A 115,343-nucleotide genomic window follows, 5' to 3' on the forward strand; every position below is an offset into this window, starting at 1 on the left:
CAACACTACGTGCTGGATGTGGTTTTCAAAGAAGATGACTCAAGGATCATGTTAGAAGGAGCGGTAGAAAATATCGCTCTGTTCAGACGGTTTGTTATGAACATGCTGAAGCAGTGCCACTGTGGTGCCCCAAGTCAGCGAAACAAGTTGAAAAAAGCTGGCTGGAGCGATGATTACCGGGCCCAGGTTTTCTTTGGTTAAGAACTGAGCAAAGTATGCTCCCGCCCTGATGTAACCGGAGAAGAAGCCAAAAATTGATAACACTATACGTTATCTGGGGATTGAAATTGAAGATGCATTAAAGTTATCAGTCGAAACTGATAGCTGAAAAGCAATGAAATAAATCATGATGTGGTAGTTTTCAATTTCAATTAACTGTTGTCTGATACAAAATTACCTCATCATAATATTGAGTATCAATATTCGGTTTATTTTGGTGTATTCCCTTTAATGTCATATGTCCGTAGTTTTCTATAACAATTCCCTTCTTTTATCTGGCTTAGTCTACTCTTGTTATAGGCAACCTCGATAGTTCATAGCAGTAACTATCAATTTTTCACCCATAGTCATTTCTAAAAACAAAGGATAATTTCATGGGAAATCAAGAAAATAGTTCCGGTGGGAAATGCCCTATTATGCATGGTGGTATGACATCCGGAGATAAATCAGTTATGGATTGGTGGCCGAAGTCACTCAATCTGGACATTCTTCATCAACATGATACCAAGACCAATCCTCTGGCACCCGATTTTAATTATCGGGATGAGCTGGCAACACTCGATGTGACTGCGTTGAAAAACGATCTTAAGGCCTTGATGACAGACAGTCAGGAGTGGTGGCCAGCGGACTGGGGACATTACGGTGGTTTAATGATCCGTATGGCATGGCACTCTGCGGGTAGCTATCGAATTGCTGATGGTCGGGGGGGCGGTGGCACCGGTAATCAACGTTTTGCTCCGCTTAACTCATGGCCGGATAATGTTAATCTGGATAAAGCACGTCGGTTACTGTGGCCGATTAAGAAAAAATACGGTAATAAAATTAGCTGGGCTGACCTAATTATCCTGGCAGGAAATATGGCCTATGAGTCAATGGGATTAAAAACCTTTGGCTTTGCTTTTGGTCGGGAAGATATCTGGCATCCAGAAAAAGATACCTACTGGGGATCAGAAAAAGAATGGCTTGCCCCAAGTGGAGCCGATAATAGCCGTTACTCTGGTGAGCGCGATTTAGAAAATCCTCTGGCAGCCGTCATGATGGGATTAATTTATGTAAACCCAGAAGGTGTTGATGGTAATCCTGATCCGCTTAAAACGGCTCGGGATATGCGAGTTACGTTTGAGCGAATGGCAATGAACGATGAGGAAACCGTTGCATTGACAGCCGGGGGACATACGGTCGGCAAGTGTCACGGTAATGGGGATGCGGCGAATCTGGGTCCTGATCCTGAAGCTGCTGATCCGGAAGAGCAGGGACTTGGCTGGATAAACCATAAAACACGTGGTATTGGTCGGGATACGGTGAGTAGTGGGATTGAAGGCGCATGGACAACCCATCCGACTCAGTGGGATAACGGCTATTTCGGACTGCTGTTTAAATATGACTGGGAACTGAAAAAAAGTCCGGCTGGTGCATGGCAATGGGAGCCGATTAATATCGCACCGGAAGATAAGCCCGCTGATGTCGAAGATCCGTCCAGACACTATAATCCAATTATGACTGATGCGGATATGGCACTCAAAATGGATCCTGAGTTCCGCAAAATTGCAGAGAAGTTTTATAACGACCCTGCTTATTTCTCAGAAACCTTTGCCCGTGCCTGGTTCAAGCTGACTCATCGTGATTTAGGACCTAAATCTCGCTACATTGGTCCTGATATTCCTGCTGAAGACTTGATCTGGCAAGATCCTGTTCCAGCCGGAAAATCGGGTTACGATGTTGCTGCTGTTAAAGCAAAAATTGAATCCTGTGGTTTGAGTATTGCTGAAATGGTATCGACAGCCTGGGACAGTGCTCGTACATTCAGAGGCTCAGATTATCGGGGAGGAGCAAATGGTGCCCGGATTTGTCTTGCACCACAAAAAGACTGGGAAGGGAATGAGCCGGAGCGTCTAACAAAAGTTCTTTCAGTACTGGAAAAAATCTCAGCCGAGTTCGGTATCAGTGTCGCTGATACGATCGTTCTGGCAGGTAATGTCGGTGTCGAGCAGGCAGCAAAAGCTGCCGGGTTTGATATTGACGTTCCGTTTATGCCCGGTCGTGGTGACGCAACACAGGATATGACCGATGCTAAATCGTTTGAAGTGTTAGAACCATTAGCAGACGGATTCCGTAACTGGATGAAGAAAGATTATGTGGTTCAGCCAGAAGAGCTTCTTTTGGACAGAGCACAACTAATGCGTTTGACTGCTCCTGAAATGACCGTTCTTATCGGTGGTATGCGCGTAATGGGAACCAACTATGGCGGTACAGCATATGGTGTTCTGACCGATCATGTTGGTTCACTGACCAATGATTTTTTTGTCAACCTGACTGATATGGCATACACATGGAAACCTAAAAACCGTCATCTGTATGAAATTTGTGACCGAAAATTAGGAAAAGTAAAATGGGAAGCAACCCGGGTCGATTTAGTCTTTGGATCTAATTCTATTTTGCGAGCTTATGCTGAACTGTATGCACAGGACGACAATAAAGAAAAATTTGTTCGAGACTTTGTCACTGCGTGGACAAAAGTGATGAACTCAGATCGATTTTAACTGCCATAAATTCTTCATTTTGTAGAGGTCACCGAGGTGGCCTCTGTTCGTCTCTTTTGTTAATCAATAATTTTTTATGAACTTATGGTATTTATCTATTTTTGTGACTATATTATTAGCAAATGCTAATAATGAGCTGAATAACTGTAAAGGTTATGTTGTATATAGCGTCTTCATATTAGCATCTTTACAGAGGTTACTGTTTTATGTAGCTATCTCAGCATTGATATTAAGAGGTGTAGACATCATGGGATGTGATACGGGATTGACTCCCATTAAAAGTAAAAAAACAGAATCAACAGTTTCTAATGAGCCAGCAACGGAGAAGGTTAGTATGAGTTCAACTATGGTACGTCGCGAAATGCCAGAATTCACAATGGATGCGTTTGATGCAAAGACAGGTCATTTTACAACAGTTTCAAGCTCCGATTATAAAGGGAAATGGGCAGTAGTCTGTTTTTATCCTGCGGATTTTACCTTTGTGTGTCCGACAGAAATTGCAGCAATGAATGCAAAATATGATGAATTTCAGAAACTGAATACTGAAATTCTGGCTGTTTCCGTAGACTCAAAATTTTCACACAAACGCTTTGTTGAAACAGAGCCTCTGTTAAAAGGACTGCAACTGACTATTGGTGCCGATTCTAATCAGGAAGTGAGCAAGATGTTTGGAGTCTTAGTTGAAGAAGAAGGCGTAGCATTACGAGGTCGCTTCTTATTTAATCCAGACGGAATTTGTGTTGCACAGGAAGTACAGGCGGATTCTGTGGGCCGAAATGTGAATGAATTCTTACGTCAGGTTGAAGCATGGCAACATGCAACGAAGACTGGTGAAGTTTGTCCGGCAGGCTGGAGACCAGGTAAGAAAACCTTACCGGTTAATACTGACGCTGAGAAAATGGCAGGACATGTAGGTGATTACATTACTATCGATGAAATAATGAGTTAATATCACCCGACTGTGCGTAAAATCCATCTGTGTTTTTACAGATGGATTTTTGTATCTTAAGTTACCTTCTCGTATTTATTAATTATGGTTTGAGAAGTGTTCCTGAGTGAGCTATAAATAATTGTCCTGATGGGACTGGTTGCCAGTTTTCTTTAGTCAATGGAACACTAGAAAAGAGCACAACTTTTTGAGAATTTCCTTCTGCTTCATTGCATTGTCGAATTAAGCAATACATACCGGGAGGTTCAATTTTTCCATTAATCTGAATCCGTTTATTAGCAAAAGCGTAGAGATAATTGCCATCACTGTAGATAAAGTTCGCAGGTCCTAATTTTGCAAGCTTGGTGAATACCTGCGTAATGGTGTTAATTCTTTGAGCCAGAGTTGGAATACTGTTATGCCATAGTTCTTTTATATACGACATTAAATAATAGAATGCGTATTCGGAATCTGTTTCTCCGACAGGTTTATCACCTGAAAATATAATTTCTTCCCATATGTTTTTTAAGTCTCCATTATGAGCAAATACATGGCTGTGTCCTTGCAATTCACATACAAATGGCTGGGTATTTCGAAGAGCTATTTCACCAATGGTGGCTCGGCGGATATGACAAATTACGCATTGGGTTTTATGTTTATGATTCTCTAGATGTTCTAATCGTTTGCTGAATGCTGCTGCCTCAGATTCTTTATGAATAAGAGCTGTAGTCCCATCATATTCGGCAAGTCCCCATCCATCGCAATGATGTCCTGTTTTCCCTCCATGCTGGCTAAACTCATGTAATGAAGTTGCAGGTGAGGTTTTTATTAGGCTAGATATGGCACAAAGCTCACACATAATATATCTCTCGAATAATCACTAGTCTTATAAAAAGATGACTGAATTAGGTGATATTTTCAAAGTTGATTTGTACTACCAAAAAACTAGACAGTGAATTAAGCGATTTTTCAATACCTGAAGTTATTCATGAATTGCTAAATTAGCAAAGTCGCTATCACGAATTTGTCCAAAATCTTCTTACGAGGCTGTGTTTGTATTGTTTGATTAGTTGAGTTGGTGTGGGAGGTGCTGTTCAGTTCAGCACAATAGTCTTGAATCTGTAAGTAGTTTTCTTTCACTAAATTCATCAAAAAATACTGAAGCATAAAATAGGACAGCTTATGCTTTTAATTTGGGACAATATATGCTTTTACAGTGTTGCTAATCGATTGATCATTAGAAGGGTGCTAGGACAACTTATGCTTTCAGCGACAATCTTGTCGCTGAAACCATAAAGCGTCCCAAAAAAAACCATAAAATGTCCCAATAAAACCCATAAAGTGCCCTAAACTTATTTTGGTTGTTTTTTTACAACGAAAAAGGACAGATTATGTACGTTCGCAATCTTCGAAAACCTTCAGCAAATAAAAACGTTTATAAGTTTGTTAGTGTAAAAAATGGCTGCACCATCATGTGCGAAGGCTCATTGGAATATGATTGTTGCTACTATTTAGAATATTCGGATGATGTTGTTCGTTACCAGTCACAGCCGAAAGGTTACCGTTTTCCTTATCAAGGTAAAGAACATCCATACACACCTGATTTTTTAGTCCATAAGAAAGATGGAACGTCTTATCTCCTCGAAGTAAAACCACTATCAAAAACATTTAGCTCCGGATTCCAAGATATGTTTCGCCAAAAACAAACCCAAGCTGCCCCAAACCTTCTTAGCCCCAACGAACTGACCACCTAGCCAGTACAGCAGTAGACCAAATTAATCTAATCTGTACTTTGGGAACTTATACAGAACCTTTCCGTAGTTCTACCCCGAAATTCTCTATCGATTCATTGAAAGGCGGCGTTATTGCAAACGCCGCACTTTTCCGGTTGTAGACGCTAGTCAACTTTGATTTTTGCGACTGAAATACTGACTGCTCCCATCTCTAAAACGTACTGTTCACCTGTATTTGTAGGTAACTGAAAATCCACATGTGTAGCTAAAGTCTCTGCCTGCAAATATCTTAAGTACTTTTCTATCCAATTTCTTACGTGATCTGATGTGTTCATAGACACCGAAATCTTATCCGTCACACCAAAACCGGAGGACTTTCTCAGTTTCTGAATACGGCTCACAACTTCTCGAATCATCCCTTCTGCAACCAACTCTTCTGTGAGGTTAGGTTCAAACTCCATAGAGATATAACGGTTAGAAACCGCGTTTACCCCCTCCTTCGCCTTTCTGTAGATGACAATGTCTTCTTCTGAAAAACGTTGTCCATCAATTTCCAGAAACCCAACTTGCTGAAGTTGATCAATATCAGTCGGTGCAAGGTTAGCAATCAGATTGGCATAGTGTTTCATTTGCTGACCCAGACGTTTTCCCAGTACTGGAAAGTTTGCCTTCGCGTAAAGGTCGATAAATTTTCCTTCCTCTGTACTAAAACTTAAGGACTTAAAGTTAAGCTCCGCTTTTATGTAATCAGACAAACGTCGAATGTCATCCAGCACTGTTTTATCTCGGTGCAGCACCGTTGACTGGCTCAAAGGTGTTTTTAGCTTTACTTTAATATCATTTCTCATTTGTCGGCCCATGATGATCAAATGTTGAAAACTCTGAACACTTGTCTCGAGATTGGGCACCCTGAGCTCCTCGATTGTTTGAGGATAACGACGCAAATGCACCGACAATGGTCGCTGCGCATTCTCGTCATACTCTTTAAGCTGTTGATAAATGAACTCCGACAAGAAAGGGGCAAACGGTGCCATTAACGTCGTAAACGTGTCTAGACAATAATAAAGGGTGGCGTAAGCGCTTTCCTTGTCCTTATTCATTTCAGGTTGCCAGTAACGCGAACGGTTCAGACGAATATACCAGTTGGTTAAATCTTCCAAAAACTCAAACAAAGGTGGTACCACTTCATACAAATGGTACGCCTGCATTTCAGCGTTCACTTTTTCTTTCAAACTTTCCAAACGAGAAACAATCCACTGATCAAGTACGTTGTTTCTCGGCGCGGAGCCTTCGACTTTCCATCCGTCGATATCAGCATAGGTTTTAAAGAACTTAAATCCGTTATACCAAGGGAGCAGTACCTGTCTCACCATTTCCTGAACGCCTTTATCAGAAAATTTCTGTTCCTCGGCTTTTACCAGACCAGAATTGATCAGGTACAATCGCAACGCATCGGCACCGTACTGTTCCATTAGGATATCGGGAGCTGTGTAGTTTTTTAGCCGTTTAGACATTTTCTTACCGTCTTCCGCCATCACAATGCCGTTAACAATGACATTGGTGAAAGCGGGTTTACCGAACAGGCACTCGCTCAACACTTGTAAGGTATAGAACCATCCTCGAGTCTGATCTACCCCTTCAGCGATAAACGATGCAGGAAAACTTGCTTCAAACTCTTGCTTGTTCTCGAATGGATAATGAACCTGCGCATAGGGCATTGAGCCTGACTCAAACCAACAGTCAAAGACTTCCGGTATCCTACGATACACACCATCCTCTCCGGCTAAAGTAAAAGTTAAATGGTCGATATGATCCCTATGCAAGTCTTCAATTTGAGCCCCGGTTAAAGACGTCAGCTCTTCGATAGATCCGACACAGTATGGTTTTTCTGTAACATCATTTATCCAGATAGGCAGTGGCGTCCCCCAGTATCGATTTCTTGAAACCGCCCAATCAATCGCATTTTCCAGCCATTTGCCCATTCGACCCTGTTGGATATGTTCTGGCACCCATTTGATTTGGTGGTTGTTTTCAACAAGTTTGCCTCTCAGTTGGGTTACACCGATATACCATGAAGGCACCGTTCGATAGATGATTGGCGTATCAGAGCGAGGGCAAAAGGGATAACTGTGCATTAACGTGTCATGCCGATACAACAGCCCTCGTTCCTTAATGGCCTGAATTATCGATTTATCAGCATCTTTCACATAAACGTTGGCAAAATCACTCACTTCCCCAGTAAAGCGACCTCGGCTATCCAGCGGACACACACTAGCCTCGACACCGTTTTCACGGCATACTCGTTGATCTTCCTCACCAAAAGCGGGGGCGATATGGACAATACCGGTACCACTTTCCTGCGATACAAAAGTATCCGCGAGGACTTTAAACGCACCTTTAGCTTTGTGCTGTACAAAGTAAGGAAAGATAGGCGTATAGGATTTACCTGCAAGATCTGAACCCTTAGTGGTAGCGAGCACTTCGACTGAATGTCCTTTAGAAAAACTCTCTAATAACTCTTTAGCAATCCAAAACTTTTTACCTACAGACTGGTCGAACACCTTAACGTAATCAAAGTCAGGATTTACGCAGAGAGCAAGATTTGAAGGTAAGGTCCAAGGTGTTGTCGTCCATGCTGCGAGATAACCATCTTCGTCTTCTAGTTTAAACAGTACCGAAATTGCGGGGTCTTGCACATCTTTGTAGTTCGATGTTGCCTCAAAGTTTGATAACACGGTTTCGAGTTCTGTTGAGTAGGCGACAACCTTTTCCCCCTTATAAACCAAACCTTTATCCCACAGCTGCTTAAACACCCACCATACGGATTCCATATACCAGGGTTCCAGAGTTCGATAGTCATTATCGAAATCTACCCAACGGCCCAGGCGGGTTATTGTTTTCTCCCACTCCTGTGTATACCGTTGAACGATACCACGGCATTCGTCGTTATATTTAGCGATACCAAACTTCTCTACCGCTTCCTTAGCCGACATCCCCAATGATTTGTCTATCTCATGCTCGATAGGAAGACCATGACAATCCCAGCCAAATCGCCTTTCAACGTAATGTCCAAGCATGGTTTGATAGCGAGGGATGATGTCTTTGATAGTGGAAGCAACTAAATGGCCGTGGTGGGGTAACCCTGTAGCAAAGGGAGGACCATCGTAAAATACGAACTTAGGTTTATCTTTTGACTGCTCCAGAGATGCCTGGAATACGCTGTGCGTTTCCCAGAATTGCAACATGTCATGTTCAGCATCCACAAAAGAAAAACTTGTTGATGGAGATGCCTGTTTTTGTTTAGAACTCATATTTACCTCTTAACTTAAGATCCTAAGAGGTAAGTACAAAAAACCCGCCTCTTAGGCGGGTCTTAAAATTTAGTTGCACTAACTATCCCACCATTTCTTAAGAAATGATGATAATAATTCGTTGGAAGTTAGGCGTCATATTCATAAATACAGGTTCGCACTTGCCGCTTTGTTTGTCAATCAGTGTATAAGTGAATTGGTCCACATTCATGTCTGTTTAGCGCATGGTTTGCAATATCAGAGGTGAACCGAACAGTCAGATTGTTTTTAGTTTGTAACTCGGTTTTGTCCAACTTCGCGTTACAACACCGATCAATGACATGTGATCACCAAGTGATTCTGTCGTACCTTAATTACTAACTGATTTCGAAAAGGGGATTGGTTTTTCGGCTTAAGAATGTAAGAAACTTTCTGACATGATTTTTTGTGTCAGCAGAAATTTGTTAAGTTTTCTTTCATTCTTATGCTGCTATTTATTGCAACTGTAATTCTAACCTATTGATTTTGGATTGTGGTTTATACTGAATTATTTTGCACGTATCACCATCTGAAGCATTGAAAATTGACATAAATTTCAACAGAGGCTGACATAATCTGTGTTTAAGTTTACAACAGCGCCAAAATTTAACTATTGACGCCATAGTCTCTTGCTATGCCCGTTCTGTTAATGCCAACTTCAAGCCCATCGCCGCAAAACCACCTGCAAATATTTTTTGAATAACCAGAGCTGCTTTTTCTGAGCGTACAATTAATTCACTAAACGTACTGGCCATAACGCCATAAACAATAAATATACAAAGTGTCATTAACATAAATACCGCGCCAAGGATTAACATACTAAACAGTGGTTGCTCTGATTGTGGTGAAACAAATTGGGGGAGAAATGCTAAAAAGAAAATCGATAACTTGGGATTCAGGATGTTGATTAAAAAACCTTTTAACGCAATATCTCTGAGTTTTGTTTTTGTCTGCTTTTCGTCCAGTGACAAGGGTGATGACGTTCTCCACATCGTCCACGCCAGATAGAGTAAGTAAGCTGAGCCACAATATTTGACGACCTGAAATACCAACGCACTAGTATGAAAAATTGCCGCCAACCCAAACACACTTGCCAAAAGTGAAGGAACAATACCAAATGTACAACCCATCGCCGCAAATACGCTAGCTTGCCTGCTATTGAACAGCCCTGTAGCAACGGTAAACAATACTCCAGTACCGGGTATCAGGACGACCACAAGAGAAGTAATTAAAAATTCTATTGAAACCATAAGGATACCTAACCTCCAATTAGGGCATAACACTCAATTATATGAACTTACTGCAATATATTCAGAAGGGTTCTATCCCGTTTAGTAAAGACGTAAACTGACGCTCTTGACTCGTTAGTCTACGTTGTATTCCTGGGTTATGGAACCGTTCAATGTAGTCAAGAATATTGGCCCTGGTTTCGTCTCTTGTGCGGTATTGCCGATAATTGACACGAAATCAAGAAATCTCTTCGTACCTCTAACAAATCACTGGCTGAACTCTCATTTACCGATTTTCCTAATCAGTTCGTTATGTAGTGTAACAAATCAAACTATAGGTGTTTGGTTGTGTATGTTTTTCCGCTTTTTTGTAACTAATTGATTATTAATTTGTTTATGATGAAGTTGCCTGTTTTTTACAACCAGTGGGTAAAGATCATTAACTAAATTTGATGTCAGAAAATGTAATAAATTATGAAACATACATCACAGATTCTAATAAATTGATGAGTTTCATTCCGAATAAAACCTAATTTTCGATTCTGGATCTTCTATGTGAATAGTGTGTGAATATAATCAAAACCAACTGAACGAGGTAAGAGATATGGAAACAGTTCAAGATATTGCAAATTTCGCCGGAGTGTCGACTGCAACCGTGTCGAGAGTATTGAATAAGTCTGAGGCCGTTTCTCCTGAAACTGTCGCAAAAGTGAATGAAGCGATAAAAGAGCTTAAATATGAACGCAAAGCACTAAAGCGAAAACGTACTGATTTATTTGGAATTATAGTGCCGGATATCACTAATCCGTTTTTTGCTGAATTACTTGATGTTATAGAAAGAGAGGCGTTCTTTCATGGTCGGTGTGTGCTTTTTTTCAACAGCAGACACAATACAAAACAAGAAAAACTCTATCTGAATGAGTGCCTGAATCATGAAGTCGATGGTGTTTTTCTTATCCCAACTTGTATGGATGAAGCCTACTTAAATGAGATTAAGAAATATAAATTTCCGACCATTATGCTAACGAGATCTACGGAGATTATTCCTTCAGTATCAGTGGATCATGCTGAAGGGGGAAAATTAGTGGCAGAGCATCTGATTTCCATCGGACATACAAAAATTGGCTACGTAGGACCAATAAATCATCAGGAAGATAAGTTAACGGGTTTTTCATCGGTATTAGAAGAAAAAAAAGAGCCTATTCGTAGAGAGTTTATGTTTGATTGCTGCGCCTCTCCTGAGAAAAGTGAACTGAAACAGTTTATTCAAAGCCTCGTAGATAAGGACGGGCAGCCCAAGGTCAGCGCTATTAACTGTACGAATGATGTGACTGCTGAAAAAGTACAAAACATTCTTTACTCATTAAACATTAACGTTCCGGAACAAATTGCTGTGATCGGGTTTGATAACTCTTTAACCGCAAAAACCTTAGACATGACTAGTATTTCTCAGCCCATGCGTGAAATAGCCCATCTTGGGTTTGAACAAATGCTGGAATGTATTAAGGAAGCAGAAAAACAAAAAACTTACCCCCCGAAAGTGCTGCTGCCAAGGCTTGTGCTAAGAAACAGCGTGCTAAAACACTAAAAAGGAATAAAGGATGAACGTGAAACCTCTACCGCTTATTACTGCCATTATCGGTGCCTCACTCTCTGGAAGTGTCTTCGCAAAAGAGATTACTGCGTGGGTGATTGATGCTGAAATAGAAAGACCCTTCTTTGTTCAACTTGAGGAACAATTCAACCAAGCCTACGCTGGTGACGACGTCAGCGTAAAAATAAAACCGATTCCGGGTTATAACGACGCCATTCAAGCCGCATGGATGTCTCAGGATATGCCCGATATTATCATGATCGATGGCCCTAATATGGCTAACTATGTCTGGTCTGGCATGCTAAAACCTATTGACCAACTGGTGAGTCAGGAAACCATTGACCAAATCCTCCCGGGCCTGATTGCTCAGGGAACTTATAGCCCAACAAAACGTATCTATATGCTTGCTGCTGGTGATTCTTCGGTTGCCCTATGGGCGAATAAGAAGTATCTGGAGCAAGCTGGTGTTTCTATTCCAACAACCTTGGATGAAGCTTGGACATATGAGGAATTTACCTCTGTTTTAGAGAAACTGTCCAAAGTAGAGGGGGTGAAGTGGCCGCTGGATATGAAACTGAACTATGAAGGGGAATGGAATACCTATGGTTTTTACCCATGGGTTAAATCTGGTGGTGGCGATATTATCAATCAGAATAGTTGGACAGCGGACGGTACTATTAACTCAAAAGAATCCGTGGACACCCTGACGAAAGTACAAGATTGGGTGAAAAAAGGTTACATCGTGCCGCCAACAGCGGGTGACAACCGATTTTACGGTGACAAATCTGCGGCCATGTCGTGGGTCGGCAACTGGATGTGGCGACCTCATTCAGAGTCTCTGGGTGACGATCTTGTGTTGATTCCGGCTCCTAAATTTGGTGAAAAAACATACTCTCCAAACGGTAGTTGGGGCTGGGCTGTTCCATCAACCACAGACAACGACAAAGAAATTGCAACATTCCTGAATTTTGCTCTCTCTAAAGAGCAAGTGGCGAAATGGAGTCAATTCACAGGTTATATTCCTGCTCGTAAGGATGCGCTACCGTTAGCTCCTATGTATGCTGAAAATGGTCCAATGCGAATATTGGCAGAGCAGGCTCAGACCATTGCGTTAGTTCGACCTGTACACCCCGCCTATCCCGTTATTTCTGGCGAGTTTGGTAAAGCGGTTAAGAATATTCTCGATGGTGCTGATGTTGAAAAATCTCTGGACAGAGCTGCTCGAGTTATCGATAACGATATCGAAGATAATATGAATTACCCTCCATTTAATAAATAGACAATATTGAACTGCTTTAGCAGATATTTAATTTTAACCTAAATAGGTAGTCGTTAAGGCTACCTATTAAAAAACAAAATGGTTCCGCTATGCAAAGTTATAAGCGTTATTTGCCGGAAATTGGCATGCTTCTACCTGCAATAATTTTATTGTTAACATTTGTATTTATACCGTTTTTCTTATCAGGGTATTTTTCATTTACCAATGAAAAACTGATGCCTCGTCCTATTCCAACTCAATTACTGGGGTTTCGGAACTATGAAAGAGTGCTAACGGACCCTGAATTTTGGGAGTCGGTGATCAATACGCTGTATTTTGCTGTATGGGTTATTCCTATTCAGCTGAGTTTATCCCTTGGTTCAGCAATCCTTCTAAACAGCAAGATGAAAGCGGTTGGTTTTTTTCGAAGTATTACGATTTTACCGATGTTAACACCGATGACCGTCATTGTGACGATATGGGCGGCATTATTACAAACACCGGATGGTATGTTTAACGGTCTTTATCAGTGGCTCACTCAGTCACAGGACTATGTTGACTGGCTTGGTGATCCTGATATTGCCATGTTTTCCATTGTACTGCTCTCGGCATGGGCGACTTTTCCGTTTCAGATGCTCATTTATCTGGCAGGTTTGCAGGAAATTCCGGCCGACAGATATGAAGCTGCCTCCATTGATGGGTTCAGCAGTTGGAGCAAGTTCCGCTATATCACGCTGCCAGGACTAAGAAATACTAATATTTTTGTTGTCATTATTACCACTATTGGTGCGTTGAGCTTATTTACCCAAATCAACATGCTGACTCAGGGGGGGCCTAATGGCTCGACCATGACCATTATTCAATACATGTTTGTGAATGGCTTTCAGGCTCAGAAAATTGGTTATGCCTCATCGGTGTCGGTCATTTTCTTTGTTGCTGTGGCAACGCTGGGATTAATTCAGCGTTATCTGATGAAAAATGAATAGAGGCAATTATGAAATTCTTTAAATATTTTATCGCTATTTTTCTTTGCTTGATTGTTCTTATTCCATTGATGATGACAGTGACGATCAGCCTTAATCCGAACAACACCGATATTATGGCGAATATGGGATCTTGGAAGAGTTTTGTACCAACCAGCTTCTCATTGGAGAATTTTAAGAAAGTCTGGAGTGATCCGTATCATCCGTTTGGCCGTTATTTGTTTAACACAGCGTTCATCACTACCGTCTCTCTGATTCTGTCTCTGGCTGTGAATTCGATGGCGGCTTTCGCTTTGGCATGGGGTGAAAGTAAATATAGAAAATACCTTCTGGGTGCGATTATTGCGGTTCTGGCTATTCCGGTAGAAAGCCTGGTTTTACCTCAGTTGCTGATAGTGAGTCGTGTGGGGCTTGTTGATACTTACCTAGTACAAATTTTGCCGGGCGTTGCCAATGCCTTCTTTATTTTCCTGTTCTATCAGTTTTTCAGCAAGCTGCCTAAAGATCTGATCGATGCAGCCAAAGTTGATGGTTTTAACCTGTTTAAAACCTTCTGGCATATCGGATTGCCGTCATCGGTTCCGGTTTGTGTCACGGTCGCCATATTGCACTTTCTGGCGATCTGGAACAGCTACTTATGGCCGATCATGGTCACTCGGGGGCCGGAGGTTCGTCCGCTTTCCGTTGCAATGTCGGCTTATTTTAGTGGCAACCAGACCCAATGGGGCAATGTGATGGCATTTGCTGTCTGTATGGCGGTTCCCGTGATTGTTTTCTTCCTGATTGTTCAGCGTCATTTTGTCGCAAGTATTACCGGCTCAGCAGTAAAAGGATAATGTAATGAAAATTATGAAAGACAAATTTACCCCCAATATTCATTTCAAAGCCCCCTTTGGCTGGCTTAATGATCCTAACGGGCTGGTGTACGCCAATGAGCAATGGCATCTTTTGTATCAGTTTCACCCGATGAGTAATATCTGGGGGCCGATGCATTGGGGCCACGCAGTGAGTGATGACCTGGTGAACTGGATTCATTGCCCGATTGCCATTGCACCGGATGAACAGGGGGCAATGTTCTCCGGGTCTGGAATTATCGATAAAAATAACGATTCAGGCCTTTTTGATGGTCCGTCGGACAATAACTTAGTCATTTTTTATACCGCCAGCCTCACTCAGGCAGAGCAGGATGATTTTCAGACTCAATGTCTGGCCTACAGTAACGATGGCGGGCTGTCCTGGACGAAGTATGAACATAACCCAGTGATCGCTAATCCGGGGTTGGCCTGCTATCGAGATCCAAAAGTGCTGTGGGTTGAAGAATCTCAGTCTTGGGTACTATTGATTACACATGGTCAATCGATAGGCATCTATAAATCCACCAATTTAACTCATTGGGAGCTTTGCTCTGAGTTTGGAGAAAGTGAGGGATTGCACACCAGTGGCCCATGGGAATGTCCGGACATGTATCCTCTTACCGCTGAGGATGGCATGACCAAATGGATCTTAGTGGTGGGCATCGGTGATGGTTGTGAGGCTTCCGGTTCGGGGACACAGTACTTTGTCGGTGATTTTGATGGGGAAACATTTATAAATAGCAACCCATCAGAGAAGGTGCTTTACCTGGACAACGGTAGAGACTACTACGCTACACAGAGTTGGTTTAACGCGCCAGACAATAAGCGTGTCGGTATTTCATGGATGAGTAACTGGAGGTATGCACGTGATACCGAAACGCAAACATTCCGCAGCATTATGACGTTACCTCGAGAGTATTCTCTGGTGACCAATAGTCACGGTGACTATGTGATCGCGCAGAGTTTTGCCAGCCAAGTGAACGAAAAATTTAATCAGGTATCAACATTGGCTGAGAGTGAAGTAAATGTTATTCAGCCACCGAGCAGTGTATACAAGCTGAAAGGGGAGCTGGATCTGAGTGAGGAGCAGACAGCAGAAATTACACTGTTTGGTGAAGATAAACCGCAAGTCACTATCGAATATGTGAATGGTGAGATTATGGTTTCAAGCGCAAGAAGCTATTTAGGTTTAAATGAAATACTGCAGAAGGAATTTCCCCACAACTATAGCTTTAGTCAGGAACATAATACTTCGTCTCTTGATGTCGAACTTATTGTGGATAATGGGTCAGTCGAGCTATTGGTATGCGGAGGAAGGGTCAGTATGACACAGCTCTATTTCCCTGAAAAACCAGAAGGGCAGGTTTCACTTTCTCATTGGCAGAATGTTCAGTTTTCCCCTTACTCACCTCAGTAATAGGTAACAAAATGGCAGAATTAAGACTCAGTAAAGTAAATAAATTTTTTGGCGATGTTCAGACTATTTTTGACGTTGATCTGGATATTAATGATGGTGAGTTCGTGGTGTTTGTCGGGCCATCAGGTTGTGGTAAATCCACACTATTACGCCTGATTGCAGGACTGGAGACGATTACAACAGGAGAGGTTCAGATCCGAGATCGTGTCGTTAACAAACTGGATCCGTCACAGCGAGGCATCTCTATGGTGTTTCAGTCCTACGCATTGTATCCGCATATGACGGTCAGACAGAACATGAGTATTGGTCTGAAAGTTTCCGGTACTCCCAAAGCAGAGATAGAACAAAAAGTTAATGAGGCCGCCAAAATCCTTCAGCTCGATGCTCTGATGGATCGAAAGCCTTCTCAGCTTTCGGGGGGGCAGCGACAGCGCGTCGCGATTGGCCGGGCTATTGTGCGCAACCCTGATGTCTTCTTGTTTGATGAGCCATTGTCTAATTTGGATGCAGAGCTTCGTGTGCAGATGCGACTGGAAATATCAGCGCTGCATGAACAGATTGGCAGCACTATGATTTATGTAACCCACGATCAGGTGGAAGCGATGACGATGGCCGATAAAATTGTGGTCCTCAAAGCGGGTAAAGTGGAGCAAGTTGGTACACCGATGCAACTTTATCACAACCCTGTCAATCAGTTTGTTGCCGGATTTATAGGTTCTCCGAAAATGAACTTTATTCCACTGACATTTGAAAACCAGTCGGGGCGTGAAGTCACACTGAAAACGGCGGATGGTGAGATAGTGCAGTTAACACTGCAAGATGACCGCCTGCTTGAAGATATTCCGATGTCGCTAGGTATTCGCCCTGAGCATATCTCTCTTGATAACCAACACTCGGTTGAGTTGAAGTTAACCGTCAATGCGGTAGAGCTATTAGGCGGAACAAGCTATGTGCATGCGAGTCAGGGGAAGTCGAAGGAGCTGATTATCGAAGTCAAATCTGATGATGTTCCTGAGCGTCACAGTGAGGCTACCTTCTCTTTCTGCCCAACGAAGTGTCATCTGTTCGACCATCTTGGTAAAACGATACCAACAATTCGTTAATTTTCGAATCAGAAGAGACTGAGTATCCAGTTGAAAGTGTTAGCCGACTCTCTACAAAGTCGGTTAGCCACTCAAGAAGAGTGATACTTAAATGCCGCCGAGGCGGCATGATTTATTTCGAGTTTAAGATGTAGGAAAGTTTTTTACGCTGCATTTGGGTTAAAGTAAAAATTTGCTAACTTAACTTATGCTGCAATTTTATGCTGTTATATATTGCAATCTTGACTGTAACTCATTGATCGTTCGTGCGCGGTTATGCTGACTTATATTGCACGTATCACCATCTTTGTCGCTGGAAGCATATCCTGCTGCAAACGACAGCAAAATAACTCAGCAAATTTGCACACTAAGTCAGCATAGACTACATTTTGTTGTAGGTTTACAACAAAGTTATAACGCTATGTATGACCGTCCATCTCATCAGATCGAGTATTAGTCAGTACAATTTAGTTATCGTTTGGGCTTGCTCTGAAATTGCTTGATACTTTTTTTCTTATTAGTTCTGCGATTAGCTTGTTTATCCCTCGGAGCACGCTTATTTTCACCAGTAGAGGGCTTGTCGGTTACAGGGAAGCCGTCCAGTTCATTTAACGGAAGTTTACGCTGGGTAGTTTTTCTGATTGCGGCCAGATATTCAGCCTCTCCATGGCAAACCAGAGAAATTGCGATTCCTTTCTGGCCAGCTCTCGCAGTACGACCGATTCGATGCACGTAAACTTCTGCGTTTGATGGCAGCTCAAAGTTTATCACTACCGGTAAATTTTCCACATGGATACCACGAGCTAGCAAATCAGTTGCGATAAGAACATTCGCTTTTTGTTCTTTAAACAGATTGAGAGTGGCCTCTCTTTCAACCTGATCTTTGTTTCCATGCAATGCTACAGTGGAAAGCCCCGCCTTGTTCAGTTTCTTACATAATGCATCAGCGTTATCTTTGGTTCCGATGAATACCAATACCTGATGCCAGTTGTTTCGCTTTATTTGGTCAATAAGCGCTTTGGTTTTACTACCTTTATTGACTAAATACAGTTCCTCTTTGATCGTTTCTGCTTTGCCTGCAGTTTCACGCGCCTTAATGAACACGGGGGCATTGAGTAAGGTTTTAGCCTTATTTTCGAGCTGCTCAGGGAAGGTGGCCGAGAACATTAGGGTCTGACGCTGTTCCGGTAGCATTTCAATAATGCGCTGAATGTCTGTCCAAAACCCCATATCCAACATTCTATCTGCTTCATCGAGAACCAACTTGCTTATATTTCTCGCATCGAACGTGTTTTCGCCTAACAGCTCAAGAAGTCGACCGGGTGTAGCGACAATAATTTCAGGACCGATAGCAAGTTCGGTTTTCTGCTGCTCTTTATCTAAGCCACCACAAATACAAACAGATTTTACATTTATGTTTTTAGATACCAAACAAAGCGCTTCATTGACCTGTGTCGCAAGCTCGCGAGTAGGGACGAGGATTAGAGCCTGGAAATGAGATGGTTTCTTTATTATCTGCTCTAAGAGAGGTAATCCATAAGCCAATGTTTTGCCGCTTCCTGTTTGAGCTATTGCAAGCACATCCTGTTGATTTAGTATCGCAGGAATGGCGAGTGTCTGAATTTCTGTTGGTACGCTAAACGTAGCGGGTAGGGCAGCAACTAATTGTTGACTTAGGGGGAGCTTAGTAAACGGCATAGTTTATGTCTTAGTCTCTCTTATTTTACCTTCAGGATTACGCTTCGTGCTTATCTTCGGGGCGTAGCTGAAGTTGAACGCCCATTAGGAAGTTGCGTAGAATCTGGTCCCCACATTCGCGGTAATGTTTGTTATCAGGCTTACGGAAAAATGCACTCAGTTCATGCTTGCTCAATTTAAAATCAGCAACTTTTAGTGTTTCAAGAATATCTTCTGCTTTCATGTTTAGAGCAATTCGAAGCTTGATAAAGATCATATTGTTGGTCAGACGGCTTTCTGGCGTTTGCTGTTCACCTTCGCGCTTACCACGCTTAGTGTTGATCAAACCATTCAGGAACACAGCCAAATCGGTATCTGCCGCATCACAGTAATCCGTATCTTCTTCCTTTTTCAACCAGTTAGCGATTTGAGTTTTAGTTACTGTGTGGTCTGCTGCTGCAAAGATCTCAACCATTTCTGTATCTTTAAAATCGAAGGTGTAGCGGATGCGGCGAAAAATATCGTTATTAGTCAAAATAATTCCTAAATAAAAGTATGAACTGTACGGCCTAGACGCCGGACTGCCTAGTTAATGGTGCGCACTTTACCACAGCACGATTAAAAAGCGCCAACTCTTCCAGCCTCAATGCTTTGTTCTGTCCAACCCGTAATCCTTTGCTCCAACCACCTACAGTAATACGCCCCGTTTATTGGTAACAAGAGACACTAAAGTAAGGCACAAGGCTGTAATCAAAGGGACGAAAGGGGCTAGCTGAATATCCTGCCGCTAACTCACTTTCCGGCCAAAGCGAGTTGGGTGTTCGCAATATCCTTGAGTTAGTATATTAGGAATGTTGGTAAGAAACTTTCTTACGGAAAATAAGAGAATAAGCCAAATTTGCTGTTTATTCATGCATTTCTATGCTGACTTTTATTACATTTCTGGTTATAACTATCTGATTTTCTGTACTCGGATTTGCTAGCTTATTTTGCACGTATCACCATCTTATCGCTGAAACCATAAAGTATCCTAAACTTATTTTCGTTGTTTTTTTACAACGAAAAGGAACAGGTTATGTGCGTTCGCAATTTTCGCCTTCCTACCGATACAGAGTTAAGCAGCATTATTCCAGTATTAGAGCAAGAAAAGTACGATGACTTTCTACCTCTAGAGTTGTTATCTCAAGGGTACGGCAGTCGTAATTTTAACATCCTACAAGCTACAGAATGGGTTCGTGAGTTGATGGATGATAAATGTCCAAGTCCAACAGCTGTAGGAAAATAATAAAGTTAGAATCTCCTTACTAACATGGCTCATCTGGATAAGAAGATTTATCACAATCACAATCACGAAGCCTAAGCCCTCACCTACCTGAAATTGTGCACCTCTAGGCACTCATAAGAGCCCATCTCAAACTCTCGACATATCCAAGTACGGTTTTCATAAATACTGCACATGAAAGTTTCTCGGTCTAAAGCTGAGCACCAACCATCTGCTAGCCTAAGCATTGTCTCTCCGCCCCAAGCATCTCGGCTTATATGTTCCTCTGGAACAGATGTGTCTGAAATAATCATAACCTCAAGGCGACAACAGCAAGCCTTACAGTTAGAACAACTAATTTCTGGTTCTATTTCGCTTTTGATGGGTATACTCATGGGCGTTTACAGTTCAAATAATCTTTCTAGATCGCGTTCATTAAGAATATCTTCGATTTTTCTTCTTGTTGATTTTGAATTCTTGTTATCACTTTCAATTGGTTTGTTTTCTTTTTTAGGTGACTTTTTTTTACTCTTATTCATATGAGCCTTCCTTAACATAGTAATCAGTAAATTTTGAAAGTACCTAGGTTAAACCCTATGTCTGATAAGATATCTCCCATCATATTTGACTCAGAAAATGTAAATTCTAGATTATGCAGTTTGGAATGAAGTTTTGGAAAAATGTGACGTCGTAGGATATCACTATTGAGTTGATGTATGCTTTCTGACCAGTTTGACTGTTCATCTTCTAAGTAAAACTCTATTTTGAACATACTTTAAGCTTGTCTTTACTTGGTTGTGTGTGTTTACCACATGATTTTTTATACCAGTATCGCTGGCGACTTGTTCTTCGAGACAATAAAACTCCAGAATTTTAAGTGTATTAAAATCTTTATTGGGAAAGATGGTAGGTGTAATGTACTCACATTACACCCAATGCTGCTATAGAGCGATTACATTTGATGCTTGAGGGCCTTTTTGACCTTGCTCTACATTAAAGCTCACTTTTTGGCCTTCAGCTAGAGTTTTAAAGCCTTCAGATGCGATAGCTCTGAAATGTACAAACACATCAGCACCACCATTATCTTGTGAAATAAAGCCAAAGCCTTTCGTTTCGTTAAACCACTTTACTGAACCAGTTGTTTTAGTTGACATAGATACCTCTAAGAAATTAATAATATTGAAACTGCGAGCAAATGCTATTTAAAAAACTTTGATGAGAAGCAATCGCAGGAGCTAAACGAAGGTATCGAAAGGAAACTGAGAGAAGGCTTGTACTAAATTTTCACTAATAGCTCGTTTGCAAGAGCTATGCGCACTATACAGGTTGTTTGGAAAATGAACAGCTTTATTTTATGTTTTTCACAACCTGTAGATTAGAGTTTTAGATAAACTGATACAGCGGTAGCGCACTTGTCTTTATGCGGCCTTGATGCATAAAGATGCCAATCGGAATTCCGCTATTGTTCTTGATCAGTGAAAGGTTTTGTCCATTTCCTGTCACGCCAACCACTGCTAGAAACGGTGGTTTTTGACGTTTTGCAATACCAAAAGTTATCCGAAGGGTAAATTCTGTCCGACGAGCCCAAGTAGCTTTATCCAATATGCTTCTCAGGGGTTTGCGACGACATCGGTGTCAGCGACAGAAGACGTTTATCTCCGCCATCAAAGAATTATTCGACGCGATATTGCCAGAAGTAGCAGGCTCGCTGGCATCCAGAATTACGGATAACTTTCAGTTATTGAAACCTGTATCTTCAAGTTGAACGGGTATACAGATATAATGGGCAGCAATGCAAACTAACAACAGATTCTTTAGTGACGTTACTGTGTCTTGCTATGACGGCAATTACCTGTACAACTGAGAACCCAAGTATTCTGATTTGAACGACTGCAAAAAGGTAAGCAGACACTTATTTGTTGTGGTGCAATATCTGGATTTGCTGAATGGCATTCATAGGAAGAAATCTCCTATTTCAAGGGGGAGGTATTACATGCTTGAAGTCAGCGCAGAAGTCATGCGTCTTCTGGTGTAACATAAGATTTTCAACGGGTCACATCGAAATTTACTGAAAATATGGACGCATCCAATAAAGATAACAATATTCCTGATGTGGAAACTAATGTACTAGTTTACGCAGAAAAGCTGAATTTGCTTTATAGCCAGTCAGCCGCAGCTTCTATTCTCAGCATTCTCAATTGTGCTCTTCTGACAGGTATTTTGTGGAATAAAGCTGATCGTCTGATTTTGATAGGCTGGTTCAGTGCGGTTCTTGTGGCTACGGTAATACGTGTATTGTTATTTGTGCGTTATTTTCGGGTAGCTCCAGTGGGTGATATGGTGCTTAAATGGGAACGTCCATACAGTTTTAGCCTGTTTATCAGTGTCACAATTTGGGTTGTCGGTTGTATTTATGCTGTTTACGGATTGCCCCTGCTAGATAAGCTAATTGCTTTTTTTTTCCTGATGGGCATGTCAGCGGGGGCTATTTCTGTTTATAGCGCAATTCGTTATATGGCCCTGGTAACTGTTGGCGTTCTATTGATGCCAATGACCTTGGTTTTTCTAGCTTCTGGTGAGGCTACTCAAATACTGATAGCCATCGCTGTTACAACATTTACACTGTCCGCATTACGTTCAACCAAAGTCTTGTCCGAAAACCTTTCTAGGGTCTTTTCTTTAACCCACCAGTTGATAGATAAGACGGTGAAGCTTGACTGGGCACGTAAATTGGCAGAAACGGCTAATAATAATTTGCATGAAAAAGTTGAAGTTATAGATCGCCACGTCATGATTTCATCGACCGATTTGAACGGTATTATCACTGATGTTACGGAGGCTTTCTGCAAACTTACGGGATATAGTAAAAACGAATTGGTTGGGAAAAATCATAATATTTTACGCGATCCGGAAGTGCCTCCTGATTTTTACAAGGATTTGTGGCAAACAATTCTATCCGGGGAAACCTAGCAAGGCGAAATCCAGGATCTGAAAAAAGATGGAAGTTTTTATTGGGCTGATACATTAATTGAGCCTGATTTTAATGAAGAAGGAGAAATAGTAGGTTACACCGCATTTCGACATGACGTCACCGATAAAAAGCTTGCCCAGCATCTAGCCGTTACAGATAACCTGACTGGCCTATATAACCGGAACAAGATCGAAGAAGTTTTAGATTCGGAACTAATACGATTCAAGCGTTATGAGCATTCATTCTCCATCATTATCATAGATATTGATTTCTTCAAACAGGTTAATGACGCTCATGGTCATCAAGTTGGTGATGATGTATTAGTAGGTTTTGCACAACTGACTAAAGCTTCGGTGCGTTCTTCAGATACTGTCGGTCGCTGGGGAGGTGAAGAATTTATCATTATATGTCCCGAGGCCGATGAGGCAGCAGCCAATATGGTTGCTGAAAAAATAAGAAGCAATCTGGAAAATTACCGCTTCTCAGTTGCTGGTCAAAAAACTGCCAGTTTTGGTGTCTCTACCGCGATAAAAGATGAAAGCAAGGATGACTTGGTGCGGCGGGCGGACGATGCGCTTTATAGGGCAAAGCATAATGGTCGTAATCGTGTTGAATGCTCAAATACAAAATTAGCCAGTGTCATTGCGACTCATCTTACTTGGAGGAAGGCTGTTGAATCCTCTTTTGAAGCCAAGGAACAAAAGGCTCATGATCCAAAAGTTTTGGAAAATGACAGGGCTTGTGGACTAGGTCAGTGGATTTACTCCGATGAAGGAAAGAATGCAATTGACGAACAGCTTTATCACGATTTACTGACTATTCATAAACAATTACATCAAGCCGCTGCCGAAACTTTACGCCGATACCAGGTTGGTCTAAAAGAGCAAGCACTACAATGCAGAAGTAATTTTGATGATCTATCAAACCAGTTAATCGATATGATCAGGCTTTGTGAAGTTCATCTATCTGAGCTTGTAAAACCCATTGTATGGACGGATAGCTATTTGGTAGGTAATGATATAATCGATGCTCAGCATAAGGCTATCATCATGATCATCAACCGTTTGATAAAAAATGCAGATGATCCTGTGGTGCTGACTGATATAATGGCTGAATTAGTTGATTATGGTCAGACGCATTTTCATGATGAAGAGCGTGTGATGAGCAGTATCGACTATCCAGGAATGGCTCAGCATTCCAAGCTTCATGGTGAGTATCTCAGGAAGGTTTCTCATTTTTCTACAGACTTTAGCATTATGGGGAAAGTAGATACCAAAGAACTCATCAACTTTATGCGTCATTGGTGGCTTGAGCATATCATCAAGGAAGATCAACAAATCAAACCTTATTTAAATAAGAGGGCAGAATGACAGGATATGCCAATTATTGTTGCAAATTGCGCTAGCTCTTTGATTGTTGCCCATCATTTATGTCAACTTTAACTGCAAACAACACCGCTTTTATTAGCGGCTTTTTCTATCTAATACTTTTCAAATCAGGGGATTACCCCTATCAATGGCTTGTTTTTTCACTTGGTACTGAATTCCGGCCGAGTTTCATGTTGTTTTTCCGCCTCCCTAATGTTAGCAATTGGAGTGTAAAACCGGAGTCTCTTTATAGTTGGGCTTACTTTGAGCATGGATCGCTTATTGTTGGTTGATAATAAAAAGCCAGCGGCAATGCGCTGGCTTTCTATTATCAATTAATACGGTAAGGCCAAATTAAGCGATTTTAGTTAGCCAGTTGTGTGTATCGGGTGCTTTGCCCCACTGAATATCGTTCAGAGCTTGGCGCAGTTTCTGCGCGATAGGGCCAACCTCTCCTGAACCGACTTTGACGTCTTGACCGTTGTGGATCAATGTGCCAACTGAGGTCAATACCGCCGCAGTACCTGAAAGCATGGCTTCTACGCCAGGTTTTGCTGCACGCTCTAACAGCTCTTCTACAGAAACTTCACGCTCAGTGACTGTCATACCAAGATCTTTAGCAATGGTCAGAATACTTGAACGGGTGACACCGTGCAGGAAGCTTGAGTCCAGTGCTTTAGTGATGATTTCGTTACCGTCCACCAACAGGAAGTTCGCCGCACCTGTTTCTGTGATGTAGCCATTTGGACAGAATAGTACCTGATCTGCCTGGTATTTTTCTTTTGCTTCCATTGTCGGGGACAGGGCGCTGGCATAATTACCACCACTCTTGATCATACCCATGTGTGGTGCACAACGCTGGCCCGTTTCATCCAGTAGCAGACGCAGGGCATGCGCACCACCGGCGAAGTAATCGCCTACCGGAGACAGTAAGACGTAAACCATTGATGATTCTGAAGGCGCTGCTGCTTTACCGACTGCAGCTTCTGTACCGATGTGAGTTGGACGAATGTACATTGAACCTGGTGGTTCTGGTACTTCTGATGCGTGTTCGGCCACAATATCAATGATCATCTTTGATACTTGCTCTTTATCCAGCTCAGGCAGAGAGAGCAACTTGCTGCTTTGCGCGAAACGGTCGATGTTTTGATCCATTCGAAAGACGTGTACGCTACCATCTTCATGGCGAAATGCTTTCAAGCCTTCAAAACAGGTGCTTGAATAATGTAAGACGTGAGCACCCGGGTGTAGTGAGATGCTGTCTGATGTGACGATCTGAGAGTCAGTCCATTGATTATTTTCGAAAGTTGCTAATGCCATTTTCGGCATAAACACGCTACCAAAAGCCGCCATTATTAGTTCCTACTGAATGAAATTAAGAAAAGGGTGTGCCTTAAGTTTGGGCAGGCGATTAGATTGGATGTCCAAGACTTAATCACAAAATACTAAAACAGATCGAGCGTATAAGGAAGTAAGATTGGTGAATTCAGGCTATTTATTAAAATTTTGAAGGAAATTGGATAAATCAGCGGCAAGATGACAGAGAATCACGGCTTTGTAACCTAGGCTAAATGATCAATACTGGTGTGAGTGATGGTCGTGTTTGTATAATTAAGTGGTTTTGATTGGTGATTATGACGGTTTAACACTATACTCCGCGCTTTCGGTGGTGTCGTTAACAACTCAATATAGTTAACGGTTCGATGTTACATCGCTGTCTTCTTATCGAATGTTACATGAGGTTGTTATGTCTTTTGAATTCCTTAATCTGCATCCGTCACTCATTCAGGCTGTGGCTGATGCCGGTTATACCAAGCCGACGGATATCCAGAACAAAGCCATTCCACAGGTGCTTAAAGGGCATGATTTGATTGCTGCAGCCCAAACCGGAACAGGTAAAACGGCCAGTTTTGTGCTACCTGTTTTGAATAAGTTGCTGGATGGAAAGACGGAAAAGAAAAAACGGTTTCGTGCACTGATTGTGGTACCAACACGCGAACTGGCGATTCAGATTGAACAGAAAATCCGGCTTTATGCTCAGCATACCGATTTGGTCTGTACAGCGGTATACGGCGGAACCGATGAAAAGCTTCAGAAACAGGCGCTTATTGAAGGCTGTGATATCTTAATTGCGACTCCTGGCAGGCTGCTTGACCTTTATGGACAACGTGCACTTTACTTTGAAGAAGTCGAACTGTTTGTGCTGGATGAAGCTGACCGTATGCTGGATATGGGCTTCATTGATGATATTAACCGTATCGTTACCCGGCTCCCGGAAGAGGCGCAACATCTTCTGTTTTCGGCGACATTGTCGAATAAAGTCCGCGATCTTGCTAAAACAGCAACTCATAACCCTTATGAAATTTCGATTGCGGCTAAGCAGGCATCAAAAAGCTCTATCGAACAGTGGATAATCACGGTCGACAAAGATAAAAAATCCGCACTGCTCAGCCATTTGATTCAAACCCACCAATGGCGTCAGGCTCTGATCTTTATTGAAACCAAACACGGTGCGGCAAAGCTGGTGACTCAGTTGGAAAAGCGCGGCATTGTTGCAGAAGCTTTTCACAGTGGTCGCAGTCAGGCGGTGCGTACTCAACTACTGGACGATTTCAAAGCCGGAAAAGTTCAGTACCTTATCGCGACCGGGGTGGCTGCCCGAGGTATTGATATTATTGATCTTCCGCTTGTTATCAATTACGACTTGCCATTCCCTGCCGATGAATATGTCCACCGCATTGGGCGAACAGGGCGTGCCAGCGCCAAAGGTGAAGCCATCTCTCTGGTGTCTAAAGACAACTTCAAAAACCTGTGCATGATAGAAAGCCGCCTGGGTCACTTATTGGAGAGAAGGGTGGTGGAAGGTTTTGAGCCTAAAAAGGAAGTGCCGGTGTCAATTTTAAATTATGTGCCTAAGCACAAAAGAAAAGAACCTGAACAAAAGTAAAAGCTCATAGCAGCAAAGTATCCCTTCTGATAACAGAGCTTCGACATGTGTCGAAGTTCTTTTTATTTGCGGCAAAGGAAAAGTTAGGGCACCCGTAAATATTGGAAACTTAACTCTGAAAAGAGCGATAGAACTCTAGACTGTGGCTTCAGGTAATAGGCAACTGAATGGTCCGGTTGTCAGCCAGTGCGACAGAAAGGAGTCATCTATGGCCAGGTTATATCTTTTTAGTTTTGACGGAACCTGTAATTCTCCCGAAGATGCCATTCAGGAAGTCGATGAGAAAGGGCAGGCTGAAGATAGCAGTATCACCAATATTCTCAAGCTTCACCTTTTATGTGGCGGCTCTCTGGCTGAGCAAGGTAAAGGCTGGAGTCGTTCCCAGTATTGCTATTACTATGCAGGTATCGGTACTTATGGCAGCTGTCTTCGGAAAGCGCTGAATACGATATTTTCTCCGGAAGGCTGCGATGTCCGGCATATCTTACGCCGGGCAATGGACGATTTTGATGCACTGAATTTCAACGCCAATACAGATACCCTGTTAATTACCGGTTTTAGTCGGGGTGCTGCACTTGCCCGGCGGTTTGCCAAGCTGGTGGGGGATAGAGTATCCGAACCTTGTATCTATGAGGCCGTTTTTGACACTGTTGCTTCCATTAATATACCAAACCTGAGTCAGTGGGACAGACCAGAGTCTGAAGTGGTTTTTGAAAACCATTCCCTGCCTGACAATGTGATTAAAGCTCTTCATCTGGTTTCTCTGGATGAGAAGCGCAGTGCATTTCAGCCTACATTAATGAATCAGGAAGATAAGGTCACAGAGGTGTGGTTTCCTGGTGCTCATGCCGATGTCGGTGGTGGCTATTGTAAAGATGGGCTGTCTGACATGACTCTGCGCTATTGTATTAACTGGCTTTATGATTCAGGTGTTGGAATAGAAATCAGACAAGCACAGGATATTAACTATACTTCGGTGCTTCCTTGCGGTGTTGAGTACGATATCTGTGAGGATGATATTACTCTCAACCCGACCCACCTTGGGGTGAGTCATGCTCAGGAGCGCTGGTTTCCGGTGAGTTTAATAACGCTACGTGACCGGCATTGTTGTGTGATAGAAAATGACAGAATATCTGATCAGTTGCCGCTTGTTCACTGGTCTGTGGCCGAGCGAATTTGTCATAACCCGGACTATCGTCCTCAGTCGTTAAAGAACGTGAAACATCTGCTGGTTTATCAGGATAGTAAGCGTGTCCTATCTGAGGGTATCGCGGCTCATATTGAGTAGCGTCTTGATAAGAATCGCTCAGGTGGCTGGATGACGGAAATTAATAAGCCGACCCAAAATGGTCGGCTCTATTATGCGGGCAACAACTAATATTGCCCGAATGCTTCTGAAACTTACAGAGTAGTAACGTTAGCAGCTTGAGGGCCTTTCTGGCCTTGTTCGATTTCAAAAGAAACTTTCTGACCTTCAGCCAGAGTTTTGAAACCGTCAGAAACGATTGAACGGAAGTGTACGAATACGTCAGCGCCGCCGTTGTCTTGAGAGATGAAACCAAAACCTTTAGTTTCGTTAAACCATTTTACAGAACCAGTTACTTTATTTGACATGTGATGTCCCTTAATAAAACTTTTTAAGATAAATTACGATTGCGCTGAGGGTAAATTATTAAATGTAGCTATGAAGTTAAGGGATAAAACTAAGGATAACGAAATTCTAAGGTTTAACTTTTACTATGCATATTCATCAATAACTCTGCCTTACAGAGCAAAGATGATGTTATAGCAAATCTCGGCGATGTAAAGGTTTATTTTCATCAGTTGTTATCTTTTCTACTTTAATCTGAAAAGATAACAACTGGCGGCATAGCCGCCATGTTTAAGAGATAACATTCAGGTAAAGACCAACATTAGTTCGACGTTGAACGCGTTTTATGCTGCTGGCCGGAACGGTGATTAGAGCGTGATTTATTGGCTCCATGTCTGTTCGTTTTGTTCGGTTTACCATTGGGCTGGCTTTTATTTTTTTGTGTTGCCTTTTTCTCCGGAGCCGCTTTTTTTGCAGGAGCAGACTGCTCACCGTGAGCTTTTGGTTTCTTTGGCTTTTTCGGTTTTTTAGGTTTGATTGGGCGAGTGTCCAGTTTTGACTCTGGTAATACATTCGTCGGTTTATACCCCGGTAAATCCATACGAGGTAATAATTGCTGGGTCAGGCGTTCAATCGCGAATAGCTCTGGTGCTTCTATTGCGCTCACCAATGATATTGCTTTACCGGCTTCACCCGCGCGACCTGTTCGGCCAATACGGTGAACATAATCTTCTGCTACTTTTGGCAGATCAAAATTGACCACTTGTGGAAGCTGTGGAATATCAATCCCCCGAGCCGCAATATCTGTCGCTACCAGAATACGGGTCTCACCAGATTTAAAACCAGCCAGTGCTCTGGTCCGGGCTCCCTGACTTTTATTGCCATGGATAGCGGCAGCAGTAAGGTCTTGTTTGTTAAGAAAGTCTGTCAGCCTGTTGGCTCCGTGTTTTGTCTTGGTAAACACCAGAACTTGTTGCCAGTCACCGTCTTTAATCAGTTTGACCAACATCGGCGCTTTCTTTTTTACATCAGCAGGGTAGATACACTGCTCAACGGTTTTGGCGGTGGAGTTGTTTGGATTGACAGAGATTTCGACCGGGTTATTCACCAGTCCTTTCGCCAGATCCCGAATCTCGTTAGAAAACGTTGCAGAGAACAATAAGTTCTGACGTTTTTCAGGAAGCAGAGCCAGGATCTTACGGATATCGCGAATAAAGCCCATATCCAGCATACGGTCAGCTTCATCAAGCACCAGAACTTCTATCTGATCAAATTTAACCGCTTTCTGGTTATAGAGATCCATCAGGCGTCCCGGTGTTGCGACCAGTACATCTGCGCCTTTGCGCAGGCGTAGCATCTGAGGATTAATCTTCACTCCGCCAAATACCACGGCACTGCTTAATGGTAAGTTACGACCATACATAAACACACTTTCCTGAACCTGAGCGGCTAATTCACGGGTAGGCGTCAGAACAAGAGCTCGAACATGATTGCTTTTAACCTTCGGGCCTTGTGAAAGGCGCTCCAGAATTGGCAGAGTAAAGCCTGCGGTTTTCCCTGTTCCGGTCTGAGCTGCCGCCATAACATCTTTGCCTTCTAATACAGCAGGGATTGCTTTGGCCTGAATAGGAGAAGGGGTGTCGTATCCTTTTTCTTGTATCGCTTTAAGGATCGGTGCAGAAAGACCTAACGAGGTAAAACCCATAGTTGATTCCATTTATTAATAATATGAATGCCCGCACCTAGACTCAGGATGCGAAAAGTGCGCCATTCTGAGGCTTTGGGGCTTTGGTAGCAACTATTAATTTATCTGGGACTCTTCTGCGCGATTGCGCTTTGGTGCTCACTTGCCTTAAATCAAAGCTTATCGAATATTCAGGTGTGAAATGTTTGATAGCATTCTATATTGATCTTATGAATGTTTCTTAAATCAAGACAGGCAACCTTAAGCAAAAAAACTCACTATGAAAGCTCATCACGCTATTGTGTTACTGGCTACTTTACTTACTTTTCCTGTGTATGCGGGAGAGCAGCTGTATTTTGCCCGAATCCGTTATAGTCCTATACAGAACGTCGGGGAAAAAGTCATGATGGAGGTCTATCGCCGGGCGAACGTGGATATTGTCGTTAAGGCGCTTCCGGCAAAAAGAGCTGAGTATGAAACAGTAAGAGGTGACCGGGATGGTGAGATCATGCGGATACATGCTTATTGCAATGAACACTCACCACTGTATCGGATCCCATATTCACTCGGTGACGTTAAGACGCAGATTTATGTGCGCGAAGCGCTGTCCCAGATCCGCGTGGAAGAGGTAAGCACTTATCGTGTTGTTGTGGTCAGAGGGGTCAGACATACCAATATCTATGTGAAAAACTTCGAGCATGTTCTGGAAGTTGATGATGTTGCTGAGGCAATGAAGTTGCTGGCCGGCAAAAGAGTGGATGCCGCCGTGGTTAGTCAGTTTAATGGTGAGTACGAAATTAGAGCTCAGAATCTTACTGGCATCGTGCCACTTTCTGATCCCGTTGTTGTTCAGGGAAATTACCACTATATCAATAAAAAATACCCGCATATTATTCAGAAAATTGAAAGCACACTGAAAATCATGCATGACTCTGGCGAGTTACACGCACTGTGGGACAGGTTTGCCGCTGAAGAGTTGAATAAGTTTGTTTCTCCGGACGACGGATCTCAGGCGGAATGATGCATAATCCAGTACAGAGAGGAAACCGAGATAGTTACCCAAAGCCCTGTTCCAAACAGTAAAGGCTTAGCACCCGCTGCCCGGATGCGGTTGAAAGTTAAACTGCAACCAATAAGAAACAGGCAAATGACTAGCATGTGTTTCGCAATCGCGAAGATCACATGATACAGAGCCTGAAACTGAGGCAAGGCCTCATGAAAATAGACCACCAGACAATAAAACAGAATAAAATAAGGAATGGTGATTTTCTTCGATTCATTACGGAACATAAAAGTACTCAGAAAAGAAACCGGAACAATCCATAATGCCCGCGCGAGTTTTAGGGTGGTTGCAGTTTTTAAAGCCTCTTCCCCGTAAGCAGAGGCAGCCCCGACGACAGAAGAGGTATCATGGATAGCAATGGCTGCCCATGTGCCAAACATTTGCTGATCCATATTCAGAGCATGCCCTATCATCGGGAAGGCAAACAGCGCGATTGAATTAAGTACAAATACCGCACCCAGAGCCAGCGCCATTTGATCGTCATCTGCTTTAATGGCAGGCCCTACTGCGGCAATGGCACTTCCTCCACAAATAGCCGTTCCTGAGGCAATTAAATAACCGGTTTTTTTGGCTAATCCTACTCTGACACTGATAAAAAAGCCGATCAGCAATGTACAAAAGATGGAGGTCATAATGAGCCCCAGACCATGAGAGGTCACGGATAAGGCTTTATGTAATGGGATGCCAAACCCCAGGCCGACAATAGAATATGAAAGAAGCTTTTTTGTGATTTTGGAGAGAGGCACTGTGGCTGGAACAAAGCCAAATGTTGCGAAACCAAGGCCGATGATGAGCGCTACCGGAGAGCTGACATAAGGCGTAGTACAGAGCAGAATACCAAGAGTAAACAGAACGAATTTGAAATTCTGATTCATGACAATTTAATCCCAAACCTATAATGAAACCTATTGTATAGAAGAGAGCTTGGTCAATAAATCTTAATATATTTAACTATATGTTTAGTTTAACTGAACATGTATGGGGGTTAATCAGCATAACAAAGACTGCAGTGTGACCTGCAGCCCTTATTTTTCGGCGGAGTGTGGGCGTTATAGAGCAGGAGAACCGGAGTGGAATTTAAAATCGGTATCCGGCTCAGTGATTAAACCGGCTTCAGCCTGCGCAAAGAATGCGATGCGTTCGGAGATATCACATCCGGCAATGAGCTCTGCCAGGGTTAAGTAATCTTGATAGTGCCTGGCTTCGGAGCGCAGCAGTGATACATAGAACTTGCCGATTTCCGGATCCAGGTGTGGGGCGAGTTTAGCAAACCGTTCGCATGACCGGGCTTCAATAAATGCACCAATAATTAATTTATCAATAAAAGCTTCTGGCTCATAAGTCCGTACGTGCTTCATCATCCCTTTGGCGTAGCGGGAAGCCGGAATGGGTTCATAGGGAATCTGGTTCTCTTCAAGAATGTCTAGTACCTGACAGAAGTGGTGTAACTCTTCCCGGATCAGCAGAACCATTTTATCTATCATGTCTTGTCCATAAGCGCATGCAGGCCGGGGCACTATTGATTTTGACAACAGATTTTTACTTTTTAGTGTGTTGGCATCACCCATTCGTTTATAGGCAAACTTTTCATACGGCTCGATAAGTCTGGACAGCTGTTCCGAGCTTTCTTCGGTAAGGACATACCGTTTAAGCAGAAATACGGCACTTTGAGCGGCTTTCAGTTCACACAGTAAATGATCCCGCAAAATCACTGACAAGTTTTCAGTCTTTTTTGCTTCTTTAATCCAGGCGTCTGGTGTTGAGCATTTTAAAAAAGTATTAATGGGCTCTAATAAGTGTTGATACATGGTCAATAATATTTGGCTGATCTTTATTTATTCTCCGATACTACCACACAAAATACGTCTTACTGCTTTACATCCAACAACTTCAAACATGCCTATGGCATTTATTCTCTGGCACATGTTGTTTTAAAGGTGCGGAAGGAAGGTATCGGTGTACATAATCCCTCAGAGATAGTTGCGAAAGCACAGACACCGATTTTTCGCTATGCTGTTGGTTGTAATCTGACGGCAGTGGCGAGTATTAGACGTAATGGTTTTTCAGTATTTAAAAATAGTAAGTGTGGTGATACTAATTACCTTCTCACAGGCATCGGCGGCGAAGACAGTACTCATCTTACTCTCAGGACACAAAACGCTTCCCTGGACCCAGTCGGTTGTTAAGGGCATAGAGATACAGCAGGCTGAATATCGGGAGAAGGGTATAAAGGATATAAACGTTTATATTGAGTACCTTAATTTATTTAAGCACCCTCAGGAACCTAATGATCAGCGGCTTTTACAGATAGAGAAAAAATATGCCCAAAAAAAGATTGATCTGATACTCACTGAAGGTGTGGCCGGATCGGTGTTTGTGGAGAAAACAAAAGATTTTTACCCAAAAGAAAGCCGGTATGAGCGTCCGATATTTATGAATTTTAATACGGCAGGCGTTGGGAGAGAGAATAGCTTTGACATACAGCCCGGCTACGATACCTTGTTAGAGATCATTCATCGTTTAATGCCTTCTTTACAAAGGGTTATTTTCGCGGGGAGCCTTAAGAACCCTGAGCTGATAAAAATACGCCAGGCGACAGAACGGGTGCTGGATCGTGAGCCCGAGTTCTGGACTGCAGGTTTTTCCAGAGAAGATATCGAGAGTTATACCCGGACACTCACTCACAATGATGTCATTGTTCTTCAACCACGTTTGATTGAGCAAAATAGCGGCAGACGTTATGTTCCTCACCAAGTTGCCGAAGTGTTGTCTGAGGTATCGAAAGCGCCGATCTTTACCCGATACAGGAGCCTTCTCGGTTCTGGCATTGCCGGGGGGTACCTGTTGTCAGGACTAGAGGTGGGTAAAACCCTGATAAAAACTGCTCATACGCCGACTTTAAATTGGCCTCAGACGAGTTTCAATATTTGTGAGTTTGATAAAAGCGCGCTTGAACATTGGCGCATCGATATTTCTCGGCTTCCTGACGGTTCTGAACTCATTAACGACCCGGATACCGGATTTTTTCCGTTTGACTGGGAGAGCTTGCGGGCTATTTTTTCCTTACCGGATCATAGAGAAGATGAGTTGGATCAGGTATGCCGCTGGCATAAAAAAATGGACTAATACCGCCCTAATCTTCCGGTAAATGTAATTCGAGTGTCTGGGGTAGCCTTATTATAAAGGTAGTGCCTTTTTCAGAAGTGGTCTGAACCGTTATTGTACCTTTGAGAGAAGCAGTGACCCACTGATGCACAAAATGCATACCTAAACCAGTATTACCCTGAGTGCGTTTACTGGTGACGAAAGGGTCAAACAGATTAGGTAAAATTTGAGGATCAATGCCTCTGCCATTATCGGACACCTTGAGGATGATCGTCTGGTCATGTTGTTCTGCACTAATGCGCAGTTTTCCACCGATTTCCGGTTCAAAGGCATGGTGGATGGCATTCATAATAAGATTTTGCAGCACCTGAGAAATGATACCCGGTGTACCAGACATTTGGATGTCAGTGATGTCCAGGTTTGTGGTCACCCTTGCTACTTTTAATCGGTGGTGCAGGGTTTTGATAAGATCGTTGATCACCTGACTCAGACTAAATGACACGATGTCTTCTTTGGCCCGGTCGATAGCCAATCGCTTGAAGCTGCGGACCAGTTCCGCTGCACGTTGTTGATTGTCTTCAACCAGGTCTAAGCCTTGCTTATTCTCCTCTATAAAGCGCTCTAATGCGCTTTTTGTTAACCCTGTTCTGAATGACTCGGCAAGTCGGTTATGTTCGATACGCTGCTTTGATGCAGCCATTATCGCAGCGCCTAACGGTGTGTTAAGTTCATGCGCGACACCGGCAACCATCATCCCCAATGCGGACAGTTTTCGAGACTCAACCAGATCGTTCTGCATGAGCTGCTGCTGCTTCAGGAGGTTTTGTGTATATTCAGCCGACTCTTCCAATAGTTGCTTATCTAACGCCAGTTCTTCGTTAAGGGTAATCAGTTCCATTCCGGCCAGCCTTTCCCGGTTAAGGACCCATAACCCAAAGAGGAAAATGACAAAACCGGAGAGAAGCCCCGGCCAGGCTGCCAGCCGCTTCTGTTGATCTACAACCGGTGTTGGTGTCATGGCAATAAAACAGATCTCTGTATCCTGAGCATTTTGGGTATTCGGAACGGCCTGGTTAACCATGTCCATACATTTGTAGCTGACCAGGCCGAATTTAACTTCACTTCCCTTGGCGATTTCTTTTTTCTGGATTTGTTGCCACAGTTCGGGGTGGAGTGTTTGCATGTTGTTCTGAGGCATTTTCAGGCTGTGTCCCCATTCCAATTGCACTTCCGGGTGCAGAATCCAGTAGCCATGGCTGTCAACGATTTGTATTTGCACGAATTCAGAGTCTAAAGAACGAATGGAATTCAATAAATGGCCTATATCGTAATTGAGTATCAACAAGCCTGGATGTAGCTGCTTCTTTGTTCCGGTTTTTAGTAGCACACGAGCCGTCGGGCGGTAAGGTATCTCCACTTGTCCGCGTTCAATGTTAAGATCCAGGCTTGAAAGATATACTACGCCTTCAGGGGTTTTAAGACCTTGCTGTACATAATATCGGCTGGACTTATTCTGTAAGTGGTCGGGGGAAACAATAGAAGGGGTGCCATTTTGTACATTCACCCGGACCTGCTCCATTCCCTGACTATCAACCCAACGAACCTGCATTAACGATTCTATGCCCCGTACAAATGAGGAAAACAGGTTGTCAGCTAAATCCCGGTTGATTTCTCTGTTTTTATCCAGAGCGGCGGATAATGAAGGCACTTCGTGCAATAGCTGGATAGCATGCTTCATATCCCCGACTCCCCGGCTAAACAGCACCTGAGCACGGGCCAGACGCATTTCTTGCTCGAGCAAGATGTTGTCGAGACGTTTGTCCCGGTTATTCTGGTATATGAGCCATGCAATTAAGAATGAGATGGCAAGCCCTGAAAACAGAAGCATTAAAGAGCTACGGAATAAGGTTTGTGACGGATGTTCACTGCGTCTCATCGTCGTTCCGCGTAATGTTGTCTGAGCCAGAGAACCAGTTCATCAACCGGCATAGGTTTAGCGTAGAGGTAGCCCTGTGCGAAGTAGCATCCTCTTTTTAACAGTTCATCACGCTGAATGTCGGTTTCAACACCTTCGGCAACCACGTCAAACCCAAACTGAGAGGCCAGACTCATGACAAGTTCGACAACCTGCTGACTGGCTGTATCTGTATCCAGATGGGCCACAAATGCGATATCGATTTTTATCGTATCCGCGGCAAGTTGTGAAATATGAGATAGGGATGAATAGCCGGTTCCGAAATCGTCGATACTGATATGAACTCCAGCCTTATGCAGGCGCTCAAGAATGGGGTTAATTTGCTCGTACGATTCCATTGCCTGAGTTTCGGTAATTTCAATATCAACCAACTCTGACCTCACCAGACCGTCCTTGATGGCATCCAGAATAAGGTGAATATACTTAGGGTTGGCCAGATCTTTTACTGTGGCATTAAAAGAGATAGGCAGTCGGAACCCTGCCTGATCAAGCTCATGGATAGCCTCGATCGCTAGCTGGACTACGATAGGGTCAAGTTTGGTGATCAGTCCGGTCTGTTCTGCCAGTGGAATGAACTCGCCCGGTGGGATAATTTTACCCTGCTTTTTCCATCGTAATAGTGCTTCAAACCCAATCGGGTGGCCATCCCGCATGTCAATTTTGGGTTGAAGTGCCAAATAAAATTCATGGTTGTCTATCGCTTCTCTCAGGTCTCCAAGAGTCTGATAATCGTGCAGTAATTGCTCCCTATACTTGGGGTGATAGGTGAAATAAGCCTTTCCCTGCTGGCGAGCGTAATAAAGCATGCTTTTCGTCAGATGCAGTATTTGCAGCGCCGGTAAGTTTTTCATCAGAGCGAGATCGGTTCGTACGATAGTCAGTGTATGTCGTATAGTACACTCTTGTAGCTCATTCGCCTGATTGGTCAGGTTCATCAGTGCGGTATCGGTCTGGCTGTGCCGTTTGTGTAATAACACAGCAAAGCCGTCAACGCTTATTCTGGCTACCGCTATATGAGGGCTGCATACCTGACAGATATTTTCATAAATAGCAGCCACTGTCTGAAGCAGAAATATCTCGTCGAAAGACAGGACATGGGAATCAAAATGGTCGATTTCCAGCACCAGAAGTTCCGACTCCTGCATGTCGAGGTCATTCATCGCATCCAGCTCCCGGAGCAGCCAGTTTCGGTTGTTTATCTGTAACTCTGAGTCCTGGTAAGCCAGCCGGGATAACTGGTTTACCAACGCTATCTGCATAAAACCAGAACTGATGTTTTCACTGAATACCTGTAACAGATGGATATGATAGTCACTCAGGTCTCGCTTTGCTTCTGCCATGACCAGATAGTAATGCGTATCTTCACAGTCAACGGCAAAATAGAGTACAGAACGGTTTTGTTCAAACTGATGGCTATGTTCTGATATGGCCTGCCTGCAAAGCGTACCAAACTTGTCTTGCAGTTTTTTGGGCAGAGCATTCCCTAACACCACATCATCTATACCGGTGGCAGCAACCACTCTTACGTCTTTACATTGTTGTTCGGAGCGGGTGGGCTTTATTTGGGTGACACAGAGGATCAGATCGTCACCACCCCCGATGATATGACCGATCTCTTTGATCACGACCTGAATAAACGACTCCGTGTCGTATTTTCTGGCCAGGTGACGAGAGGCATCAACGACCATTTGTAAGCCTATTCGGGCTTGCTCTAATTCATACATGGATTGCCATGAGCGTAAGTTTGCGGCAACGACCGATCTTAGCGTGTCATAGTCTATCTCGGACTTATTCCAGTATTCATTAATATCATATTTGTGCATCACCTCTTTACGAGGGGCGACACCGGGTTGTCCGGTCAGAAGAATGATACGAATCAGCGCATTGCCCTGAATATTGCGAATGGTTTCAACCAGCCTGAGGCCCGCATCATCCTTTTCCATCACCACATCTAACAAGATTAACGCGATATCATCATGTTGTGTAAGCACACAAGCGGCCTCTGTTGCCGAACTTGCGGTAAGTAACTCAACAGGCTGCCCGTTTATCATAAAATCACGCAGACTATAGAGTATTGATTGCTGGTAACTTGGGTCATCATCTACCGACAGGATTTTCCCTGACCTGAAGAGTGGCCCGTTGCCTGAACGGTCTGGAGGAGGTGCATTGTCGGATTCATCCAGAAATACAAAGTGCTCATCTGACATATACGAGAACCTCTTATTGATGTAATCGACTCAGATCCTGTTCCAGTAGGTGAAAATAGAAATCGATAATGGCTCTTTAAACGTAGTATTGGTTGCATATTCTTGCAACTGATTACGTATATTTTTACTTTATATACGACCCTAATTACTGAGGCATTTTATGTATGTTTTCAGATGTTCAATAAAGCACCAAACTCGTCTGGGAAGGTGTTTTCTTCCGGCGTAAAATGCCTGGAGGACTAAATCTTCAGGCTCTGCTTCCAGCTCAACTATTTCTAACTGGCCGGTTTCCAGCGCTTTACGACAAGAATCCAATGGCAGTATGGCAAGGCCTAGTCCTGCAATGGCTGCTGATCTTGCCATATGACCACTATCCACTTTATATGCGCTTTTCACACTCTGATGAAAAATGGGATATTGGGAGGATTTAAAAACCCAGGGCTCTGCGTTTAGTGCGGTTTGAGTACTGATGCATGGGATCTGAGAAAGTTCGTCCAGCCTGTAAGGGCGACCGTGTTTTTTCAAAAATCCACCGGATGCCACCACTACGCTTGGCAGGCGGAACAGTTCCTGAGCGACCCAACCGCTATCACCGAGTTTTCCGCGACTAAAACGCAGAATAAGGTCAAAGCCATCCAGCAGTTCTTCTTTCTGGCCCAGACTCGTTTCGCAGCTCAGTGAGACAGAAGGGTGTCTGGTGCAGAACGATACGATGGCGTCTGAGATTACTGGGATATCAGGGACCAGTATCTTAAGGTGCCCCTCAATAGTCTGAGCATTCTGGCTAACGACTTCCAGCGCTTCATTCAATGCGGTTAATAGTATGCTGGTTGATTTGTAAAGCTGTTCGCCTGCTTGTGTTGGGGTGATGCGGCGGGTTGTTCTTTCCAGTAACCGCGTGCTCAGTTTTTCTTCCAGCAGGGCAACGTGGCGACTGACATTTGAGGTAGGCAGGTTAAGGTGATCGGCTGCTTTCTTAAAACTGTTGCACTCATAAACACAGTGGAAGCTTCTCAGCCATAGCTGGTCAATATTATTGATCATGGAATATCCCAAAATTCAGGATGGTAAAACCCACTGAGAGAACTTTATTGCGCTTGGTGGCTTATTACAATAAGTGCTTTCAGAACAAAGTGATATTCCTATGCTTACATATCTTTGGGCGCATATACAACGCCGCTGTACAGAAATTATCTGTTTCATTATTTATTTCCTTACTGCTCTCGATACATTAATTGTGGTGCCCTTTAGCGCGTCAATTGCTGTTGATACTGGTGTATCTGCGTCTATGGCTGGGTATCTTACTTCGGCTTATGCACTGGCTGCGGCGATGACTTGTTTAGTGATTAAAGGTTCGCAGAACCGGTATCGGGAGAAAAGACGTGTGCTTTTTTATCTGTCGGGACTGATGGCTGTCACCTTATCTACGGCTTTTATCAGCAACTTTTACTTAATACTGGTAACCCGGTTTCTGGCGGGGCTTTTTGGCGGTGCATCGACCATCGTTACACTCAACTATCTGCTTTTATGCTCTGAAGGAGAGGCAAAAAAGAAAAATACAGCGATATTATTAAGTGCGGTTCCATTAGCTCTCGCTCTGGGAGTTCCCCTGATTCTTCTGCTGGCTTCGGCTGCAAACTGGCGGTTAGGATTTCAGCTACTGGGATTGGCTCTTGCTGTGATTACCGTAATGTTTTTATGGCAGAGGCAGCCTGATATGTCAGGCCATTTATCCAGCAATGCCACCCAGAAACCCGAAGGACAATACCCGCCAAGGAAGAAATTACTCTTTACCAGTTCACTTGTCATTTTCGTTACAGTACTGAGTACATTTGTCGTGTCCACCCAGTACCCGGTTATGTTAATCACTAACCTTTCAATACCAGAAAATACACTGAGCCTGTGTTATATGTTGAGTGGTGTCGGATCATTTTTGATTATGCAGAGCTATGCCCGGCGTAGTTCCGGACGTTTCTCTGTCGGGAAGCTAATCGGTGTATTATCCCTTGCGATGGTGTGCTCTGTGCTTATTGGTTTTCATACAGAGGATGTGGACCTCACGGCCGTATTTTTTGCCTTATTCGTTATTGTCAGTTCAGCACGGACACTGATACTTATAACGGAAATTGTCAGCGCTCTTACTACTCAGGAACGAGTGAAGATAATTGGTATTCAGGGGGCTCTCAGACATTTCGCTATCACCCTTGGGGGGGCTTTGAGTAGTTTGCTTGTTATTGCCGGGGGAAACGCTGTGCTTGATTTCTCATATGTGGTTTATGCGTCGGTGGGGCTTACTCTCAGCACACCAGTGTTATGGCGGATCAACTCACGGCTGATGAACAAGAAAGCGCAGAGTCTTGAAGAAGAAGACAGGGTAGGGGGATGATCTGTCCGGTAGGGTGAATAAGACCAAACCGATGCAGACCACAGGTATCTGCAGGTCTGCATCGGCTGTTAGAAAACTTCCTGCTTATCTTTCCGCTACGGCTCTGATTCTTTTCGTCATTGCTTTACTTGTTTTCGGCTTGTAGAACATAACGATGTTACCCAGCAGGATAAGGGTTAACCCCAGCACCGCGGATTCCGTCCATACATATCCTTCATACGCGGTTGATACTCCCAGGGCAACCAGAGGAAACAGAACGGTGGCGTAGGCGGCGGAGGCCGTTCCGATACGGCCAACCAGCGTGAAGTAGGTGCCAAAACCGACGACGGAGCCAAATACCGCCAGATAAGCCAGGGCACTCAGATAGCTGATGCTGGTGTCGATCTGAAAGCTTGTCCCACTGACGAAAATGATGGCTATCATGGTCAGAGCCCCATAGAACATGGCGTAAGCATTCGCCGAGAGCACATCAATTCCCTGCTTCTGATTTCGGGCACTGATAATGTTGCCCAAAGAAAACCCGTAGGTACCCAATAGAGAAAGACCTATCCCTGTCAGTATATGTGAGCTTATATTACTCGCCTGTAAGTCCTGCCAGAACAGGCTGACGATGCCTATAATGCCAAATGTGCCGGCAATCAGAAATCGCCGTGTAATTTTCTGTTTCAGAAATATCATGCCATTCACAGCGTTAAATAGTATCGACATGGAAAACAGGACCGATTCTAACCCGCTGTTAATGTAGCGGTTCGCCGAGTAGAAACAGAGAAAATTAAAACAAAAAACGCACATGCCCTGCAGCAGACAAAACCGATGATCCCGTGCCGTGATCTTACTGAGACGGCCTGTTATTTTCAGCACCCCGAGCAGAAGAACCGAGGCAATTGTAAAGCGGTAAAACACTGAGACCATAGCGGGCACGTTACCGGTTTGTAATGAGATAGCAAACCAGGTGGTTCCCCAGATTAAGACTGTGATTGCATAAAGCAGTGTGTTAACCATAACGTATTTCCTTACCGAGAGCTTGAACATGTATTGTGCATAAAAGGGGGCTGATGAGATTGCACATAACAGCGTTGGATTTGCATATTCTTGCGGTTTTTTGTCCGGGTAAAGGTTATTTACTTGGCGTATAAAACGCAGAGGCATAAACTGGAACCGTCATAGTTCTCTGTGAAAGGTCAGAAAAAGAAAAGAGTGGTTCGATGTCCAGACAATATCAGATGTGCCAAAACCTCCAGCAACATAACGCCCGGCTACTGGATTCAGTCATGCTGGAAAATGGCACTGGGCTGGTATCATGGTCTAACCAACATGACCAGCTTTCTCTTGATGGGCCAGACCACCATACATTGAGCCTATATGTCGAAGATGGTTATGAGTCCTTTCTGAAAACATCATATGGCTGGAAAAATGGCGGAGCACCGGACCGTTTATGCCTGATGCCTAAAGATTATATGGCGAGTTGGGATATCCGGGGGCCGCTGTCGTTTGTGCATTTTTATTTCACTGATGCCCATCTTAGGGAGGTGGCTGAAAAGGTCTGGGATAAAAGCCCTGCACAGCTCAGTGTGGATGAACATATTTTTGTGGATGATCCGACCGTGACGGCCATATATCGACAGTTTTTGCTGAATTGTCAGTGGGGAGACTCTGCGGATCGGATGATGATGAGCTCCGCTATTTCCCTGTTATTGACTCACCTGGTGAAGCAGTACACGCATTTCAAGTGGTCACCGGTACAGGTTAAAGGAGGACTAGCTCCGTTTCAGCTGGCACGGGTGAAAGAATATATAGACGCAAACCTGAATACCGGTTTACAGCTTGCCGATTTGGCAGGAATAATCAGCCTGAGTGAATACCATTTCGCCCGGATGTTCAAACAGTCGGTAGGGCTTGCTCCTCACCAATATGTTATGCAGCAGAGGCTGATTAAAGCGAAAACATTGCTGCAGAACTCAACATTACCGTTAACCGATATTGCATTGCAGTGTGGTTTCAGCTCCTCCAGTCATTTTTCAAATAACTTTAAACGGGCGGTTGGATTCTCTCCGTCCAAATATCGTAGCCGATGAAGCATGTCTTGTTTACGTGCAATCATCTTATCCACCAGTTTTTGGCTTCCACCATTATTGAGTATTACCGCGCAGATCTTGTCATCCGGAATGTCGGTAACGACCTGGATTGCCTGAGAAAGATCGCCAGCGCTCATGTCTGAAAACAGGGTTAAAGCATGGGGGTTATCCTTGTTTGTGCGCAGTACATCAAGCTCGCCTACATGGGTCCCGAATGCTCTGCCTTTTGGATCGCCGCAGGCACGGTAGGATAAAGCGCCACCAACGTCTAAGGTGAGTACTACTTTCTTGCTGACTCCCTGATTATCGCCATCAAACCCGGCTGCGTCCCAGTTAGCGGTCCAGGCGTGTACGGCAAACCAATGCTGGGCCTGTTTTCTTTCGCTTTCATTGAAATGAGAAATGTGTTTTTTGTCTAACTCTACCCACCGGGTTGCTATCTGGCAGGGATCTTTACAGGGTATATAACTGAGGGTAGGGGCACCAGTGAGTTGGTATAGTTTAGCAGCCAGCCATTCGTTCCGGGCATGCATGGGAGATTCCAGAGTCTTAATATAGTAGTCCTGTCCGTCGCTGTCTCTGAAAATACCAGCCGGATTGCTGCCAAGCTGACCTCGTACTCTTAATAATAGGCTGCTGTCGAGTGGTGTCGGGTTCAGGCTCACTTCTGAATATCCTCTCTAATCGCCTTAGTTTTACGCACAAGAGAAAGTTGGGCGTAGGTTTCAATTGCCCCTTTTCGTTCCCGCCGTACCAGTCTGATGGCATCTATAGGTTCCATGCCCAGCTCAACCAAAAGCCGCGCGGTAATCATCCCCGCACGCCCCAGCCCACCTTTACAGTGAATCAACACGTGTTTTCCGCTGGATAATAAATGACGAATTTCATGTCCTTGGGTGATCCACTCCCTCTCAAACGTTTCAGTAGGAACGGAATAGTCTGCAATTGGCAAGTGTCGCCATTTCATTCCACGACGCTGGACCTCTTCTCCCAGTTGTGGAACTTTAAGCTCTATTAATTCTGATGGTTCTACTAAGGTCAAAACCAGTTGAGCTCCCCAGTTTTTGATTGTATCCAGATCCATGCCTAGGTCTCTGGACCAGGCCCCGGTCGCGGCTAATCGGTCGTGTTTTCCCGGACAAAAAGTGATCCCAATCCGGCCATGTGCCGGACTGGCCTGCACTTCCGCTATCTGAAGTGGGTGGGAATGACTGGTGCGTAAGGTTGCCATGTCGATTACCGATGAATAGGTCCTGTTTATATTGAATAACATCAGACTAAACAATTGGCAGCAAGAATGTATGATTTGTATCAATAAGCAAGCAAAGTGAGGTAAGAATACCAATCTGCTAATGACGTAATTATTCTTCCTGAAGTGGGTAGAAGAGTCATCCCTATGGTTTGCCTAATCAGGAATTATGTTCCATAGTTAGAGAGATCGGACCTGTTAGGAGCCAGGGATATGTTCAATTCCTTTAATAAAAATTTTATGCGGCAGATTCATGAAGCTCAGGAAAGACACCGGATCGCTGTTAACACTTATGAACAAACGACAGAACGTTACTTGTTGGCTGATGTGGATAGAAAAGTATGCAATGATGCTCTTGAGGATGAACTGAAAACGTATGCGAGGTTGGCTGAGCTGCACTATAAATATTTTATAGGCGCAGTGTGTGATGACTAAGACAGTATAACTCTCTTTATCTCATGACAGTCTGTCACTGATTATGTGGCGAAACCTCTCGGTTTCGCCACATTTTTGTTGTGTCAAAAGCCAGAAGCTTTGATTAGAAGCACTCTTCCAGAATACCCTGTACTTCTTCTGTGGTCAGTTTTTTATATCCGCCGCCAAGAATAATGGTAGATTCAGCAATTTTCGGCAGCATATCTTTGGTCGCGCCCAGTTCTTCAAGAGAGGTAACAATACCGCACTCTTTAGTGAACTGCTCCAGTGCATCCAGACCTTCCAGCGCAATTTCATCTTTCGTTTTGCCTTCAGGAGAAACACCCCAGATTTCAGTGGCAAAACGGACAAACTTATCGATGCCGTTTGAATAGATATGGCGGTAGTATGGCAGTGAAACGGCCGCCAGACCCATACCATGAGCACAGTCAGTGTAAGCGCCTAACTGGTGTTCAATCATGTGTACCTGCCAGTCCTGAGTTTTGGACAAGCCGGTTAGTGTGTTAAGAGCCAGAGTCGCATTCCACATAATGTTACTTCTGGCTTCGTAATCTTTAGGATCGTTCAGTGCCACACGAACATTGGCAATGGAAGACTTCAGCAGACTTTCAATCAGGTAATCACTGGTATTCACGCCTTCATCGGAGAAATATTGCTCCATCAGGTGAGACATGGTGTCAAATACACCGCTGACCATCTGATACTGAGAGACAGTGAATGTGTATTCAGGGTTCAGAATGGAGAACTTTGGATAGACATCGACAGGAAATACACGGCCTGCTTTATATTTCATTTCATCGTGCGTGATAACAGAACCGCCGTTCATTTCAGAACCCGTTCCAACCATGGTTAAGATAGAAGCAACCGGAACAATTTTGTTCGCCACATCCTGGAACTCTACCCAGTATTTCTGGAACGGGTCTTCTTCACAGTATGCCGATACCGAAATACCTTTTGCGCAGTCAATAACAGAACCGCCACCCACAGCAAGGATCAGGCTGACATCGTTATCACGAACCAGCTTGGCACCTTCCATCAGTTTTTCATAGGTCGGGTTAGGCATAACACCGGATAATTCAACGACTTTTTTCCCAGCTTTATTAAGAATAGAGATAACCTGATCATACAAACCGTTTGATTTAATTGCATTTCTGCCGTAAGTCAGCATGACAGTATCGCCGTAATCTGACAGCTCGTCTTTCAGCTTAGCCAGCGAATCTTTACCGAAATGGATTTTTGTTGGGTTGTAGTATGAAAAATCTAATTGCATTGTGAGCTTCCTTTGTTAGTAGCGAATTTTGGTTAGCAGCGAGTTTTGTTATTATAGAAGACCGGGTTAAATGCCGTATGTCCGGTCCTCTTTATAATTTGCCTGATTTTGTATTTCTTTTTCGTTAGAATTTTTGCCGCTGTTACAGTACCTGAACGATATCTTTGGCTGCCAGGCGAGATTTCGGCAGGTCGGCGTTATAATATTCTGCGGTATCACGGTAACCAATAGCCAGTGCCACGTCGCAGGTATAGCCATCCAGCTCTTCTTTAAATACCTGGCTAATTGCATCGGAATCGATCACTTTCTCATAATCGTCCCGGTTATAGGCCGGGTTATGCGCAAACAGGATAATGTGGGACGCTTCCAGCGCGTGTCTTTGCTTCGTTGCTCTCAAGCACAATAAATTTCCATGGCTGGGAGTTGATCGAAGAGGCAGAAAGGCGCATGGCCTCAGTCACAACCGCCAGATCTTCCTGAGACACTCGCTTCGAGGTGTCGTATCGTTTTGTCGTATAGCGGCTTTTCAGATCAGTAATGATAGGGTGAGTCATGATAATATCCATGTTAAATTAAATAAGTTGCTCAAGCATGCCTGGGTCATAATCGGTCAGCGCCTGTCCTTCCTGCACCCGTGCTACATAATCCGGATTGGCAATAAAAGGGCGACCAACGGCCAACAGTTCAAACGCGTCCTGTGTCATCGCCTCAGCACCTGTTTCGGCGGTGTAGCCACCAACTGCTATCAGGGTTTTTGAGTAGTTCTGACGCATGTATTCAGATACCCGGCCACCCAGGTGGTCAAACTCCATGCTGTCGTCAAACATACCTTCATGCAGATAAGCCAGCTCGCGTTTTTCCAGCTCTGCCAGCAGATAATCGAACACGGCACGATCCCGCGGATCCGGGCTCATGTGAGCATAAGCGCCCGGGGACAAGCGCAGGCCGGTACGATAGCCGCCAATACGCTCAACGATGGCATCAACCACTGCCAGCGGAAAGCGGGCCATATTGTCCGGAGTCTGTCCATAGTCGTCTTTCCGCTGGTTGGTGTCATAGTGCAGGAACTGATCGAGCAGGTAACCGTTAGCGCCATGGACCTCAACGCCGTCAAATCCGGCAGCAATCGCGTTTTCGGCTGCGGCAGCATAATCTTCGATCAGCTGTTTTATTTCTTCTGTGGTGGCCGCTTTAGGTATGGTGTATATCAACTCACGCATGCGAGGTACCGAGCCTTCAAAAGCCACAGCAGAAGGCGCTAGTACGTGGTCACCATCAAAAAAATGAGGGTGGGCAACTCGTCCGGTATGCCATAACTGAGCAAATATTTTGCCGCCTTTCTCATGCACGGCGGAGGTGACTTTTTTCCAGCTTTCAACTTGCTGCTGAGTAAACAGTCCGGGAGTATTTGGGTAGCCCTGGCCGTCTGCACGAATAATAGTCGCTTCCGAAATAATTAAACCAGCGTCAGCTCGGCGAGCGTAATAGGCTGCCATGTCATCTGTTGCGACCAGCCCTTCACCAGCCATGCAGCGAGTGAGAGGGGCCATTACAATGCGGTTGTTTAAGGTGATCTGGTCATTCAGTTTGTATGGTTGAAACAATATATCTGTCATCACTGTGTCCTGATGGTGAGAATGAGTTCTGATTTTTCAGCGTAGTACTATGCTAAAACATATTTGAACGATCATTCAAGATGTTTTTTGAACGAACGTTCAAATATGGCTTTGTCAGGTTCTGCTTTTCAGAGTAAAATGACAACCTGATTAAGCAGACAAGACATCGGCGAAGAGAAATAGTGTGCGTGTAGCAGAATTTGACAGAAAGCAGGTCCTCCGCTCTGCGATGTATGAATTTATGTCGAAAGGGTTCAATAAAACCAGCATGCAGGATCTAAAAAAGGCGACCGGATTGCATCCGGGGTCTATTTACTGTGCGTTCGAGAATAAACGTGGGTTACTGCTGGCGGCTCTTGACCATTACGCTGAGGAAAGGGCGGCTGAATTTACAGCGATTTTTGCTGCTCAGCCAACGGTGATGGCAGGCCTGAGAAGTTATCTTCTGATGATTGTCGATGAGTGTGAATGCAACGAGATCAAGGATTGTCTGCTACAAAAAGCGCTCAATGAAATGTCACAGCAGGATGAAGATGTCGAGCAGGTGATCCGGGAGATGCTTCAGACCTGGAAGCTAGGCTTACAGACGAAACTGGAAGAAGCACAGGGCACAGGAGAAATCAGTCCGGATGTCGACTGTGATTTTCTGGCGGATTATCTGGTGATGAGTATTTATGGTCTGCGCTCTTTTGCTCATACCAAGCCGGAAAAAGGGCTGCTTTGCAGAATGACCGATCAACTGCTTGCTTCGCTATTTGCCGTATAGCGTGGTTTACGTATCATAAGCGGCTGATGGTTTCCCTTTTTCATGACTCGTCTTTGTCTCTGAGTTCAGTGACGATATAAGTTACTTCTTCACGATTTGTAATCAGCGCTTCAACACAGTCCCGATCGAGCTTTCCGGCACGCGCCATTGCGGTTAGCTCGGCAAAAGCATCATCTATTGACCAAGGGTTTTTATATGGTCGCTTGCTGGTCAGGGCGTCAAAAATGTCCGCTACCGTAGTAATCTTGGCTTCGATCGGAATTTTATCCCCGGTCAGGCCATGCGGATAGCCACTGCCATCAAGAAACTCATGGTGATAAGCCACGATATTGAGCATTACCTTAGAATCACTCAGGTGGGATAACTGATAGTCTTCCAGTACCTGAGATATAATGTGTACGCCTTTATTCACGTGTTCTTTCATTAAGTTATATTCTTCTGCATCAAGCCGGCCTTTCTTCAGCAAGATACGGTCTGGAATACCGATTTTTCCGATGTCATGGAGCGGAGTAAACAGATAAATATGTTCAATCGTTTCATCGGAAAACTGATACTGATCCGCTATCGTTCTGGCAATCAGGCGGGAAAATTGCGCCATACGATTTAGATGCATGCCGGTTTCAAAGTCTCTGAGATGCGCATATTCTTTGGCTGCTTTGGCTGTGGCTAACAGAGAGTGGACAGCCGAGATCTCGGTAGAAATGGTCAGGGTAATCATCTTGGCAAACAGTATGAGATCCCGTTGAATATGATCTCTGAAATAGTTTTTCTCGTCGCTGTCGATGAAGATAAAGCCAATAAACTGACTACCTGCAAGCATAGGTATCGTAAAGGAAGAGCTGTATCCCTGTTCTAATAACCAATTTGAGTGCGCAGTACCTGTCGGGATCTCCTGTTGAATATTGTCGATGATGCGGCTAGTCCTTTGCTCTTTTAACTGGCTGAGTTCGTAGCTCTTGCTCAGGGGATACTGATAGCCGGCAATGGCATGGCCAGTGTGAGTGCTGTTGATAAATGTTTTTAGCAGGTCAGTATCCGGGTCATAGAGAGCACAGGCAACACGGCATACTCCGGGCATACGTTCGAGAATGCTGTTATGCAGCTCTTTCAGTCGCTCTGTCAGAGAGTGTGCCGCATTGTTAAATTCTGTCTTTTGATATTTTGTCATAGTTAACCTATACAGCTTGTTCTTCCCTATAGATTTCTACCCGATTCCGGCCAAGCGTTTTCGCCTGATAAAGAGCCCGGTCTGCTCGCTCGAGGATGGCGTCTATGTCTGAATCGTCTTTACGTATTTCGGTGATACCAATACTGATAGTATAGGTGATAATATTGTCACCTACTCGCAGTGAAGCTGCAGCGATCCGGGTTCGTATCCGATTAGTGAAGTGAATGGCCATCTCTTCATCGGTACCCGTCAGAATTAGCCCGAATTCTTCGCCGCCTAATCTGCCTGCAACATCGACCTTACGTACCTCATCATGGAGTATGTTGGCGACTTGTTTGAGAACATCGTCTCCGGTTCGGTGCCCGTATGTGTCATTGATAGATTTAAAGTGATCCAGATCGAGCATAATGATGGCGACTGGGTGATTCTTTTTACGATGAGAGCGTTCCAGCTCAATGGAGAGTTGATCGAAAAACGCTCTCCGGGTGGGGAGTTGTGTCAGAAAGTCTGTCGTAGCCAGTTTACGCAATTCTTTTTCCATTTTCTTGCGTTCGGTAATATCACGCGATGAGGCATAGAAGAAAATACCATCGTCGGTGGTTATCCATTTACTGTTGATTTCTACCTCAATAATGGAGCCATCTTTGCGTCGGTGTTTGGTTTCAAATCTTTTGGGCTTGTCGGTGAAGGACGATATGTTTTTTGTTATCTGTTCTGGTGGTATCTCGGCTTCCCAGTCACGCACATTAAGTTGATAGGCTTCTTGTTCGGTATACCCCAGCATAGTGGCAAATGAATGGCTAAGGGCGACGACGTTTCCTTGCTGATCAAGTACATGAATACCATCGCTGGCCATCTCCATGTAAACCCTGTTTTTCTGTAATAGGTTTTGTATACGTCTGTTCAGGCTTTTCAGCTCATTGATATGTTTACCCTGACTGGCGTAGGCGACAAAAAACTTATTCAGGAGACCCGCGAAAATCAGCCCGAATATCGTGGTAATAAACAGAGTAATCCCCGAGCTGTATTTCAGGTTTTGTTTTATATGAGCTTCCTGAAAAGCAAGGTATTTACTGTTCAAGGATAGTATTAACACTAATTTCTGACTTAAGGGTAAGTGCAACTGCCTGGAAAAGAAGGTCGAAGTTCCATAAGTGTCGTGTTGCAACACCATATCCGTGTCAGGTAGGTCAGAAGATAGCCCAGGCCGGCCCGTATAACGGCTCCAGTTCCTGTCCGGGTCATAATGCATCAGAACTTCACCATCTTCGTCAGCCAGGATCACGTTATACAGAGGGGCATTGGTAAGGTTGTCGAATAAGGGCTGCATAAAATAGTTGATGATTAAAATACCTTTAAATGCCTGTTGGTCAGCTAAAGGCATAATGGCCCGTAGGGTGGGCTTGTATGGCACCTCGACTTTTCCGTGCTCCATATTCAGGTCAAGATCGGAAAACCACACTTTATCTGCCGGACGGCCGATGGATTCATAATAAAAATAGCGGTGAGCTATATCCTGTAGCTGTGATTGGGCTACCACTGTTGCAGGCTCATCTAGTCGATCACGTTCAATTCGGACTACTTCCATGCCAGACTCATCAATGTATCTGATTTTCATGATGTCGTTCTGACTTTTTGCCATAGCTAGGGCGAGCTCTTCCAGAGATTGTCTGGAGGATGAAGAACCGGTCAGGAATTGATTAAAGCTGTCGCTTTCCCTGATAGAGGTAATCGTGTTTTCTGAGCGGGTAAAGAATGCGGAAAAAACCATTTCTCTTTCCTGGGTCTTTTTTACCGCATTAGCTAACGCCACCGTTTCGGTCTGTCCGGAAAAATGAATCTCTGAGTTAAAAAATTGGTGGTGACGATGACGATTCCAAAGGAAATCAGGATTAAAATCAGTCTGGGGAGATTCTCTTGTAAAGACATTTATTCGCTTCCAATTCACATAGTTGCCTGATATGAAGAATAGCACTATTCTACAACAGAGTTATTTTATCCGGTTGGTATTGAGGTGCCACCATCAATATATTTTGTATCGGTGTATGACTTGACACGCTCATTCTATCGCGCAAGCTAGTGGCTTTCGCACTAAAGAGTAATAAATATGCAGTCAGTTGCAATTTTGGTGGATGTGCAGAATGTCTACTACACCACACGTGAAAGGTTCCATGCCCATTTTGATTACAATGTCTTCTGGCGTCGTGTGACTCAGGACCGGCGGGTCATTCAGGCGAATGCCTACGCGATAGCCAGCCGACAGGAAAAGCAACGCCAGTTCCACCATATTCTGCGGGGTATTGGCTTTGAGGTAAAACTAAAGCCGTTTATTCAGCGTTTGGATGGTTCAGCAAAAGGCGACTGGGATGTCGGCATTACGCTGGATGCGATAGAGCTGGCAATGGATGCGGACGTGATTGTACTGGTGTCCGGAGACGGTGATTTTGACCTGCTGGCACAACGTATCCGGAATAAATATCATAAGGATGTTGAGGTGTACGGCGTCGAAGACCTTTCCGCTCAGTCTCTGATTGACGCTGCGACCCGGTTCTACCCGATTGATGGCGATCTGCTGAAAGGTTGAGCACCCGGACACTTTCAATCGTATTTGCCGGATCAGCCCAGAGAATACCCACAATCCCGGGCCCGTGCGATACGGTTTTCCATTGAGGTCAGATCGTCGCTGCCCACCACCCATAAGATGGAACATCGTGTGCCGGAACGGCAAAAAGCGAGAAGAGGACGGGGGGCCTGTTTTAATATTTCTCCGAACTGGGCGGCATCTTCAGCTGTTAAGTGACCTACCGGCTGATGAATATAGGTGAGCCCCAGTTCATTGGCCTGATTTTCTATGTCCAGATTGAAAGGTTGAAAGGGTTCTTCATTATCGGGACGGTTATTTATGATCGTCTTAAAACCCAGCTCCGCGATTTTATGTACATCTCCTGGTGAAATTTGGGGAGAGACGGCAAAATCGTCGGTCAGTTGCTTTATCTCTAACATGTCAACTCCTGGCTGATCTGAAAAGTGAGTGGCTGAGAACATTAATGGGCTACCTTCTCGGACCGTAGCTGACGAATAGCCAGCCAGCGGGCTATTGCCGGACCGCAGATAAGTACCAGAATCAACCGGGCTGTCTGCATCATCATGACAAATGATATATCAGCTTGTCCTGATGCTGCAATAATGGCAACAGAATCCGCACCACCTGGGCTCATAGCCAGATAAGCGGTGAGTGGGTCAATACCCATGGTGATGACCAGCACTTGTGACATCAGAGCACAGCCCCCGATCAGCAAGACGATGGATAGCAGGATGCTCGGCAGGATTTTGAGTGCATAAGCGAGGATTGAACGGTCAAAGCGAAACCCGATGTTCCAGCCAATAATGGTGTAAGAGAGAAGCAATAAAGGCTGGGGTAAAGTCAGGTGTACCACCTGTGTCGCACTGGCGACCAGTCCCACAGCCAGGGTGATCAGCAAAGGACCGGCTGGCAGACGGGTGATGCGTGCCACGATGATACTGACTGCCATCAGCGCTAGGGTCTGCAAAAAATCGGTCCGGCTGGTTATCTGCCAGGAAAAATCAGCCAGTGCCGGTTGTGGGGCTGTCGTCAGATCATTCGCCCAGAAATGGGTGACCAGTACAGCGGTCACCGTGACGATCACTACGCGCAGATATTGCATCAGTGCCACTAATCTGACATCAGCATCAAAGCTTTCAGCCATAATGGTCATAGCCGTCGCGGCCCCGGGGCTGGTTCCCCAGATGGCGGTGGAGCCGGGTAGTACATTGCTTCTGGTGAGCAGCAGGCCAAGCCCATTGCTCAGCAGTTGTACTGAACCGATGCCCAGCGTAAACAGTGTCCAGTGATCCGTAATATTATTCAGTGTCATTACCGGGATAGAACTGGCTATCATGACACCGATGATTCCTTGCCCCAGCGTCAGGCAGGGTTTGGGTAATTTAACTGATTGGTTAAGAACTGCAAACGTAATGGCACAAATCAGCGCACCCAACAGATAAGCCGCCGGAACAGAGCTGTAATCCAGATAAATCGAGATTGCGGATGTTATCACCAACAGTGCCAGCCACCTGATTCCGGAAAGCCAGAGATGAGATTGTAGAGGCGATACTTTTGTCATTACTGAGTGTCTTTTTATCAGGGAATGTTATCCGTTCAGGAAGATGTGTCGGCCATGTATTGTATCTGTAGAGTTTATTCATCTTTAGCGCATATATAGGTAATCGCACGCGAATACATGTCTCTCAACAGTATACCTGCCAAATAATTCCTATGAAATGAGTTTAAATGGCGTAAAATGAGGGTTTACCGTATTTCGTATAGTTACCAGGGAAGGCAGAGGAAACCTTGTGTAGATATACGATGATAAAAAGATACTGAATAAATCGATAATAATATGACACAGACAGATAAAATGCTTGGTGAAGAACTACTGGCAAGGCTGGTCGGACATTTTGGAGTGACCCATTCAAACAAGGATGGCGGTTATATACTGCCTGATGGCTCTCTGTTAAATCTGAACAGATCTAACCTGAGTACGAAGCAATATCACCGGGAAGTCGCGGCATTGCTGCCGGAAGAGATGCAAGGCGCATGCGATGAAATTGGTATCGTAAACCTGATGACGACCACAGGGATGATCCGTTATGAGGCTCAGGGCAGGGTGCATGTTGCGACATTGCCGACACCGCAGCAGCGCCAGCGGTTATTTAATATCATGAAGTACAGCGAAACGGATTACCTGGTGCTGGTTTCAGATAAGACGGCCGCAACCATCGGTGAACAGAAGTTCAAATCGCCGCAGGCTCATGAGCTGTTGCGGTTCTTTGAGCGTTGTTTCGGCGGTGAACCCAAACAGTTCAGGGCTGATGAGTTTGCTATTGGTAAGGATGGGGAAAACTATATTCTGACTTTTCGTCCGGGTAAACTTGAGGTGGCGCGTTATGACTCGGTATCAGAAACCTTTACGGTCGAGCCGCAGTTTAAAGGCGTTCTTGATATGTTTAAACAGCGACTGGCAAAGATTAAATAGCCCGTATTGTGATTAAACATGGCTGACAATATCCGTGATATCAGGCAAGGCTACTGGCGTTGTGATGCGCTCCCCCAACTGGTGATCAGAACCACTTGTAACAGTATCAAAAGTTACAAGGCGCATAGCCATTCAGAGCTGTCTCTCGGGCTCATTGAGGCAGGTCAAACCTGCCTGTCGGCCCGGGGGGCGGATATTACCCTTAGTTCCGGCGATATGGTGCTTATTGAGCCTCACCTGGTGCATGCCTGTAACCCTGTTCAGGGGCTCCCGCGTAGTTATCGCATGCTTTATATTGACCATCAATGGTGCTGTGATGTGCTCTCGGAGTGTTACCAGCAAAAGGTGACCCGTTTCATCTGTGAGAAGGGCATGCTTCTCGTCTCGGATAAGGAAAACGAACTGCCGGGTTTGATAAGTACACTGACTGAGAGTTGTGCTCCCAGAGATGTCTCTCTGGTACATGAACGGTTACGCTCTGTGGTGCAGGCTTATTGCTCTCCGTTACTAAATAGTGAAGAGGATGACGGAATTGCTTACCGGGTAAGAGAGTGGCTGCTGGAACAGGTTGAGAGCCCTCCTTCGATTGAAGATATTGCGCGGCAGGTCGGGCGAACTCCCGAATCGGTTATTCGCAATTTTAAACGCCGCTTTGGTATTACGCCCAGAGCGTTTTTAAACAACTGCCGGGTTGAAAAGGCTAAGCGATTGTTACGTACCGGAATGAAAATAGCCGATGTTGCTCTTGAAGTTGGCTATTCAGACCAGAGCCAGCTACATAAAGCGTTTGTCAGTTATACCGCTTCGACCCCGGGACAGTACCAGAACAGCCCCAATAAAAATAACAGTAGCATGAATAACAGGGTCAATTTTCGACAATAAGTGGTAAGCAGACCGGCGTAAAGTGATATCACTTTTTAACTTCAGGTGATATTTGATGACTCTGGCAACACTATTTCCTTCCGCATTTCCTGCGCTCGCGTTAGCTCACTTTTTAGCATTACTCAGTCCCGGACAAGATTTTTTTCTAATCGTTTCGCACTCCGTCAGGCACCGGCTGAAAGGGTGCCGGTATATCTGTATTGGCATTGCTGTCGGGAATGCGGTTTATATTGCTATGGCGATAATCGGCTGGTCTGGTATCCGGGACAATCCGGTTATTTTTTCCGTCGTGGAGGCGTTAGGAGCCGGGTATTTACTGTGGATCGGCTGGATGCTGCTCAAAAGTAAACCGGACAACGGGATCCAGGGAAAAGAGGCTGAGGATGCCCCTTCTATTCCAAAGCAGTTTTTACTTGGGGTCAATTCTGCGCTGCTGAATCCAAAGAATGCGCTTTTTTATATGAGCCTGATGACCGTTATTCTGGGCAGTCAGACCACTTTGCTACAACAAATGGTATGCGGTGCATGGATGGTAACTGTCGTATTGCTATGGGACTTATGGATAGCTGTCGCCATGGGTCACCCCAAGATCCAGTCCTGTTTAAAGCAGAGCCTTCATTTGGTGGAAAAAGGGGCTGGAGTGATGCTGATCAGCATAGGTATTGGTTTGTTTCTTATGTAAAACATGTCTGTAATACGGATTTATTCTGCTTCAGAAATGGATAGGATTCGTAGCAGGTTGTATGAAATATAGTGACTGGCTATAGTAATTAAATCTATTTTAAGAAGGTGATGACATGAAAACCGTTTTAATTACCGGGGCTAACCGTGGTATTGGTCTTGAACTTGTTAAGCAATATCTGAGTGCGGGGTATGACGTCTACGCCGCCTGCCGTAAAACCAGCAATGAACTGTCTGCAACGGCGGCTCATATCATTCAGGACATTGATGTGTCTGAACCTGCCGGGGTCGAATCACTGAAAGCGCAGGTGCCAGAATTGGATATCCTGATCAATAACGCCGGCATCTTACGTGATGAGGTGCTCGGTCAGCTCAACTATGCCACGATAGAAGAACAGTGGAAGGTCAATACCCTTGGCCCTTTGAAAGTAACCGAAGCTCTACTTGAACAATTGCGTGACGGCGGGAAGATCGCGTTTGTTTCCAGCCGGATGGGCTCGATTGCAGATAATACCTCCGGAGGACGTTATGGTTACCGTATGTCGAAGGCGGCACTGAATGCAGCGGCGGTATCGGTGGCTCACGATGTTGCTCATCGCAATATTTCTGTTGCTATTCTCCATCCCGGTTATGTACAGACCGACATGGTTGGCGGTCGCGGAGAGATCCCTGCGAGCGAAGCCGCACAGCGTCTGTTTACCCGAATCGATCAGTTGGATATGTCCAACAGCGGGACATTCTGGCACTCAAATGGCAGTGAGCTTCCGTGGTAACGGAGATAAATACGTCGCACATCAGGTGCGACGTACGTTTTAGAACTGTATGTTTTTATGATGAAAGTCAGTGACTAATTATCATTAATTTTGTCGGCAATGAACTGAGCCTTAGCACCGAATATTACCTGAACGCCGTTAGATCCTACGTTAATCACACCCATCGCCCCAACATCTTCCAGTCCTTTCCGGTTGACGACATCAGGGTCTTTAACCTCCAGTCTCAGTCGGGTAATGCAGGACGTGACGGAGGTCAGGTTGTCTTTGCCACCAAGGAAATCGACCACCAGTTTTGTTAGCTGGTCAATACTCAGTTCTGGTTCTTCTTTTACCTCATCAGTACGTCCTGGAGTTTGCAGGTCAAACTTACGAATGGCATAACGGAAAGTCACGTAATAAAGAATCGCCATTGGAACACCAACAATGACAGCGGCGAAGTAGTTGGTTTCAAAACCATTCATAGACGGCATAATGCCCAGAGTCACGTAGTCAATAAAACCGGCAGAGAACGATTTCGCCAGGTGAGCGTCCAGCAGGTACATAAACATGTATGCAAAGCCAGCGCTTACTGCGTTAAACAGGTACAGAAGTGGCGAAATAAAGATGAAGGTAAACTCTACCGGTTCTGTAATTCCGGTCAGGAAACAGGTCAGCGCGGCTGAGAACAAAATACCAGCGGCATATTTACGGTTTTTGGTTTTTGCTTCATGGAACATAGCAAGACAGGCGGCTGGTAATGCGAAAAGCATAAGAGGGAACTCACCCTGCATAAACTTGCCGACACCATGGTATGTAGAAGAATCGAAGTCTTTCACACCATCAGCCAGCATTTTAAACCAGATGACCTGATCACCGTTGACTGCTGGCCCTGCTTCCGGAGTAAATTCACCGAAACTGAACCAGAAAGATGGGTACCAAATGTGGTGCAGGCCTGTTGGAATCAGAGCTCGTTCGGTAAAGCCAAAAATGAAAGTGGACAGAGCCTGATTGCCGCCGTTGACAATACCTGACAATCCGTCGATACCCGCCTGAACATAAGCCCATATGTAAGGAAGAATCAGGCCGAGGATAAAGGCTGAAAATGCAGTGGCAATAGGTACGAAGCGTTTACCGGCAAAAAAGCCAAGGAAAGCGGGAAGCTGAATAGTATAAAAACGGTTATACATACTGGCAGCCAGTATACCGGCAATTAAGCCACCAAATACGCCGGTTTGCATACTTGGAATTCCAAGCACCAGTGTATATGCACCGCCATTTAATGCCATTTCCTGAGTGACTCCGGCAGAAACACCGATGGTCATATTCATCACTAACATGGCGATAACGGCGGCTAAGGCAGAAACCCCGGATTCTTTTGTCAGCCCAACCGCAGCCCCGACAGCGAAAAGCAGTGGCAGGTTACCGAAGATAACTTCACCGGCCCCCACCATCAGTGGGATACCCAGTTTGTCACCAAAGGCCAATAGCAGGCCGGCGGCAGGTAGTATTGAAATGGGCAGCATTAACGCACGCCCTACTGTGGACAGTTTGGAAACGCCCTGTTTCACAGCGGAAAATGGTGATGAGCCTTTTGTCTGGCTCACCGCAGCTTGAGTAGTCATACAAAACTCCGTTTGTGTTAAGTTCATTTCCTAATCTAGTGATTTGAGAAGGAAAAGAAGTAGAGTTTTGTAATTTGAATGTAAGTAAGAACTTACGTTTATTCTGAATGTAATCAGGTTATTAACGTTAACCCGTCAAGGAAAGTACACTTAGCTATCAGTTTGATTTTTATTTTTATTTTTCAGTTAGTTACATTGTTTTTATGAATGTGAGATCCAGTTTGAAAAATGGAACTTTTAGCATGCTTTAATTACTTTCAGCAATCGCGATAATTCGTTTAATTAAGTCCTCATCTGTAACCTGAGTATCACGATAAAAACGGTAGATTTCGGAATTAATGGCCTGCTGAGCCACTGGGTTAATAGCCATTGAGTCGGTCATACTTGGAATGGCTGATGCGTGTTGTCTGGCGGCCGCATAATCCCGGAAAGACTGCTTCTGACAGGTGTTAAAGTCTTTCAGGTCAATATCGGTGCGTACTGGAATCGAGCCTTTTACCTTATTAAAGTCAGCCTGAAACTGTTTGTCGCTCAGAACCCTTGCTACCTTATCGACCTTTTGTTGATCGAAATTCCTGCTTTTCAGAAAAATAAGGCTATCCATGTTGTAGAGATAACTGCCATTAGCGGAAGGAGCAGGATAACAGCCAATATGGTCGGGAACCTGAATGTTCTGGCTGAGTAATTCTCCCAAAATCCAGTCTCCCCCTATCTGAAACAAGGCCTTATTCTGAGCCAACTGCAATGTTGCTTTATCCCACGGTATATCCTGCAGGGGATGATCCGTTAGCATACTAAGCCGGCGGAACTGTTTCAGCACATGACGCATTTGCTCTGAATTGATGGTGTTGGGGTTGAGATCAACCAACGTTGCCTTATAAAACTCAACGCCTCCTGTGGCTATCATTATACTTTCAAAAAGCTGGGCAATCTGCCACGGACGGGCACCGACGGCTAAGGGATTGACCCCGGCTTCTCTGGCTTTTTCCATCGTGGATAGCATTTCTTCCCAGTTTTGAGGAACCGTCATATTCAACTGCTTAAGAAGGTGGTGGTTGACCCATAACCAGTTAAGCCTGTGCAGAACCAGAGGCATAGAGACATAACCATTTCCCGTTTTATTGATCCGTTTAGCCAGAGGGTAGAGTACGCTATCCCAGTGCTGTTCATCGGCAATATGGTTAAGTGAATGCAGAACACCGATGGCATCCCAGGCTTTAATCACCGGGCCCTCAATTTGGGCCATATTCGGGCTGTTTCCCGCCAGGGCCCGGGCCTGCAGTACGGTGAGGGCCGTATCACCGCCGCCGCCAATAACCGGAGACGGATGGTATTCTATCTGATGCTCAGCCAGCTGTTTTTCCAGTACGTTCAGGGCTGATTTTTCACCTGCTGATGTCCACCAGTGCAGGAATTCAACATTCTGACCGCTACAGACGGGAGATAAGAACAGCAAGGTGGCGATAAGTGATGCTTTCATGATTATTCTCGTGGAAAAGATAATTATTCTTTTGGAAAAGAGAGAGTGACCCGTAAGCTGCCATTATTGGTCAGGCTCAGGTAAATACTGCCGCCGTGAGCTTTGGCGATACTTTGTGAAATGGTCAGACCAAGTCCGTTACCCTCAGTGTCACCTGAGGCCCGGAAATAAGGGTCAAAAAATTTACTCAGTTGTCTGGCATCAAGCTCCGGACCATGGTCTTCAATAATGATCGTTTGTGATTCTGTATCGTCCAGCAGGGTAATGTCCGCTTTATCCCCGTATTTTAATGCGTTATCAATCAGGTTCTGAAAACAACGTTTTATGGCCAAAGGCTTGCCGGCAAAATGGGCGTTAATTTGTCCCTGAATCCTGATTTTATCGTCAGAGCCGGGAATGGTGTCTTTGATATGCCGAATCAACTGGTTAAAATCTATCGGTTCAATATCTTCGTGAATATCCGTCTCTTTAATGCTCTGCAGCGCCCCTTTCACCATAAGGTCGAGATCATTCGCTATTTTACAAAAGCGTTCCCGATCCGTGTCATCATCCAGCATTTCTGAGCGTAATTTCAGGCAGGCAATCGGTGTTTTTAAATCGTGGGAGATGGAGCTGAACAACATTTCCCTGTCCTTGATATGACTATCAATGCGCCGGTTCATCTTGTTAAATGCTCTGACGGCCGCACGCAGCTCTGCACTGCCTTCTTCTTTCACTTCCGGTACTTTGAGACGGCTGGACATCAACGTTGCAGCTTTAGCGAGCTTGCGGATTGGCCTGATTTCTCGCCTGACAATAAACCAGGTACAAATCAGAAGTAACAGAGCCGAAAACAGTAGCGTCAGCCATTCCCTTGGCGCAAAGTATTCCGTTTCCAGATTGACGTAAGGGGCAGGTAATACGGCAGCCAGATAAAACCATTCCTGCGGGGCGACTTTTACCTGAGTCACCAGAATAGGCGGATTTAAACTCCCATAGGAAAGGGAGTAATGCGCCCATAGCTGTGGCAGATCATCAATTGGCAGCTCATTATTAAAAACCTTCAGATTATCACGCAGCGTAAAATCGACTTTGATAATCGGGTCTCCTTGCAGTTCGTTTTTCAGAAGCGTTTTAACTTCGTTGATAACCAGTGTTTTTCTATGGCTGTCAGGCAAAGGATCCAGAGGAATTTCATGGTCATTTAGAGAGACGAAAAAGCGAGTACCTCCCATGCTACGCAACTGATTGAGAACCAGGTGTCGGTATTCGGCCGGCAGTGTCTGAAAAAAAGAGATAGTCGATGAGGCGCTCAAAGCAAGGCTGTTTACCGTGGTAAGTAGACCTTTCTGATCTCTTTCACTGGTCTGTTGATACCAGATCAGCCCGGCCAGAAGCTGGGCTGCGACAATCACTGCGAGCAGAAAAACGCTGGCACGAACAGCCAGTGAGTTGAACCGGAATCTAACTTTCATAGTGAACACTGGCCGCCAGCATATAGCCTTTGTTCCGAACGGTGACAATCAATGTCCGGTCTTTGTCTTCCAACTGATGGCGTAACCGGCTTATCTGCACATCAATGCCGCGTTCCAAAGGCTCAGCATCCCGCCCCCATATTTCCCGGGCGATATCATCACGGGTCAGAACTGATTCTGCGTTGGCAATAAACAACCCCAATAGGGACAGATCGGCACCGCTTAATTGCTTGATGATGCCAGTTGAAGGATGGATTAGTTTTCGGGTAACCGTATCCAGTTGCCAGCCGGCAAAGGTAGCTTTTCTCGCCAGCATTGGCCGTACCGGGGCCTGGCTACGGCGCAGAATGGTTTTTATTCGGGCAAGCAGTTCCCGTGGGCTAAATGATTTGGTGATATAGTCGTCGGCACCCATTTCCAAACCGGCCACACGATCGGTTTCTTCGGTAACTGCCGTCAGCATAATAATGGGTACATCTGATATTCGGCGTAGCTGCTGGCATAACGTCAGGCCATCGTCACCGGGCATCATAATATCGAGGATAATCAGGCAGACTTCCTGTTTTTCCAGCACCCGCCACATCGCCTCACCATTTTCAGCCCCGATGACAGAGAACCCTGTTTTACCTAGATAATCGGAAAGCGCATCACGCAGGTCCTGGTTATCGTCGACCACAAGAATTGGCTTATCTTTCATAAGTTACCCTGATGTATTGATATGTGTCTGAGACCGATATCCGACCAGTGCTCACATTAATAACACTTATTTAAGCTATTATGCCGTGTAATCAGGAAAGAAAGAACGAAGAACAGGAATGGAAATGTAAGGGTTTCGATACATTTCAAGTTGTAACAAAGGGAGCCTCCTCTCTATTGCGGTGCCCGCATCGAAATAAAGTCAAAGCTGTACTGATAAACCCGGAAGTAGTGAATGGTGTACTCGAATGCAGGCAGTATCTGCGGTATAAAAATATTTTGACAAACCACGCTGAAAGTCTGTATATCTACCCCAAAATATTTTGTTACATTGCTTGTTTTATTTTCCCCACAGGAAACTCTCCTGAAATATAACTATACCATAAGGGTTTACTATGCTTTTTAACCTGCCGATTTTCCGGAAACTAGTCATAGTCGATATTGCTATTTTAGCAATGATGCTTATACATTATCTGTTTGCAGAAAATACACTAAATATAATAACTTATATCGCTATATTGTGCGCTGTAGGGTTGTCCCATGCGATCATTCTTTCTCTGTTTTTACAGAATATACTTAACCAGTTACAGGGTAAATTACTGCAACATCTTGGATCCGGAAGCAGAGAGAACCTGAACTTCAGTCAACTGAACAATGGTGTTCAGCAATTGCTGGATGCTTATCAATCCCGGGGAGCACAGATTGCTGAGCTGGAGCTGCGGGCCGATCAGCTTCAGTCAGAGGTTAATCAACTGATGGCCGCAAGTGATGCGAAAGGCTCCGAGCAGGAGAGGTATCTGCAGCAGGCAGCAGACACACTGAATGACATTGCGGGAATGATTGATCAGGCGTCTGCCATTGTTGAGTCTGTTTCAGACAGCAGCAATGCGGTGAAAAACGATATCTTTGGCTGTTGCGAGAACCTGGCGGCTTCAGCCAAAGCGACTAAAGATGATGCTGAGTTTATCAGCAGCTGTAAAGGGCAGGTACAGCAACTGGGACATGGTGTGTCTACCATCAATAACCTGGCTCTTGAAATTAATGATATCTCAGACCAGACGAACCTGCTTGCTCTGAATGCCGCGATAGAAGCGGCCCGGGCCGGAGAGCAGGGACGTGGCTTCGCGGTGGTTGCCGATGAAGTCAGAAACCTGGCAACCCGTGCAAGAGCAGCCAGTGCCAAAATTGAGCAGAGTATAGAGTCGGTGGTCAAAGAAGCTGAGGCTTCTTCTGAAGCGATAGAAAAAATCAGCTCAAACGTGGATAAAGCGGTGATCTATACCAATGCCGAGCATGAATCTATGCAGAGTATCAGTGACAGACTGTCCGGAGTAACCGAGCAGATTGTTGAGGTTGCTTCAGTGCTTGAGCAGCAAAGGGCTGCCATTCATGATGCGACAAAACGTCTGTAAGACATAGAGTCATTGAGTTAATGTTAAGAACGATAGAGTGGGCTTCATTGAAGCCCGCTCTTTTTTGTCGGTCACAGTGGGAGCGAATTTCCTATTGGCATTAATTCTCATTTACTTTATATTAGTATTATCTAAAGTTTGAGGTGATGATTATGTGGGATGCTGTGTACGATGTCAGCGATTATGTTTATGGCGAACAGCCAAATGATTTTCTGAGAAACAATGTGAATGCTTTACCCAGAGGCAAAGTGCTTTGTCTTGCCGATGGGGAAGGGCGTAATTCGGTTTTTCTTGCTAAGCTGGGGTTTGAGGTAACCGCGGTCGATTTATCAGAAGTTGCAATTAAAAAAGCAAAGACACTGGCCCAGGAACATAACGTTGAAATTCACTTTATTCATGCTGATCTCAGCGAATTTGATTTAGGCTGTAACCATTGGGATGCGATTGTTTCTATATTTTGTCATTTGCCACCAGGGCTTCGTCGTCCGGTGCATGCGAAGGTAGTCAAAGCGTTAAAAACGAACGGGGTATTTTTAGCTGAGTCTTATACGCCTAAACAACTAGAGTTTAAAACCGGTGGGCCATCAAGCGCCGACATGATGTATTCAGAAAAGATCATCTCGACAGAGCTGTCTGAACTGAATTTTCTATTGCTCGAGGAGAAAGAAAGATTTATTCAGGAAGGAAGCAAGCACAATGGTGATAGCCACGTAGTGCAGGTCATTGCTCGTAAGGAATCAGACTAGACACCAGACCCAGCGGGAGAATTTCCGCCGGGTCTGTCCGGTGAGATAGCCGGGTTCAGCCGGAAGTGTTATCCACTTTTTTGTAGACGCGTTCCGGCCGGCCAATACGACCATGTTGAATAACCGCTTCTACAATGCCTCTGGCTAGCAGATATTCCAGATAGCGGCGCGCTGTGGTTTTGCTGATACCCAGATCTTTGCCTAATGTTTCGGCTGTATAACAGGCTTCCTGGTCATCAAACGCCTGAGTGACTTTATCCAGACTGAGTTCATCAATACCTTTTGGCAGGCGCTCAAGACGGGCTGACTTGGACTGAAAGTTGAACAGGGCGTCAACGTGACGCTGGTTGATATGTTCGCTCGCTTTCAGGGAGCTGGTATATTTCAGGTAGCGGTCCAGCGAATCTGACAGGCGATCGTAGGATATCGGCTTCATCAGGTAATCAAAAACACCACATCGAACGGCTTCCCGAACAGTTTCCATATCGTTTGCAGCGGTAATAAAGATCACGTCGGGCACATTGTCCATCGCCGTAATTTCTTTCAGTAAATCAATGCCTTTTCCGTCTGGCAGGTAGTTATCTAACAATACCAGTTTGGGTTTTAATAAACGGATCATAGTGCGGGCTTCAGCCACTTTCTGGGCGATACCAACGGCTCTGAAACGTTTCGTTTGCGTAATATAATGAGAATGAAACTCGGCAATGTTCGCTTCATCTTCAACAATCAATGTGTCATAAATTTCCATTGGTTAAATCTCATTCGGAATAAATATAGAAAAAATGGTACCGGCTGGTTCTGCATCATCAATTAATATATTCCCGCCAGCTTTGGTTACATACTGATGGACCAGATGTAGACCTATCCCATGGTTTGGCTTCCCTTTGCTGGTAATGCCTTTTTCAAATAGGGTATCTGCTATCTCTTCTGGTATACCAATACCGTTATCGGCGACCTCTATCACTAGTTCCTTTCCGTTATCATCAGAGAGAAAGACAGAGATAGATTTGTTGCTATCCGGGTTTTTTAGTGTGGCTTCGTAAGCATTATCCAAAAGGTTACCGATGATGGCTGCCAGCTCATCTTCACTCAGCCGGGCAGGAGGCCGCTGTAGTTGACAATATGGGTCAAATTCAAGGGTGAGTCCGAGTTCTTTTGCCCGGCTGTATTTTCCCAGTAACAGCGCAGCGATAATCTTTGAACTAAAGGACTCGGTTATGAAGTCCACAAACTGTTGATGAGTTTCTGTTTCCTGTCGAATGGTGTTCAGAGCTTGATCATAAGCACCAATCTGAATCAGACCGCTGATGGTGGAGAGTTTATTAGCATATTCATGGCTGACGACCCGAAGGTTATCGGTTTGTTGCCGGATATGGGCCAATTGAGTTGTCAGGATACTCAGATCATTACGTGGTCTGAAACTGATTACCCATCCGACATGCTGATCTTCTTCCCATATGCCAACACGAGTGGCAATCAGTGCTTCGCCATTACACGTGATCTCTTTATGCTGAGATTTTAGAGTGTTGGCTTCATCATCAATTTTAGCTCCGACAAAAAAATCGGCAGGGGTTATATATTCATTAACCATCCGTTCCCGTAGGTGAGATGGGTGGTAGGCAATACCAAGAATATTCAATGCGTGTTGATTGACGGACAGAATGCGACCTTGTTTGTTCACCGCAATAATGCCTTCATAAACCGCCTCGAATACCGAGTTCTGTACCCGTAATGACATGGCTATTTCTTCGGGCTCCATACCATACATTTGACTTTTCACGTGCTTAGAGAACCACCAGGCCCCCAATGATGAAGACAAATAAATGACAAATAGAACAGCAAAGAAGGGAATAGAGTAGCGCATTAACTGGGTGCTGATGGTATCAAGCAGATACCCGACGGATACCACACCAATAATGTCCCCTTGAGCTGAAAATACCGGTGATTTACCCCGGATAGCGAACCCCAGGCTACCTTTGCGAATGGAATAGTAGTGTATACCTTGCTTCAGGGCTTTTGCGCTGTCTCCGCCTTGCATTGGGTAACCGATTTTTTCCGGATCCGGATGGGTCAGGCGAATACCATTTTTATCCCCGACAACAATGAAATCTGCATCCGATATTTTGGTCAGTCGAGCGACCTGATTATAAATGCTATGTACGTCTTTGTTTTCCATTGCTTCAACAAAGAGGGGGTCACTGGCTATTTCTCGGGCCTGTTCAACCGCTCGTGTGCTTACCTGGCTATTGAGAGTGTCGGACAGAATGGAATGGAAATAGACCCCAACCAATAATACTAAGAAAGAAACAACGCCAAACAGTAATACCCAAACCCGTTGTCGGAATGAGAGGCTTGCGCATAAGCGATGATGTATAGCTGGTTTTGGCATAAATAATGGGGCTGAGATCGGCATAACAGAATTACTGATTAATGTATCAACAAAGTGTGGGAATAGACATAATAAAGGTGGTGGTATCAATGGCTTAAATAGCGTTAATGCATTTATTGCTGTTGGAGCATGCTTATCTTTGAAATAACAGAGGAGCAAAGCTGAACTTTGTTCCTCTGAACGACTAAGTAGGTTTAGCTCATCATACCAAACACGATACTAGCGATAACCAGCACGATACCACCGCCAAGACGTGAAGAAATTTGCGCATAAGATAGCAGGCTCATACGGTTGGCTGCTGCCATAACTTCAAGGTCACCAGAACCACCGCGGTTAGCCATACACAGGCCAGCTGTGATAGATGATTCGATAGGGTAGAAGCCCATAACCCAGCCACCAAGAGCGGCACCAATGATTGCACCAACAACGATTAGCGTAGCAATGATCAGGTTCACGAAAGTGATGGCATCAATGATTTCCTGAAGGTCAGTATAAGCAACACCCACACCTACCATCAGTACCCAAAGCATATGCTTAGAGAAGAAAGAAGAAAGACGTTTTGCACCTTCTTTGATTTCATCTGAACAGATACCTGTCGCGTTAATGATAGCAATGATGATTACCATATAAGCAAAGGTGTGGATTTTCACATCACCAAAACCAGGCAGGATGGATTTTGACAGTGCGTAAGACAAAGTATACACACACGCAGCCAGCATTAGGCCGATAGCGATTTCACGCGGGGTGATTTTTGGTGCAACGTCGTCTTCTCCTACATCGAAGCTAGATTTACGTAGTAGTTCACCGTTACCTGTCAGAGCTGGCATTTTTTCACCGATATTGTTTAGTACGGCAGCCGCTACGATAGCAACGATGTTAGCGATGGTCAGAATAGCGATAGCGACAGAGTAGTATTGCTCTTTTGAACCGCCAGTAACAGATTCGTAGATTTCTGACAGAGGAATCGCACCTGCGCCGTTACCGCCACCCATGATAGGCAGTACGTATAGCATCATGATGTTGGAAGGTGAAATACCAAAGATCAGACCGGCGGTAATACCCAGGATAGATGCGCCCAGAACTGCCGCAAGAATCGTTGGGATATAGCCTACCAGAGACTTAAGCAGTAGCTTACGGTTAACGGCCAGAATAGACCCGGTAATCAGAACCGCGATGAAAAGATTCAGGAAGCCTGTACTTTTCATTACGTTTGTTACGGTAGTAACTTCTCTGTCTGTCAGCAGTCCCGCGTGTACAAGCCAGGCGGCAGCCAGGAAGATCATAACCGGAGCACCACCGATGTACTTGTTGAAAATTGGCAGACGTTTGCCAATTTCACCAAATAGAGCACCGACAACAAACATAAAGCCAAAGCCGCCAACGACATTCTTTGGAAGTGTATCGGTAAAGTGTGCGATCAGAACCACTGCCAAAAGGACTGCATAAAGGTGTAGAGGGATCCCGAAGAACGAAATTTGCGATAACAAACCCGAACGTCGGTTTTCATCAAGGGTCAAGATTTCTTGAGTCATAATTGAGTTCCATAGTTGATGTGACTATGGAGAATTCTATTGATAAAACCGTAATCTAATTGTGAGAATAACCAGTTAACGCCGTAGAATAAAAATGGCTTAAAAATTAAAAGATTTTAAGTGGACAATAGTATTGTCTTTAGAATGTTTTTAGCAATCGACTATCATGTGATTTCGGAGGAATTTGGAGGAGATGTCACCGGTATTAGAGTAGTTTGTGCGACTTTTAAGTCAGGCGTATACAAAGAAAATAAGTGTTTAACCGTTTGAAAAGAGAGATAAAACAAGATGGTGGTTTATGAGTAGCTTGCTCAGTGATACTCCTGTTTAGTCTTCTAAGTAAAAATAGATATACCAAAAAGAGTTAAACAGAAGTCCTCACTGATCGGTTACATGGTGCTAAAGACCAATCGTGTTATTTACAGCAGAAGGGTAAAAGCTGTAAGGGCAGACACTGTGACGACTCCTAAAGCTCGCACCATTAAAGGAGCTTCATTGTATTCAGTTAGGTCACTGTGTTCCCAGGTTTTTAATGCTCTTCTCAAATCACTGTTGACAGTCATATGCGCTCTCCTAATGTCTAGTACAATAATATACAGTGTATATACAAAGTATAACGATTGCAACTCAAATGTCATACCAATGTCACACTGCTGTCATAATTGAGGTAAAAGGTGTTCAGTTCTTGCGTCTGTCAATCTGTTTCACCATAGCAAGGTAGGATTGACAACTGAGCTCACTGGGAAGATCGGCAAGATGAGCAAAGGGATGTTGCCCTTTAAAGCTATAGGTTTTGTAATTCAGTTCTGCGACAACTGAGAACCGAACATATTTTTGTAGGATATATTGGGTTGCTCTGGTGGATGTTTCCGCAATGACGTAGTCGTACCCACCAGAAATGGCGTGTTCCATGCAGAGTAATCCCAGGTTCAGACCAACTTCTCTGTGTCTGTACTCAGGCAATACACCTTCATTACATAGGTGGAGTGTTTTATGAGTTTTTATTTCCGGGTACTGCTGGCTGATTTGCAGGTCGAGTTGTTTAACCATATCAATAACCGGCTCATATTCTGGCGGTGCGGCGGCGGAGCAGAGAGGGTGGGCGGCTTCCAGGTCATCAGAATGGCACTCCCCGGTGAGTAGAACACCGACCACCTCTTCTGATAGCGTTTTGGCAATAAAAGAAGGGGGGGATTCTTTTTCCACAGCCGCTTTACAGATGTCCAGAAACATTGGGTTATATTTTTTGAAATATTGCTGATATCCAATGAGTTCGGTTTGGGCACACAACTGGGTTTTGGGGTCACTAAAATAAGCTTCAGTTAAACAGGCGGCGGCCCTGAGAATATCTTTTTCATATAGAATATCGTAAGAAATGTTGTTTTCAGTATAAGGGAGGCTATGCTTTTTCAAACAGTCTAATGGAATAGATAAATTATCTCTTAAGCAGGGATCTGATTTAGCAGTACTGTTCATATGCATGCCTTGTTATATAAATAAAAAGCCAAAACAGAACATTGAGCGGAAATAGCACTTACTCTTATATACTGGGTATAGCTATGGGGATATAGACTGTCAAATGATCCAAATCATGTAAACTTAAGATACTGATAAATCGATATATCAGAGCGTTATATTTACTATAAATAATTGCTATTTAATACTTCACAGATTTCAATAATAACCAATGACAATCCGGATTTAATCACTTGCTGCTGTCTCTGGATCTGAAGTTCATTGAACTCTTCTTCCAACTCATCCGGATAATGGCCGGATGAATTGAGTGAAGGGAGCGCTATTCTTTCGGACAACGTCATATTCTGTAAAGAGTTAATGATGTAGTGATCGGTGAAAGTATGTTCATCAATTTCTTGATTAAGTTTGGTCTGCAGTTGAATAATATCTTCAATATCATGGTAAACCATCTCGGGTAATATACCAATAGCAAACAGTAATTTAGAGCGATCAAGGATTTCGCCTAATGGGCCTGATTCATTAAGAAGTGGCTCAACAACCGTTTGCACAGCAAAGTCATCTTTTCTGAATATTCGCTGTACAAGTGCATCTATTGACTGAGTAAGAAGATTGACCGCAATATTAAAAAAACCTCTTACCGTTGGTGCGGAATTCAGTGCTTCAATAATATCGGATTCATTATTAAGTTCTTTCATAAAAACACTATAACGACAAAGTGTGGTGATAAGGGAATGGATACCCCATTCCCTTCGGTAAATGGATTAACTAATCTTGTTATATAACGCTTCTATCTGAATCGCTTCTTTACCGTTTTCATCCAATTCACAATACTTGGCCAGTGTCTTTCTGACACCCATATCCGAAATAGTCTCCTGTAGCTCGACAGCCTGAGGATCGTCGCTATTAGTGTATTTCAATGCCGCTGCAACACCTTTTAGTAAAGTGTCGTTAGCCGTACCATATTCGATAGTGCCACGCAGGGGCTTGATTAAGCGGTCATCTTTACCCAATTTTCGCAGTGGCTGACGACCAACACGGTCGACTTCATCCACCAGATAAGGGTTAGCAAAACGACCCAGAATTTTCTCAATATAGGCTGCGTGTTTTTCTGGTTCAAACCCATAGCGATTAATCAGAACTTCACCGCTTTCTTCCATGGCTCTTTTTACATCGGTTCGAATGGCTTTATCCTCAATGGCTTCCCGAACCGTTTTATGGCCTTTCAGGTTACCTAAATATGCGGTCACACAGTGGCCAGTGTTCAAGGTAAACAGTTTGCGCTCAACAAATGCCATTAGATTATCGGTACGTTCCATACCCGGGATATCAGGGATATCACCTTTAAATTGAGTTTCATCCACAATCCATTCACTAAAGGTTTCTACGGTGACTGCAAGCGGATCGGTTTCACCTTCTTCGGCTGGTGGCACGATACGGTCTACCGCTGAATCGACAAAGCCGACATACTCATCTGCTTTTACTTTTACATCATCAGTCAGCAGCTCAAATACAGCGGCTTTCAGCTGGCTAGTTCCGCGAACCATATTCTCGCAGGCAATAATGTTCAGTGGTGTTGTGACACCGCTGCTCAATCTTTTTTCCAGACCTTCAGCGATGGTTTTGGCAATGATCTTTAATACTGTCGGGCCCACGGCAGTGGTGATGAGATCCATGTCAGCGATACAGTCAACGACTGAAGGATCGGTTGAGTTAATGGCAGTCACGCCTGTGACGGTTTCTACAACACAGTCAGCGCCGACGACTTTTACCGGATATTCATTTCTTTCAATGAGTCCGTTAACAACGGCTTCATTCACGTCGGTGAAGGTAACGGCAACACCAGCGTCAGCCAGCAGTTTACCAATAAATCCGCGCCCGATGTTTCCGGCACCAAAATGCAATGCTTTCATAACGTATCTTCCAAAAAAAGGTTAAAAATTGGGAAAGAAGGCCAGCCAGGGGAGCCGGCCTTAAATTCACTGTTAGGAGCGTGATTCCGAAGTTTGGTTAAGCATTCAGAATTCGAAGCACATCCGCCGGATTGGTGGTGGTCTTCAAACAGTTAACCGCTTCTTCGTCATCCAGTGAATTTGTTATCGCGGTGATAACCTGTATGTGTTCGTCGCCTTCAGCAGCAATACCGATAACCAGTTTGGCTACGTCGTCTTCATCTTCACCCCACTGAACACCTTCAGGGAACTGGCAGAAAACAATGCCGGTTTTCTTCACATACTGCTTGGTTTCGATGGTTCCGTGAGGAACCGCGATGGACTCACCTAAGTAAGTAGAGACCAGCTCTTCACGTGCCAGCATGCCGTCTATATACTCGGGTGCCACATATCCCAGTTTTACAAGTTGCTCACCAGCAAACCTGATAACCTCTTCCTTACCTTTTGTTTCCAGACCTAAGAAGATGTTCTCATCTGAAAGCTTTAACGAACCATCGTCGTCAGAGCTAGTGTTTACTGGTGCTTCAGGCTTTTTTAGATCGCCCTCTTTCGCCGAAACCAGCTCAGTAACCAGATTGTCGTACAGCGAATTATCCAGGAAGTTAGTCAGAGAAATATGCTTCGCATTTGCTGCATGCTGACGGGCACGGTCAGTCAGATCTTTGTGGGTGACCACAATATCCACATCATCAGGCAGGCTGTTGATTGCCAGGTTGAATACATCAATATCCATATTGGCAGCTTCCACTTTTTTACGCAGCAGGCTCGCACCCATGGCACTTGAACCCATACCCGCATCACATGCCACGATGATTTTGCGAACTGCAGCCATATCAATGTTTGCCGCAACAGGAGCCGCACCTTTAGAGGCCGCTTTCATGTCTTGCATTTGACTGGTTGCTTCTTCAAGAGACTCATCATCTTCCGTTTGTTTCTGTGTTTTCAGCAGGAAGGATGCGATAACGCAAGATACCGCCGCTGAACAGATAACAGACAGGATAACACCGACAAATGCAGACTTAGGCGTCATCAGCAGTACCGCGAAGATGGAGCCAGGAGATGCCGGAGAAACCAGACCAGACTGGAACATAACGTTAACGAACACACCCGTCATACCACCACCAATCATGGCCAGGATAAGACGTGGGTTCATCAGCACGTATGGGAAATAAATCTCGTGGATACCACCCAGGAAGTGGATGATAGAAGCACCTGCCGCAGATTGCTTAGCGCTGCCTTTACCAAACATCATGTAGGCCAGCAGCAGACCAAGACCAGGACCCGGGTTGGCTTCAATCAGGAAGAAGATTGATTTACCCAGTTCTTCAGATTGCTGGATACCCAGAGGTGAGAAGATGCCGTGGTTGATGGCGTTGTTCAGGAACAGGATCTTCGCAGGCTCAACAAAAATAGAGGTAAGAGGAAGGACACCTGTTTCAACCAGAACGTTTACGCCAGCCGCCAGACCGCTAGACAGTACTTTTACCGCAGGACCGATGATCATATAGGCGATAATCGCACAGATCATACCGATAATACCGGCGGAGAAGTTGTTCACCAGCATTTCGAAGCCGCTTTTCACTTTACCGTGAACGGCATGGTCAAATTTCTTGATGGCAATGCCGCCCAGAGGACCGGCAATCATGGCACCAAGGAACATAGGGATATCCGTACCGACGATAACACCCATGGTTGTTACAGCACCGACAACGGCACCGCGGTCGCCACCCACCATTTTACCACCGGTATAACCGATAAGCAGAGGCAGCAGGAATTTGATCATAGGGCCAACCATGGAAGCCAGTGTTTCATTTGGCACCCAACCGGTTGGAATAAATAGTGCGGTAATGAAACCCCAGGCGATAAACGCGCCGATGTTAGGCATTACCATATTAGAAAGGAACCGGCCAAAATTTTGAACCTTTACCTTCGCTTCTGGTGATAACATATCAGTACCCCGTTCGATGTTCTATTGTGTTCGTGTGTACGGTTTCTGGTAAAAACCGTTGTTGTTTGCTTAAGACACTTTCAACTTAACACAGGATTTCACGTATAGCCTCTGAACGGGTTTTTTGTGACATAGAGCAATAAAAATTCAGTGGCATGATATTTTTAATGAGATTTAGATCTCAAAATTACACTGTAATTTACTTACAGGTTTTTATTTATTCAAAAGTCAATAAAAATAAAATGCGCAACATCACATATCTTTATACTAGCAAAGTTTTGTTAAGGTGATTTGGTTCTCACTTTTAAATATAAAAAATAAATAAAAAAATACTGAAGTGATCTCCATCCCGTTTTGTGGTTTATTTTAATCTGTGAAATAAATAGTGGTTATTCTGACGTTGTGGCGTGTAATTTTCAGACACATTTCTCAGCCTATATACCCATATCTCTCTATGGGGAAAATATGATATAAAGTGACCCAATTAGCATTCGGTGCTGTTTTGTGTACCACCCTGATTATAAAGATATTAATGCCATGAATTGCTTATCAGAGTGAGATTCTGACGGAATCAGTGGCAATGGAACTATTTATGCGTTTAGAAGAAATTATTCAGATTCTTGAATTTACCGATACAGATACCCTTGAGCAGGCGTTGAACGATTTCAATACTCATGGGTTTGTTGAGCAGGCGTTATTGCCTTTCATGAATGTTGTGTTTGAGCAGGCTCCCGTTCAGCTGTGTTCGAAGCTTGAGCAAGTCGGTTTCCACGGCAACCCGGCTATTATCAGAATTAACCCGGAATCACAGGGTGGCAGTTATATCGTCTATGATACAACGCGTTACTGTGCTGATGAGGTGCAAAAACAAATAGCCGTGAATTCCGCAGAATAAACAGGTAAAATCTGCAGTTACTCTGCCCCCAGACTTATCAGGCACGCAAGATACGATAATGAATACCCCGGATAACTGCTTTCACCATTTTAACCAGCCTATTGATCAATACGCCTTACCGCAAAAATTCACCTTTCCTTTCTGTTATGAACCTCATCCACTGAGTGAACTGGCTGCTAAGCAATTGCAACAGCATCTGTGTACTCAAACGAACTGGCAGCATAATTTTGGATTAGGAAAAGAGACTGAGGGTGCTATCGGGAAAATGTTCGGTGTGCTGGTGGTGAGGAATACTCAGGGTGAAGTGGGGTTTCTGTCTGCTTTTTCCGGTAAGTTAGCCGACAGCAATCTATTACCGGGTTTTGTTCCTCCGGTGTTTGATATGCTGTCCCAGGATGGTTTCTTTCTGACAGAGCAGGCTAAAATCAATGAGATTAATCGCCAGATTGACGTATTAGAAAGCCAGCCCGATATTCCTGAAATACAACAGAAACTGAAGTCAGTTCTGGCCGAAGAAGAAAACCAGCTTTCAGTCTGGCGCAGCCAAATGGCTGAGGGTCGCCGGCAACGCAAGTCCGAACGGACAGTCCTGGAAAACCAGTTGAAAACCGGAGCTATTGCCTCTCCTGATTACCAGGAAAAAATGGCTCTGCTGGGACAACAAAGTGTCGCAGAGAAGCGAGAGCTTAAACAACGAAAAGAGTTCTGGGAAGCTGAAATTACCGCTATCCGTTCTGGTTTGACGCAGTTACAAATACCTATCGATGTTCTCAAGGAGCAGAGGAAATCCCAGTCTAAGGCATTGCAGAAAAAACTGTTTGCCCAGTACCGGTTTCTTAACTGTTTCGGGGACGCAAAAGATTTAGCTGAGCTGTTTCAGGATACGGTGAACCGGGTCCCTCCTGCTGGTGCTGGTGAGTGTGCCGCTCCTAAACTATTGCAGTATGCCTTTTTGCATGGAATGAAGCCTCTGGCCATGGCGGAATTCTGGTGGGGCCAGTCACCGAAATCAGAAATTCGCCGCCATAAATATTACTATCCTTCATGCAGTGGAAAATGCCAGCCTATTTTATCGCATATGCTTGATGGTATAGCGATGGACGACAACCCTCTGTTGGTTAATCCAGCCGAGGGGAAGCAACTGGATATTATCTATCAGGACGATGCCATTGCGATAGTGAATAAACCAGCGGAGTTCCTGTCTGTGCCGGGAAAAAATATCGAAGATTCGGTATATTCCCGGATGAAGGCTATGTTTCCTGACGCGACAGGCTCGCTGATAGTACACCGGCTGGATATGTCTACCTCCGGACTGATGGTGCTCGCGCTGAACCATCGGGCCCATAAGCAGTTACAGAAACAATTTATTAGCCGCAGTATTGAAAAGCGTTATGTAGCACTGATTGACGGAAGGCCAGAAAGCGCGGAAGGCATGATTGAACTGCCGCTGAGAGGAGATCCGGATGACCGGCCGCGTCAGTTGGTTTGCCTGCAACATGGTAAACCGGCAGAAACCCGCTGGGAATTATGTGAATATCGCGAGACGCAATCCAAAGTGTATCTGTACCCGAAAACGGGAAGAACCCATCAACTCAGGGTCCATTGTGCTCATGTGGACGGCCTGAATCTGCCGATTGTCGGTGATGATCTGTATGGTAAAAAATCTCATAGATTATATTTACACGCGGACTCATTAACCATCAGACACCCTATTTCACATGAAGTCATGCGATTTCAGGTTGATCCTAATTTTTAGTCAGTGTCGCAGGATAAAACCACCCTATCACTCGCAAATCTTAGTGCAACAAAGAAAAGAGCCCGTTCCTGACAATAGGGCTCTTTAGTTATGTATTCATTAAACTAATCATTTGGAATCAATGTCTTAATTTAATGTTTTTATTTTTAACTTAAGAATAAGTTTAATTACAGGTAAGAATGTTATTGTATCTTATTGATTTTAAAGTTTGGTTTTTATTCTGACACTTTCGTTATTTAATCTTAAATTTGATAAAAAGTGAAATTGAAATAGATATTTCTTATCAACTGACTTTTAATTCCAGTAATATTGGTTTTATATTTCATAATGCAGGGTTAGTTATTTTAGCTTTCTGTTTTATCAAATTGTTGTTAGGAAAACGCCAGCTATGCGAAAGTTAATAAATAACCTGAAGATATACTTTTGGGTTGTTTTCTTTTCTGTATCTATTATCGGAGAGGGTAATGCAGAGACCCGGTTTTATGAAAAAGAGGGGCCGGTGGCATCAGCCAAAGAGCCTGCCGATACTCTCTCTTCACCAGAGGACAGCCGCGATGTTCTGCTTACTGAAGCCGAGCAGCAGTGGCTCGCACAACATCCGGTTATCCGCTTAGCCTCTAACCAGTACTGGCCACCGCTAGAATATTTTGAGAAAGATGGCGGTTATCAGGGCATTGCTTCTGATTTTATCGCTTTAATTGAGAAAAAACTTAATATTCATTTTGTCCGCTCACCGGTTCAAAGCTGGTCTGAGTCTATTCTGGGGGTTCGCGAGCGTAAGCTGGATGTGCTCAGTATGGCAATGGATACACCCGCAAGAAGAGAGTTCGCCCAGTTCACCCAACCTTATATCTCGAACACGATGGTGATCGTAACCGGTCAGAGTACGGAGTTTGTTCCGGGTGTCGCAGGGCTGTCTGGTAAGAAGGTTTCTGTTGTGGAGGGTTACGCTTCATCAGAGACCTTATCGATGGATTATCCGGATATTATTTTGCAGGCATACCCCACAATAGAAGCCGCATTATCCGCAGTCACGAAAGGAGAAGTATTTGCTTTTGTCGGTAATATTATTACCACCAGCTATGTCATGCAGGATAAAGGCCTGACTCACCTCCGGGTGTCCGGTGAAGTCCCCTATCATTTTGAACTGGGGCTTGGTGTCAGGAGTGACTGGCCTGAGTTAGCCGTTATTCTGGACAAGACCCTGGCCTCTATTTCAGACCGAGAACGGGCCGACATCTTTTCCCGCTGGGTTCATGTTGACGTGCACCAGGATATCCCCTGGGGGGCCACTATTTCACTTGTCAGTGGCCTGGTATGCTTTATTTTTGGCGTTCTGTGCTGGAACCGTCTGCTGAAGAAAAAAGTTAAGGAGCGTACTGCATTACTTGAGCTGATGGCACTGCAGGATCCTTTGACAGGTCTGCCTAACCGCATCTCAATGAGAAAAACATTAGAACAGAGAATTTACGCGGCTGAAAGGGTAAAAGGGGCCGTGTTTGCTGTGATGTTTGTTGATCTGGATGAGTTTAAAAAAGTTAATGACTCCTTTGGGCATTCGGTCGGCGATAAATTGTTGATAGCGGTGGCTAACCGGTTGAAGAGTACTCTGAGGCGCTCTGATTACGTCAGTCGTTTTGGAGGCGATGAGTTTGTCGTAATAACACAAATTGTCAGAAGCAAAGACGCTATTGAAACCTTGTGTACTCATTTGCTTAAAGCTATGCAGTATCCTTATACGCTTGGGAAACAGAAGATTATTACCAACATGAGTATTGGTGCCGCGTGCTATCCAGATGATGGAATGACGGTGGAGGCGCTGCTGTATAATGCGGATAAAGCAATGTATACCGCCAAGAGCAAAGGCCGAAATTGTTTTATTTTGTATTCTCCGGATTTACAGGCATTAGAGGGGAGGATCAAGTCCCGAGCCGAGAATGATGAACATCACGAATATGCAGGTGTGGAGGGTGCCCCTTGCTATGCCGATGCCAGTGTTCCCCCTAAAGAGACTTAAGCGCTTAGCCTACACAACAGGAAAATAAGACACTATGCCAGAAAAAACACCCTCCCGGTAAAGGGAGGGTGGCAAGAGTCGAGTATAGGCGGTGCTTAAAAGTCTGCGTAGAAACTACAGTCTGAACCGGCCGACAATATTGACCAGTTTGCTATTAACAGCAGCGATATTTTCCATATCCGTCAAGGTCTGTTGTCCGTTACTATCCAGCTCACCAACAATGTCATTCAGAGCCGACATATTACGGCTAAGCTCCTGAGTCACACTGCTTTGCTCTTCTGCCGCTGTCGCAATTTGTGCGCTGAGAGTATTAATTTCAGTAACATAAGTGGTCATCGTCTCCAGGCTTTCTGCAACCTCACCAGAGCCATCGGCGGTTTCCTGACAACGTTGTCTGGTATTGTCCATGGATTCGACCACAACCTGAGTGCCTTTCAGCAGGTTAGCCAGAGCCACTTCTATCTCTTCCGTGCTTTCTTTCGTTCTGCTGGCCAGGTTACGTACTTCGTCAGCTACCACGGCGAAACCTCTCCCCTGCTCTCCGGCGCGGGCCGCCTCAATGGCTGCATTCAGAGCGAGCAGGTTAGTCTGCTCGGCAATATCACCGATAACACTCAGCACGCTATTGATTTCCTGGGTCTCTCCACTCATCCGGTTGACGTTTGCAGCGGCTGTATCCACATCTTCAATAAGAGCGGCAACGGTTGCCTGTGACTGACGAACCTTCTGTTGTGATAAGTTGCTGGTTTCGTCTGCCTGTTGGGTCAGGCTGGCGGTATTGGCAGCATCGGTCGCCATGGAATTGGCTGTAGCGTTCATCTCTTCAATGGCTGTCACTACCTGTTCGGTTTCCGTGACATGGTTTTGCAAAATGGCCGTGTTCTGTTCAGACTGTTGTTTCATCTGATTCACATTGGTGTGCAGAACCTCTGAGACATTTTGAATTTCCCGTAGCATTTCCTGCAAATTGCCGACAAACCGGTTTACACCGTCTGCTATCTGTCCCAGGTCATCATCGGTTTTGACTTCCAGGCGCTGGGTAAGATCGGCATCACCACTGGCAAGGTCAGTAATGGTTTTTTTCAGTGAAATAATAGGTTTGAACAGTGCCTGAACGACAAAGAAAGCCAGCACTAAGCTGATAACGGTTGCCACAATTGCGGTAGTAATTGCGGAATATTTCGCTGATTCCAGGTTTGCGTAGGCGACAGAGGTGTCGAGCCCGATAACAAAGTACCAATTTTTGTCTGCAATTTTTATCTGGTGAGAGAAAAGGATTTTGTCTTTGCCATCAAGAGAGTAATCCACAGTGGCACTTTCATTATTGACGGCTTCTGAAACGGCCTCTCTAAACCAGGTATAATCGGTACCTTTTTCACCTGTCTTAATGGCATCGGAGTTGGAAGCAAGAACGGTGGTGTCCTGATTCAGAATAAGTGCAACTGAACCTTTTATATCCGTAGATCTTTTCACCAAATCGTTGAGGAAGCTCAGTTGCAGGTCTGCACCTATCATACCGTCGTGAGTTTTCTGAACCATACTGACCCAATAGATATCGCGACCACCTGAATCGGGGTAGGGATCGGTTACCGAAGGGGTTATCGCTTTACGGCCATTCTGATAGTAACCCATCTTCCGGATATCACCATCAAACTTATGATCCGGCCACGCATTGCTGACCTGGTTCCAGTACGCGTCACCTGTTGATTCAAAGCCAATAAAAGAGCTGCCGGTATTTAGGGTGGAGGAAAATACGTTGGTCAGGTCGATATACTCCTGAGCCGAATTTCCGGGGAAGGGTTGGTTTTTATAAAGATCGCCCAGTCCTTTTAGTCCCTGAAGCTTCTCATAGAAAAACTGTTCAACTAATTCAGCCCGACCTTTCACGTAATCTTCTGAGGAGCGGGTAATGATCTGGATGATAGAGGCTTTTTCTTGGGTATAGGAGATATAGCTGGAGATGGAGACAGACAGTCCAACCAATAACATGACTGCCATAATAGCCAGTTGTTTAAGTCCGAGTTTTTTCATAGGAATACCGTATTGCGTTTTCTATAAATGAATATATCGACCCTTCTTTTACATAGTTTAGACATATTTCCATAAATATAGAGGTTACTGGTTGTTTTTTACCAAAAAAGAATACCAGCCAAAAAGTTTCCTTTGATACGACAGCTTTGTTTTAAACCTTACAAAAAAAAGGGTGTTTGTTGGTTTGTCATGTAACGCCCAAATATTAATTTGTTATTTTTCAGTGAGTTATATATTTTTGTGAGTTGGCGCACCTTTCGCATAGGTTATAGGGAATTGTTTTTTCACACATCCTATGGAGGGAACCATTATGGCAATTCGTCAATGTGCAATTTACGGTAAAGGCGGTATCGGTAAATCAACTACTACTCAGAACCTGGTTGCTGCGCTAGCAGAAGCAGGTAAAAAAGTAATGATCATCGGTTGTGACCCTAAAGCGGACTCAACTCGCCTAATCTTACACACTAAAATGCAAAACACCATCATGGAAATGGCAGCTGAAGCCGGTACGGTAGAAGATATCGAACTGGAAGATGTATTGCTGACTGGTTACGGCGATGTTAAATGTGTTGAATCAGGCGGTCCAGAGCCAGGTGTTGGTTGTGCAGGTCGTGGTGTAATCACAGCAATTAACTTCCTTGAAGAAGAAGGTGCATACGAAGAAGACCTTGACTTTGTATTCTACGATGTACTGGGTGACGTTGTATGTGGTGGTTTCGCGATGCCAATCCGTGAAAACAAAGCACAAGAAATCTACATCGTATGTTCTGGTGAGATGATGGCGATGTACGCAGCAAACAACATCTCTAAAGGTATTTGTAAGTATGCAACTTCAGGTAGTGTACGTCTTGCAGGTCTGATCTGTAACTCTCGTAACACTGACCGTGAAGATGAGCTAATCATGGCTCTTGCAGCGAAGATCGGTACTCAGATGATTCACTTCGTACCTCGTGACAACATTGTACAACGTGCAGAAATCCGTCGTATGACTGTAATCGAGTATGACCCAACTTGTAACCAGGCCGACGAGTACCGTGCTCTGGCAAACAAAGTTATCAATAACGAAATGTTCGTTGTCCCTGAGCCATGTACTATGGATGAGCTTGAAGACCTGCTAATGGAATTCGGCATCATGGAAGTTGAAGACGAATCTATCGTTGGTAAGACTGCTGCTGAGCTAGCATAAGCGATTAATTTGGCGGCTTAATTTCGGTTAAGCCTATAAAGCTTTAAACCAAATTTTGGAGGCAGAGATGTCGATGAATAAACAAGAAACTCAGGCACTCATTGATGAGGTGTTGGAAGTTTATCCAGAGGTTGCGCGTGAAGACCGTGCGAAGCACCTGGGTGTAAATGACACAAGTGCTGAAGGTACAAGTTGTATTACTTCAAACCGTAAGACACTGCCAGGTGTTATGACCGTTCGTGGTTGTGCTTACGCAGGTTCTAAAGGTGTGGTTTGGGGACCGGTAAAAGATATGCTTCATATCTCACACGGTCCTGTAGGTTGCGGACAGTACTCTCGTGCAGGTCGTCGTAACTACTACACTGGTACAACAGGTGTTGATACATTTGGTACGTTAAACATTACTACTGACTTCCAGGAACGTGACATCGTATTCGGCGGCGACAAGAAACTGTCTGCAGCTATTGATGAGCTGGAAACACTGTTCCCATTGTCAAAAGGTATCTCTGTTCAGTCAGAGTGTCCGGTTGGTCTGATTGGTGATGACATTGAAGCCGTCGCTAAGATGAAAGGGGCAGAAATTGGTAAAACAATTGTACCTGTTCGTTGTGAAGGTTTCCGAGGTGTTTCTCAGTCTCTGGGTCACCATATTGCGAACGATACTATTCGTGACCACGTACTGTCTAAATCAGATGAGCGTGAATTCGAAGCTGGTCCATACGATGTCGCTATCATTGGTGACTACAACATCGGTGGTGATGCATGGTCTTCTCGTATCATCCTTGAAGATATGGGTCTGAATGTTGTTGCTCAGTGGTCTGGTGATGGTACGCTTCCAGAAATGGAAAAAACACCAAATGTGAAACTAAACCTGGTTCACTGTTACCGTTCTATGAACTACATCGTGCGCCACATGGAAGAAAAACATGGTGTGCCATGGGTAGAGTACAACCTGTTTGGTCCTTCTAAGATTGAAGAATCCATGCGTAAGATCGCTGGCTACTTTGATGAGAAAATTCAGGCTCAGACTGAAGAAGTTATCAAACGCTACCGTGAACAATGGCAAGCGGTTATCGACAAGTATCGTCCACGCCTGGAAGGCAAGGAAGTAATGCTGTATGTCGGTGGTCTGCGTCCTCGTCACATCATTGGTGCATATGAAGACCTGGGTATGGAAATCGTAGGTGCAGGTTATGAGTTCGCTCACAACGATGACTACGTGAAAACTACTCCGGAAGTGAAAGATGCAACTCTGCTGTTTGATGATGCAAGTGCTTATGAACTGGAAGAGTTCGTTAAGAAGTTGAACCCGGATCTAATCGGTTCTGGTATCAAAGAGAAATACGTATTCCAGAAAATGGGCTTCCCATTCCGTCAAATGCACAGCTGGGATTATTCCGGCCCATACCACGGTGTTGATGGCTTCGCTATCTTCGCTCGCGACATGGACCTGACTATCAATAACCCATGTTGGAACAGCATGAAAGCCCCTTGGCTTAAGGACGAGTCGTCTGAAGAGGCGATGGCTAAAACAGCGTAATTATAGGGTGGAAAGCTTTCTTTCAAAGCGAAAAGCCATCAGTTGTTAACCGAACCGTCGTTCACAGATTAGTGACACGGTAGGAGAAGATTTATGAGCCAGAAAATTGACGATATCAAAACTGGTTACGACTTGTTCAAACAACCTGAATATCAGGAAATGTTTGCGAACAAGCGCAATACCCATGAAGATGCTGTTGATGCTGCAAAGGTAAAAGAAACCTTTGAGTGGACAACATCAGAAGAATATAAAGAACTGAACTTTGCCCGTAAGCACATTACCATTGACCCGGCTAAAGCGTGTCAACCACTGGGTGCGGTGCTTTGTGGCCTTGGCTTCGAGAAAACATTGCCATACGTGCATGGTTCTCAAGGATGTGTAGCGTACTTCAGAAGCTACTTTAACCGTCATTTCAAAGAGCCAGTAGCGTGTGTTTCTGACTCAATGACTGAAGATGCAGCGGTATTTGGTGGTCAGGACAACATGTTCTATGGCCTGCAGAATGCCTATGCACTGTATAAACCTGAGGTAATTGCGGTTTCTACTACTTGTATGGCTGAGGTTATTGGTGATGACCTTCAGGCATTTACAGGAAACGCAAAAGCAGGTGGTTATGTACCTGAAGACCTTCCAACTCCTTATGCGAATACTCCAAGCTTTGTGGGTAGCCATTTAACTGGTTGGGATAACATGTTTGAAGGCTTCATGGGCTACTTCACTCGTAAAGAGATGGAAGGCAAAGAAGTCGGCAGCAACGGCAAGATCAACATTGTTCCAGGATTTGAAACTTACCTGGGTAACTACCGTGTGATTCGTCGTATGCTTGACGAGATGGATGTTGATTATTCATTCCTATGTGATCCTTCAGAGGTTCTGGATACTCCTGCTGACGGTGAATACCGTATGTACGCAGGCGGTACAGCGATTGATGAAGTGAAAGATGCACCAAACGCGAAAACAACAGTACTTCTGCAACCAGAACACCTGGTTAAGACTAAGAAGTTTGTTGAAGGTACTTGGAAGCAAGAAGTTCCAGCTCTGAGCATCCCTATGGGACTTGAGTGGACAGATGATTTCTTAATGAAAGTATCTGAGATCACTGGTAAAGAAATTCCAGAATCTATCACTAAAGAGCGTGGCCGTCTGGTTGACATGATGACTGACTCACATGCTTGGTTACACGGTGTAAGCATCTCACTATACGGTGATCCTGATTACCTGATGGGTATGACTAAGTTCCTGACTGAGCTGGGTTGTGAAATCAAACACGTGCTATGTACTAACGCTAACAAGAGATGGCGTAAGAAGATGGAAGCTCAGCTTGCTGAAAGTCCATACAGTGCAGACGCAGAAATCTATGTTGGTAAAGACTTGTGGCACTTCCGCTCACTGGTTCTGACTGATAAACCTGACCTGATGATTGGTAACTCGTACGGTAAATTCATCGAGCGTGATACCAAAGCAAAAGGCGCTGAGTTTGAAGTACCACTAGTACGTATCGGCTTCCCGATTTTTGACCGTCACCACCTGCATCGCAGTACTACCCTTGGTTATGAAGGGGCGATGTACATCCTGACAACGTTAGTAAACGAAGTTCTGGCTAAGCTGGACCGCGACTCTAGCGTACTGGGTAAAACGGACTTTGGTTTCGACTTAGTTCGATAAGCACGATAGCCGGCAGTGGATGCTGCCGGCTTTTTTTGTCCGTAAAAGAGTTAAGGATAACCCTATGGCAAACGTAATGATTCAGTATAACGAAGAAGGTCAACTTTCACTGTACCTTCCGAAAAAAGACCTCGAAGAGGTTATCACTCATTTTGAGTTCGACAGCGAATCTCAGTGGGGCGGTGAAATACACCTTGCTAATGGCGCTATTTATCATATCGACCCAACCACAAAACCGAAATTACCGGTCACTATAAGAGCGAAACGTCTTAAAGCAGCTGCGTAGGGAGGAATTGAAATATGGATACTGTTATTTCAAATGAAGCGGCACTACGTGTTGCAATGGCTTCTAAATCACTACCTAACATTGATATAAAATCTCTGCTGGGTTTATTGATCCAGCACCTTGGAGAGCCGTTATCAGAACAAAAGCTGATGGAAATATCACCTAAGTCATTTCGGATCATGGTGGCCTCTCTGGATGATTCAGCACCTCGTAAAGATGTGACTCAGGCATTAGCGATTCTGACCAATAAAGATCTGGATAGTGTGGATGCACCAGAAGTTGTGGACCTGCTGCCTTTACCTGACCCTAAACTGAGAGTGGCAGTCACCTCAAATCAGGGTGAAATGCTGAACGGGCATTATGGCTCTTGTTTGCGAGTACTTATTTATGAAGTCAATGCAAATACCCATCAGTTGGTTGACGTTCGTACCGTTGACAGCACGTTGAAAGGAGAGACTCGTACCGACTATATCCTTTCTCTGATGCGTGAATGTCACATCTTGTTTACGCTTTCAATTGGTGGTCCGGCTGCGGCTAAAGTAACTCGTGCTAATGTTCACCCAGTGAAGAAAAGAGCGCCTATGCCAGCTGAGGACGTATTAACAGAACTCAGTAAAGTGATTGCATCTAATCCACCGCCTTGGATGCAGAAGCTTCTGGGAAATGAAGATACTGTCTGTAAGGTAGCTGTTTAGGAGGGGAGCATTATGACAAGTGCCGATACTATTGCTGTAGGAAAATCGGATATCGCTCAGATAGGAGCCGTTCTGGAAGGGTTAGAATATATCGATGACGATATGATGACTCGCATGCGTAGCGCCTATCCGAATCTTCGGTTTACGCTCTGTTCAGAAGATGACATGGGTGAACGTGAACCCTATGAGAGTTTCTGTGGCTTTGATCTTCATCTTGTTACTTCCGGCGAGGGAAGGTGTAGCTCATTAACTTATCACCTTGAACAGTGTACCGGGATTGTAGTAGCGCTTCACGAAGAGTGAAGCGCTTTTTGTTTCCTGCCTTTTATTCTCAAATACCATCCTGTCGTGCGAAGCGGGACCTGACACAACATTATTCCAGTAGCTCTTTTCAGACAAAACGCTTTAAAGGTGTCATGACGTTTGTCTGCTTTATGACAAAACAGACAATTTCCCCGTAATAAAAAGAAGAAAACTCATTTAAAACAAAAAGATAACCTTTGGCGTTTTTATTGCAACATACAGAGTAATAATTATAAGGGACATGTTATCTGTCGCAGGAGGCGCAATGAAACAATCCGAAATCAGGCTACTACAGGACGAACCGGCCTGTGAGCATAATAAAGGCGAAAAAAGCGGATGCAGCCGACCTACCCCTGGCGCAACTGCGGGTGGTTGTCCTTTCGACGGCGCACAAATCAGCCTGCTGCCTATTGCCGATGTTGGACATATCGTACATGGCCCGATTGGCTGTGCAGGAAACAGCTGGAATAACCGGGGAACGAAAGCCACCGGCAAAAATCTGTTTCGGCTTGGCTTTACTACCGATCTGAATGAGCAGGATGTGATCATGGGTCGGGCAGAGAAAAGGTTGCTGCACGCCATTAAACAGCTGATCACCGAGCATCAGCCACCGGCGGTGTTTGTGTATATGACCTGTGTGCCTGCTCTGGAAGGGAATGATGTGGACGCTATCTGTGCATTAGCTCAGGAGCGGTATGGTGTGCCGGTCGTACATGTGGATGCGGCGGGCTTCTATGGCAATAAAAACCTGGGGAACAGGATTGCGGGTGAGGTCATGGTAAACAAAGTGGTTGGTACTGCTGAGCCACCACCGAAGCCAGTCATGAAGCATGACCCGGAGAGAAAGGTACACGATATTGTTCTTATCGGAGAATACAACATTGCCGGAGAATTCTGGCACGTATCTCCACTGTTTGAGGAACTGGGGCTGCGTGTATTGTGCTGTATGGCCGGTGATACGCAATACCATCAAATTCAGACCATGCACCGCGCCGACGCGGCGATGGTTGTCTGTTCGCGGGCACAGATCAATGTGGCCCGAAAGCTTCAGGAAGGTTGGGGCATCCCGTGGTTTGAAGGCAGTTTTTACGGTATCGAGGACACCTCTGCCGCATTACGGCAGTTCGCCGCGTTGATCAATGATGACAAACTGACTGAGCATACTGAACAGGTCATTGCGCGTGAAGAGCAAAGGGTGCGTGATGCGATCAAACCTTACGCAGATATTCTCAAAGGTAAAAAAGCGCTGCTTTATACCGGTGGGGTGAAATCCTGGTCTGTCATTAGCGCGCTGGCTGAAATAGGCATCGAGACGGTCGCGACAGGGACCACTAAATCCACTCAGGCAGATAAGAATCGGATCATCGATATTATGGGTGAAGACGCCCTGATGCTTGATCAGGGCGGAGCCCGAAACCTGCTGGACATCTACTACAAATACGATGCGGATGTCATGGTTGCGGGTGGCCGGAATATGTATACAGCGCTCAAAGCAGCGGTTCCGTTCCTGCATATCAATCAGGAAAGAGAGCTTGCCTATGCCGGTTACGAAGGCATGATTACTCTGGCCAGAGAACTGTGCCGGACAATGGAGAGCCCGGTCTGGCCGGCTGCACGTAGCACGGCACCTTGGGAGAAGGAACCGGAGAAAGCAGTGCAGGATGCGTCTGCTGGAACAGTGAAGAAAGGATAAGGAGCGGATCATGACCACAATCAAAAAAAATAACTCACCGCTGTCCACTCAGCCACTGAAAACCAGCCCGGCAACAGGGGCGACAGTCGCCAGTCTCGGCCTGCAAAATAGTATTCCTCTGCTTCATGGCGCTCAGGGTTGCAGCGCATTTGCAAAGGTATATCTGATATCGCATTTCAGGGAAGCCATTCCGCTGCAGAATACCGCAATGGATCATATTTCTGCCGTAATGGGGGGAGATGAAAACCTGGACCAGGCGATGGCCTTGTTGTGTGAAAAGCACTCTCCTGACGTTATCGCTGTGATGACAACCGGCCTGACAGAATTACAGGGTACCGATATCTCGCGGGTGATTATGGATTTCAAACGAGCCAATCCTCAGTTTGAATCTACCCGGATTGTTGCAATGAATACGCCAGATTTTACCGGTTCCATGCAAACGGGGTTTGCCCATGCGGTAGACCGGGTTGTTCGTCAGCTGGTCCTGCCCCCAACAGGCGTAAAACGCGAGAGAAAACAGGTGAATGTTCTCTGTTCTGTTGGCATGACGGCTGCGGACATCGAGACGATGAAACGGTATCTGGACGCTTTTAATCTTGACTCAGTCGTGGTTCCTGATATTTCCCTGTCACTGGACGGGCATATGGGGGACGAGGATTTCTCGCCGATGAGTATGGGCGGAACGACGGTATATGAAATTGAAATGATGTCGGAAAGTGCACTGACTATTGTGATTGGTGAATCAATGCTTTCGACCGCAAAATGGCTGGAGAAGCGTTTTGGCGTTCCTTATGTCTGTACTCAAATGGGCATGGGTATTGAAAGCATGGATAAGCTGGTAATGACGCTGACAGAGCTTAGCGGGGTACCTGTACCCAATTGGATCACCAGGGCGAGGAAGCGTCTGCAGGATGCGATGGTCGATACCCACTTCTTGCTAACCAATGCAACCGTGTCGCTTGGCTTAGAGCCGGACTTAGCCATTGGTTATGCCAGCTTGCTTAATAGCGTGGGCACAAAAGTGAGTCGCGTTGTGACGACAGTTGAAACGCCAGAGCTTAGAAATATAGACGCTGAAGAGATATTCATTGGCGACCTCTCTATGTTGCTGCCATCAGAAGAACCGGTTTCCGCAGTGATCAGTAATACCCACGCGGCTCATATCTGTGAGCCAGAGATCCCCGTGATCAGGGCGGGTTACCCGTGCCACGATCAGTACGGTAATATGGATGTCTGTCAGTTTGGCTACGAAGGTAGCCGTGAGCGCCTGTTCGCGGTAGCGAATAGTCTGTTACTGAATCACAAAGACGAGGTTGAACCACACGTTAGCTGCTACCGGTTTACACCATCAGAAGTTACTCAAAAGGAGCGTGGATGACATGATTAAGAGTGAGCGAAAATTACATGTTGAGCCCTCTCCCGGAGAGGCAGAGTTCAGTCTGAAAGTCGCGTTTACGACACTGGACCGTCACCACGTCGACCAGCATTTCGGGACTGCTAAGTGTGTGCTGGTTTATGGTGTCAATAAGGAGCACTGGTCACTTCTCGAGGCAATTGAGTATCCATCAATTAATGAAGGAACGCATGAAAAGTTGCCTGCAAGAATCGCTGACCTGGATGGCTGTGCCGGGATTTACTGTAATGCTTGTGGTGCTTCGGCAATACGGCAGCTATTGGGAAAAGAGATTAACCCGGTGAAGGTTTCTGAGGGAGCCAATATTCACACACTGTTATCTGAAATTCAGGATGAGTTGCAAGGCACTCCGACTGGCTGGCTGAGCAGAGCGTTAAAAACGGAAGAAAGAAAAAAACAGGATAACGCTTCCGTTCAGGGTCGGCTAAGCAAATTAATGGATGAAGAATGGTAATTAATTAAATAAGGAAATGATGATGAGCAATATTACCGGATTAACCCGAGGTGGTGCTATTTGGGAACCTCAGTTTATTAAAGAGCTGGACGCAGAAAGCTGCATTGGTTGTGGTCGCTGCTATAAGGTCTGTTCGCGCGATGTTTTTAACCTTGTCGAAAATGAAAACATTGATGAAGATGATGATCTTTATGATGAAGATGAAATGATGATGGTCATGGCTATCGAGAATGCCGAAGACTGTATTGGTTGTGGGGCGTGTGCAAAAGTGTGTGCTAAAAACTGCCACAGTTTTGAACCTGCGGCTATGCCAGCATAAAGGTAACTCACTGAACTATGTTTAAACCGTCATAGATATGACGGTTTTTTTATGTCAATAAACAGACGTGTGTAATTATAATGTGAAATAATATGAAGGTTGGTTATATTTAAATAATAAAAATGTAAATAGAGAAGCCCTGCATGGATAAAGATAATAAAGAACATGAGGAGTATGCTGCTATTATTTCAGCGCTTCCTGATATGGTGTTTATTCTGACGGAAAGCGGCCATTATGCCGATATCCTGGGTGGGGAAGATTCAGATTTCTATCACGATGGTTCGCCGTTAATCGGGGCAAGTTTATTTGATGTCTTACCTCAGGATAAGGCCGAATGGTTTCTGGCCAGAATAAGAGAAACGCTTGAGGCCGATAAACTGATGCTGTTTGAATACTCGCTTGCCGTCGATGATGTGGAAAGCGTTGACCCTTGTTCTGGTCCTGCGGGATGTCTTTGGTTTGAAGGTCGGGTCAATCCGCTCCGCTCTCTTCGTAATGGAGAAAGAGCGGTGGTCTGGGTGGCTCGTAATATAACCGATCACTACAACTTGCTCAGGGAACTCCGATTTCAGTCGGAAATTGATCCCTTGTCCGGGGCATTGAACCGAAGAAAGTTGTTTGAGCACCTTAAAGAAGATCTATATGCCTACCAGAGGTATGAAGAAAACTACTGCTTTTTACTGCTTGATATTGATGACTTCAAGCAGATCAATGATACCTGGGGCCATCAGTGTGGTGATGAGGCCATTCAGTATCTGGTGTCAGAGTGTCGCTCTGAACTCAGGTATACCGATGTGATAGGCCGGCTGGGCGGAGATGAGTTTGCCATTATTCATAAGTATGTTTCTCAGGGATCCCCACAGGCGCTGGCGGAACGTATTATGCAAGTTGTGAGGGGGATCTCTGCCAAGCATGAACTGGACTTTAACCTGAGCATCAGCATAGGTATCAGTGTATTTCACGAGAGTGATATTGATGTGAATGGAATATACCGTCGTGCCGACTTGGCTGTTTATCAGGCGAAGGATAATGGTAAGAACGGTTATTGTATGAACTGAAAACGGTCAATCTTTTACCAGAGGCGTCGTTTTCGTTCCGGACACAGATCGCAAACCGGAAAATCCGACAAACCTGACAATGCGTTGTCAGGATCGCGACAATGCATTATTCGTTATGTAACAAAAAAACCTACAATTTGTCAGGTTTTGTAATTTGATCTATCTCACATAAATTATTCCGCTTAGATATCATTAAGTTACGAATATCACATTTTTTGGTGTGAGCTTTGCAACATTCAATGAAAAGGAAGTCGAGGTCTCTGATTCTCACCCATGTCAGAGACCCTACGAAAGCAAGGAGTGCTTATGTGGGATTATTCAGAGAAAGTGAAAGAACATTTTTTTCAGCCAAGAAACGCAAAAATGTTAAGCGACGCTAACGCAAAAGGGGATGTTGGTTCTCTTAGTTGTGGCGATGCGCTGAGCCTGAGTCTAAAAATCAACCCGGAAACAGAAATCATCGAGGACGCAGGTTTTCAGACCTTCGGTTGCGGAAGTGCGATTGCATCTTCATCGGCACTGACAGAAATGATCATCGGTAAAACTCTGGATGACGCACTGAAAGTGACAAACAAAGACATCGCGGATTTTCTGGAAGGCTTGCCACCAGAAAAAATGCACTGTTCAGTGATGGGTATGGAAGCACTGCACGCTGCAGCTGCGGATTATCGTGGTGAAGAAATTGAAGACGACCATGAAGAAGGGGAGTTGATCTGTAAGTGCTTCGCTATTGATGATTTGATGATTAAGCGTGTGGTCAAGGCCAACCAGCTGACCACTCTGGAAGATGTCATCAACTACACCAAAGCGGGCGGAGCCTGTGCATCCTGCCATGAAAAAATCGAATGGGTACTGGAAGAATGTCTGACTGAAACCGAAGTGGTGGCTGAGGCGAAAGAAACGAAAACGACAGAAGAACCAAAAGTTGAAGCGGTTGAAGCGACCGGGTCGGTTCAGGATCAGATAACCATGATGAAGCGTATTAAAGTGGTGGAATCTGTATTAGATGAGATTCGTCCAGCGGTGATTGCGGATGGCGGTAATATTCAGTTAGTCGATATCGAAGATGACTTAGTCTTTGTTTCTATGTCTGGTAGCTGTAGTGGCTGCGGGCTGTCAGGACTGACCCTGGCAACGATTGAAAATAAGGTTTCCGATGCATTAGGAGTGCAGATTACCGTATTCCCGGTTCAGGGAAACAGCCATAAGAAGGAGGCTACCCATGATGCCTGATAAAGCACCCGCCAAACTTGTTTATCTGGACAATAACGCGACCACACGTATTGACCCTAAAGTGCTGGATACCATGATCCCGTTTCTGGATGAGTTCTATGGTAACCCGTCTTCTATTCACGAACTGGGCTCAACAGTGGGTAAAGCGATGGAAAAAGCCCGGGAGCAATTACAATCTCTGGTTGGCGCAGAATACAGCTCAGAAATTATTTTCACTTCTTCTGCGACGGAGGCGACAACAACGGCCATTATGTCGGCATTAGAAGCTCAGCCGGATAAGAAAGAGATTGTTACCTCAGTGGTTGAGCATCCGGCAACCTTGCAGCTTTGTCAGAATTTAGAGCGCAAAGGCTATCTGGTTCACTGGATTGGTGTCGACAATAAAGGCCGTCTGGACACAGAAGCTTACGAGAAAGCGCTGAGTGAAAATGTGGCCGTTGTCTCCATCATGTGGGCGAACAACGAAACCGGTACGGTTTTCCCGATTGAATACCTGGCTAAAAAAGCGAAGGCGGTGGGTGCGCAGTTCCATGTCGACGCAGTACAGGTAATGGGTAAATATCCGATTGATGTTAAAAGTACCGATATTGATATGCTGTCTCTGTCCGGACACAAGTTTCATGCACCGAAAGGGATTGGTGTTTTGTATCTGAAACGCGGTACGCGATTCCGTCCGTTATTGCGAGGCGGGCATCAGGAACGAGGACGTCGTGCGGGTACAGAAAATGCGGCTTCTATTATCGGCCTTGGTGTAGCAGCTGAACTGGCTCAGAAAGCGATAGTAGAAGACATGGCACGGATCGCTATGCTGCGTAATCGCCTTGAGCAGGGTATTTTGTCACGTATTCCCAATACATTTGTCACGGGTAATCCAAAAGAGCGAGTGCCGAATACCACCAATATTGCTATTGAATACATTGAAGGTGAGGCACTTCTGTTGTTGATGAATCAGGTGGGCATTGCAGCATCGTCCGGTTCTGCCTGTACGTCCGGTTCTCTGGAGCCATCCCACGTGATGAAAGCAATGGATATTCCGTTTACCGCGGCTCACGGTACACTGCGTTTTTCTTTATCGCGCTTTACCACCGATGACGATATTGACCATGTACTTGAGCAATTACCACCGATTGTAGAGCGTTTACGTATGCTTTCTCCTTACTGGGATAATGAAAAACAGCAGGGATCGGAAGCCAGCTTTACACCGGCATACGCATAGAAAAGTACTCGCAGAGTTGGGTGAGTGGGTGACACAGGGAGGTGTGTGATGACACAGGGAAAGGTCAAATCCACAACAGTGATTGTAAACGACACCACGTTGCGCGATGGTGAACAGAGTCCGGGTGTGGCTTTTACAACGGAAGAAAAAGTCAGCATTGCGCTGCAGCTTGAGGCTGCTGGCGTCCCGGAATTAGAAGTGGGTATCCCAGCGATGGGAGCCGTCGAGCAACAGACCATCTGTGCGATTACGGAAGCGTTAAGTTCCACCAAAGCGATGGCTTGGTGCCGGATGTCCGATGTAGATATTCTGAGTGCAGAAGGTTTGGGGCTGGATTGGGTGGATCTTTCTACCCCGGTTTCCAGTCAGCAAATCAGCAGCAAGCTGAAATTTACCACGCAGCAGCTTTTCAGCCACTGTGAGCGATATGTTCGTCAGGCCGTCGATAGCGGATTTGATGTATGTGTCGGAATGGAAGATGCGTCCAGAGCCGATTTGGATTTAATGATCAGGCTGGCCGAACTGGTGCAGAAGGCTGGAGCGAAGCGCCTGCGTTTTGCCGATACACTTGGCATTTTAGACCCGGTTTCCACATCCCGCTTTATCTCCGGTTTGAAAACCAATACGGATTTGCAACTGGAAATGCACGCGCATAATGACCTTGGTCTGGCAACCGCCAATACACTTGCCGCGATTGATGCCGGAGCCCACTCGGTTAACACAACGGTCAACGGCCTTGGAGAGCGGGCAGGTAATGCCGCGCTGGAAGAAATCGCCGTTGCTTTATCTGTGTTGAATAAGGCGGAAAGTGGTGTAGTGCTGAAAGCACTTCCCGAGCTGTGTAATAACGTTCTGATTGCATCCGGCCGGGCGAAATGGCCGCAAAAAGCCATCGTTGGTGATGCGGTATTCACCCATGAGTCAGGTGTGCATGTGGATGGTCTGTTAAAAGATATCAACAACTATCAGGGCTTTTCTCCGGCGATAGTCGGCCGGGAACACCAGTTTGTACTGGGGAAACATTCCGGTAACAAAGCGATTACCTCTATCTATAAAGGATTAGGGATAGATTTGAATATGCAGCAGTGTGAATTTCTGCGTGCATCGCTCAGGGTATGGGCGGAAACGAATAAATGCCTGCCAACGGCAGATGATCTTTTTGCGCTGGCGAGAAGTTTCGCTGCATAAGTCATAGCATGACCCATTCCATATATAAGCCGTCTATTGAGAAAAGGAAGCATCATATGACAGCGTTAAACATTGAAGATCAGGTCGCTGATCTGCAAAGTGCAGAAGAGTTTCTTACCTTCTTTGAAGTTAATTTTGACCCGGAACTGGTCAAAGTAAAGCGTATCCAGCTGCTACGCCTGTTCAACCATATTTTGAGCTCTTTTTCCCAGCCAATACAACATCAGGATTACCGCAAGGCATTAAGAGTTGCTTACCGACAACTGGAGAACGGTAATGAACTGGCGTTTAAACCATCAGACTGTCAGGGATGCAGTGATTGTGATTAAGCCTGTTGTTTACGCAAAGGATAAGCCTGAAACCAAATAAGTTGGCAAGGAGTGATATATGGATGTATTTAATGCCCGCTTTCCGACCGGAAGTGAAGTAAGAGTCGTCAGGAATGTACGTAATGACGGCAGCTTTTCCGGTAAAGAAAAAGGCGATCTACTCATTGAGGCCGGAGAAACCGGTATTGTTCGCAGCTCTGGGTATTTTCTCCAGAATCAGGTTATCTACGAAGTATTCTTTCCTGAACGTAACCGTATTATCGGGGTTCGTGATACGGAAGTGATTGATGCCAGTCTGGAATGGATCCCTTGCCTATTCCGTTCTCTGGATAAAGCCTACCTGACTCTTGCGTTAAAAATGAAAGGGGAAATCATTGCGGTAAAGGGTGACATCGTTGAAGTACAGAGAGTCTACCGCGATTTGGAAACCGGAAAGCTCGATTATGAAATCGAGGTGGCCGGCCATCTGGTTAAACTGGATTCAAGAGCATTAAGAGAAATAGAAGCTGAGCCTGAAACGGCAGCAAGCCTTTAAATCACGCCTTAAATAAATAATTATCTGAATATCGTCGGAGGATGTATGGACGAACAGAAAAGACGTTATCTGACCATCAAGCTTGCTACTGAGAAGTTTAAGCTCAATCCTGAGTATCTTTCGAGCATACAGAAAGCCGGGATCGAAGAAGAAGTCATCAAATTATATCAGTTACAGAGTCGTATACTGGCCTCACAGGAGGCTAAGCAGGTGAACGTAACCAGAAAGGAGCTGGATGAGGCTTATCAAAGCTGTATCGATCAGTATGAATCTAAAGATGAATTTTACCAGTCGCTTAAAAATCAGGGGCTAACGGTAGAAGGGCTGAAATATGCACTGAAAGATGAGCTGTATTGTGATGCCGTATTAGACTATGTATCACAAGACATTCCACCTCTTGATAAACAACAAGCACTGGATTACTACGAAAAAAACAAACTTGAATTTTCCAGAGCGAAAACCTGGAACCTGAGCCAGATACTTATCACTATTAATGATGAGTTTGAAGAAAATACCAGAGAGAATGCACTGGCAAAAATAAAAGAAGTACGCGAAATGACCGAGTCAGAGCCGTTTTCTGATCTTGCGGTTCGATACTCTGAGTGCCCCAGTGCGGTTGAAAATGGGTATCTGGGCTGGTGTGAGGAGGGGAAACTCTACTCTGAAATCACCTCCGCGCTGTATCACTTACCTAAAGAACAGGTGAGTGAGCCGATCGAAACAGAAGTCGGTTTTCACCTTATCGTCTGGCATGACGAAAAACCACCTTATATGGCCCCATTTGAAGAAGCATGGCCATTTCTGCAGGAGAAGCATAATACGCGGGCGAAGCAGTATTTGCAGAGACAGTGGATAGCTCAACTAATTTCTCACCCGGTGCAGAGCTAATCACCTTAATTCAGTTAGAATGATATCTCTTTGAATTTTACGGTAATGACCACCACGCTAACATGAGTTGTGGTGGTTTTAGTTTATCCGCTATCCACGCCTGGCCAGAAAATGGCTCCAAAGGTAAACGCTTCCTTCAGATCAACCGCTACATAATAGGCGGCGATGTAACCGGGCCTAAATTTACCTCAAATTCCGCTGAGAGTTATGTTTAGGGAATAACTCATTTCTGGACAGAACAAGTTAGTGATCTTGCTACATTTGCAAGGTATACATTAATTCAAGTATTGAAAACTTCGATAGGCAAGAGTCAATACCTGACTCTCACTAACCTCGATTCATAAGTGGCCGTACAATGGTCTAATAGTTTTAATAAACTTGTTGCTTATCATTGAACCAACCAATAAAAGCTTGCACTATTGATCAAATCGAGGGGCTAGGAACCTCATTTGTTCACTGGTGAATGATAGGCGGGATATCGTGAAGATAGATATACATGTTCATACAAGAAAAACTAAGCAGGGTGATGCCACAACAAGAGAGGTTTCTCCAGAGGATTTTTCCAGAATAGTTCAATCAACAGACGTAAAGATACTCGCAATTACTAACCACAATGTATTCGATTTAGAGCAGTTTAACCAAATGGAAGAAAAACTTGATGGTGCTGCTCAAATTTGGCCTGGTATTGAATTAGATGTACTAGATGACGGAAGAAGATCTCATTTGATTGTGGTTGTATCTCCCCAAAATAGAGATAAGTTTTCAGAAGTAGTCAATCATGTAACTGAAGGGAAAACACCAGATAACTTTGTAATTTCGATTGAAGATACAGTTAAGTTTTTTGACGAACTTGCTCCCCTATACGTAGCTCATTATATGGGGAAAAAGCCAGATATGAGCGAAGAAACTATAGGAAAACTCTTAGCTGGAGGCGTTAACCCTAAACGAGTAATAAAAGAAGCTACAAATAGTATCTCCGCTGGTATATTCATAGCACATGGTCATTCTTCACTGTATGGCTCTGATATTCAGAACTGGAACAAATATACGGAAGAAGCTAAGAGTTTACCTGAGTTGAGACTATCAGTAGACAGTTTTGAACACTTCTGTCTTTTACTTGAGAAGGATGTTTCAACCATAGACACCGCAATACAAAGAAAAAACTCTGAAGAATTGACACTAATTCCCTTCGAAGATGAAACTAAAGTTAAAATAAGAGTTTTTAATGATATCAATATAATATTTGGTCCTAAAGGAACAGGGAAAACAAAGATACTTAAATCTATAGCTAAGCATTACTCAAATCGCGGTGTCAAAGCATCTTTATTTGAATCTGCTCCTGATAAACTGGCTGATAGGTTTGATATAAAAGGAGAGAATGTTAAAAGTATTATTGATCTTAGTGAAGTCGATTGTTGTAGCGAGGAAATAAATAGAATAAAAAAGGCGAAAGAAACAGATGTAACAAGCCTTAATAAATATGTTGAATTTTTTAACTCTGAAAATAAAAATAAAAATGCTAAGAAAATGAAGGTCAAAGACCTTCCTAAGTTAACCTCTGAAAATTCTGATAGTAAATTCAATGAATACCAAGATGCTTACAAAAAAATACAAGATATGTTGGTTTTCTTAAAACAGAATGGTCCTGTCAATGAAGTGACAAATGAACAAGAACGTACTCAGTTGAGAGAAAGTTTAAACTACGTTTCATCCAAGTTAAGTGAAGGGGCTTGGGAACTCTACTCTGATTGGAAAAGCTCACAACTTACGGACAGTATCTCAAAGCGATTTCGTGAAGAAGTTACTCGCAAAACGGGTGAAAGAAGTAAGCCCAGTGGAACGGGTTTTAAAGAGTTTGCGAGCAATAGAATAAACATAGAAAAAGATGCTAGGAAGATACTTCGTAATATTGGGAAAAACATTAAAGATGAAGTAGAAAAAGTTGGAATGCTTGGTCCTGAAAAAGGTGAACTTAAGTGCGTAACTAGCTTTAAATTTCAACAAGGAGACATTCATGATGCTAAGTATCTATCGATAACTAGCATGAGGAAGACAGATCAAAAAGAATTCATTCAAATAATCAAAGATGTTAAAGGAAAATCTACTTCAGATGATCTCTTTGATTCAATTACTCAATTAAATGAGATTCCCGACATCGATAAAATTAAAAGTCTTTCTGACTTACTACTGTTTTGGCGTAGATTTTCCTTACAGGGAGAACAATATTCACCCTCAAATGGTGAATGTTCTATGCTAAATCTACATAATGAATTAGATGAAGAAAAAGAAATATATATATTAGATGAGCCAGAAAGAAGCTTAGGTAATGAATATATTAACGATGTAATTATTCCTTTGATTAATGATAAAGCAGTTCAAGGTAAAATAGTAGTTATATCGACTCATGATGCTAATGTTGCTGTTAGAACATTACCTTACAATTCAATTTATAGGTGTCATGATATCGATGGCTATGCCACTTATGTGGGGAACCCATTCTCTAATAGCCTTGTACATGCAGTTGACGAAGGTAAAATTTTAGATTGGAAGAAAATTAGCATGAAAACTCTAGAGGGCGGACAGAGTGCATTTGGTGAGCGAGGAAAAATATATGGACAAAATTAAAGCAGGTCTCAGAAAAGAAGAAGAAAAGTACTTTATTGATATTTTCTTTGATACGACTATATCTATTCCTATTTCAGACGATGATCACAACGAGGTGAAGTCCGCATTCAATTTGTTAATCGAACAACTGAAGGCCAGAGTGTTTTCAATTGAGCTAAATGAGGTAGATAAAGACTTATTTTATCATGTAGCAGTAGAGTATATTGAACAATTGAATAGTGAACTGCTTAGTGTGCATCAAGAGATGGAGTATTACGGCTTTTTGAACGATGCACCACAAGAATAATAGGGAAGTTACTAGGGGCAGGTTTTGCTTTTTTTGCCCCCCCATTAGCTCATGTAATCAAAAATCAGAATTCTATTATTCCTCCTGATACCGATTGTAACTCATTTAGGGGCAGAACCATGTTAGCAGAGATAATGGCGACACATTACAGGCCGACTATGAGCCAAATACACATTTCCACGCAGGAGCGTGGAAATGAGGGTAGTGGTGCTAATGGTGCGGTGAAACAAAGCCTCTAATCAGTGACAGTGTAACACTCACTATAGCTGCTGCACTCTTCACAGCTTGGTGCCCGGCATACGTAATCCCCGCCTGATTCACACAATTGTTTGTAGAAAAAACGCTTCCAGCGCATATTGTGGACATTTTTTCCGTGCAGGGCAGGAAAGTAGTAGCGGATCATTTCGCTCAGAACGGGCCTTTCGGGCAGGCCAAGATCAGACCAGAGGTGAGAAGAGCCCATGCAGGCGCAACTCATTACTCGAACGGCCAGGTTCGCATAGAAACTGTCTTTGTTAATGCTCTCTGTCAGTAGCTGGCTCAACTGAGCAATTTCATCTTCCCTGAGCTGGATCAGGTCACCGAACAGATGCTGTTTAGCGGTGTACTGGTCCAGAATTTGTGAGGAACACGGGTGTCCGTTTAGCGAAAAGCCAATCTTGTGCAACTGGGTAATCAGATCAGAAAATTCATTTCGACTCAGCCCCAGGAAAGGGGGCAGAGTCGTTTGATCCGCACAATAGGCAGTGATGATGTGTTGCCAGAATCTTAACAGTTCGTCACGTCTGCCCATAACTATTCCTTAAGCCTCAGGTTGAATACCGGTCAGACTGCCCAGAGGGTTAACCGGAATGTTGACTTCGTTTACAATCGCCTCTTCTATCGGACAAATGCTGGCACACTGAGGGTCATCATAGGTTCCTTCACAGCCAGTACAGCGTTTGCTATGGATTTGAAACAGCGGGCCTTCCTGCGCTTCGGTTTTATAAACGGCACTGCTTGGGCAAACGGTTTGGCAGGCATGACAGCCGGTACACTTATCGGTAATCGTATATTTCATCAAGCTGTCTCCTTATGCGCTTTGGCTGTGGCTAAAATGGCCTGACGGCGATTCGCAATTTCATTCAGAGCGTGTTCGACAGTCTGAAAAGCGAAGTCCACATTTGGTGTGACACCCGCTTTTTCCAGCTTTCTCCACGGGGAGATACCCATTCTTGAGCACAACAGCTCGTCACAATCGGCAACACTGTCAATCAATAGCTGCTTGAACTCTTCATCATCAATACACTCGCTAGAGCCGGAACAGTATTTAGAAGCCACACGGGTTTCTTTGTGAATAAACGTATTATCTTCAGCGGAATAGTGATAAATACTAAACTGATCAGCGTGACCAAAATGGGTCTGAATCAGGTCAAGGCCACTGTCAGCCGTATTGGCTACGGCAACCTTATAAGTGGCATCGCAGCTGTCTGAGTCACTGGTACTGGATGAGCATCCGCCATCTAACGTACCGACTGCATCCGCACGGCACTGTTGACAGTGGGTCATCTGAGCCATATTGCTTCCGGATTGAACCCGTGCCGTATTCAACTCTTCATCGGTAGGTCCCCGTTGTCCGGTAAGGCCGAAGTAGGTACCGTGCTCAGCTTCAGAGATAAGCGGCATAATGTTGTGCAGCATCGCCCCGCGGCGGTTCACCGCTTCTGAAACGGTTTCAATATGGTGATCATTGACTCCGGGGATGAGTACCGTGTTCACTTTCACCAGCAAACCGGCCTCTGACGCAGCGGCAAGCCCGTCTAGTTGACGGCTGATAAGTGTTTCCGCTGCTTCTATGCCACGTAAGCGTTTGTTATTGAAAAATACCCACGGATAAATTTTGGCCCCGATTTCAGGGTCGATACAGTTAATGGTGATCGTCAGGTGATTCACACCGACTTCAACCAGCTCATCAATATAGTCGACCAGTGCCAGCCCGTTGGTAGAGATACACAGTTGTGCCTCTGGATCTTCGGCTTTGATCAGCTTCAGCGAAGCAAAGGTAGCCTTAGGGTTAGCCAGTGCATCACCGGGACCGGCAATGCCGACCACAGACAGGTTCGGTACCCGTTTTTTAACGGCACGGAAATGTTTCAGAGCGCCATTAGGGTCAACCAGGTTGGACACCACGCCCGGGCGCGACTCGTTACTGCAATCGTACTTACGGTTACAGTAGTTACACTGGATGTTACATGCCGGTGCTACCGGTAAATGCATTCGTGCATATTTGTGTGCATTCTTCGAATAACAGGGATGCTGGGCGATTTTTTCCTGCACTTCCTTACGGAAAAAATGACTGACTTTTGCGGCATCTTCTCCCTCTATTGCAGAGGTGCTTTTTTTGGTATCCATTGACTACCTCGTCCTTAAGGTTTCCATCTATGAAGTGAAAGGTTGCAAAGACTATTCCTGCTTGTGTGTATTTAAAATCAATGGGTTATGATATTTTGTCGGTTTTGGAATAGTGACAATTGTCACAAAGTGGACAAATTATCCGGTTGTACTGTGGTGTAATGTAGATTTGCTATGGTGAATATAATAACCCCTCCTGATACCAGATGGTCAGGAGGGGCGGATGGTTAAAAAACGGGTTAGTCGGTTTTAAATCTGTTTCATTTCTATGTTCATTACCTGTATCCGGTAGGCGATCTGACGTGGGGTCATATTCAGCAGTCGGGCGGCTTTGGCTTTTACCCAGCCGGACTGCTCAAGTGCATTGATAACAGCCTGACGTTCGTCGTTCGCCCGGGTTTCTTTGGAAATCGGCTCGCTGACCGTTTTTGCCGGTGTGTTCATCATCGGCGCTTTTACCTGTGGAGTGGTCGGCTCAAACTGTGGGAATGAAATCAGATCGGGTGTAATAAGACCAGACTCACTTAATACAGCCGCACGCTCAAGCGTGTTTTCCAACTCGCGGACATTGCCCGGCCATGGATAGCTCATCATAGTACGTAAGGCATCATCATTGATGGATAATTTACGCTGCTGTTTTTTGCCCAGATTGGCCAGCATAAACTCGGTCAGATCTGGGATATCCTGAATACGTTCACGCAAAGCAGGCAGATACATAGGCATCACATTCAGTCGGTAATAAAGGTCTTCCCGGAAATTACCTTCATTCACTTCCTCTTCCAGGTTTCGGTTCGTTGCCGCGATAATGCGCACATCGACAGAAATGGTGTCGGTGCCACCAACGCGTTCAAACTCTTTCTCCTGAAGTACCCGCAGAAGCTTGGCCTGAAAGGCCGGACTGGTTTCACCAATCTCATCGAGGAAGATAGTACCGTTATGAGCCATTTCGAAGCGGCCTTTACGCTGTTTTACTGCGCCGGTGAAAGCGCCTTTTTCATGGCCGAACAGTTCGGATTCCAGCAGGTTGTCCGGCAGGGCGGCACAGTTAAGTTTTACAAAGGTATTGTTGGCCCGGGGAGAATTGTAATGGATTGCATTGGCAATCAGCTCTTTACCCGTACCGGATTCACCGCGTACCAGAACGGTGGAATCCCAGCGGGATACCAGCCGGATCTGGTCGAAAACCTGACGCATTGGCTTGGTGTGGCCGACAAGGTTGTCAAAACTGTAGTTGTTTCTGACTTTTCTTCTCAGGCCGTCCCTTTCATTAACCAGCTGTTTTTCTTTTGTTTTCACCTGATAGGCAAGCTGGAGATTTTTTGCTATCAGGTTTGCGATCATCTCAAGAAATTTATTGAGTACGGTAATTTCCTGATCGGAGCTATTAGACGGTTGAGCCGACAGGGCACCGATGATTCGCGATGATGAGTCTTTTAATGGTACGCAGATAAAGGGCTTATCGTAGTCATACAAGGCGAGCTTATCGGCAAAGCGCATATCGTCACCCAGGTTGCGGATAACGATAGAATGCCCCCGGTTCATCACCTCACCGATGATACCTTCGCCGGCTTTGTAGGTAATTTGCTTCTCTTCGGATGCATTGCCCGGAATCGGGGAATGGACGGACTTCACTAGCATGATGTCCCGCTCCGTATCCCGTATAGCGAGCATCCCGCACAGCAGATTGCATTCATCGTGCAGGATTTTTAAAACCTGATTGGTGGAACTAGCGTAATCGAGGCTGACGTTGAGCTGACTACTGATCTTGTACATCGCAGCCAGAAGTTGGCGCTCAAGGTCAACGATAGAATATTCAACTGACATAACAAACCTGCTTAATTAACTGTATTTCGGAAAAGTAAGAGTAATGCGGGCACCGCTGGACAGGGTGCTGTCTCCGACGTCGATCGTTCCGGAATGTTCATTAATCACTTGCTGTACAATGGCTAGCCCAATCCCCCGGCATCCGGAAGAGTATTTGGGTTTGGTACTGTAAAATGGCTGGAATATTTTCAGCCTTACGTCGGGATCCACACCATTTCCGCTGTCATCAATAATGATAGAAATATCTTCCTCGGTTTCCTTTGTGGATATCAGGACAGTCCGGGCGTTATTTCTAGATGACTGAATGGCATCAACAGCATTATCAATCAGCTGTTTTAACGCCAGCAGAAGTCGGTTTGGTTTTCCATTAATCGAAGGAAGTGTGGCCGTTAGCTGGAGCTCGAGATCAACCGATGCCGTCAGGAGCTGATCGGTACTGATCGTGGTCGCATCCCGGACAACCTGATTCAGGTTCACTGGCTGGAAAGCTTCATCGTCTCTTTCCGGAATGGCTTGTTTGATTTCATCCAGAGCGCCAATAGCATTACTCATGGCTTCATCCATAGCGAACAGGCCGGGGCATGAATTATTCCGCTTCTTCAATATGTTGATCGCAGATTCAATCATATTGAAAGGGCCCTGTAACTGATGCAGTGTCGCCATCATGGCTTCTTGCATAGAGTGAACATATTTGTTGTCACTCGCCATTAACTTGATGGTATTAATTCTTCGTTCTTCGATGTACTGTCTTTCTTTGGTCCGCTCAATGATACCAACCACGGTGTAATACTCGTCAGTTGGCTGAAAGTAAGCTTCAGCCGCGGTATCGGTCACCGGAATTCTGGCCAGGGCGTAGTCAAACCAGCGATCAATCTCTGAACCAGGGGTTTTTACATGTATACCCTTATATTTACGCTGTTTTTCTTCCATAAAGCGTTCAATGGTTCTATATCCATAGCTGGAAGATAAATAATCAGACAGTAATTCTATCGGAGATTGATGAATATCCTCGGAAAGCCCTTCAAATAACTGGTTTTTAAATAAAACGTTATTCTGATTGTTTATTAATGCAATAGCGATTGGTGCTGAGTTTAATACGGCTTCAAACATAGCAGACTGGTTTTTTTGGTGAGTCTGAAGTTGAACTTTCTCTGTTATATCTTTATGAATAGCATAATAAAATATCTCGCCATTTTCATTGGAGAATCTTGAGATAGAGATTTCCGCAATGTATAACGCGCCATTTTTCCTTTTATTGATTAGCTGTCCTTGCCAGTGTTCCCCCTTTGTTATTGTGGCCCACAGGTTTTCATAGACACTCTTAGGTGTGGTTTTATAAGAGAGTAGGGAGCTGTTTTTTCCCTGCAATTCTTCTTCTGAGTATCCGGTGATATCAGAGAAATATTTATTCGCCAGAAGAATATTTCCCCGGTGGTCTGTAATAGTTACAGCAATAGGTGCGTTAAGTAAAATCTGTTTATAGGTGTCACTACCAAAATTATATTCTGTGGCATCTATTTCTAAGCTATCCAGTTGCTTCATACCTGTCTTCCTTGTTATTCACAACATAACATCAATGTCTATGCATTAATTATTCCATGCTTTTAGTAAGGGGTTATTGGGCGGTTAATCTTTGGCTGATGTTTGATATAGAACAATTGACAGTAAAAAAACGAGGATTGTCTGCTTTGTGACAACGGTCACTCTTTACCAAAGCGTGACCTATTTCGGTGCTTCCCTTGTGAATAAAGGCCTCGTACGTACTTTTCTGGTGCATCGCCTTGCTGGCACAGGCTATGCAGAGCACATTACAAATGAATCGATCAAGGATGGTTGTGATGTCGGAAGGTTTACTCATATTACTGAGTGCCTCATTAGTAAACAATGTGGTACTCGCAAAGTTTTTAGGACTGTGTCCCTTCATGGGGGTATCCAGCAAGATAGGCAGTGCCCTCGGGATGGGGATTGCCACGACTTTTGTATTAACCATGGCTGCGATAGCGACCTGGTTACTGGAATTTTTTGTTCTTAAGCCTCTTGGACTTGAATTTATGCGAATCCTTGCGTTTATTCTGGTTATTGCGGCTGTGGTACAGCTGACAGAGCTGTATGTGAAAAAACACGATCCAACTCTTTATCAGTCTCTTGGTGTTTTTCTTCCACTGATTACTACCAACTGCGCTGTCTTAGGCGTGGCCCTCCTGGCCGTTCAGGAGGGTCTTTCTTTTTTCAATACCGTTATGTTTAGCCTTGGGTCAGCACTGGGTTTCACTCTGGTTATTGTTCTGTTCGCAGGCTTAAGAAGTCAGTTGACTCTGAATCGGGTTCCGGAAGCGCTGAAAGGTACACCAATCGCTTTTATTACTGCTGGATTACTGTCGATGGCTTTTATGGGCTTCGCAGGCATCGTATAACCGACTGAGCAGGAGGAGTTATGATTTCAGTTATTTTCTTTGTTGTATTAGGGGCTCTACTTGGCGCAGCCCTTGGGTATGCCGCCAAAGTTTTCAAAGTAGAAAGCAACCCGATAGTCGACCAAATCGAATCCCTGATGCCTGGTGGTCAGTGTGGTCAGTGTGGCGAGGCTGGCTGTCGACAGGCAGCGGAAGCAATGGCCCGTGGCGAATTGGCCCCGACGTCTTGTCCACCAGGAGGATCGGCTCTGTCTACTGCGGTCGCTGAGCTTCTTGGCGTCTCTCTGGAAATGGGAGAAGAGGATGTCCAGTGGGTAGCCAAAATTGAGGAAGCACAATGCTCAGGCTGTGGCCGTTGTTATAAAGCGTGTCCTTTTGATGCCATTGTTGGTGCATCCAAGCAGATACATACCGTGATTAGCGATGTATGTACCGGGTGTAAGCTCTGTTCTAAAGCGTGTCCGCAGGATTGCCTGACCGTTGAACAGGTAGAGCCGGATGTCAGTATCTGGTATTGGCCTAAGCCTAAACAAGAATTAGCCAGTTAGGGAGGCAGATGATGCAGACTGTATTCAGCCGTCCGTTCAGGGGCGGTATTCACCCGAAAACTTATAAATCTCTGACCAGTGACAATGATATCGTTAAAAGCTTCTGGCCTCGTAACGTTTACCTTTCACTGCAGCTGAGAAATGGCGCTTTACTAAAACCTGAGGTTAAAGTGGGTGATCAGGTAACAAGGGGGCAATTGGTCGCGGTAGGGCGTTCCAATATGATAGCCCCAATCCACTCACCGGTGAATGGCATTGTAACGGGTATTACCGAGCACCTGACGTCTCACCCGTCTAAAGCAAAATGCGAGACGATTATTATCCGTGCCAATCAGGATAAATCCTGGGGAACCAATTTTAACCACGGTAACTTTTATGGATTTGAACCGGATGAAATTATCCAGAAAATTCAGGATGCCGGTATTGTCGGACTGGGTGGTGCAGGTTTCCCGACAGCTGCGAAGCTACGTTTTGCTCGTCAGGGAGGCGTGGAGACTCTGGTTATCAACGGCGGGGAATGTGAGCCTTATCTGACCTGTGATGACCTTGCTATGCAGGAATATGCTGCTGAGGTGATTGCGGGTATTCGTCTGATGTTAAAAGCGTCCGCAGCGAAACAAGCCATTATTGGTATTGAGGATAACAAGGCTGAAGCGTTGAATGAGTTAACCTCGGCAGCCTCTGAAGATGACAACATTAAGGTCATGAGTGTACCGAGCATTTATCCAATGGGTTCAGAACGCCACCTGATAAAAGCAGTAACCGGTGAGACTGTGCCTCTGGGTAAGCTCTCAACCAGTATTGGTATTCTTGTTCATAATATCGCGACAGCACGAGCGGTTTATCATGCTGTTCGTTTTAATCAACCGCTGGTGTCCCGTCTTATTACTGTGTCAGGTAAAGGTATTACTTCCCCTGCGAATATCGAAGTGCCAATTGGTACGCCGGTGAATGAGATTATCGAATTCTGTGGTGGCTTTAGTGACGATACTGAACGTCTGATCTTCGGTGGACCGATGATGGGACAGGTCATTACTTCTCCGCATGTTCCTATCGACAAATGTGTCGGCGGGATCCTTGCTCTGACTGAGTCGGAAGTAAAAGAGCGTCCTCATCAGGAATGTATTCGTTGTGGCCAGTGTGTCCGAGCCTGCCCAATGGGCTTAATGCCATTCCAGATGGCGGCATATAGCCGAATCTCGGATTTCAAAGCAGCAGAAGACCTGGGTGTGAATCATTGTCTTTCCTGCGGTGCCTGTAGTTATGTTTGTCCTTCAAGTCTTCCTCTTGTGCAGTATTTCCAGCACGCCAAAGGGTCGATCAATGCGAACAAGATGAAAGAGAAGCGATCTTCTCAGGCGAAGATACTGACAGAAGCAAGGAAAGAGCGTCTCTTGAAAGAAGCTGAAGCTAAGCGAGCAGCGAAAGCGGCAAAAGCAGCCAAACGTGGCAAGCGCGCTCCGAGAGAGTCAGCCAGAAGTCGTAGAGCCAAGGAGGCTGTAAATGATTAATTATAGTTCGGCCATGGGACCTTTTTCCCATAGCGAGAATACCAGTGTACGGATTATGTATACCGTGGTGTTAACGCTGGTTCCAGCCATGGCATTTGGTGTTTATCAGTTTGGCCTGAATACACTGTATGTGCTGTTGCTGACAGCGGTTGCCGCCATGCTGAGTGAATATATCTGCCTGAAAATAATGGGCAGAAATGCAAAAGCATGTCTGGACGGCTCTGCATTACTGACAGGGTTGTTGCTGGCGATGAGTCTGCCACCAACGGCACCATTATGGATGAGTGCGTTTGGGGCCGTGTTTGCCATTGTTGTAGGTAAACAAATCTACGGTGGGTTAGGGCAGAACCTGTTTAACCCGGCGATGCTGGCTAGGGTTATGCTGCTCATCTGTTTCCCGGTAGAAATGACTAACTGGTCTGCTCCGGCACCTATTGATTTTGCTGGTAACCAGGTCAATGTTCCTGACCAATGGCTTCAGTTCGATGGTGTGACTTCGGCAACATCATTAAGCGGAGTGGTTGATGAGTCGACAAAAGCACTTTCCCTCTTCTTTGGTTCTCATGCGGGTAGCCTTGGGGAAACCAGTGCTCTGTTTATCCTTTTAGGTGGTATTTACCTTATCTATAAAGGGATTGTTAACTGGGTTATTCCTGTGGCATTCCTGTGTGGGATAGGAATACCGGCGGCGATCAGTTCATTCGTTAACCCGTCAGAATTTTTACCATTGACTACCCACTTGTTTAGTGGTGCTGCAATGTTAGGCGCTTTTTATATTGCTACCGATTTGGTGACCTCACCAACCAGCCTTAAGGGACAGCTAGTTTATGGTGCTGCATGTGGGTTGATCGTCTGGCTGATCCGTAGTTTCGGCAGTTATCCGGAAGGGGTTGCATTTGCCGTGTTGATCATGAACTCTGCCAGTCCGTTGATCGACCACTATTTACGACCAGACATCTTTGGTAGCCGTTCTGTAGTGGAGAAATAATTATGCTGACAATGACAAAAATTGAAGAGTGGAAAGACAATATCTCTTACCAAAGCATTTCATTGGCATTGTTCTGTGGGGTTGCTGCAGGTTTGTTAGCCGCTGTTTATTTCTATACCAAGCCGGTTATCGAACTAAGAGTAGCCGAAGACCAGAATGCGCTGTTAACTCAGGTGTTAGCCGGAGAGCCATTTACGAACGATGTCTTTGCTCAGGGACAGGACATCACGCTGGAAGGTCAGGTTTATCAGATCTTTAGTGTCCAAGGTGAAAATGGAGCTCTGACTCACTACGTCGTTCGTGGTACTGAAGAAGGATATAGTGGTGCAATTCAGTACCTGATCGGTGTTGATACCCGTGGAGTGATAACAGGGGTTCGTATCCTTAGCCACACGGAAACTCCCGGGTTGGGGGATAAAATTGAGCTGGCAAAAAGTGACTGGGTGCTGAGCTTTGATGGTCGTTCTCTGGAAAATACGCCTCTTTGGGCGGTGAAGAAAGACGGTGGGGACTTTGATCAGTTTAGTGGTGCAACCATCACTCCAAGAAGTGTGGTGAGAGGGATTCATAAGGCTATGCTGGCCCTGAAGCAAGCAAGTGCTGAAGAAGACAAGGAGAGTCGTGATGAGCCATGAGAATAGTTACAAAAAAATTGTGAAAGAAGGGTTCTGGGACAACAATATTGTTCTCAGCCAGTGTCTTGCTCTGTGTCCTTTGCTGGCCGTAACCAGTAGCGCAACAAATGGATTAGGGTTGGGGCTGGCCACAACGGCGGTAATGATGGCTTCGAATGTTCTGACCTCGCTGGGTAAAGGCGTTATCAGTAAAGCGGTTAGGATCCCGGTTAATATTATCATTATTGCAACACTGGTAACTCTGATTGATTTTATTCTGAATGCCTGGCTTCACCCTTTGCACAAAGTGTTGGGTCTGTTTATTCCGTTGATTGTTACTAACTGTGCCATTTTAGGCCGTGTAGAATCGTTTGCCAGCCGGTCAGCAGTCTTACCTTCATTAGTGGATGGTGTTGCTATGGGGATTGGGTTTACCTGGGTACTCACTGTTCTGGGTGGGATCCGGGAAGTGATAGGCAGCGGGACGCTGTTTACTAATGCCAGCCTTCTTTTAGGTGATACTTTCTCTTTTCTGGAAGTGACGGTAATTCCTGATTATCGGGGACTCTTGCTGGTTATTCTGCCTCCGGGTGGGTTCCTTATTCTTGGTGCGTGTCTGGGGATAAAGCAGAAAGTAGAGCAGGTTATCAAACGGAAACAGGAAAGTTCGGCTGATCTGTTAGCCAGGGGGTAATAATGAAAGTAAGTGTGGCATATGCGCTTCCAAGTGAGCAGGTATGGTTATCAGTGGAAGTGGAAGAAAACTCGACGCTGATGACTGCGATTCACTCTTCTGGAATACTCAATATGTTTCCGGAGATCGAACTGGATACTCAGAAAGTCGGGGTGTTTGGCAAGATATCTTCTTTAGAAGCAATCCTGAATGAGGGAGACAGAGTTGAAATCTATCGTCCCATTATCTGGCAACCGGATGATGAAGACGATGACGAGGATGACGATTAATCTATCTTAACGCTTCTGGTTTCAGAAACAGTAAATAATATTAAGCAGGTATTGGGCTGGCTTTCATATAAGGAAGACACAGGCCGATACCTGCTTTTGTGATCTAAGTATCAAAACTTATGTCAGAATTGTCACCTTTACGACAAATTGTTTGTTCTATAAATGACCTTTTACTTCCACTCCTTTTAAATCAATAAGTTATGTTTAGGTGTGTCTTTTGCAATATGGTTAATGAAAAATATTCGATTTCAAGGAGCGAAAGATGTCAAAAGTGGGAATTTTCTTCGGTACCGATACTGGTAGTACACGTAAGATTGCGAAAATGATTCAAAAGCAACTAGGGGATGATGTCGCGGCTAAGCCTCTGAACATTAACCGCGTGGACGCGTCCGCATTTGATGAATATGATTATCTTCTTCTGGGTACTCCGACTCTGGGGGAAGGCCAACTGCCGGGAATAGAGTGTGACTGTCAGGCTGAAAGCTGGGCTGAGTTTGTGCCTAACTTTGATGACATTGACCTGTCTGGTAAGAAAGTCGGCCTGTTTGGTCTGGGTGATCAGGTAAACTACCCTGATGAATTTGTCGATGGTTTAGGTGAGCTTTACGATTGTGTGGTTGACTGTGGTGCTGAAGTGGTAGGAAGCTGGCCTACCGATGGTTATGAGTTTAACGAGTCCGCAGCCGTCGATGGTGACAGTTTTGTGGGTCTGGTTATTGATAAAGACAATCAGGCTAGCCTGAGTGATGAGCGTGTAACTGGCTGGGTTGAGCAGATCAAATCTGAGATGGGTCTGTAATCCTAAACGGTATCTCTAGCATTCTCCAGGTAAGGAGGTTGCCGTTTAAATGGCAACCTCCCTCATAATCAAAAGTTCTTTTTTCTGGGTTCTGTTGTTAAGTTAAGAACCATTGATCAAACTCAAATAATCCATCATTTTTTCACGGTCTTTTGAGTATTCAGTCATATTGTTTATCGTTATAATCAGGGAAAGATAATGCTAATTACGAATTGTTTTCATTATTAAGTGTAATGAGAATCATTGCCTTTTTTAATTAGCAATAAGGGTAAGGTAAGTATTATGAAGTTGAGTGAGCTAAATAACGGAAACGTGGCTACCGTTTCCGGATTCTCCGGACTGTCAGGAGAGATAAAGAAAAAACTGATGGTAATGGGAGTATTACCATCCACTGAAATTGAAGTTGTGAGAAGAGCCCCTATGGGAGACCCGATGCAGATAGTGGTTCGGGGTATGTCTCTGGCGGTTCGTAACAGTATTGCGTCACAGATCGAAGTGGAGGTGAAATAATGGCTGCTCAATATAATATTCTAACGGTAGGGAACCCTAACAGCGGTAAAACCACCTTGTTTAATGCACTGACTGGTGCAAAACAGCAGGTAGGTAACTGGGCCGGGGTGACCGTCGAAAAGAAAACGGGTCGTTTTACCCTCGCTGGAGATGACTTTCATCTGACCGACTTACCCGGTATATACTCATTGGATAGTGGCAATGACGCCAATAGTATTGACGAATCAATAGCCTCCAGAGCCGTTCTTACCCATTCTGCTGATTTGATCATTAATGTCGTGGATGCCAGCTGCCTTGAACGTAGCCTGTACACTACCCTTCAGTTGCGCGAGCTGGGGCGTCCGATGGTTGTCATTCTGAATAAGATGGATGTACTGCGTCGGGAAAGGCAGGTACTGGATATTGCTTATCTGGAAAAAGCCCTGGGCTGTCCGGTGATGAGTGTGTCAGCCACGAATGCGCAGGATGTTTCAAAGCTAAAACAAAAATTGCATAAAGCGGTGGTTCAGGGCGTTGCGCTGAATGAAGTTTCCCTTGATTACGGTAAATCTCTGGAGTCAGCTATCCGTTCTCTGTCTGGTATCTGGGACAGTGCTAAGGTTGATGAGCGCGCTTTGGCTATCCGCGCATTAGAGCGTGATGTTTTGGTGCTGAATGCACTATCAGAAACGGATAGAAATACGGTTAACAATGCGGTAGCCGCTATCGATCTGGATATTGACCTACAGGTTGCTGATACTAAGTACACGTATATTCATAATCTGCTGAAAAAAGTACGTAAAACAGAAGGTAAGTTAAGCCGAAGCTTTACTGAAAAAGCCGACAAGGTGTTGCTGAACAAATGGCTTGGTGTACCGTTCTTTTTCATTGTTATGTACCTGATGTTTATGTTCTCAATAAATATCGGTAGTTCTTTTATCGACTTCTTTGATATCGGTGTGGGCGCTCTGCTGGTGGACGGTGGTCATTATCTGCTGGATGATATTCTGCCGGTGTGGCTGGTCACTCTGTTAGCGGACGGTGTCGGTGGCGGTATTCAGACCGTAGCGACTTTCGTTCCGGTTATTGCTGCGCTGTACTTGTTCTTGGCTATGCTGGAAAGTTCCGGCTACATGGCCCGGGCCGCTTTTGTTCTGGACAAAGTGATGCAGAAAATTGGCCTGCCGGGTAAAGCTTTTGTTCCTCTCGTTTTAGGGTTCGGCTGTAACGTACCATCTATTATGGCAACCCGGACACTGGATCAGGAGCGCGAGCGTAAACTCGCAGCGGCGATGGTACCATTCATGTCTTGTGGCGCTCGCCTGCCGGTATACGCGCTGTTTGCAGCAGCGTTTTTCCCGAATAATGGCCAAAATGTCGTGTTTGCCCTATATCTGCTGGGAATTGTGGCGGCAGTAGCGACCGGGCTGTTGCTGAAGAATACGCTGTATCCGGGCCGTAGCGATGCTTTCTTGATGGAAATGCCGGATTACGAAATTCCGACTATGCAGAATGTGTTGATCAAAACCTGGCAGAAATTGAAGCGCTTTGTTCTGGGAGCGGGAAAAACCATTGTGATGGTGGTGACTCTCTTAAGTTTCTTTAACTCCTTAGGAATGGACGGGTCTTTTGGTAACGAAGACAGCAAAAATTCAGTGCTGTCCCGGGCGGCTCAGGTCGTGACACCGGTATTCGCACCGATTGGCGTAGAAAAAGACAACTGGCCGGCAACCGTAGGTATTATCACGGGTGTGTTTGCTAAAGAGGCGGTCGTCGGGACTCTGAATAGCTTATACGCGACATCAGAAGGTGCAGCGGATGCGGCAGAGTATGACCTGTTCGGTAGCCTGGAAGAAGCTGTGATGACGATTCCTGAAAACTTGTTGGGCTTAAGCTTTACCGATCCGCTGGGTATTGAAGTCGGTGACTTGTCTGATGAGTCAGTCGTAGCGGAAGAGCAGCAAGTGGATGCGACTATCTTTGGTAATCTGAAACAGAAATTCGTATCAGCGAATGCGGCCTTTGCTTATCTGATTTTTATCCTGCTTTATACGCCCTGTGTTGCAGCGATGGGGGCATACGTAAAGGACTTTGGTGATAAGTTTGCGGCGTTTATTGCAAGCTATACTATGTTGCTGGCTTATACCGGAGCTGCTTTTTATCATAACCTGACGCACTTTGGTATGCATCCGGTTACCAGCTCTGTGTGGATAACTGTCGTACTGGGTATCTGGGGGGGGACGTATTTGTGCCTGAAAAAACAGGGGCAGAAGAAACCGCAGGGAGAAATGGTGTCGTTATGATCATCTCCGAGCTAAAAAACTATATTCAGCAACACCGAGGTATATCCCGGGATGAACTGGCAAGACATTTTGCTCTGAGTGAAGATGGAGTCGATGCCATGATGGATATATGGATTCGCAAAGGAAAAATCTCTAAAACGATTGATCTGGATAAACAGCGGAATATCAAAACCGTCCGGTACAGCTGCATTGAGCCGGGTGGAATACCATTAACCGTCATTAATTGACCCGTATCTCATTGGAAAAAGCCTGTCAGTTATCTTACTGACAGGCTTTTTTTGTCACATTTTTAAGATATAGACCATCAAGTTTCATGGTTGTTGAAAAATTATCGTATACAATGATCACGGATTTTGAGCTTGTGAAAAAATATAACGGGTATTATGATTCGCACCCTGTCAATATATAAGAAAATAAATCACCCCCCCTTTGATTGTGATATCGGTTCTATTTTATGAAATATTCGTATGTCGCCAGACAACCTATTCTGGATAGAAATAAAAATACAATTGCATATGAATTGTTGTTTCGAGATGGTCCGGAGAATTCTTTTCCTGTTATACAACCAGAGCTGGCAACGAGTCGTTTGTTGATCGAGCAGTTTCTTACGTATCAGTGTACCTGTCTTAGCGACAAAAAAGGGTTTGTGAATTTCTCTTACGCAAGCATTCTGAATCAAACCCCGCTTTTATTTCCAAAAGAAAAAATGGTTGTGGAAGTTCTTGAAGACAGTCAGCCAACGGATGATCTTTTACGCGAAATTCGGTCACTAAAATCGCTGGGGTATCACATTGCGCTGGATGATTTTATACCATCTGCTGATTGGAACCGT

The 115,343-nt window shown here is 44.8% G+C and carries 106 protein-coding genes and 3 pseudogenes (1 of these 109 running past the window's edge); 63 read left to right on the plus strand and 46 right to left on the minus strand.

Translation table 11 applies throughout. The features are described 5' to 3' along the window. From DI392_RS06195 to DI392_RS06210, 3 genes are all read left to right on the plus strand, one after another. On the plus strand, nt 1-201 hold a 201-nt coding region (locus DI392_RS06195; RefSeq protein WP_425445683.1), incomplete at its 5' end, for a transposase. 392 nt (nt 202-593) lie between these two features. Further along, nucleotides 594-2,759: a catalase/peroxidase HPI gene (gene katG / locus DI392_RS06205; RefSeq protein WP_109319045.1), complete on the plus strand. Its 2,166-nt coding sequence runs from the start codon at nt 594-596 to the stop codon at nt 2,757-2,759. 76 nt (nt 2,760-2,835) lie between these two features. Continuing rightward, on the plus strand, nt 2,836-3,708 hold the full coding sequence (locus tag DI392_RS06210; RefSeq protein ID WP_219930882.1) for a peroxiredoxin: 873 nt from the start codon (nt 2,836-2,838) through the stop codon (nt 3,706-3,708). Nucleotides 3,709-3,790: 82 nt separating this feature from the next. On the opposite strand, the gene DI392_RS06215 is transcribed toward DI392_RS06210, so the two are convergent. Further along, nucleotides 3,791-4,546 carry a class II glutamine amidotransferase gene (locus tag DI392_RS06215; protein WP_109319047.1) on the minus strand — a complete coding sequence of 252 codons (756 nt, stop codon included), beginning with the start codon at nt 4,544-4,546 and terminating at the stop codon, nt 3,791-3,793. 532 nt (nt 4,547-5,078) lie between these two features. Between DI392_RS06215 and DI392_RS06220 the strand changes: the two genes are divergently transcribed. Further along, complete coding sequence (locus DI392_RS06220; RefSeq protein WP_245883973.1) at nt 5,079-5,441, plus strand: Tn7 transposase TnsA N-terminal domain-containing protein; 363 nt, start codon at nt 5,079-5,081, stop codon at nt 5,439-5,441. Nucleotides 5,442-5,584: 143 nt separating this feature from the next. On the opposite strand, the gene ileS is transcribed toward DI392_RS06220, so the two are convergent. From ileS to DI392_RS19735, 3 genes and pseudogenes are all read right to left on the minus strand, one after another. After that, on the minus strand, nt 5,585-8,731 hold the full coding sequence (gene ileS / locus DI392_RS06225) for an isoleucine--tRNA ligase (RefSeq protein WP_109319048.1): 3,147 nt from the start codon (nt 8,729-8,731) through the stop codon (nt 5,585-5,587). 650 nt (nt 8,732-9,381) lie between these two features. Further along, nucleotides 9,382-9,999, minus strand: a complete 618-nt coding sequence (locus tag DI392_RS06230; protein WP_109319049.1) for a LysE family translocator — start codon at nt 9,997-9,999, stop codon at nt 9,382-9,384. A gap of 61 nt (nt 10,000-10,060) precedes the next feature. Further along, a pseudogene (locus DI392_RS19735) lies at nt 10,061-10,213 on the minus strand (IS3 family transposase); the annotation flags it as partial. 369 nt (nt 10,214-10,582) lie between these two features. On the opposite strand from DI392_RS19735, the gene DI392_RS06235 reads away from it, so the two are divergent. The 6 genes from DI392_RS06235 (at nt 10,583) to DI392_RS06260 (ending at nt 17,187) form a co-directional block, all read left to right on the plus strand. Further along, on the plus strand, nt 10,583-11,566 hold the full coding sequence (locus tag DI392_RS06235) for a LacI family DNA-binding transcriptional regulator (protein ID WP_109319050.1): 984 nt from the start codon (nt 10,583-10,585) through the stop codon (nt 11,564-11,566). Nucleotides 11,567-11,579: 13 nt separating this feature from the next. Continuing rightward, nucleotides 11,580-12,851 (plus strand): ABC transporter substrate-binding protein, encoded by a 1,272-nt coding sequence (locus tag DI392_RS06240; RefSeq protein WP_109319051.1) that lies wholly within the window; start codon nt 11,580-11,582, stop codon nt 12,849-12,851. Between the two features lie 215 nt (nt 12,852-13,066). After that, nucleotides 13,067-13,816, plus strand: a complete 750-nt coding sequence (locus DI392_RS06245; protein WP_219930883.1) for a carbohydrate ABC transporter permease — start codon at nt 13,067-13,069, stop codon at nt 13,814-13,816. A gap of 8 nt (nt 13,817-13,824) precedes the next feature. Then, nucleotides 13,825-14,649: a carbohydrate ABC transporter permease gene (locus DI392_RS06250; RefSeq protein WP_109319053.1), complete on the plus strand. Its 825-nt coding sequence runs from the start codon at nt 13,825-13,827 to the stop codon at nt 14,647-14,649. Between the two features lie 4 nt (nt 14,650-14,653). Then, nucleotides 14,654-16,084 (plus strand): glycoside hydrolase family 32 protein, encoded by a 1,431-nt coding sequence (locus DI392_RS06255; RefSeq protein ID WP_109319054.1) that lies wholly within the window; start codon nt 14,654-14,656, stop codon nt 16,082-16,084. Between the two features lie 11 nt (nt 16,085-16,095). Then, complete coding sequence (locus DI392_RS06260) at nt 16,096-17,187, plus strand: ABC transporter ATP-binding protein (RefSeq protein WP_109319055.1); 1,092 nt, start codon at nt 16,096-16,098, stop codon at nt 17,185-17,187. A 450-nt stretch (nt 17,188-17,637) separates the two neighbouring features. On the opposite strand, the gene DI392_RS06265 is transcribed toward DI392_RS06260, so the two are convergent. Then, entirely contained in the window at nt 17,638-18,864 is a 1,227-nt protein-coding gene (locus DI392_RS06265; protein ID WP_109319056.1) for a DEAD/DEAH box helicase, read from the minus strand. A 37-nt stretch (nt 18,865-18,901) separates the two neighbouring features. Continuing rightward, nucleotides 18,902-19,378: a YehS family protein gene (locus DI392_RS06270; RefSeq protein WP_109319057.1), complete on the minus strand. Its 477-nt coding sequence runs from the start codon at nt 19,376-19,378 to the stop codon at nt 18,902-18,904. A gap of 540 nt (nt 19,379-19,918) precedes the next feature. Here DI392_RS06270 and DI392_RS06275 point away from each other — a divergent pair. Next, entirely contained in the window at nt 19,919-20,128 is a 210-nt protein-coding gene (locus DI392_RS06275; RefSeq protein ID WP_109319058.1) for a hypothetical protein, read from the plus strand. An 83-nt stretch (nt 20,129-20,211) separates the two neighbouring features. Here the strand turns inward: DI392_RS06275 and DI392_RS06280 are convergent, their stop codons facing one another. The 4 genes from DI392_RS06280 to DI392_RS06300 all read right to left on the minus strand — a co-directional run bounded on the left by DI392_RS06280 (nt 20,212) and on the right by DI392_RS06300 (nt 21,706). Beyond that, nucleotides 20,212-20,499 (minus strand): YkgJ family cysteine cluster protein, encoded by a 288-nt coding sequence (locus DI392_RS06280; protein ID WP_109319059.1) that lies wholly within the window; start codon nt 20,497-20,499, stop codon nt 20,212-20,214. A 6-nt stretch (nt 20,500-20,505) separates the two neighbouring features. Next, nucleotides 20,506-20,643: an adenosine deaminase gene (locus DI392_RS06285; protein ID WP_109319060.1), complete on the minus strand. Its 138-nt coding sequence runs from the start codon at nt 20,641-20,643 to the stop codon at nt 20,506-20,508. A gap of 402 nt (nt 20,644-21,045) precedes the next feature. Next, nucleotides 21,046-21,258 (minus strand): transcription antiterminator/RNA stability regulator CspE, encoded by a 213-nt coding sequence (cspE, locus tag DI392_RS06295; RefSeq protein WP_109319062.1) that lies wholly within the window; start codon nt 21,256-21,258, stop codon nt 21,046-21,048. A gap of 229 nt (nt 21,259-21,487) precedes the next feature. Continuing rightward, complete coding sequence (locus tag DI392_RS06300) at nt 21,488-21,706, minus strand: hypothetical protein (protein ID WP_109319063.1); 219 nt, start codon at nt 21,704-21,706, stop codon at nt 21,488-21,490. Between the two features lie 49 nt (nt 21,707-21,755). Here DI392_RS06300 and DI392_RS06305 point away from each other — a divergent pair. From DI392_RS06305 to DI392_RS06315, 3 genes and pseudogenes are all read left to right on the plus strand, one after another. Next, nucleotides 21,756-21,869: pseudogene (locus tag DI392_RS06305) on the plus strand (IS630 family transposase); the annotation flags it as partial. Between the two features lie 311 nt (nt 21,870-22,180). Beyond that, entirely contained in the window at nt 22,181-23,074 is an 894-nt protein-coding gene (locus DI392_RS06310) for a PAS domain S-box protein (protein WP_109319064.1), read from the plus strand. Nucleotides 23,075-23,161: 87 nt separating this feature from the next. Further along, on the plus strand, nt 23,162-24,445 hold the full coding sequence (locus DI392_RS06315; RefSeq protein ID WP_281259822.1) for a bacteriohemerythrin: 1,284 nt from the start codon (nt 23,162-23,164) through the stop codon (nt 24,443-24,445). A gap of 351 nt (nt 24,446-24,796) precedes the next feature. Here the strand turns inward: DI392_RS06315 and DI392_RS06320 are convergent, their stop codons facing one another. Beyond that, entirely contained in the window at nt 24,797-25,795 is a 999-nt protein-coding gene (locus DI392_RS06320; RefSeq protein WP_109319066.1) for a branched-chain amino acid aminotransferase, read from the minus strand. Between the two features lie 394 nt (nt 25,796-26,189). On the opposite strand from DI392_RS06320, the gene DI392_RS06325 reads away from it, so the two are divergent. Continuing rightward, a complete protein-coding gene (locus DI392_RS06325) occupies nt 26,190-27,389 on the plus strand; it encodes a DEAD/DEAH box helicase (protein ID WP_109319067.1) in 1,200 nt (399 codons plus the stop codon). A 208-nt stretch (nt 27,390-27,597) separates the two neighbouring features. Next, nucleotides 27,598-28,677, plus strand: a complete 1,080-nt coding sequence (locus DI392_RS06330) for a T6SS phospholipase effector Tle1-like catalytic domain-containing protein (protein WP_109319068.1) — start codon at nt 27,598-27,600, stop codon at nt 28,675-28,677. Between the two features lie 113 nt (nt 28,678-28,790). Here the strand turns inward: DI392_RS06330 and cspE (DI392_RS06335) are convergent, their stop codons facing one another. Together cspE (DI392_RS06335) and DI392_RS06340 are read right to left on the minus strand one after the other, a co-directional pair. Beyond that, nucleotides 28,791-29,003 (minus strand): transcription antiterminator/RNA stability regulator CspE, encoded by a 213-nt coding sequence (gene cspE / locus DI392_RS06335; RefSeq protein ID WP_109319069.1) that lies wholly within the window; start codon nt 29,001-29,003, stop codon nt 28,791-28,793. Nucleotides 29,004-29,302: 299 nt separating this feature from the next. After that, complete coding sequence (locus DI392_RS06340) at nt 29,303-30,685, minus strand: DEAD/DEAH box helicase (RefSeq protein WP_109319070.1); 1,383 nt, start codon at nt 30,683-30,685, stop codon at nt 29,303-29,305. Between the two features lie 259 nt (nt 30,686-30,944). Here DI392_RS06340 and DI392_RS06345 point away from each other — a divergent pair, with 259 nt between their 5' ends. Further along, entirely contained in the window at nt 30,945-31,685 is a 741-nt protein-coding gene (locus DI392_RS06345) for a type 2 periplasmic-binding domain-containing protein (RefSeq protein ID WP_109319071.1), read from the plus strand. Here the strand turns inward: DI392_RS06345 and DI392_RS06350 are convergent. Together DI392_RS06350 and miaE are read right to left on the minus strand one after the other, a co-directional pair. Further along, nucleotides 31,673-32,602 (minus strand): YeiH family protein, encoded by a 930-nt coding sequence (locus DI392_RS06350; RefSeq protein ID WP_109319072.1) that lies wholly within the window; start codon nt 32,600-32,602, stop codon nt 31,673-31,675. The two genes, DI392_RS06345 and DI392_RS06350, sit on opposite strands and share 13 nt — an antisense overlap. A gap of 174 nt (nt 32,603-32,776) precedes the next feature. Then, nucleotides 32,777-33,535: a tRNA isopentenyl-2-thiomethyl-A-37 hydroxylase MiaE gene (gene miaE, locus DI392_RS06355; protein WP_109319073.1), complete on the minus strand. Its 759-nt coding sequence runs from the start codon at nt 33,533-33,535 to the stop codon at nt 32,777-32,779. 280 nt (nt 33,536-33,815) lie between these two features. On the opposite strand from miaE, the gene DI392_RS06360 reads away from it, so the two are divergent. Further along, complete coding sequence (locus DI392_RS06360; RefSeq protein WP_146194522.1) at nt 33,816-34,853, plus strand: hypothetical protein; 1,038 nt, start codon at nt 33,816-33,818, stop codon at nt 34,851-34,853. A gap of 7 nt (nt 34,854-34,860) precedes the next feature. Here DI392_RS06360 and DI392_RS06365 read toward each other — a convergent pair whose 3' ends face one another. The 3 genes from DI392_RS06365 to DI392_RS06375 form a co-directional block, all read right to left on the minus strand. Beyond that, nucleotides 34,861-36,768 carry a sensor histidine kinase gene (locus DI392_RS06365; RefSeq protein ID WP_109319075.1) on the minus strand — a complete coding sequence of 636 codons (1,908 nt, stop codon included), beginning with the start codon at nt 36,766-36,768 and terminating at the stop codon, nt 34,861-34,863. Beyond that, entirely contained in the window at nt 36,765-39,014 is a 2,250-nt protein-coding gene (locus DI392_RS06370; RefSeq protein ID WP_109319076.1) for an EAL domain-containing response regulator, read from the minus strand. Before DI392_RS06370 ends, DI392_RS06365 begins: the two co-directional genes overlap by 4 nt. A gap of 141 nt (nt 39,015-39,155) precedes the next feature. Beyond that, nucleotides 39,156-40,058, minus strand: a complete 903-nt coding sequence (locus DI392_RS06375; protein WP_109319077.1) for a LysR family transcriptional regulator — start codon at nt 40,056-40,058, stop codon at nt 39,156-39,158. A 100-nt stretch (nt 40,059-40,158) separates the two neighbouring features. Between DI392_RS06375 and DI392_RS06380 the strand changes: the two genes are divergently transcribed. After that, complete coding sequence (locus DI392_RS06380; protein WP_109319078.1) at nt 40,159-41,400, plus strand: MFS transporter; 1,242 nt, start codon at nt 40,159-40,161, stop codon at nt 41,398-41,400. Nucleotides 41,401-41,484: 84 nt separating this feature from the next. Here the strand turns inward: DI392_RS06380 and DI392_RS06385 are convergent, their stop codons facing one another. Next, nucleotides 41,485-42,402, minus strand: a complete 918-nt coding sequence (locus tag DI392_RS06385; protein WP_109319079.1) for a DMT family transporter — start codon at nt 42,400-42,402, stop codon at nt 41,485-41,487. Between the two features lie 203 nt (nt 42,403-42,605). Here DI392_RS06385 and DI392_RS06390 point away from each other — a divergent pair, with 203 nt between their 5' ends. After that, nucleotides 42,606-43,475 (plus strand): AraC family transcriptional regulator, encoded by an 870-nt coding sequence (locus DI392_RS06390; RefSeq protein ID WP_109319080.1) that lies wholly within the window; start codon nt 42,606-42,608, stop codon nt 43,473-43,475. Here DI392_RS06390 and DI392_RS06395 read toward each other — a convergent pair. Further along, on the minus strand, nt 43,412-44,140 hold the full coding sequence (locus DI392_RS06395; RefSeq protein ID WP_109319081.1) for a hypothetical protein: 729 nt from the start codon (nt 44,138-44,140) through the stop codon (nt 43,412-43,414). The genes DI392_RS06390 and DI392_RS06395 overlap by 64 nt on opposite strands. After that, on the minus strand, nt 44,137-44,706 hold the full coding sequence (locus DI392_RS06400; protein WP_109319082.1) for a cyclin-dependent kinase inhibitor 3 family protein: 570 nt from the start codon (nt 44,704-44,706) through the stop codon (nt 44,137-44,139). The genes DI392_RS06395 and DI392_RS06400 overlap by 4 nt, the downstream gene beginning before the upstream one ends. A 231-nt stretch (nt 44,707-44,937) precedes the next feature. Here DI392_RS06400 and DI392_RS06405 point away from each other — a divergent pair, with 231 nt between their 5' ends. Beyond that, on the plus strand, nt 44,938-45,159 hold the full coding sequence (locus DI392_RS06405) for a hypothetical protein (protein ID WP_109319083.1): 222 nt from the start codon (nt 44,938-44,940) through the stop codon (nt 45,157-45,159). A 103-nt stretch (nt 45,160-45,262) separates the two neighbouring features. On the opposite strand, the gene DI392_RS06410 is transcribed toward DI392_RS06405, so the two are convergent. From DI392_RS06410 to DI392_RS06420, 3 genes and pseudogenes are all read right to left on the minus strand, one after another. Then, on the minus strand, nt 45,263-46,429 hold the full coding sequence (locus DI392_RS06410) for an iron-containing alcohol dehydrogenase (RefSeq protein WP_109319084.1): 1,167 nt from the start codon (nt 46,427-46,429) through the stop codon (nt 45,263-45,265). 142 nt (nt 46,430-46,571) lie between these two features. Next, nucleotides 46,572-46,983, minus strand: a pseudogene (locus DI392_RS06415) (nitroreductase family protein). Nucleotides 46,984-47,001: 18 nt separating this feature from the next. Continuing rightward, complete coding sequence (locus DI392_RS06420) at nt 47,002-48,045, minus strand: alkene reductase (protein ID WP_109319085.1); 1,044 nt, start codon at nt 48,043-48,045, stop codon at nt 47,002-47,004. 184 nt (nt 48,046-48,229) lie between these two features. Here DI392_RS06420 and DI392_RS06425 point away from each other — a divergent pair, with 184 nt between their 5' ends. Next, entirely contained in the window at nt 48,230-48,811 is a 582-nt protein-coding gene (locus DI392_RS06425; RefSeq protein WP_181388372.1) for a TetR/AcrR family transcriptional regulator, read from the plus strand. A 40-nt stretch (nt 48,812-48,851) separates the two neighbouring features. Here DI392_RS06425 and DI392_RS06430 read toward each other — a convergent pair whose 3' ends face one another. Next, complete coding sequence (locus DI392_RS06430; protein ID WP_109319086.1) at nt 48,852-49,979, minus strand: HD-GYP domain-containing protein; 1,128 nt, start codon at nt 49,977-49,979, stop codon at nt 48,852-48,854. Nucleotides 49,980-49,986: 7 nt separating this feature from the next. After that, nucleotides 49,987-51,927, minus strand: a complete 1,941-nt coding sequence (locus DI392_RS06435) for a sensor domain-containing diguanylate cyclase (RefSeq protein WP_146194523.1) — start codon at nt 51,925-51,927, stop codon at nt 49,987-49,989. Nucleotides 51,928-52,086: 159 nt separating this feature from the next. Between DI392_RS06435 and DI392_RS06440 the strand changes: the two genes are divergently transcribed. After that, nucleotides 52,087-52,563 (plus strand): LabA-like NYN domain-containing protein, encoded by a 477-nt coding sequence (locus DI392_RS06440; RefSeq protein WP_109319088.1) that lies wholly within the window; start codon nt 52,087-52,089, stop codon nt 52,561-52,563. A 32-nt stretch (nt 52,564-52,595) separates the two neighbouring features. Here DI392_RS06440 and DI392_RS06445 read toward each other — a convergent pair whose 3' ends face one another. Together DI392_RS06445 and DI392_RS06450 are read right to left on the minus strand one after the other, a co-directional pair. Next, on the minus strand, nt 52,596-52,982 hold the full coding sequence (locus DI392_RS06445; RefSeq protein WP_181388373.1) for a protein tyrosine phosphatase family protein: 387 nt from the start codon (nt 52,980-52,982) through the stop codon (nt 52,596-52,598). 41 nt (nt 52,983-53,023) lie between these two features. Further along, entirely contained in the window at nt 53,024-54,124 is a 1,101-nt protein-coding gene (locus DI392_RS06450) for an AbrB family transcriptional regulator (RefSeq protein ID WP_109319090.1), read from the minus strand. 276 nt (nt 54,125-54,400) lie between these two features. Here DI392_RS06450 and DI392_RS06455 point away from each other — a divergent pair, with 276 nt between their 5' ends. From DI392_RS06455 to DI392_RS06470, 4 genes are all read left to right on the plus strand, one after another. After that, nucleotides 54,401-55,036 carry a hypothetical protein gene (locus tag DI392_RS06455; protein ID WP_109319091.1) on the plus strand — a complete coding sequence of 212 codons (636 nt, stop codon included), beginning with the start codon at nt 54,401-54,403 and terminating at the stop codon, nt 55,034-55,036. 18 nt (nt 55,037-55,054) lie between these two features. After that, complete coding sequence (locus DI392_RS06460; protein WP_109319092.1) at nt 55,055-55,918, plus strand: helix-turn-helix domain-containing protein; 864 nt, start codon at nt 55,055-55,057, stop codon at nt 55,916-55,918. A gap of 55 nt (nt 55,919-55,973) precedes the next feature. Then, entirely contained in the window at nt 55,974-56,600 is a 627-nt protein-coding gene (locus DI392_RS06465) for a LysE family translocator (protein ID WP_109319093.1), read from the plus strand. 115 nt (nt 56,601-56,715) lie between these two features. Continuing rightward, nucleotides 56,716-57,372 carry an SDR family oxidoreductase gene (locus DI392_RS06470; protein ID WP_109319094.1) on the plus strand — a complete coding sequence of 219 codons (657 nt, stop codon included), beginning with the start codon at nt 56,716-56,718 and terminating at the stop codon, nt 57,370-57,372. Between the two features lie 74 nt (nt 57,373-57,446). On the opposite strand, the gene DI392_RS06475 is transcribed toward DI392_RS06470, so the two are convergent. The 4 genes from DI392_RS06475 to DI392_RS06490 all read right to left on the minus strand — a co-directional run bounded on the left by DI392_RS06475 (nt 57,447) and on the right by DI392_RS06490 (nt 62,604). Beyond that, complete coding sequence (locus DI392_RS06475; RefSeq protein ID WP_181388374.1) at nt 57,447-58,973, minus strand: PTS transporter subunit EIIC; 1,527 nt, start codon at nt 58,971-58,973, stop codon at nt 57,447-57,449. Nucleotides 58,974-59,220: 247 nt separating this feature from the next. Then, nucleotides 59,221-60,453 carry an ABC transporter substrate-binding protein gene (locus DI392_RS06480; RefSeq protein WP_109319095.1) on the minus strand — a complete coding sequence of 411 codons (1,233 nt, stop codon included), beginning with the start codon at nt 60,451-60,453 and terminating at the stop codon, nt 59,221-59,223. Between the two features lie 23 nt (nt 60,454-60,476). Next, complete coding sequence (locus DI392_RS06485) at nt 60,477-61,907, minus strand: ATP-binding protein (protein WP_109319096.1); 1,431 nt, start codon at nt 61,905-61,907, stop codon at nt 60,477-60,479. Next, nucleotides 61,897-62,604, minus strand: a complete 708-nt coding sequence (locus DI392_RS06490; RefSeq protein WP_109319097.1) for a response regulator — start codon at nt 62,602-62,604, stop codon at nt 61,897-61,899. The genes DI392_RS06485 and DI392_RS06490 overlap by 11 nt, the downstream gene beginning before the upstream one ends. Nucleotides 62,605-63,439: 835 nt before the next feature. On the opposite strand from DI392_RS06490, the gene DI392_RS20005 reads away from it, so the two are divergent. Then, nucleotides 63,440-64,015 (plus strand): methyl-accepting chemotaxis protein, encoded by a 576-nt coding sequence (locus tag DI392_RS20005; protein WP_425445685.1) that lies wholly within the window; start codon nt 63,440-63,442, stop codon nt 64,013-64,015. A 152-nt stretch (nt 64,016-64,167) separates the two neighbouring features. After that, the gene (locus DI392_RS06500; protein WP_109319099.1) at nt 64,168-64,761 is read left to right on the plus strand and encodes a class I SAM-dependent methyltransferase; all 594 of its coding nucleotides are present in this window, start codon (nt 64,168-64,170) and stop codon (nt 64,759-64,761) included. 55 nt (nt 64,762-64,816) lie between these two features. On the opposite strand, the gene DI392_RS06505 is transcribed toward DI392_RS06500, so the two are convergent. The 8 genes from DI392_RS06505 to DI392_RS06535 form a co-directional block, all read right to left on the minus strand. Next, complete coding sequence (locus DI392_RS06505; protein WP_109319100.1) at nt 64,817-65,509, minus strand: response regulator; 693 nt, start codon at nt 65,507-65,509, stop codon at nt 64,817-64,819. Between the two features lie 3 nt (nt 65,510-65,512). After that, nucleotides 65,513-67,174 carry an ATP-binding protein gene (locus DI392_RS06510; RefSeq protein ID WP_245883976.1) on the minus strand — a complete coding sequence of 554 codons (1,662 nt, stop codon included), beginning with the start codon at nt 67,172-67,174 and terminating at the stop codon, nt 65,513-65,515. Nucleotides 67,175-67,344: 170 nt separating this feature from the next. Then, nucleotides 67,345-68,682, minus strand: coding sequence for a citrate/sodium symporter CitS (gene citS, locus DI392_RS06515; protein ID WP_109319101.1), 1,338 nt, complete (start codon nt 68,680-68,682; stop codon nt 67,345-67,347). Between the two features lie 419 nt (nt 68,683-69,101). Beyond that, nucleotides 69,102-69,245 carry a hypothetical protein gene (locus DI392_RS19680; RefSeq protein ID WP_219930884.1) on the minus strand — a complete coding sequence of 48 codons (144 nt, stop codon included), beginning with the start codon at nt 69,243-69,245 and terminating at the stop codon, nt 69,102-69,104. A gap of 115 nt (nt 69,246-69,360) precedes the next feature. After that, complete coding sequence (locus DI392_RS06520) at nt 69,361-70,158, minus strand: hypothetical protein (RefSeq protein ID WP_109319102.1); 798 nt, start codon at nt 70,156-70,158, stop codon at nt 69,361-69,363. 164 nt (nt 70,159-70,322) lie between these two features. After that, nucleotides 70,323-70,853, minus strand: a complete 531-nt coding sequence (locus tag DI392_RS06525) for an MltR family transcriptional regulator (protein ID WP_109319103.1) — start codon at nt 70,851-70,853, stop codon at nt 70,323-70,325. 66 nt (nt 70,854-70,919) lie between these two features. Further along, entirely contained in the window at nt 70,920-72,068 is a 1,149-nt protein-coding gene (locus tag DI392_RS06530; RefSeq protein WP_109319104.1) for a mannitol-1-phosphate 5-dehydrogenase, read from the minus strand. A 97-nt stretch (nt 72,069-72,165) separates the two neighbouring features. Next, a complete protein-coding gene (locus DI392_RS06535) occupies nt 72,166-74,055 on the minus strand; it encodes a PTS mannitol transporter subunit IICBA (protein ID WP_109319105.1) in 1,890 nt (629 codons plus the stop codon). 592 nt (nt 74,056-74,647) lie between these two features. On the opposite strand from DI392_RS06535, the gene DI392_RS06540 reads away from it, so the two are divergent. The 3 genes from DI392_RS06540 to DI392_RS06550 all read left to right on the plus strand — a co-directional run bounded on the left by DI392_RS06540 (nt 74,648) and on the right by DI392_RS06550 (nt 78,723). Continuing rightward, nucleotides 74,648-74,950 carry a hypothetical protein gene (locus tag DI392_RS06540; RefSeq protein WP_146194524.1) on the plus strand — a complete coding sequence of 101 codons (303 nt, stop codon included), beginning with the start codon at nt 74,648-74,650 and terminating at the stop codon, nt 74,948-74,950. Nucleotides 74,951-75,008: 58 nt separating this feature from the next. Next, nucleotides 75,009-76,706, plus strand: a complete 1,698-nt coding sequence (locus DI392_RS06545) for an RluA family pseudouridine synthase (RefSeq protein ID WP_109319107.1) — start codon at nt 75,009-75,011, stop codon at nt 76,704-76,706. A gap of 388 nt (nt 76,707-77,094) precedes the next feature. Next, a complete protein-coding gene (locus tag DI392_RS06550) occupies nt 77,095-78,723 on the plus strand; it encodes a diguanylate cyclase domain-containing protein (protein ID WP_109319108.1) in 1,629 nt (542 codons plus the stop codon). 114 nt (nt 78,724-78,837) lie between these two features. On the opposite strand, the gene DI392_RS06555 is transcribed toward DI392_RS06550, so the two are convergent. Continuing rightward, entirely contained in the window at nt 78,838-80,754 is a 1,917-nt protein-coding gene (locus tag DI392_RS06555; protein ID WP_109319109.1) for a methyl-accepting chemotaxis protein, read from the minus strand. Between the two features lie 310 nt (nt 80,755-81,064). Between DI392_RS06555 and nifH the strand changes: the two genes are divergently transcribed. The 19 genes from nifH to DI392_RS06650 all read left to right on the plus strand — a co-directional run bounded on the left by nifH (nt 81,065) and on the right by DI392_RS06650 (nt 99,667). Then, complete coding sequence (gene nifH, locus DI392_RS06560; protein WP_109319110.1) at nt 81,065-81,940, plus strand: nitrogenase iron protein; 876 nt, start codon at nt 81,065-81,067, stop codon at nt 81,938-81,940. A 73-nt stretch (nt 81,941-82,013) separates the two neighbouring features. Next, on the plus strand, nt 82,014-83,480 hold the full coding sequence (gene nifD / locus DI392_RS06565; RefSeq protein ID WP_245883978.1) for a nitrogenase molybdenum-iron protein alpha chain: 1,467 nt from the start codon (nt 82,014-82,016) through the stop codon (nt 83,478-83,480). Nucleotides 83,481-83,573: 93 nt separating this feature from the next. Further along, on the plus strand, nt 83,574-85,145 hold the full coding sequence (gene nifK, locus DI392_RS06570) for a nitrogenase molybdenum-iron protein subunit beta (protein ID WP_109319112.1): 1,572 nt from the start codon (nt 83,574-83,576) through the stop codon (nt 85,143-85,145). A gap of 64 nt (nt 85,146-85,209) precedes the next feature. Continuing rightward, on the plus strand, nt 85,210-85,431 hold the full coding sequence (gene nifT, locus DI392_RS06575; protein WP_109319446.1) for a putative nitrogen fixation protein NifT: 222 nt from the start codon (nt 85,210-85,212) through the stop codon (nt 85,429-85,431). A gap of 14 nt (nt 85,432-85,445) precedes the next feature. Then, the gene (locus DI392_RS06580; protein ID WP_109319113.1) at nt 85,446-86,126 is read left to right on the plus strand and encodes a NifB/NifX family molybdenum-iron cluster-binding protein; all 681 of its coding nucleotides are present in this window, start codon (nt 85,446-85,448) and stop codon (nt 86,124-86,126) included. A 12-nt stretch (nt 86,127-86,138) separates the two neighbouring features. Beyond that, a complete protein-coding gene (locus DI392_RS06585) occupies nt 86,139-86,429 on the plus strand; it encodes a DUF6129 family protein (protein WP_109319114.1) in 291 nt (96 codons plus the stop codon). Nucleotides 86,430-86,694: 265 nt separating this feature from the next. Beyond that, complete coding sequence (nifE, locus tag DI392_RS06590) at nt 86,695-88,122, plus strand: nitrogenase iron-molybdenum cofactor biosynthesis protein NifE (RefSeq protein WP_109319115.1); 1,428 nt, start codon at nt 86,695-86,697, stop codon at nt 88,120-88,122. Between the two features lie 10 nt (nt 88,123-88,132). Next, a complete protein-coding gene (nifN, locus tag DI392_RS06595) occupies nt 88,133-89,500 on the plus strand; it encodes a nitrogenase iron-molybdenum cofactor biosynthesis protein NifN (protein WP_109319116.1) in 1,368 nt (455 codons plus the stop codon). 1 nt (nt 89,501) lies between these two features. After that, the gene (locus tag DI392_RS06600) at nt 89,502-89,990 is read left to right on the plus strand and encodes a NifB/NifX family molybdenum-iron cluster-binding protein (RefSeq protein WP_109319117.1); all 489 of its coding nucleotides are present in this window, start codon (nt 89,502-89,504) and stop codon (nt 89,988-89,990) included. A 22-nt stretch (nt 89,991-90,012) separates the two neighbouring features. Continuing rightward, on the plus strand, nt 90,013-90,309 hold the full coding sequence (gene fdxB / locus DI392_RS06605) for a ferredoxin III, nif-specific (RefSeq protein ID WP_219930885.1): 297 nt from the start codon (nt 90,013-90,015) through the stop codon (nt 90,307-90,309). A gap of 143 nt (nt 90,310-90,452) precedes the next feature. Continuing rightward, on the plus strand, nt 90,453-91,367 hold the full coding sequence (locus tag DI392_RS06610) for a sensor domain-containing diguanylate cyclase (RefSeq protein WP_109319119.1): 915 nt from the start codon (nt 90,453-90,455) through the stop codon (nt 91,365-91,367). 306 nt (nt 91,368-91,673) lie between these two features. Further along, nucleotides 91,674-92,600, plus strand: coding sequence for a Fe-S cluster assembly protein NifU (gene nifU / locus DI392_RS06615; protein ID WP_109319120.1), 927 nt, complete (start codon nt 91,674-91,676; stop codon nt 92,598-92,600). Continuing rightward, on the plus strand, nt 92,590-93,816 hold the full coding sequence (gene nifS, locus DI392_RS06620) for a cysteine desulfurase NifS (protein WP_219930886.1): 1,227 nt from the start codon (nt 92,590-92,592) through the stop codon (nt 93,814-93,816). Before nifU ends, nifS begins: the two co-directional genes overlap by 11 nt. 48 nt (nt 93,817-93,864) lie before the next feature. Continuing rightward, on the plus strand, nt 93,865-95,004 hold the full coding sequence (nifV, locus tag DI392_RS06625; RefSeq protein ID WP_109319121.1) for a homocitrate synthase: 1,140 nt from the start codon (nt 93,865-93,867) through the stop codon (nt 95,002-95,004). 56 nt (nt 95,005-95,060) lie between these two features. Next, the gene (locus DI392_RS06630; RefSeq protein ID WP_181388375.1) at nt 95,061-95,333 is read left to right on the plus strand and encodes a nitrogenase-stabilizing/protective protein NifW; all 273 of its coding nucleotides are present in this window, start codon (nt 95,061-95,063) and stop codon (nt 95,331-95,333) included. A 58-nt stretch (nt 95,334-95,391) separates the two neighbouring features. Continuing rightward, nucleotides 95,392-95,868, plus strand: coding sequence for a nitrogen fixation protein NifZ (locus DI392_RS06635; protein ID WP_109319123.1), 477 nt, complete (start codon nt 95,392-95,394; stop codon nt 95,866-95,868). Nucleotides 95,869-95,913: 45 nt separating this feature from the next. Beyond that, nucleotides 95,914-96,756, plus strand: coding sequence for a peptidylprolyl isomerase (locus DI392_RS06640; protein ID WP_109319124.1), 843 nt, complete (start codon nt 95,914-95,916; stop codon nt 96,754-96,756). A gap of 480 nt (nt 96,757-97,236) precedes the next feature. Beyond that, nucleotides 97,237-99,381 (plus strand): AAA family ATPase, encoded by a 2,145-nt coding sequence (locus tag DI392_RS06645; protein ID WP_109319448.1) that lies wholly within the window; start codon nt 97,237-97,239, stop codon nt 99,379-99,381. After that, the gene (locus DI392_RS06650) at nt 99,368-99,667 is read left to right on the plus strand and encodes a hypothetical protein (RefSeq protein WP_109319125.1); all 300 of its coding nucleotides are present in this window, start codon (nt 99,368-99,370) and stop codon (nt 99,665-99,667) included. The genes DI392_RS06645 and DI392_RS06650 overlap by 14 nt, the downstream gene beginning before the upstream one ends. Nucleotides 99,668-99,902: 235 nt before the next feature. Here DI392_RS06650 and DI392_RS06655 read toward each other — a convergent pair whose 3' ends face one another. From DI392_RS06655 to nifL, 5 genes are all read right to left on the minus strand, one after another. Then, complete coding sequence (locus DI392_RS06655) at nt 99,903-100,460, minus strand: nitrogen fixation protein NifQ (RefSeq protein ID WP_109319126.1); 558 nt, start codon at nt 100,458-100,460, stop codon at nt 99,903-99,905. 9 nt (nt 100,461-100,469) lie between these two features. Further along, nucleotides 100,470-100,727, minus strand: a complete 258-nt coding sequence (locus DI392_RS06660) for a 4Fe-4S dicluster domain-containing protein (protein ID WP_109319127.1) — start codon at nt 100,725-100,727, stop codon at nt 100,470-100,472. Further along, a complete protein-coding gene (nifB, locus tag DI392_RS06665; RefSeq protein WP_109319128.1) occupies nt 100,727-102,058 on the minus strand; it encodes a nitrogenase cofactor biosynthesis protein NifB in 1,332 nt (443 codons plus the stop codon). The genes DI392_RS06660 and nifB overlap by 1 nt, the downstream gene beginning before the upstream one ends. Nucleotides 102,059-102,307: 249 nt before the next feature. Continuing rightward, nucleotides 102,308-103,882: a nif-specific transcriptional activator NifA gene (gene nifA, locus DI392_RS06670; RefSeq protein ID WP_109319129.1), complete on the minus strand. Its 1,575-nt coding sequence runs from the start codon at nt 103,880-103,882 to the stop codon at nt 102,308-102,310. Between the two features lie 15 nt (nt 103,883-103,897). Next, the gene (gene nifL, locus DI392_RS06675) at nt 103,898-105,424 is read right to left on the minus strand and encodes a nitrogen fixation negative regulator NifL (RefSeq protein WP_109319130.1); all 1,527 of its coding nucleotides are present in this window, start codon (nt 105,422-105,424) and stop codon (nt 103,898-103,900) included. A 296-nt stretch (nt 105,425-105,720) separates the two neighbouring features. Between nifL and rsxA the strand changes: the two genes are divergently transcribed. The 12 genes from rsxA to DI392_RS06735 all read left to right on the plus strand — a co-directional run. Then, nucleotides 105,721-106,296: an electron transport complex subunit RsxA gene (rsxA, locus tag DI392_RS06680; protein WP_109319131.1), complete on the plus strand. Its 576-nt coding sequence runs from the start codon at nt 105,721-105,723 to the stop codon at nt 106,294-106,296. A gap of 20 nt (nt 106,297-106,316) precedes the next feature. Then, nucleotides 106,317-106,844, plus strand: a complete 528-nt coding sequence (locus DI392_RS06685) for an RnfABCDGE type electron transport complex subunit B (protein WP_109319132.1) — start codon at nt 106,317-106,319, stop codon at nt 106,842-106,844. An 8-nt stretch (nt 106,845-106,852) separates the two neighbouring features. After that, nucleotides 106,853-108,355 carry an electron transport complex subunit RsxC gene (gene rsxC / locus DI392_RS06690; protein ID WP_219930887.1) on the plus strand — a complete coding sequence of 501 codons (1,503 nt, stop codon included), beginning with the start codon at nt 106,853-106,855 and terminating at the stop codon, nt 108,353-108,355. Beyond that, entirely contained in the window at nt 108,348-109,343 is a 996-nt protein-coding gene (locus DI392_RS06695; RefSeq protein WP_109319134.1) for an RnfABCDGE type electron transport complex subunit D, read from the plus strand. Before rsxC ends, DI392_RS06695 begins: the two co-directional genes overlap by 8 nt. Before the next feature lie 2 nt (nt 109,344-109,345). After that, a complete protein-coding gene (gene rsxG / locus DI392_RS06700; RefSeq protein ID WP_245883980.1) occupies nt 109,346-109,978 on the plus strand; it encodes an electron transport complex subunit RsxG in 633 nt (210 codons plus the stop codon). Further along, nucleotides 109,968-110,651 (plus strand): electron transport complex subunit E, encoded by a 684-nt coding sequence (locus DI392_RS06705; protein ID WP_109319135.1) that lies wholly within the window; start codon nt 109,968-109,970, stop codon nt 110,649-110,651. Before rsxG ends, DI392_RS06705 begins: the two co-directional genes overlap by 11 nt. A 2-nt stretch (nt 110,652-110,653) precedes the next feature. After that, on the plus strand, nt 110,654-110,920 hold the full coding sequence (locus tag DI392_RS06710; RefSeq protein ID WP_109319136.1) for an RnfH family protein: 267 nt from the start codon (nt 110,654-110,656) through the stop codon (nt 110,918-110,920). Nucleotides 110,921-111,182: 262 nt separating this feature from the next. After that, nucleotides 111,183-111,719 carry a flavodoxin gene (locus DI392_RS06715; protein WP_109319137.1) on the plus strand — a complete coding sequence of 179 codons (537 nt, stop codon included), beginning with the start codon at nt 111,183-111,185 and terminating at the stop codon, nt 111,717-111,719. A 282-nt stretch (nt 111,720-112,001) separates the two neighbouring features. Then, on the plus strand, nt 112,002-112,229 hold the full coding sequence (locus DI392_RS06720; protein ID WP_109319138.1) for a FeoA family protein: 228 nt from the start codon (nt 112,002-112,004) through the stop codon (nt 112,227-112,229). Next, the gene (gene feoB / locus DI392_RS06725) at nt 112,229-114,511 is read left to right on the plus strand and encodes a Fe(2+) transporter permease subunit FeoB (protein WP_109319139.1); all 2,283 of its coding nucleotides are present in this window, start codon (nt 112,229-112,231) and stop codon (nt 114,509-114,511) included. Before DI392_RS06720 ends, feoB begins: the two co-directional genes overlap by 1 nt. After that, entirely contained in the window at nt 114,508-114,738 is a 231-nt protein-coding gene (locus DI392_RS06730) for a FeoC-like transcriptional regulator (protein ID WP_109319140.1), read from the plus strand. Before feoB ends, DI392_RS06730 begins: the two co-directional genes overlap by 4 nt. Nucleotides 114,739-114,965: 227 nt before the next feature. Continuing rightward, nucleotides 114,966-115,343: the start of an EAL and HDOD domain-containing protein gene (locus DI392_RS06735; RefSeq protein ID WP_109319141.1), read on the plus strand. It continues 828 nt past the right edge of the window; only the first 378 of its 1,206 coding nucleotides appear in the window; its start codon is at nt 114,966-114,968; the stop codon falls past the right edge of the window.

Origin of the sequence: Vibrio albus, from assembly GCF_003144035.1 — a bacterium.
GTDB classification, from domain to species: domain Bacteria; phylum Pseudomonadota; class Gammaproteobacteria; order Enterobacterales; family Vibrionaceae; genus Vibrio; species Vibrio albus.

Coding starts and splice junctions, on each gene's coding strand:
- katG (WP_109319045.1), top strand. CDS start 594: ATGGGAAATCAAGAAAATAGTTCCGGTGGGAAATGCCCTATTATGCAT.
- DI392_RS06210 (WP_219930882.1), top strand. CDS start 2,836: ATGAACTTATGGTATTTATCTATTTTTGTGACTATATTATTAGCAAAT.
- DI392_RS06215 (WP_109319047.1), bottom strand. CDS start 4,546: ATGTGTGAGCTTTGTGCCATATCTAGCCTAATAAAAACCTCACCTGCA.
- DI392_RS06220 (WP_245883973.1), top strand. CDS start 5,079: ATGTACGTTCGCAATCTTCGAAAACCTTCAGCAAATAAAAACGTTTAT.
- ileS (WP_109319048.1), bottom strand. CDS start 8,731: ATGAGTTCTAAACAAAAACAGGCATCTCCATCAACAAGTTTTTCTTTT.
- DI392_RS06230 (WP_109319049.1), bottom strand. CDS start 9,999: ATGGTTTCAATAGAATTTTTAATTACTTCTCTTGTGGTCGTCCTGATA.
- DI392_RS06235 (WP_109319050.1), top strand. CDS start 10,583: ATGGAAACAGTTCAAGATATTGCAAATTTCGCCGGAGTGTCGACTGCA.
- DI392_RS06240 (WP_109319051.1), top strand. CDS start 11,580: ATGAACGTGAAACCTCTACCGCTTATTACTGCCATTATCGGTGCCTCA.
- DI392_RS06245 (WP_219930883.1), top strand. CDS start 13,067: ATGCCTCGTCCTATTCCAACTCAATTACTGGGGTTTCGGAACTATGAA.
- DI392_RS06250 (WP_109319053.1), top strand. CDS start 13,825: ATGAAATTCTTTAAATATTTTATCGCTATTTTTCTTTGCTTGATTGTT.
- DI392_RS06255 (WP_109319054.1), top strand. CDS start 14,654: ATGAAAATTATGAAAGACAAATTTACCCCCAATATTCATTTCAAAGCC.
- DI392_RS06260 (WP_109319055.1), top strand. CDS start 16,096: ATGGCAGAATTAAGACTCAGTAAAGTAAATAAATTTTTTGGCGATGTT.
- DI392_RS06265 (WP_109319056.1), bottom strand. CDS start 18,864: ATGCCGTTTACTAAGCTCCCCCTAAGTCAACAATTAGTTGCTGCCCTA.
- DI392_RS06275 (WP_109319058.1), top strand. CDS start 19,919: ATGTGCGTTCGCAATTTTCGCCTTCCTACCGATACAGAGTTAAGCAGC.
- DI392_RS06280 (WP_109319059.1), bottom strand. CDS start 20,499: ATGAGTATACCCATCAAAAGCGAAATAGAACCAGAAATTAGTTGTTCT.
- DI392_RS06285 (WP_109319060.1), bottom strand. CDS start 20,643: ATGAATAAGAGTAAAAAAAAGTCACCTAAAAAAGAAAACAAACCAATT.
- cspE (WP_109319062.1), bottom strand. CDS start 21,258: ATGTCAACTAAAACAACTGGTTCAGTAAAGTGGTTTAACGAAACGAAA.
- DI392_RS06310 (WP_109319064.1), top strand. CDS start 22,181: ATGGACGCATCCAATAAAGATAACAATATTCCTGATGTGGAAACTAAT.
- DI392_RS06320 (WP_109319066.1), bottom strand. CDS start 25,795: ATGGCGGCTTTTGGTAGCGTGTTTATGCCGAAAATGGCATTAGCAACT.
- DI392_RS06325 (WP_109319067.1), top strand. CDS start 26,190: ATGTCTTTTGAATTCCTTAATCTGCATCCGTCACTCATTCAGGCTGTG.
- DI392_RS06330 (WP_109319068.1), top strand. CDS start 27,598: ATGGCCAGGTTATATCTTTTTAGTTTTGACGGAACCTGTAATTCTCCC.
- cspE (WP_109319069.1), bottom strand. CDS start 29,003: ATGTCAAATAAAGTAACTGGTTCTGTAAAATGGTTTAACGAAACTAAA.
- DI392_RS06340 (WP_109319070.1), bottom strand. CDS start 30,685: ATGGGTTTTACCTCGTTAGGTCTTTCTGCACCGATCCTTAAAGCGATA.
- DI392_RS06345 (WP_109319071.1), top strand. CDS start 30,945: ATGAAAGCTCATCACGCTATTGTGTTACTGGCTACTTTACTTACTTTT.
- DI392_RS06350 (WP_109319072.1), bottom strand. CDS start 32,602: ATGAATCAGAATTTCAAATTCGTTCTGTTTACTCTTGGTATTCTGCTC.
- miaE (WP_109319073.1), bottom strand. CDS start 33,535: ATGTATCAACACTTATTAGAGCCCATTAATACTTTTTTAAAATGCTCA.
- DI392_RS06365 (WP_109319075.1), bottom strand. CDS start 36,768: ATGAGACGCAGTGAACATCCGTCACAAACCTTATTCCGTAGCTCTTTA.
- DI392_RS06370 (WP_109319076.1), bottom strand. CDS start 39,014: ATGTCAGATGAGCACTTTGTATTTCTGGATGAATCCGACAATGCACCT.
- DI392_RS06375 (WP_109319077.1), bottom strand. CDS start 40,058: ATGATCAATAATATTGACCAGCTATGGCTGAGAAGCTTCCACTGTGTT.
- DI392_RS06380 (WP_109319078.1), top strand. CDS start 40,159: ATGCTTACATATCTTTGGGCGCATATACAACGCCGCTGTACAGAAATT.
- DI392_RS06385 (WP_109319079.1), bottom strand. CDS start 42,402: ATGGTTAACACACTGCTTTATGCAATCACAGTCTTAATCTGGGGAACC.
- DI392_RS06390 (WP_109319080.1), top strand. CDS start 42,606: ATGTCCAGACAATATCAGATGTGCCAAAACCTCCAGCAACATAACGCC.
- DI392_RS06400 (WP_109319082.1), bottom strand. CDS start 44,706: ATGGCAACCTTACGCACCAGTCATTCCCACCCACTTCAGATAGCGGAA.
- DI392_RS06405 (WP_109319083.1), top strand. CDS start 44,938: ATGTTCAATTCCTTTAATAAAAATTTTATGCGGCAGATTCATGAAGCT.
- DI392_RS06410 (WP_109319084.1), bottom strand. CDS start 46,429: ATGCAATTAGATTTTTCATACTACAACCCAACAAAAATCCATTTCGGT.
- DI392_RS06420 (WP_109319085.1), bottom strand. CDS start 48,045: ATGACAGATATATTGTTTCAACCATACAAACTGAATGACCAGATCACC.
- DI392_RS06430 (WP_109319086.1), bottom strand. CDS start 49,979: ATGACAAAATATCAAAAGACAGAATTTAACAATGCGGCACACTCTCTG.
- DI392_RS06440 (WP_109319088.1), top strand. CDS start 52,087: ATGCAGTCAGTTGCAATTTTGGTGGATGTGCAGAATGTCTACTACACC.
- DI392_RS06445 (WP_181388373.1), bottom strand. CDS start 52,982: ATGTTAGAGATAAAGCAACTGACCGACGATTTTGCCGTCTCTCCCCAA.
- DI392_RS06450 (WP_109319090.1), bottom strand. CDS start 54,124: ATGACAAAAGTATCGCCTCTACAATCTCATCTCTGGCTTTCCGGAATC.
- DI392_RS06455 (WP_109319091.1), top strand. CDS start 54,401: ATGACACAGACAGATAAAATGCTTGGTGAAGAACTACTGGCAAGGCTG.
- DI392_RS06460 (WP_109319092.1), top strand. CDS start 55,055: ATGGCTGACAATATCCGTGATATCAGGCAAGGCTACTGGCGTTGTGAT.
- DI392_RS06465 (WP_109319093.1), top strand. CDS start 55,974: ATGACTCTGGCAACACTATTTCCTTCCGCATTTCCTGCGCTCGCGTTA.
- DI392_RS06470 (WP_109319094.1), top strand. CDS start 56,716: ATGAAAACCGTTTTAATTACCGGGGCTAACCGTGGTATTGGTCTTGAA.
- DI392_RS06475 (WP_181388374.1), bottom strand. CDS start 58,973: ATGACTACTCAAGCTGCGGTGAGCCAGACAAAAGGCTCATCACCATTT.
- DI392_RS06480 (WP_109319095.1), bottom strand. CDS start 60,453: ATGAAAGCATCACTTATCGCCACCTTGCTGTTCTTATCTCCCGTCTGT.
- DI392_RS06485 (WP_109319096.1), bottom strand. CDS start 61,907: ATGAAAGTTAGATTCCGGTTCAACTCACTGGCTGTTCGTGCCAGCGTT.
- DI392_RS06490 (WP_109319097.1), bottom strand. CDS start 62,604: ATGAAAGATAAGCCAATTCTTGTGGTCGACGATAACCAGGACCTGCGT.
- DI392_RS20005 (WP_425445685.1), top strand. CDS start 63,440: ATGATTGATCAGGCGTCTGCCATTGTTGAGTCTGTTTCAGACAGCAGC.
- DI392_RS06500 (WP_109319099.1), top strand. CDS start 64,168: ATGTGGGATGCTGTGTACGATGTCAGCGATTATGTTTATGGCGAACAG.
- DI392_RS06505 (WP_109319100.1), bottom strand. CDS start 65,509: ATGGAAATTTATGACACATTGATTGTTGAAGATGAAGCGAACATTGCC.
- DI392_RS06510 (WP_245883976.1), bottom strand. CDS start 67,174: ATGCCGATCTCAGCCCCATTATTTATGCCAAAACCAGCTATACATCAT.
- citS (WP_109319101.1), bottom strand. CDS start 68,682: ATGACTCAAGAAATCTTGACCCTTGATGAAAACCGACGTTCGGGTTTG.
- DI392_RS19680 (WP_219930884.1), bottom strand. CDS start 69,245: ATGACTGTCAACAGTGATTTGAGAAGAGCATTAAAAACCTGGGAACAC.
- DI392_RS06520 (WP_109319102.1), bottom strand. CDS start 70,158: ATGAACAGTACTGCTAAATCAGATCCCTGCTTAAGAGATAATTTATCT.
- DI392_RS06525 (WP_109319103.1), bottom strand. CDS start 70,853: ATGAAAGAACTTAATAATGAATCCGATATTATTGAAGCACTGAATTCC.
- DI392_RS06530 (WP_109319104.1), bottom strand. CDS start 72,068: ATGAAAGCATTGCATTTTGGTGCCGGAAACATCGGGCGCGGATTTATT.
- DI392_RS06535 (WP_109319105.1), bottom strand. CDS start 74,055: ATGTTATCACCAGAAGCGAAGGTAAAGGTTCAAAATTTTGGCCGGTTC.
- DI392_RS06540 (WP_146194524.1), top strand. CDS start 74,648: ATGCGTTTAGAAGAAATTATTCAGATTCTTGAATTTACCGATACAGAT.
- DI392_RS06545 (WP_109319107.1), top strand. CDS start 75,009: ATGAATACCCCGGATAACTGCTTTCACCATTTTAACCAGCCTATTGAT.
- DI392_RS06550 (WP_109319108.1), top strand. CDS start 77,095: ATGCGAAAGTTAATAAATAACCTGAAGATATACTTTTGGGTTGTTTTC.
- DI392_RS06555 (WP_109319109.1), bottom strand. CDS start 80,754: ATGAAAAAACTCGGACTTAAACAACTGGCTATTATGGCAGTCATGTTA.
- nifH (WP_109319110.1), top strand. CDS start 81,065: ATGGCAATTCGTCAATGTGCAATTTACGGTAAAGGCGGTATCGGTAAA.
- nifD (WP_245883978.1), top strand. CDS start 82,014: ATGAATAAACAAGAAACTCAGGCACTCATTGATGAGGTGTTGGAAGTT.
- nifK (WP_109319112.1), top strand. CDS start 83,574: ATGAGCCAGAAAATTGACGATATCAAAACTGGTTACGACTTGTTCAAA.
- nifT (WP_109319446.1), top strand. CDS start 85,210: ATGGCAAACGTAATGATTCAGTATAACGAAGAAGGTCAACTTTCACTG.
- DI392_RS06580 (WP_109319113.1), top strand. CDS start 85,446: ATGGATACTGTTATTTCAAATGAAGCGGCACTACGTGTTGCAATGGCT.
- DI392_RS06585 (WP_109319114.1), top strand. CDS start 86,139: ATGACAAGTGCCGATACTATTGCTGTAGGAAAATCGGATATCGCTCAG.
- nifE (WP_109319115.1), top strand. CDS start 86,695: ATGAAACAATCCGAAATCAGGCTACTACAGGACGAACCGGCCTGTGAG.
- nifN (WP_109319116.1), top strand. CDS start 88,133: ATGACCACAATCAAAAAAAATAACTCACCGCTGTCCACTCAGCCACTG.
- DI392_RS06600 (WP_109319117.1), top strand. CDS start 89,502: ATGATTAAGAGTGAGCGAAAATTACATGTTGAGCCCTCTCCCGGAGAG.
- fdxB (WP_219930885.1), top strand. CDS start 90,013: ATGAGCAATATTACCGGATTAACCCGAGGTGGTGCTATTTGGGAACCT.
- DI392_RS06610 (WP_109319119.1), top strand. CDS start 90,453: ATGGATAAAGATAATAAAGAACATGAGGAGTATGCTGCTATTATTTCA.
- nifU (WP_109319120.1), top strand. CDS start 91,674: ATGTGGGATTATTCAGAGAAAGTGAAAGAACATTTTTTTCAGCCAAGA.
- nifS (WP_219930886.1), top strand. CDS start 92,590: ATGATGCCTGATAAAGCACCCGCCAAACTTGTTTATCTGGACAATAAC.
- nifV (WP_109319121.1), top strand. CDS start 93,865: ATGACACAGGGAAAGGTCAAATCCACAACAGTGATTGTAAACGACACC.
- DI392_RS06630 (WP_181388375.1), top strand. CDS start 95,061: ATGACAGCGTTAAACATTGAAGATCAGGTCGCTGATCTGCAAAGTGCA.
- DI392_RS06635 (WP_109319123.1), top strand. CDS start 95,392: ATGGATGTATTTAATGCCCGCTTTCCGACCGGAAGTGAAGTAAGAGTC.
- DI392_RS06640 (WP_109319124.1), top strand. CDS start 95,914: ATGGACGAACAGAAAAGACGTTATCTGACCATCAAGCTTGCTACTGAG.
- DI392_RS06650 (WP_109319125.1), top strand. CDS start 99,368: ATGGACAAAATTAAAGCAGGTCTCAGAAAAGAAGAAGAAAAGTACTTT.
- DI392_RS06655 (WP_109319126.1), bottom strand. CDS start 100,460: ATGGGCAGACGTGACGAACTGTTAAGATTCTGGCAACACATCATCACT.
- DI392_RS06660 (WP_109319127.1), bottom strand. CDS start 100,727: ATGAAATATACGATTACCGATAAGTGTACCGGCTGTCATGCCTGCCAA.
- nifB (WP_109319128.1), bottom strand. CDS start 102,058: ATGGATACCAAAAAAAGCACCTCTGCAATAGAGGGAGAAGATGCCGCA.
- nifA (WP_109319129.1), bottom strand. CDS start 103,882: ATGTCAGTTGAATATTCTATCGTTGACCTTGAGCGCCAACTTCTGGCT.
- nifL (WP_109319130.1), bottom strand. CDS start 105,424: ATGAAGCAACTGGATAGCTTAGAAATAGATGCCACAGAATATAATTTT.
- rsxA (WP_109319131.1), top strand. CDS start 105,721: ATGTCGGAAGGTTTACTCATATTACTGAGTGCCTCATTAGTAAACAAT.
- DI392_RS06685 (WP_109319132.1), top strand. CDS start 106,317: ATGATTTCAGTTATTTTCTTTGTTGTATTAGGGGCTCTACTTGGCGCA.
- rsxC (WP_219930887.1), top strand. CDS start 106,853: ATGATGCAGACTGTATTCAGCCGTCCGTTCAGGGGCGGTATTCACCCG.
- DI392_RS06695 (WP_109319134.1), top strand. CDS start 108,348: ATGATTAATTATAGTTCGGCCATGGGACCTTTTTCCCATAGCGAGAAT.
- rsxG (WP_245883980.1), top strand. CDS start 109,346: ATGCTGACAATGACAAAAATTGAAGAGTGGAAAGACAATATCTCTTAC.
- DI392_RS06705 (WP_109319135.1), top strand. CDS start 109,968: ATGAGCCATGAGAATAGTTACAAAAAAATTGTGAAAGAAGGGTTCTGG.
- DI392_RS06710 (WP_109319136.1), top strand. CDS start 110,654: ATGAAAGTAAGTGTGGCATATGCGCTTCCAAGTGAGCAGGTATGGTTA.
- DI392_RS06715 (WP_109319137.1), top strand. CDS start 111,183: ATGTCAAAAGTGGGAATTTTCTTCGGTACCGATACTGGTAGTACACGT.
- DI392_RS06720 (WP_109319138.1), top strand. CDS start 112,002: ATGAAGTTGAGTGAGCTAAATAACGGAAACGTGGCTACCGTTTCCGGA.
- feoB (WP_109319139.1), top strand. CDS start 112,229: ATGGCTGCTCAATATAATATTCTAACGGTAGGGAACCCTAACAGCGGT.
- DI392_RS06730 (WP_109319140.1), top strand. CDS start 114,508: ATGATCATCTCCGAGCTAAAAAACTATATTCAGCAACACCGAGGTATA.